Annotated in this window: 90 protein-coding genes and 2 tRNA genes (1 of these 92 running past the window's edge); 51 read left to right on the plus strand and 41 right to left on the minus strand. The window is 66.1% G+C overall.

Annotation, left to right across the window (positions count from 1 at the left end):
• Together VGV41_RS19995 and VGV41_RS20000 are read left to right on the plus strand one after the other, a co-directional pair.
• Positions 1–490, plus strand: the 3' portion of a protein-coding gene (locus tag VGV41_RS19995) for a TRAP transporter small permease (protein ID WP_326865837.1). It extends 17 nt beyond the left edge of the window; only the last 490 of its 507 coding nucleotides appear in the window; its start codon lies beyond the left edge, outside the window; it ends in the stop codon at positions 488–490.
• 13 nt (positions 491–503) lie between these two features.
• A complete protein-coding gene (locus VGV41_RS20000; RefSeq protein ID WP_326865838.1) occupies positions 504–1778 on the plus strand; it encodes a TRAP transporter large permease in 1275 nt (424 codons plus the stop codon).
• A 9-nt stretch (positions 1779–1787) separates the two neighbouring features.
• Here VGV41_RS20000 and VGV41_RS20005 read toward each other — a convergent pair whose 3' ends face one another.
• The 6 genes from VGV41_RS20005 to VGV41_RS20030 all read right to left on the minus strand — a co-directional run bounded on the left by VGV41_RS20005 (position 1788) and on the right by VGV41_RS20030 (position 8464).
• On the minus strand, positions 1788–2795 hold the full coding sequence (locus VGV41_RS20005; protein WP_326865839.1) for an NAD(P)-dependent alcohol dehydrogenase: 1008 nt from the start codon (positions 2793–2795) through the stop codon (positions 1788–1790).
• Positions 2792–3877: an Ldh family oxidoreductase gene (locus tag VGV41_RS20010; RefSeq protein ID WP_326865840.1), complete on the minus strand. Its 1086-nt coding sequence runs from the start codon at positions 3875–3877 to the stop codon at positions 2792–2794. Before VGV41_RS20010 ends, VGV41_RS20005 begins: the two co-directional genes overlap by 4 nt.
• 12 nt (positions 3878–3889) lie before the next feature.
• A complete protein-coding gene (locus VGV41_RS20015; RefSeq protein WP_326865841.1) occupies positions 3890–4756 on the minus strand; it encodes an amidohydrolase family protein in 867 nt (288 codons plus the stop codon).
• A gap of 211 nt (positions 4757–4967) precedes the next feature.
• On the minus strand, positions 4968–6419 hold the full coding sequence (locus tag VGV41_RS20020) for a hypothetical protein (protein WP_326865842.1): 1452 nt from the start codon (positions 6417–6419) through the stop codon (positions 4968–4970).
• Between the two features lie 61 nt (positions 6420–6480).
• Positions 6481–7257: a class II aldolase/adducin family protein gene (locus VGV41_RS20025; RefSeq protein WP_326865843.1), complete on the minus strand. Its 777-nt coding sequence runs from the start codon at positions 7255–7257 to the stop codon at positions 6481–6483.
• Positions 7258–7387: 130 nt separating this feature from the next.
• Positions 7388–8464: a fumarylacetoacetate hydrolase family protein gene (locus tag VGV41_RS20030; RefSeq protein ID WP_326865845.1), complete on the minus strand. Its 1077-nt coding sequence runs from the start codon at positions 8462–8464 to the stop codon at positions 7388–7390.
• Positions 8465–8491: 27 nt separating this feature from the next.
• On the opposite strand from VGV41_RS20030, the gene VGV41_RS20035 reads away from it, so the two are divergent.
• Positions 8492–9649, plus strand: a complete 1158-nt coding sequence (locus VGV41_RS20035) for a DUF3500 domain-containing protein (RefSeq protein WP_326865846.1) — start codon at positions 8492–8494, stop codon at positions 9647–9649.
• Between the two features lie 3 nt (positions 9650–9652).
• Here VGV41_RS20035 and VGV41_RS20040 read toward each other — a convergent pair whose 3' ends face one another.
• Together VGV41_RS20040 and VGV41_RS20045 are read right to left on the minus strand one after the other, a co-directional pair.
• On the minus strand, positions 9653–10606 hold the full coding sequence (locus VGV41_RS20040; RefSeq protein ID WP_326865847.1) for an amidohydrolase family protein: 954 nt from the start codon (positions 10604–10606) through the stop codon (positions 9653–9655).
• 354 nt (positions 10607–10960) lie between these two features.
• Positions 10961–11845: a hypothetical protein gene (locus VGV41_RS20045; protein ID WP_326865849.1), complete on the minus strand. Its 885-nt coding sequence runs from the start codon at positions 11843–11845 to the stop codon at positions 10961–10963.
• 142 nt (positions 11846–11987) lie between these two features.
• Here VGV41_RS20045 and VGV41_RS20050 point away from each other — a divergent pair, with 142 nt between their 5' ends.
• Positions 11988–12344, plus strand: coding sequence for a response regulator (locus VGV41_RS20050; protein ID WP_326865952.1), 357 nt, complete (start codon positions 11988–11990; stop codon positions 12342–12344).
• A 96-nt stretch (positions 12345–12440) separates the two neighbouring features.
• Here VGV41_RS20050 and VGV41_RS20055 read toward each other — a convergent pair.
• Positions 12441–12530: transfer RNA gene (locus VGV41_RS20055), tRNA-Ser, on the minus strand.
• A 132-nt stretch (positions 12531–12662) separates the two neighbouring features.
• Here VGV41_RS20055 and VGV41_RS20060 point away from each other — a divergent pair.
• The 7 genes from VGV41_RS20060 (at position 12663) to VGV41_RS20090 (ending at position 19869) form a co-directional block, all read left to right on the plus strand.
• Positions 12663–14204, plus strand: a complete 1542-nt coding sequence (locus tag VGV41_RS20060; protein ID WP_326865850.1) for a DUF4118 domain-containing protein — start codon at positions 12663–12665, stop codon at positions 14202–14204.
• A complete protein-coding gene (locus VGV41_RS20065) occupies positions 14197–14922 on the plus strand; it encodes a response regulator transcription factor (RefSeq protein WP_326865851.1) in 726 nt (241 codons plus the stop codon). The genes VGV41_RS20060 and VGV41_RS20065 overlap by 8 nt, the downstream gene beginning before the upstream one ends.
• A 306-nt stretch (positions 14923–15228) precedes the next feature.
• A complete protein-coding gene (locus VGV41_RS20070; protein ID WP_326865852.1) occupies positions 15229–16197 on the plus strand; it encodes a TAXI family TRAP transporter solute-binding subunit in 969 nt (322 codons plus the stop codon).
• A 25-nt stretch (positions 16198–16222) separates the two neighbouring features.
• The gene (locus tag VGV41_RS20075; protein WP_326865853.1) at positions 16223–18166 is read left to right on the plus strand and encodes a TRAP transporter fused permease subunit; all 1944 of its coding nucleotides are present in this window, start codon (positions 16223–16225) and stop codon (positions 18164–18166) included.
• Between the two features lie 206 nt (positions 18167–18372).
• On the plus strand, positions 18373–18768 hold the full coding sequence (gene rplU, locus VGV41_RS20080) for a 50S ribosomal protein L21 (RefSeq protein WP_326865854.1): 396 nt from the start codon (positions 18373–18375) through the stop codon (positions 18766–18768).
• Positions 18769–18848: 80 nt separating this feature from the next.
• On the plus strand, positions 18849–19121 hold the full coding sequence (gene rpmA, locus VGV41_RS20085; protein ID WP_326865855.1) for a 50S ribosomal protein L27: 273 nt from the start codon (positions 18849–18851) through the stop codon (positions 19119–19121).
• Between the two features lie 151 nt (positions 19122–19272).
• Entirely contained in the window at positions 19273–19869 is a 597-nt protein-coding gene (locus VGV41_RS20090) for a GNAT family N-acetyltransferase (RefSeq protein WP_414705170.1), read from the plus strand.
• A gap of 93 nt (positions 19870–19962) precedes the next feature.
• Here VGV41_RS20090 and proB read toward each other — a convergent pair whose 3' ends face one another.
• The 4 genes from proB to VGV41_RS20110 all read right to left on the minus strand — a co-directional run bounded on the left by proB (position 19963) and on the right by VGV41_RS20110 (position 24705).
• The gene (gene proB, locus VGV41_RS20095) at positions 19963–21090 is read right to left on the minus strand and encodes a glutamate 5-kinase (protein ID WP_326865856.1); all 1128 of its coding nucleotides are present in this window, start codon (positions 21088–21090) and stop codon (positions 19963–19965) included.
• Positions 21091–21203: 113 nt separating this feature from the next.
• Positions 21204–22349: a DUF1236 domain-containing protein gene (locus tag VGV41_RS20100; protein ID WP_326865858.1), complete on the minus strand. Its 1146-nt coding sequence runs from the start codon at positions 22347–22349 to the stop codon at positions 21204–21206.
• A gap of 104 nt (positions 22350–22453) precedes the next feature.
• Entirely contained in the window at positions 22454–23230 is a 777-nt protein-coding gene (locus VGV41_RS20105; RefSeq protein ID WP_326865859.1) for a hypothetical protein, read from the minus strand.
• A gap of 68 nt (positions 23231–23298) precedes the next feature.
• Positions 23299–24705 (minus strand): deoxyribodipyrimidine photo-lyase, encoded by a 1407-nt coding sequence (locus tag VGV41_RS20110; RefSeq protein ID WP_326865860.1) that lies wholly within the window; start codon positions 24703–24705, stop codon positions 23299–23301.
• A 135-nt stretch (positions 24706–24840) separates the two neighbouring features.
• Here VGV41_RS20110 and VGV41_RS20115 point away from each other — a divergent pair, with 135 nt between their 5' ends.
• Positions 24841–26424 (plus strand): alpha-amylase family glycosyl hydrolase, encoded by a 1584-nt coding sequence (locus VGV41_RS20115; protein ID WP_326865861.1) that lies wholly within the window; start codon positions 24841–24843, stop codon positions 26422–26424.
• On the opposite strand, the gene VGV41_RS20120 is transcribed toward VGV41_RS20115, so the two are convergent.
• The gene (locus VGV41_RS20120; protein ID WP_326865862.1) at positions 26421–26762 is read right to left on the minus strand and encodes a septal ring lytic transglycosylase RlpA family protein; all 342 of its coding nucleotides are present in this window, start codon (positions 26760–26762) and stop codon (positions 26421–26423) included. The two genes, VGV41_RS20115 and VGV41_RS20120, sit on opposite strands and share 4 nt — an antisense overlap.
• 242 nt (positions 26763–27004) lie before the next feature.
• Between VGV41_RS20120 and VGV41_RS20125 the strand changes: the two genes are divergently transcribed.
• From VGV41_RS20125 to VGV41_RS20135, 3 genes are all read left to right on the plus strand, one after another.
• Positions 27005–27871 (plus strand): DUF72 domain-containing protein, encoded by an 867-nt coding sequence (locus VGV41_RS20125; protein WP_326865864.1) that lies wholly within the window; start codon positions 27005–27007, stop codon positions 27869–27871.
• Positions 27872–27933: 62 nt separating this feature from the next.
• The gene (locus VGV41_RS23035; RefSeq protein WP_414705171.1) at positions 27934–28518 is read left to right on the plus strand and encodes a BA14K family protein; all 585 of its coding nucleotides are present in this window, start codon (positions 27934–27936) and stop codon (positions 28516–28518) included.
• Positions 28519–28654: 136 nt separating this feature from the next.
• Positions 28655–29608 carry a BA14K family protein gene (locus VGV41_RS20135; RefSeq protein ID WP_326865865.1) on the plus strand — a complete coding sequence of 318 codons (954 nt, stop codon included), beginning with the start codon at positions 28655–28657 and terminating at the stop codon, positions 29606–29608.
• On the opposite strand, the gene VGV41_RS20140 is transcribed toward VGV41_RS20135, so the two are convergent.
• The 4 genes from VGV41_RS20140 to VGV41_RS20155 form a co-directional block, all read right to left on the minus strand.
• On the minus strand, positions 29602–30714 hold the full coding sequence (locus tag VGV41_RS20140) for an S-(hydroxymethyl)glutathione dehydrogenase/class III alcohol dehydrogenase (protein WP_326865866.1): 1113 nt from the start codon (positions 30712–30714) through the stop codon (positions 29602–29604). The genes VGV41_RS20135 and VGV41_RS20140 overlap by 7 nt on opposite strands.
• A 118-nt stretch (positions 30715–30832) precedes the next feature.
• On the minus strand, positions 30833–31870 hold the full coding sequence (gene obgE / locus VGV41_RS20145) for a GTPase ObgE (protein ID WP_326865868.1): 1038 nt from the start codon (positions 31868–31870) through the stop codon (positions 30833–30835).
• A 34-nt stretch (positions 31871–31904) separates the two neighbouring features.
• The gene (locus VGV41_RS20150; protein WP_326865870.1) at positions 31905–33488 is read right to left on the minus strand and encodes a rhodanese-like domain-containing protein; all 1584 of its coding nucleotides are present in this window, start codon (positions 33486–33488) and stop codon (positions 31905–31907) included.
• Between the two features lie 59 nt (positions 33489–33547).
• Positions 33548–34090 carry a hypothetical protein gene (locus tag VGV41_RS20155; RefSeq protein ID WP_326865871.1) on the minus strand — a complete coding sequence of 181 codons (543 nt, stop codon included), beginning with the start codon at positions 34088–34090 and terminating at the stop codon, positions 33548–33550.
• 127 nt (positions 34091–34217) lie between these two features.
• On the opposite strand from VGV41_RS20155, the gene VGV41_RS20160 reads away from it, so the two are divergent.
• The 5 genes from VGV41_RS20160 to VGV41_RS20180 are packed head-to-tail and all read left to right on the plus strand — an operon-like array spanning position 34218 to position 37857.
• Positions 34218–35150 (plus strand): metallophosphoesterase family protein, encoded by a 933-nt coding sequence (locus tag VGV41_RS20160; protein WP_326865872.1) that lies wholly within the window; start codon positions 34218–34220, stop codon positions 35148–35150.
• Positions 35151–35159: 9 nt separating this feature from the next.
• Positions 35160–35507 (plus strand): cupredoxin domain-containing protein, encoded by a 348-nt coding sequence (locus tag VGV41_RS20165; RefSeq protein WP_414705172.1) that lies wholly within the window; start codon positions 35160–35162, stop codon positions 35505–35507.
• A gap of 53 nt (positions 35508–35560) precedes the next feature.
• Complete coding sequence (locus VGV41_RS20170) at positions 35561–36145, plus strand: sigma-70 family RNA polymerase sigma factor (protein WP_326865956.1); 585 nt, start codon at positions 35561–35563, stop codon at positions 36143–36145.
• Complete coding sequence (locus VGV41_RS20175; protein ID WP_326865873.1) at positions 36142–36906, plus strand: anti-sigma factor; 765 nt, start codon at positions 36142–36144, stop codon at positions 36904–36906. Before VGV41_RS20170 ends, VGV41_RS20175 begins: the two co-directional genes overlap by 4 nt.
• A gap of 42 nt (positions 36907–36948) precedes the next feature.
• Positions 36949–37857 carry a DMT family transporter gene (locus tag VGV41_RS20180; protein ID WP_326865874.1) on the plus strand — a complete coding sequence of 303 codons (909 nt, stop codon included), beginning with the start codon at positions 36949–36951 and terminating at the stop codon, positions 37855–37857.
• Between the two features lie 213 nt (positions 37858–38070).
• On the opposite strand, the gene VGV41_RS20185 is transcribed toward VGV41_RS20180, so the two are convergent.
• Positions 38071–38283 (minus strand): hypothetical protein, encoded by a 213-nt coding sequence (locus VGV41_RS20185; protein ID WP_326865875.1) that lies wholly within the window; start codon positions 38281–38283, stop codon positions 38071–38073.
• Positions 38284–38477: 194 nt separating this feature from the next.
• Between VGV41_RS20185 and VGV41_RS20190 the strand changes: the two genes are divergently transcribed.
• The 8 genes from VGV41_RS20190 (at position 38478) to VGV41_RS20225 (ending at position 46077) form a co-directional block, all read left to right on the plus strand.
• Positions 38478–39770 carry a glutamate-5-semialdehyde dehydrogenase gene (locus tag VGV41_RS20190; RefSeq protein WP_326865876.1) on the plus strand — a complete coding sequence of 431 codons (1293 nt, stop codon included), beginning with the start codon at positions 38478–38480 and terminating at the stop codon, positions 39768–39770.
• Positions 39767–40408, plus strand: a complete 642-nt coding sequence (locus tag VGV41_RS20195; RefSeq protein WP_414705174.1) for a nicotinate-nucleotide adenylyltransferase — start codon at positions 39767–39769, stop codon at positions 40406–40408. The genes VGV41_RS20190 and VGV41_RS20195 overlap by 4 nt, the downstream gene beginning before the upstream one ends.
• Before the next feature lie 170 nt (positions 40409–40578).
• Complete coding sequence (rsfS, locus tag VGV41_RS20200; RefSeq protein WP_414705175.1) at positions 40579–40938, plus strand: ribosome silencing factor; 360 nt, start codon at positions 40579–40581, stop codon at positions 40936–40938.
• Between the two features lie 16 nt (positions 40939–40954).
• A complete protein-coding gene (gene rlmH, locus VGV41_RS20205) occupies positions 40955–41437 on the plus strand; it encodes a 23S rRNA (pseudouridine(1915)-N(3))-methyltransferase RlmH (protein ID WP_326865879.1) in 483 nt (160 codons plus the stop codon).
• A gap of 188 nt (positions 41438–41625) precedes the next feature.
• Positions 41626–42873 carry a murein hydrolase activator EnvC family protein gene (locus tag VGV41_RS20210; RefSeq protein ID WP_326865880.1) on the plus strand — a complete coding sequence of 416 codons (1248 nt, stop codon included), beginning with the start codon at positions 41626–41628 and terminating at the stop codon, positions 42871–42873.
• Complete coding sequence (locus VGV41_RS20215; RefSeq protein ID WP_326865882.1) at positions 42870–44201, plus strand: S41 family peptidase; 1332 nt, start codon at positions 42870–42872, stop codon at positions 44199–44201. The genes VGV41_RS20210 and VGV41_RS20215 overlap by 4 nt, the downstream gene beginning before the upstream one ends.
• Positions 44202–44327: 126 nt before the next feature.
• Positions 44328–45533, plus strand: coding sequence for a divergent polysaccharide deacetylase family protein (locus tag VGV41_RS20220; protein ID WP_326865884.1), 1206 nt, complete (start codon positions 44328–44330; stop codon positions 45531–45533).
• A gap of 40 nt (positions 45534–45573) precedes the next feature.
• A complete protein-coding gene (locus VGV41_RS20225) occupies positions 45574–46077 on the plus strand; it encodes an RNA pyrophosphohydrolase (RefSeq protein WP_326865886.1) in 504 nt (167 codons plus the stop codon).
• 52 nt (positions 46078–46129) lie between these two features.
• Here VGV41_RS20225 and VGV41_RS20230 read toward each other — a convergent pair whose 3' ends face one another.
• The 5 genes from VGV41_RS20230 to VGV41_RS20250 form a co-directional block, all read right to left on the minus strand.
• On the minus strand, positions 46130–46537 hold the full coding sequence (locus VGV41_RS20230; RefSeq protein ID WP_326865887.1) for a F0F1 ATP synthase subunit epsilon: 408 nt from the start codon (positions 46535–46537) through the stop codon (positions 46130–46132).
• 80 nt (positions 46538–46617) lie between these two features.
• Entirely contained in the window at positions 46618–48054 is a 1437-nt protein-coding gene (gene atpD / locus VGV41_RS20235; protein ID WP_326865888.1) for a F0F1 ATP synthase subunit beta, read from the minus strand.
• A gap of 18 nt (positions 48055–48072) precedes the next feature.
• Positions 48073–48945, minus strand: a complete 873-nt coding sequence (locus VGV41_RS20240) for a F0F1 ATP synthase subunit gamma (protein ID WP_326865889.1) — start codon at positions 48943–48945, stop codon at positions 48073–48075.
• 79 nt (positions 48946–49024) lie between these two features.
• On the minus strand, positions 49025–50554 hold the full coding sequence (gene atpA, locus VGV41_RS20245; protein WP_326865890.1) for a F0F1 ATP synthase subunit alpha: 1530 nt from the start codon (positions 50552–50554) through the stop codon (positions 49025–49027).
• Positions 50554–51117: a F0F1 ATP synthase subunit delta gene (locus VGV41_RS20250; protein WP_326865891.1), complete on the minus strand. Its 564-nt coding sequence runs from the start codon at positions 51115–51117 to the stop codon at positions 50554–50556. Before VGV41_RS20250 ends, atpA begins: the two co-directional genes overlap by 1 nt.
• Positions 51118–51451: 334 nt before the next feature.
• On the opposite strand from VGV41_RS20250, the gene VGV41_RS20255 reads away from it, so the two are divergent.
• Together VGV41_RS20255 and VGV41_RS20260 are read left to right on the plus strand one after the other, a co-directional pair.
• Positions 51452–52366 (plus strand): DMT family transporter, encoded by a 915-nt coding sequence (locus VGV41_RS20255; RefSeq protein ID WP_326865892.1) that lies wholly within the window; start codon positions 51452–51454, stop codon positions 52364–52366.
• Positions 52367–52374: 8 nt separating this feature from the next.
• Complete coding sequence (locus VGV41_RS20260; RefSeq protein WP_326865893.1) at positions 52375–53283, plus strand: DMT family transporter; 909 nt, start codon at positions 52375–52377, stop codon at positions 53281–53283.
• A gap of 237 nt (positions 53284–53520) precedes the next feature.
• Here the strand turns inward: VGV41_RS20260 and VGV41_RS20265 are convergent, their stop codons facing one another.
• On the minus strand, positions 53521–55692 hold the full coding sequence (locus VGV41_RS20265) for a primosomal protein N' (RefSeq protein WP_326865894.1): 2172 nt from the start codon (positions 55690–55692) through the stop codon (positions 53521–53523).
• Positions 55693–55759: 67 nt separating this feature from the next.
• Between VGV41_RS20265 and VGV41_RS20270 the strand changes: the two genes are divergently transcribed.
• Positions 55760–56698, plus strand: a complete 939-nt coding sequence (locus VGV41_RS20270; protein ID WP_326865896.1) for a tyrosine recombinase XerC — start codon at positions 55760–55762, stop codon at positions 56696–56698.
• 60 nt (positions 56699–56758) lie between these two features.
• A complete protein-coding gene (locus VGV41_RS20275) occupies positions 56759–57358 on the plus strand; it encodes a DUF4337 domain-containing protein (protein ID WP_326865897.1) in 600 nt (199 codons plus the stop codon).
• 1 nt (position 57359) lies between these two features.
• Here VGV41_RS20275 and VGV41_RS20280 read toward each other — a convergent pair whose 3' ends face one another.
• Entirely contained in the window at positions 57360–57896 is a 537-nt protein-coding gene (locus tag VGV41_RS20280; protein ID WP_326865898.1) for a hypothetical protein, read from the minus strand.
• Positions 57897–58109: 213 nt separating this feature from the next.
• The gene (locus VGV41_RS20285) at positions 58110–58424 is read right to left on the minus strand and encodes an HU family DNA-binding protein (protein WP_326865899.1); all 315 of its coding nucleotides are present in this window, start codon (positions 58422–58424) and stop codon (positions 58110–58112) included.
• A gap of 191 nt (positions 58425–58615) precedes the next feature.
• Here VGV41_RS20285 and VGV41_RS20290 point away from each other — a divergent pair.
• Both VGV41_RS20290 and VGV41_RS20295 read left to right on the plus strand, forming a co-directional pair.
• Positions 58616–58692 (plus strand) — tRNA-Arg (locus tag VGV41_RS20290).
• A 197-nt stretch (positions 58693–58889) separates the two neighbouring features.
• The gene (locus VGV41_RS20295; protein WP_326865902.1) at positions 58890–59570 is read left to right on the plus strand and encodes a dienelactone hydrolase family protein; all 681 of its coding nucleotides are present in this window, start codon (positions 58890–58892) and stop codon (positions 59568–59570) included.
• Between the two features lie 7 nt (positions 59571–59577).
• On the opposite strand, the gene VGV41_RS20300 is transcribed toward VGV41_RS20295, so the two are convergent.
• Complete coding sequence (locus tag VGV41_RS20300) at positions 59578–60489, minus strand: LysR family transcriptional regulator (RefSeq protein WP_326865903.1); 912 nt, start codon at positions 60487–60489, stop codon at positions 59578–59580.
• Between the two features lie 185 nt (positions 60490–60674).
• Between VGV41_RS20300 and VGV41_RS20305 the strand changes: the two genes are divergently transcribed.
• Complete coding sequence (locus VGV41_RS20305) at positions 60675–61664, plus strand: tripartite tricarboxylate transporter substrate binding protein (protein WP_326865904.1); 990 nt, start codon at positions 60675–60677, stop codon at positions 61662–61664.
• A complete protein-coding gene (locus tag VGV41_RS20310) occupies positions 61661–62509 on the plus strand; it encodes an amidohydrolase family protein (protein WP_326865905.1) in 849 nt (282 codons plus the stop codon). Before VGV41_RS20305 ends, VGV41_RS20310 begins: the two co-directional genes overlap by 4 nt.
• 2 nt (positions 62510–62511) lie before the next feature.
• On the opposite strand, the gene VGV41_RS20315 is transcribed toward VGV41_RS20310, so the two are convergent.
• On the minus strand, positions 62512–63033 hold the full coding sequence (locus VGV41_RS20315; RefSeq protein ID WP_326865906.1) for a response regulator: 522 nt from the start codon (positions 63031–63033) through the stop codon (positions 62512–62514).
• Between the two features lie 196 nt (positions 63034–63229).
• Here VGV41_RS20315 and VGV41_RS20320 point away from each other — a divergent pair, with 196 nt between their 5' ends.
• Positions 63230–63589, plus strand: a complete 360-nt coding sequence (locus VGV41_RS20320; protein WP_326865907.1) for a DUF427 domain-containing protein — start codon at positions 63230–63232, stop codon at positions 63587–63589.
• A 131-nt stretch (positions 63590–63720) separates the two neighbouring features.
• On the opposite strand, the gene VGV41_RS20325 is transcribed toward VGV41_RS20320, so the two are convergent.
• Entirely contained in the window at positions 63721–64692 is a 972-nt protein-coding gene (locus VGV41_RS20325) for a S1C family serine protease (protein WP_326865908.1), read from the minus strand.
• 129 nt (positions 64693–64821) lie between these two features.
• Here VGV41_RS20325 and VGV41_RS20330 point away from each other — a divergent pair, with 129 nt between their 5' ends.
• Both VGV41_RS20330 and VGV41_RS20335 read left to right on the plus strand, forming a co-directional pair.
• Positions 64822–65820 carry an LLM class flavin-dependent oxidoreductase gene (locus VGV41_RS20330; protein ID WP_326865909.1) on the plus strand — a complete coding sequence of 333 codons (999 nt, stop codon included), beginning with the start codon at positions 64822–64824 and terminating at the stop codon, positions 65818–65820.
• A gap of 103 nt (positions 65821–65923) precedes the next feature.
• Positions 65924–66595: a dienelactone hydrolase family protein gene (locus VGV41_RS20335; protein ID WP_326865910.1), complete on the plus strand. Its 672-nt coding sequence runs from the start codon at positions 65924–65926 to the stop codon at positions 66593–66595.
• 70 nt (positions 66596–66665) lie between these two features.
• Here the strand turns inward: VGV41_RS20335 and VGV41_RS20340 are convergent, their stop codons facing one another.
• The 3 genes from VGV41_RS20340 to VGV41_RS20350 all read right to left on the minus strand — a co-directional run bounded on the left by VGV41_RS20340 (position 66666) and on the right by VGV41_RS20350 (position 69020).
• A complete protein-coding gene (locus VGV41_RS20340) occupies positions 66666–67670 on the minus strand; it encodes a polysaccharide biosynthesis/export family protein (protein ID WP_326865911.1) in 1005 nt (334 codons plus the stop codon).
• Positions 67671–67910: 240 nt separating this feature from the next.
• Positions 67911–68579 carry a peptide-methionine (S)-S-oxide reductase MsrA gene (gene msrA, locus VGV41_RS20345; protein ID WP_326865912.1) on the minus strand — a complete coding sequence of 223 codons (669 nt, stop codon included), beginning with the start codon at positions 68577–68579 and terminating at the stop codon, positions 67911–67913.
• 120 nt (positions 68580–68699) lie between these two features.
• Complete coding sequence (locus tag VGV41_RS20350) at positions 68700–69020, minus strand: hypothetical protein (protein WP_326865914.1); 321 nt, start codon at positions 69018–69020, stop codon at positions 68700–68702.
• Between the two features lie 196 nt (positions 69021–69216).
• On the opposite strand from VGV41_RS20350, the gene VGV41_RS20355 reads away from it, so the two are divergent.
• The 7 genes from VGV41_RS20355 (at position 69217) to VGV41_RS20385 (ending at position 78432) form a co-directional block, all read left to right on the plus strand.
• The gene (locus VGV41_RS20355; protein ID WP_326865916.1) at positions 69217–71493 is read left to right on the plus strand and encodes an NADP-dependent malic enzyme; all 2277 of its coding nucleotides are present in this window, start codon (positions 69217–69219) and stop codon (positions 71491–71493) included.
• Between the two features lie 30 nt (positions 71494–71523).
• On the plus strand, positions 71524–72417 hold the full coding sequence (locus tag VGV41_RS20360; protein WP_326865918.1) for a dihydrodipicolinate synthase family protein: 894 nt from the start codon (positions 71524–71526) through the stop codon (positions 72415–72417).
• 165 nt (positions 72418–72582) lie between these two features.
• Positions 72583–72849 (plus strand): 30S ribosomal protein S20, encoded by a 267-nt coding sequence (gene rpsT / locus VGV41_RS20365; RefSeq protein WP_326865920.1) that lies wholly within the window; start codon positions 72583–72585, stop codon positions 72847–72849.
• 1141 nt (positions 72850–73990) lie between these two features.
• Positions 73991–75424 carry a chromosomal replication initiator protein DnaA gene (dnaA, locus tag VGV41_RS20370; protein ID WP_326865921.1) on the plus strand — a complete coding sequence of 478 codons (1434 nt, stop codon included), beginning with the start codon at positions 73991–73993 and terminating at the stop codon, positions 75422–75424.
• A gap of 320 nt (positions 75425–75744) precedes the next feature.
• Positions 75745–76863 carry a DNA polymerase III subunit beta gene (gene dnaN / locus VGV41_RS20375; RefSeq protein WP_326865922.1) on the plus strand — a complete coding sequence of 373 codons (1119 nt, stop codon included), beginning with the start codon at positions 75745–75747 and terminating at the stop codon, positions 76861–76863.
• Positions 76864–76961: 98 nt separating this feature from the next.
• The gene (recF, locus tag VGV41_RS20380) at positions 76962–78107 is read left to right on the plus strand and encodes a DNA replication/repair protein RecF (RefSeq protein ID WP_326865924.1); all 1146 of its coding nucleotides are present in this window, start codon (positions 76962–76964) and stop codon (positions 78105–78107) included.
• 145 nt (positions 78108–78252) lie between these two features.
• Complete coding sequence (locus VGV41_RS20385) at positions 78253–78432, plus strand: hypothetical protein (protein ID WP_326865926.1); 180 nt, start codon at positions 78253–78255, stop codon at positions 78430–78432.
• A gap of 26 nt (positions 78433–78458) precedes the next feature.
• Here the strand turns inward: VGV41_RS20385 and VGV41_RS20390 are convergent, their stop codons facing one another.
• Entirely contained in the window at positions 78459–80243 is a 1785-nt protein-coding gene (locus tag VGV41_RS20390; protein ID WP_326865929.1) for a chloride channel protein, read from the minus strand.
• Between the two features lie 336 nt (positions 80244–80579).
• On the opposite strand from VGV41_RS20390, the gene gyrB reads away from it, so the two are divergent.
• The 3 genes from gyrB (at position 80580) to VGV41_RS20405 (ending at position 86117) form a co-directional block, all read left to right on the plus strand.
• Positions 80580–83006, plus strand: coding sequence for a DNA topoisomerase (ATP-hydrolyzing) subunit B (gene gyrB / locus VGV41_RS20395; protein WP_326865931.1), 2427 nt, complete (start codon positions 80580–80582; stop codon positions 83004–83006).
• A gap of 96 nt (positions 83007–83102) precedes the next feature.
• Positions 83103–85145, plus strand: a complete 2043-nt coding sequence (locus VGV41_RS20400; protein WP_326865933.1) for an ATP-dependent helicase — start codon at positions 83103–83105, stop codon at positions 85143–85145.
• Between the two features lie 6 nt (positions 85146–85151).
• Positions 85152–86117, plus strand: coding sequence for a small ribosomal subunit Rsm22 family protein (locus tag VGV41_RS20405; RefSeq protein ID WP_326865934.1), 966 nt, complete (start codon positions 85152–85154; stop codon positions 86115–86117).
• Between the two features lie 19 nt (positions 86118–86136).
• Here the strand turns inward: VGV41_RS20405 and folD are convergent, their stop codons facing one another.
• The 7 genes from folD to VGV41_RS20440 all read right to left on the minus strand — a co-directional run bounded on the left by folD (position 86137) and on the right by VGV41_RS20440 (position 91853).
• Complete coding sequence (folD, locus tag VGV41_RS20410) at positions 86137–87027, minus strand: bifunctional methylenetetrahydrofolate dehydrogenase/methenyltetrahydrofolate cyclohydrolase FolD (protein ID WP_326865935.1); 891 nt, start codon at positions 87025–87027, stop codon at positions 86137–86139.
• Positions 87028–87190: 163 nt separating this feature from the next.
• On the minus strand, positions 87191–87367 hold the full coding sequence (locus VGV41_RS20415; RefSeq protein ID WP_326865937.1) for a DUF1328 family protein: 177 nt from the start codon (positions 87365–87367) through the stop codon (positions 87191–87193).
• 66 nt (positions 87368–87433) lie between these two features.
• Positions 87434–88321: an alpha/beta fold hydrolase gene (locus VGV41_RS20420; protein WP_326865938.1), complete on the minus strand. Its 888-nt coding sequence runs from the start codon at positions 88319–88321 to the stop codon at positions 87434–87436.
• A 114-nt stretch (positions 88322–88435) separates the two neighbouring features.
• The gene (locus VGV41_RS20425) at positions 88436–88801 is read right to left on the minus strand and encodes a hypothetical protein (protein WP_326865939.1); all 366 of its coding nucleotides are present in this window, start codon (positions 88799–88801) and stop codon (positions 88436–88438) included.
• A 160-nt stretch (positions 88802–88961) separates the two neighbouring features.
• Positions 88962–89804, minus strand: a complete 843-nt coding sequence (locus tag VGV41_RS20430; protein WP_326865941.1) for an MBL fold metallo-hydrolase — start codon at positions 89802–89804, stop codon at positions 88962–88964.
• An 83-nt stretch (positions 89805–89887) separates the two neighbouring features.
• Positions 89888–90733, minus strand: a complete 846-nt coding sequence (locus VGV41_RS20435) for a hypothetical protein (RefSeq protein ID WP_326865943.1) — start codon at positions 90731–90733, stop codon at positions 89888–89890.
• Between the two features lie 118 nt (positions 90734–90851).
• Positions 90852–91853, minus strand: a complete 1002-nt coding sequence (locus VGV41_RS20440; protein WP_326865944.1) for an adenosine kinase — start codon at positions 91851–91853, stop codon at positions 90852–90854.
• A 371-nt stretch (positions 91854–92224) separates the two neighbouring features.
• Here VGV41_RS20440 and trpS point away from each other — a divergent pair, with 371 nt between their 5' ends.
• Both trpS and VGV41_RS20450 read left to right on the plus strand, forming a co-directional pair.
• Positions 92225–93259 carry a tryptophan--tRNA ligase gene (trpS, locus tag VGV41_RS20445; protein WP_326865945.1) on the plus strand — a complete coding sequence of 345 codons (1035 nt, stop codon included), beginning with the start codon at positions 92225–92227 and terminating at the stop codon, positions 93257–93259.
• Between the two features lie 78 nt (positions 93260–93337).
• A complete protein-coding gene (locus VGV41_RS20450) occupies positions 93338–93829 on the plus strand; it encodes a universal stress protein (RefSeq protein WP_326865948.1) in 492 nt (163 codons plus the stop codon).
• Positions 93830–94150 lie beyond the last annotated feature (321 nt).

Genomic DNA, 94150 nt, shown 5'->3' on the forward strand with positions numbered 1-94150 from the left:
CCCGCCCCGACGGCGGCGCATCGAAGAGTTCATCTTCCTCAAGATCCCCTATGCCGTTTCCGGCACGCTGTTCCTTGCGGCGGCGCTGCTCAATGTCGTGAACATTGTCGCCCGTTATTTCTTCGGCAGGCCGATCTTCTGGGCCGAGGAGGCGCTGGTCTTCATCATGATCTGGGCCGTGTTCGTCGTCGTGATCTCGATCACCTATCGTGGCGGGCACCTGAGCATGGACCTCGTCTACAACTCCTTCGGTCCGAAGATGAAGATCGCCATCAACACCGCCATCACCGTCACGTTTCTCGGCTGCATCGCTTTCACGTCGCTGCAGTCGTGGCGGGTGCTCCTGCTGCACTCCCACAATCACAGCGTGACCGCGGGCACCGACATTCCGCTGGTCATTCCACACTCGGCCGTGTTCTTCGGCTTCGTCTTGATGGGCGTCGCCGTGCTGGTCCGCCTGCGCAACTACATCACCGGCAAGTTCGACTGACAGGAACGCAGCAATGTACTGGGTGATGGCGATCCTGCCTTTTGCGCTCCTGCTGCTCGGCTTTCCGATCTTCCTGCTGCTGCTCACGACGTCGCTGGTCATCCTGCTGTTGTTCTTCGATATCCCGATGACGGTCGTGCATCAGGCGATCTTCAACAGCCTGAACAAGTTCCCCTTGCTGGCGGTGCCGTTCTTCGTCTTCGCCGGCGACCTGATGTCGCGCGGCGGCATCACCAAGCGGCTGTTGCGCTGGGTCGCCTCGCTCGTCGGCGGCTTCCGCGCCCATATCCCGATGACCTCGCTCGGCTTTGCCGCGCTGTTCGGCGCCATCTCCGGCGTCACCACGGCCGGCACGGCGGCGGTCGGCACGCTGACCTATCCGCGCATGCGCGAGGCCGGCTACAGCGAGAAATTCGCCGCGGCGCTCATCACCGCGGAAGGCGCGCTCGACAACCTCATCCCGCCGTCGATCGCGATGATCATCTACGGCATCGCCTCGGACACCTCGGTGATCCAGCTGTTCGCAGCCGGAATCGGCCCCGGCCTTCTGCTCGCCGGCCTGTTCGGGCTCTACATCTATTATTACTCGGTGCGCACCGGCATTTCCGATTCCGGCAGGTTCTCGCTCAAGGAGTTTGTGCACGCCAGCGTCGACGGCGTCTGGGCGCTCGGCGCCATCCTTATCATTCTCGGCGGCATCTATTCGGGCGTGTTCTCGCCGACGGAAGCCGCCGGCGTTGCCAGCGTCTACGCCATCTTCGTCAGCTATATCGTCTACCGCGAGGCGACGATCGCGCAGATCTTCGAGAGCGGCGCGCGGGCGATGCAGCTCACCGGGCTGATCTTCATCATCGTCGCGGTCGCCGGCCTTTATTCGTGGCTGCTGACCATCAGCGGCATCGCGCAGGCCACCGTCTCGGTGATTACCAGCATCCATTCCGAGAAATGGGTGGTGCTGCTGACGATCAACGTGTTCCTGCTGTTCGTCGGCTGTTTCCTCGACCCGGCCTCGGCGCTGATCATGCTGACGCCGCTGCTGGCGCCGGTCGCCGCCTCGCTCGGCATGGACCCGATCCATTTCGGCGTGATCGTGGTGATGAACCTGACGATCGGCACCTTCCACCCGCCGTTCGGGCTCAACATCTTCGTCTGCCAAGCGCTGTTCAAGACGCCGTCGAAGACGCTCTACGCCGGATTGATGCCGTTTGTCGGACTGGCGGTGCTGGCGCTGATGCTGGTGACCTATATCCCCGGCATCTCGCTCTGGATCATGCGCCTGCTGAGCTGACGCCCGCTCTCACACGGACATCACGATCTTGCCGAAATGCGTGCCGCCCTGCTGGTGCAGATAGGCCGCCTTGGCGTCGTCGAAGGCGAACACCCGGTCGATCTGCGGCCGCAAGCCAACCGCGGCAATGGCCCTGTTCATCGCCGCGAACATGTCGCGCGAGCCGACATGGATGCCCTGCAGGCGGATGCTCTTGCGATTGATCATGCGCGGATCGATCGAACCCGCACCGGCGAGTGCGCCGATGACGTAGATGCCGCCGCCCTGCCGTACCAGGTTCATCGACCGCGACAGCGTGTTGGCGCCACCGACCTCGATGACGTGATCGACCCCGGCGCCGCCGTTGAGCTTCCTGATCTCCGCGTCCCACTCCGACGTCGCGCGATAGTTGACCAGATGATCGGCGCCCAGCGCGCGACCGCGTGCGAGTTTCTCGTCGCTGCTCGAAATGAGAAACACCGTGGCGCCGTGCATCTTGGCAAAGGCAAGCGCGAACACCGAGACGCCGCCGGTGCCGAGGATGGCGATGGTCTCGCCGGCCTTGATGCGGGCGGTTTCCACGACGGCGTTCCAGGCGGTGAGCGCCGCGCAGGGCAAGGTCGCCGCTTCCTCGAAGCTGAGATGCGCCGGAATGTGGATCGCGCCGACCGCGGTGAGCAGCGCGTAGTCGGCGAGCACACCGTCGATCATGCCGCCGAGCGAATTGCGCGAGGCGTCCTCCGGCATGCGCCCACCCGGCCAGGACTGAAAGAAAGTGCCGGCGACGCGGTCGCCTTCCCTGAACTGCGTCACAGCCGGGCCGCAGGCTGCGACCTCGCCGGCCCCATCCGATAGCGGGATGACGGGGAATTTCGTGTAGCCGTAGACGCCGCGCAGCACGCCGTGGTCACGATAGTTCAGCGCGGCGGCGCGCACGCGCATGACGATCTGTCCCGGGCCTGGTTCGGGCACGGGCCGGTCGCGGTTGAGGGCGAGCCCGTCCAGCCCGGTCGGCGCCAGCACCTCCCAAGCTCTCATGCGGCGCGGCTTTCGATCAGGCGCGCAACGTTCTTCAGCGCGTTGGCCAGATTGTCGGTGATCGCCACACCGTCCGCCCGGGCCTTGCGATTGGCGGCGTGACCGCGCGCGCCGGGCAGCCGCGGCGGCTCTCCACCGGCGACGGGCTTGGCCTTGACGATGACATCCGCGACATGCGCTGCGCGCGCCTCGTAACGGTCGCGCGGCACGAACCCTTCCGGATTCATCGCCATATAGAATTGGGCGATGTTGCTCGGCCGCTTCTCCATATTCTCGTAGATCACCTGGAAACCCGGCTCGGCATCCGACAGCGCGCTGCACAGCAATTCGACCATGAGCGCCAGCGCATAGCCCTTGGGACCGCCGATCGGCAGCACCGAGCCTTTGACGGCCACAGCAGGATCGGTCGTGGGCCTGCCTTCGGCATCGATGGCCCAGCCTTCCGGCAATGGCTTGCCCAGCGCCTGCATGGCGCGAATGCGCGAGCGGGCGACGACGCTGGTGGCCATGTCGAGCACGATCGGGTCGCGGCCCGGCAGCGGAAACGCGGCGCCGATCGGATTGGTGCCGAGCAAGGCCTCGGTCGAGCCGGTCGGCGCGATCGCCGGCATGGCGTTGGTGAAAGCCATGCCGATCAGCCCGTGCGCGGCGGCGCGTTCCGAGAAATAGCCGGCGGTGCCGTTGTGGCTGGAGCGGCGAACGGCGACGGCGCCCATGCCATAGGTTTTCGCCATCTCGATGGCAGCATCGATCGCCTTCTGCCCGGCGACCAAGCCCAGCGCATGATCGGCGTCCATGACCTTGCAGCACGGCAGATGACCGCTGATCGCGATGTTGGGCTTGCTCTTGATGGTGCCGTCGAGAAGGCCGGCAATGTAAAGCGGCATTTGCACCGCGCCATGCGCGTCCGAGCCATGCAGCGTGCCGTGGCCGGCGACGTCGGCGGCAACGGCGGCATCGGCATCGGACAGCCCGGCGTAACTGAACGTGTCGCGCAGCAAGGTGACAAGGTCCGCCGCGGGCATGACCGACAAACCGGCCGCACCCGTCAGGCGCTCAACGATCTTGGCGGCTGATGTCATGTCGGTCTTGCCTTATTTCGGAGCGGCGCCGGGAAAGAAGGCCTCGGCATTGCGGTGGAAGACCTTCTCGTAGACCTCCTCGGTGTAGCCGAGCGAGCGCCAGTCCTCGACCAGACGCTCCAGCGTCAATGTCGGCCAGTCCCAGCCGAACATAATGCGGTCCTGCAACCGCCAGCCGATTTCTTTCTTCAGCGCCGGCGTGAAGTATTTCGGCGACCAGCCGTGCAGCTCGTAATGCACGTTCGCTTTGTGCAGCATGATGGCGATCATGTCGTCCTGCCACGGCCAGGCGGGACGGCCGGCGACGATCTTCAGCTCAGGATAGCGCGCGGCGACACGGTCGACGTGGCGCGGATGGCCGTCCTCGAGCACGATGCCCTTGCCGCCGGGCATGCCCTGGCCGATGCCGGTCAAGCCCGTCATCAGCAGCACGGGCGCGCCGATCTCGATCGACAACTTGTAAAACGGGTCCCAGACCGGATCGCTCGGCGTGAAACCGAGGCTGTTCTGGCTTTGGCAGAAGCCCCAGAAGCCGACCTTGGCATCGAGCAGCCGGCGGAACTCCTTCAGCCAGAAATCCTTCATGCTCGGATTGATGGCGACCCAGTTGCCGTAGACGATGTCCGGATTCTTGCGCGTGAAGTCGATGACGTAATCGTGCGACCGGCGGATTTCGTCTTCATCGGTCAGCCGCCAGGTGCGGTAGATGTCGAGGATCGTGCGCACATGGCGCTTGCGAAAACCGGCCGCCATCTCCTCTTCCGTCTCGAAGGTGCGCTTGCGCTTGAACACGCGCTGCGCCTGCTCGTAGTCCTCCTGCGAGGCGTGGTGCAGGCCGGCCTCGGTCGAGAAGTGCGAATGGCAATCGAAGTATTGCATGGGGCTCACGTCTTTCCTTCACCCTCCCCCCGCGCAGCGGCGGGGAGGGTCGACCGCCGAGCGCCAGCGAGGGCGGTCGGGGTGGGGGGAATTTGATGGCCGCAGGTGTCATGGATAGAGCGCCCCATCCCTGACCCCTCCCCACCACTCGCTGACGCTCGCGGGGAGAGGGGAAAAGAAGGTTCCGCGCACGAGATGCTCATCGTGACACTCACTTCTTCTCGAAGCGATGATCGAGGATGCGCTTCGGCTTGCCTTCGCGGCCGCGGTTCGACCACTCCATCAGCGCGTCCTCCGGCACCAGCTCGATATTGAGGCGCAGGCCAAGATCGGAATGCAGCCGCTTTTCGATGTGCTCCTTCAGCCCCTCCCAGCCGGGCGCGTCGTCGCGCACCTCGACCTTGACCGTCATCTCGTCGCGCACGACGCCGTCGCGCACGTTCCGTTCGGCGATGCAGAGCCATTCGCCGGTGGTGCGGCTATCGCTCTTGATCGCCGGCAGGCAGGCCTGCGGCCAGATACTGACGCCGCGGATGCGCACCATCGTGTCGCTGCGGCCGAGCATCTTCTGCATGCGGCGGAAGCAGCTGCCGCATTCGCAGCGGTCGGTGGCGACGATGCGGGTGAGATCGCGCAGATTGAAGCGGATCATCGGCTGCTGGCGGCGGTGCAGGATGGTGCAGACCATGTTGCCGATCTCGCCGTCCGCAACCGCCTTGCCGTCCTCGATGCCGACGACCTCGAAGAACGTCGAGTCTTCGTGGAAGTGCATGCCCGACTGGTGCTGGCACTCGAAGGCGCCCATGCCCATCTCGTGCGTGCCGTACATGTCGTAGACCTTGCAGCCCCACAGGCTCTCGAGCTGGTTGCGGAAGGCGTTGTCGACGTCGGGGCCGAGGCCGCAACCGAGAAACTTGGTCTTCAGGTCGCGCACGTCGAAATTGAGCTCGTCGCGCGCCACCTTGGCAAGCTGCGTGGCGTATTCCGGGCGCACGTACCAGACGTTGGTGCCCCACTCGCGGGCGATCTCGATCTGCCGCCGCGAGGAGGTGACGGCGCCGGTGCCGGTCGTGATCGGCAGCGCGCCGAGATAATCGTGGCAGGCCTTGTAGCAGCACCAGCCGGCGTTCCCGAGCGAGCAGGTGTGCGGGATCTGCACGCGGTCGCCGGGACGCACGCCGCAGATATAGAGTACGCGGGCGTGCGTGAGGCCGTTGAACTCCCATTCCTGCGGGGCGTAGAGGGTTGGCCGCGGCTTGCCGGTCGTGCCGCCGCTGGTCTGGAGCTTCATCGGCGTCGTCTGCATGCGCTTGTGCACGTCGCCGTTGATCAGGCCGAAGGGCGGGTTTTCCTCCTGGTCCTTCTTGATGTCGTCGGAATCGAACATCGGAAGTTTCACGATATCGTCGATATTGCCGATATCGCCCGGTTCCAGGCCCACCGCCGACCAGCGGCGCCGGTAGAACTCGTTCTGCCAGCCGGTCTGCATCAGATCGAGGAACTGCTCGTTCTGGAAGGCGCGGATCTGGTCCGCCGACCAGCGCCAGCGCGTGCGTTCGAACACGTCCGGGACCGGATAGCGCTCGAACAGCGCGTCCCAGTCGATCGACTTGTGGTAGATCGGCAGCGCGCTCTGCATCGGCGGCCGCTCGATGACGGACATGTCTGGCTCCGTGGGCGTTTATGGCAGGATGCAACCGTCAGCAGCGGCTGCGCGAGGCTCGTCAGCTCTTGTACTCAGGCGCGTCGCGGTCGAGCTTTCGCTTCAGCGCGCGCCAGGTCATCTGGTTGAACGGCTGCTCGCCGTCGGTGATCATGCGCGCCTGACCGACGGTCGCCTGCACGACCTGCGTCGGCGGCACATAGGGCTTCAGCCCGCCGGCCAATGACATCATCTGCACCTCGCAGGCGCGGATCATGAGGAAGGCAAGCATGTAGGCTTCGTGGATGGTGTGCCCCCAGAGCACGAAACCGTGCCCGCGCTGCAGCACCACCTGCTTGTCGCCGAAATTCTTCGCCAGCCGCACGCCTTCCTCGTCCGACGAGATCAGGCCCTCGTAGTCGTGATAGCCGACCGGCCCGAGCCACAAGGCGTACTGGTTGCCCGGGATGAGCCCCTGCTCCTGCATCGCCACGGCGGTAACCGCCTTGGTGTGCAGGTGCACGACGCACTGCGCCTGCGGAAACGCGTCGTAAATGCCCTTGTGGAACGGAAACGCAAATTTGTGCGGCATCTCGTCGCTCGGCACGACGTGATTACATTTCTCGTCGAGCTTGTGCAGATTGGAGGCCGTCACCTCTTCGAACAGGATCGCGGCGGGATGCATCAGGAACTGATTGGGATGACCCGGCACGCGCGCGGAGAGGTGCGCGAACAGCAGTTCGTCCCAGCCGTTCATTGCCGCCAATCGAAACGCGGCGGCAAGATCGACGCGCGCCTTCCACTCTTCCGGATCCATGTTCGCGCGCGTGGCGCGCGCGGCGGATGCTTCAGCGCCCATAGGCGTAGTCCCCCCGGTGCGGGTTTTTATCGCCCGTCACCTGCCGCAAAGTATGTCCGCCGGCACCGTCCTTGTCCATCGGTGGGCAGGCGCCGCCGTGACACGCGTTACATTGGCGGCACTTTTGCAACTAGGGCGTGGGCGATGCAGTTTGCCCGCCTTCGCCGCGAGGACGATGGCGTTTCACCGCGTCAGGATGCGTTGAATCCTGACCCATATAAACGCCGCGTTCCCACGTCCGCTTCAGCGGATCGGCCACTTTCAGGCTCATTTTCCCGATGTGCTGGATTTCAATTTCGACAGTTTCACCATCTTGAAGAGCGCCGAGCCCTTCGTGGTTGGTGCCGCACGCAATCAGGTCGCCGGAATTCATGGTCATCACGGTGGTCGCGAACTCGACCAGTTCCGGCACCCGGTGCTCCATGTCGTCGGTGTTGTAATTGTGGCGAAGCTGACCGTCGTTCCAGAAGCGGACGATCAGGTCGTTCGGATCGGGAATCTCGTCGACCGTGGCGATGCAGGGGCCAATCGGCGCGAAGGTGTCGAAGGATTTGCCGAGCCAACTCGTCAGCGGCGTCGCCGGCCATGTGCGACGGCCCTGCTCGCGCGCCGACACGTCGATCATGGCCGTGTAGCCGAAAATCGCGCTGCGCCAGTCCTTGGCTTTCACCATCTTGGAAGGCCCCTTGATCACCAGCGCCAGTTCCGCCTCGTGCATGAACATCCACGGCACCGTGTATTCCGGCAGCATGATCGTGTCGCCCGGGCCGATCACCGCGTCCGGGTTCTTCATGAACATGTTGAGCGGCCGCGCCTCGCGCTGCGCGTGCTCCCAGTAGTTGGCGATGCAGGCCAGGATCTTGCCCGGCCGCGGCAACGGCGCACGCAACCGCACTTGCGCAAGCGGCAGCGCCTTTTCATCCCGTGCAAGTTTTTCCAATGTCGAACGCAGCGTGTCGAAGTCGTCGATGATGCCCTGCATCACCAATTGCGGCGTGTAGCTTTTCCGCACCGCAGCGGAAATATCGACCACACCGCGCTCGGTGAGAACGCCGGGTCGCGCATCGGCATCCGACGACGTCTGAAACAGAACGAGCTTCACAATATTCCTCCCGAGTGTTTCGCGAACTACAGCACATCGCCGACGGTCGAGCCAGCCATCGGCGCTCACCGCGCCGGCGGTTGCCTCGACCGGCTCTTCGCGCAATGCTTCCTCGATGCGAGAGGTCCCGCGATGAGTGACGCACCCGTTGTCCGCCGCGCCCGGCGCGCGCCGCCGCGGATCGACGAGTCGAAGGTCTCGCAGCCTTTGCAGGACCTGTTCAACGGCTGGCGCGAGTCGTTGAAGGAGCCGTTCAAGGGCATCACCGCCGACGGCGCAGTGGAAAGCGGGCTGTTTCCGCTGCGCACGACCGGGACGTCGACGGCGCCGCTCGTCGATGCGGTGCGCGCATTCCTCGCGTCACTCGACGACGCACAGCGCCGCGCAGTTACCTTCGACGTCGATGGCGAGGTGTGGCGCACCTGGAGCAACATCCACCGCAATTTGATGCGGCACGGGCTGTGCCTGGTCGAACTGAGCGAAGCGCAGCGCGAGCGCGCCTATGGCGTCATGCGCGCCGGGCTCGGCGCGCGCGCCTATGAGACGGCGCGCAATGCGATGCGGCTGAACGAAACGCTCGCCGAATTGACCGGCCTGCCGGACGAGTTCGGCGACCAGTTCTACTGGATCAGCATTTTCGGCACGCCGTCGCCGGATCGGCCCTGGGGCTGGCAGATGGACGGCCACCACTGCAACATCAATTGCTTCGTGCTCCGCGACCAGATCGTGCTGTCGCCGATGCTGCTTGGCTCCGAGCCGGTGACAGCAGAAGCCGGAGTCTATGCCGGGGTCACCGTGTTGCGTGAGGAGGAGGCGGAAGGCTGGGCCTTCATGAACGCGCTCTCGCCCGAGCAACGTGCGTGCACGCTCGTCGGCACCGAGCTGCCGTTCGACGGTTACGCCTCCGGCTTCAAGGACAACATCGTCGTTCCATATATCGGCCTGCCGACCGCCGAGATGAGCGGCGAACAGCGCGAGCGGCTGAAACGCCTGATCGCGCTCTATACCGACCGTTTGCAGCCGTCGCACGCGTCACAGCGGCTCGACGAGGTCATCGCGCACTTCGACCGGACGGTGTTCGGCTGGATCGGCGAATGCGATCCCGTGAGTCCGTTCTACTACCGCATCTATAATCCGGTGATCTTCATCGAGTTCTATCACCAGCCGGGCGTCGCCTTGCCTAACACCGGCTATAACCGGCGCCACGCGCACGCGCTGGTACGCACGCCGAACGGCAACGATTATGGCCGGGCGCTGTTGCGCGAGTTTCGCGAGGCGCGGGCGCGTTAGGCGTTATGCCCGTGCGAAGCGCGGCAGCAGCCTCTCGGCGTTGCGCGCCATCACGTTGCGGCGCGTTTCGTCGTCGAAGCCGTCGAAGGTCCGCACGGCCTCGATCGTATCGCGCATGACCTTCTCGACATTGCGCGCGGACGGATAGTCGGTGCCGAACAGGATGCGCGACGGATCGGCGATCTCGAGCAGCGCGCGCAGCGCCAGCGGCGACGGCGACTGCGCCACGTCATAATAAAGCCGCCGCAGGTAGGCGGCGACGCCGTCGGGGATGCGCTCGCGGATCTTCGGATCGTCGTCGAGCCCACCCAGGCGGAACAGCAGGAACGGCGTGACGCCGGCCATGTGCGGCATGATCCAGCGGATATTCGGATATTTCGCGAACGTGCCGTTATAGAGCATGTTGGTGACGGCACGCGTGGTGTCGAAGGTCAGCTCGGTATAGCCGGCCGGGAATGAATAATGCGGCATGTTGCGCGCCGGCGGCCGCTGCGGATGCAGGAAAATGACGGCGCGCCGGCGATCGAGCTCAGCGTAGAGCTCGTTCTCGTCCGGATGGCCGAGATAGCGCTCGCCGGTATGGCTCTGCAGATTGATGCCGTCCATCTTCAGCACATCGAGCGCGTAGGCGACGTCCTTGCACGCCTGCTCGACATCGGGCAGCGATACGAAGCTCATGGCGCCGAACTTGCGCGGATGGTCGGCGACCATCTGCGCCATCGTCTCGTTGCAGGTCTTCACCAGCCGCAAGGTGAAATCGATGTCGCCGAACCAGGCGCCGGGCGAGGCAATCGACAGCAGCACCGCATCGATGCCGAGCTCGTCCATCAGCTCGAGCTGGCGCGGAATACTCCACGCTGGCCACGGGTTTTCGCCGCTGCCGAGCACGCCGACGCGCGCGAGCTCGTTTTTGTAGACGTCGGGGATGACGTGCTGGTGAACGTCGATCAGCTGCATGATCCGTTGCATCCCACTGCTTGCATTTCGCGAGCGGCAGAGAACGAATGATCCGCGCGAGTGTCAAGCGTCGGCGGCTTTCAGCGGATGAAACAGCTCATGCATGCAACGATACGAAAATCAGCGTCGCATTCGTTGATGCGCTTTTCGACTATCTGATCGATCGCGGGGGCCTGGACGATCGAGGAGCGTGGCCCGCTCTGGCAGCGCCAGAACGGCCAAACGGAAACGGCCTCCGCGCGTGCGCGGAGGCCGTCCCCGTTGGTTGAGCTAGTGGCTGAGCAGGGCAATCAGGATCAAAAGCGGGATCGGAATGCCAAGCAGCCACAACAGAATAATTCCCATGGTCGCCTCCTAGAGTGTCCGTTGTTCGCGATAAGCACGGGCGCCGATGACGCCCTTCCATCTTTCGTCGCGCAGTTGCCCGCCCTCAATGGCGGCCAGGCTCGCCGAAAAGGCGCCGACGAACATCGAGATCGCCAGCCAGATCGACAGCGACGCCGCCGCCTTGCGCGCCTGGTCCGCGTCGGCCCTGGCCGCGGCGATCGTGTCGCTCACGCGCTTCTCGGCATCGGCGGCCGACAGACCGGTCTGCCGCGTCACGAGTTGCCCGAGATAGGTGCGATCGGCTGCCGGCCACTCGCCCTTCACGGCCATGTCGTGCATGAACACGACCTGGGCTTCACGCTGCGCCACGAAGGCATCGCCGGCGGGAGCGCCACGCGTTGCCGACGCCGGTCGCAGCAACATGTCGGTGTAATAGGCGATCGGTGACGACACCGAGAGGCCGCCCGAGGGTGAGGCCTGCGAGCTCGCGCTTTGCACGACGCCGCCGGCCAGATAGGTCGCGGCCGTACCGAGGATCGCCGCGCCCATCACGGTGGCGAGCGCCCAGGCGAGGAAGCCGTGCGCCGTATCGCGGAAGAGAACCTCGTCGCTTCTCACCGAGCGCCAGCGCGTGCGGCACCGGCCCGCGATGTAGCCGCCGACCGTCGACGACAGCATGGCGACGACGACGAGATAGATTCCGCCGGCAATATGAAAGGTCGAAGCGGATATGCCCGAATTCGACCATGGCGAGATCGACGAGAAGCCGACGGCACTGCCGAAGGCGAGGAGTACAAGCGTCAGCGCGGCGGCCGCGAATCCTCCGGCGAGGATCGCGCGCCACGACAGGACGTGCGGATCGGCTTCGGCCAGAGAAGACGCGACGATATCCGTTCGCGTAAAATCAGTCATGGGTTCGCCCCTACTTTGGAGTAGTCGCTGCCGACAACTTGGGCACCCGACCGAAGTTCCGCGCCGTTTCGCCGACCGGACAAATTTTGCGTCATAGGCGGCCAATGGCGGCGCGGGCGCCAGCCGCGGCGAAACCATCCTCATCGTCGAAGACAACGACGATGTCAGGAACTACAGCGTCTCGGTGCTGCGCGACCTTGGATACGCGGTGCTGGAGGCGGGGCACCCGGACGAGGCGGAGCGTATCCTGCGCGATGAAGCGCGTATCGACCTTCTCTTCACCGACGTGGTGCTGCCCGGCCGGAGCGGCCGGGTGCTGGCGCAGCAGGCGCAGGAGCTGCGGCCCGGCCTGCCCGTGCTCTACACGACCGGCTACTCGCGCAATGCGATCGTGCACCAGGGCCGGCTCGACGCCGACGTCAACCTGATCACCAAGCCGTTCACGTTCGAGCAACTGGCCGAAAAGATCCGGAACATTCTCGATCACATTCGCCGGTGAGCGAGCGTCGTTTGGACGCGGACCTGCCGACGTCAGCTGGGTCCAAGCGCCTGCGCCCGCTTACATTTTTGATCGCTGTCGAGGAGTTTGCCGGACTGGCGGAGAGGGAGGGATTCGAACCCCCGATACCCTTGCGAGTATGCCGCATTTCGAGTGCGGTGCTTTCAACCGCTCAGCCACCTCTCCGCAGGACCGGCCGGGCCTGAAAACGCCCCAATCGGACGGCCCGGTATGTAGCCAAGCGGGCCAAGACAGACAAGGGCGAACCGCTTATTATCTCGGGCTGGACAGGAACTTGAGCCCGTCTAGCGGGGTGTAATGCAAAAATCGCCGATTTTGCCGGGTTTACGCGGGCAGCTGCCGGGTATCGTTTATACCCTCGGCCTGGTTGGACTCGTCACCGTCGCGCTGTACTGGATCCTGGCCGTCACGGGCCTGACACATGGCTCCGCGCTTTACCTGATCCCGGTACTGATCGCCGCGGTCCGCTGGGGCATGATCCCCTCCATCGTCGCGGCGTTCTGCGGCATTGTGGCGTCGGCTTTCTTCTTCTTCGAACCCCGCTTCAGCCTCCAGATCAAGGACCCGCACGAGGTCCTCAATCTCATCCTGTTCACCTTTACGGCCATCGTCGTCAGCCAACTCGCCACTCGGCTGAAACACGAACTCGAAGTCGCCCGGCAGCGCGAGGTCGATCTCTCGGATCTCTATGCCTTCTCGCGCCGGCTCGCGGTGGCCTTCGACGTGTCCGACATCCACGCCGCCATCGAAGACCATCTCGCCGCGGTAATGCAGCGCAAGGTCTACCTGTTCGGCGCGCAGCGCGATGGCGCCCACCGCGCCGGCGCTGGCATTCCGCAGCAGGTCATTTCGGTTGTCGAGGCGCTCACCGCCGGCAGCACCGAGAACAGCGGCGGCCACGTCGTGACGTCGGACAGCGGCGAGGCCTGGCTCGTCCGCGCCGTCTCGCCGAAGAACCGCGAATTCGGCGTCATCGCCATCAATCTCGGGCGCACCTCCACCGAAAACCGCGAACTGTTGCGCAGCCGCGTCGACGCGGTCCTTGCCGATGCCACCGCCACGCTCGAACGGCTCGGCGTCTCGCGCGCCATCAGCGAAGCGCGTATGCGGTCACAAACCGAGCAACTGCGCGAGGCGCTGATCGGCTCCGTCAGTCACGAACTGCGCACGCCGCTCGCCTCGATCCTCGGCGCTGCGACCGTGCTCAGCTCCGCGCCGGCGCTCGCCCACGAGAGCAAGCTGCGCGCATTGGTGCAGGGCGTGCATGACGAGGCCGAACGCCTCAACGGCGACATCCAGAACCTGCTCGACGCCAGCCGCATTTCGAGCGACGGCGTCAAGCCGCACCTGGAATGGGCCGACCCGGCGGACATCCTGCATTCGACGCTGCGCAGTTGCCAGCGGCGGCTCGCCGATCGCGTCATTGCGCTCGAACTGCCGCAGGATCTGCCGATGGTGCGCATCGACGCCGTGCTGGTGCAGCAGGCGCTGGTGCAGATCATCGACAATGCAGTGAAGTATTCGCAGGCCGGCTCGCGCATTGCGATCACCGGTGAAAGCCGCGACGGCATGCTGCTGCTCAGCGTCCGCGACGCAGGCGCCGGCCTGAGCGAAGCCGAGAAGGCGACCATTTTCAACCGCTTCGTGCGCGGCGAACGTCACGCCCTGACCACCAGCGGCTCCGGGCTCGGTCTGTGGATCGCGAGCGCTTTCGTGACCGCCAATGGCGGGCAAGTGAATGCCATCAGCGAAGGACCCGGTCTCGGCACCACGCTGACGATCGAACTGCCGGCGGTGCAAACCGCTGTCCCGCAATTGGAAACCGATGCAGATGAGTGAACCGTCCCCCGTCGTTCTCGTCGTCGACGACGAGATCCAGATCCGGCGCTTCCTGCGTACCGGCTTCGAGCTCAATGGCTTCGTGGTGCACGAAGCGGCCACGGGCGCCGAGGCGATCCGCGCGGCGACGCTGCGGCCCATCGACGTGGCCATCGTCGATCTCGGCCTGCCCGACATGGACGGCTCCGAGGTGGTCGAGCGCATCCGTTCGTGGTCGAACGTGCCGATCATCGTGCTGTCGGTGCGCTCGAGCGAGGCGCAGAAGGTGCAACTGCTGGAGGCCGGCGCCGACGACTACATCGTCAAGCCGTTCGGCATGGCCGAGTTGCTTGCGCGCGTGCGCGTCTCACTCCGCCGCCAGTCGCGCGCGGCATCAGGCGAACCAACGGTGGTCGTCGGCCCGCTGATCATCGATCTGGCCGCCCGCGCCGTGATGCTCAACGGCCAGCGACTGACGCTGACGCCGAAGGAATACCGCCTGTTGCAGGTGCTGGCGCAGCACGCCGGCAATGTCGTCACGCACCAGCACCTTCTCAAGGAGGTCTGGGGCTCGATCCACGTGCACGACACACATTACCTGCGCATCTTTGTGCGCAAGCTTCGCCAGAAGATCGAGCCGACCCCGGACATGCCGCGCATCCTCCTGACCGAGCTCGGCGTCGGTTACCGGCTGGCGCAGTCGGCGGACGCGGACAACGGCGTCCCCGTCAGCCCGTAGGCCGGGCTGGCCAGCACCCGTGCGCGTGTCCCGGCACCCGCCAATCCGACCGCGCACAACCCGAACGGCCTCTCAACGTTCTCGCCGGCGGCGCGCTTGGCCATGTCCACCAACATTGCCCATCTCAGGCCGCGGTCCGTGTTCCAATTTCGCGGCATTAGGTCGCTCGTCGGCGCTTGGTCGAGCCAACCGTTTGTTTATCGGGCTATTTTGCCGTAAGGATCGCGACTGTCAGAACGACTGACTTCGACACAGCGATGCTTCAGCCGTGATCGAGTTCAATAATAACGCTTCAGGGAGGAGCACATGAGGATATTCTCAACGATCGCCGCCATAGGAGCGGCTGCGCTGTTCGGCGGAAGCGCCTATGCAGCAGGCCCCCTCGGTATTGCGACTTCGAACCCCGGGTCACTTTATCACAACATCGGTACGGCTATCGCAAAGGCAGCGAACAGCCATGGCCTAAACGTCACTATTCAGCCGGCCACCAGCCCGAACCAGTATCTCCCGGCCGTTGGCGGCGGTCAGTTCGAATTCGGCATCGCCAATCTCCAGGAATACGAATACGCGCTTCAGGGCCAGGCGTGGTTCAAGGGCCACGCCAGCCCCGGTCTGCGCGTCGTGGCCCTGCTCTATCCGCTGAAGGAAGCGATCTTCGTCCGCAAGGATTCCACCATCAAGAGCGTCGGCGACTTGAAGGGCAAGCGGATGACCGACGGATTCACCGCTCAGCACACCATCATTCCGCAACTCGAAGCGATCTACGCCACGGCCGGCTTGACTCGTAACGACATAACGAAAGTGCAGGTGCCAAGTGTGGTGGCGGGCGCAAACGCCTTTATGGCCGGCCAGAGTGACGGCTTTATCTTTGCGCAGGGCGCCGGCAAGGTGCGTGAAGCAGATGCCGCAGTCGGCGGCATCCGCGCTTTGCCGGTCCCCAACACGCCGGAAAGCGTCGCCGCTATCAAGAAGCATTGGCCGACGGGCTACCTGGTCCATATGGTGCCGGGCAAGGCCGATCCCGGCGTGCTGGAGCCCGGCTGGTTCATTGCCTATCCGATGATGATCTTCACCAACAAGAACGTCCCCGACGACGTCGTGGAGAAGATGGCGAGCGTCATCTATGAGAGCCAAAAGGAAATGGGCGAGGTATTCGCCCCGATGAAGGGCTTCGATCCAAAGACAGACATGGTGGGCGCTGTGGCACCCGCCCAGTATCATCCGGGCGCGATCGCGTTCTATAAAAAAGTCGGGCTGTGGAAGAACGGTAAATAGACCCGCGATCGAATAGGTCCGCTCCATGACCTCCACAACTGAAATGGACGGGGTCTCTCAAGCCAAGAACTTGACCGGCCCCGTCGTGACGGTCCTCGCCGCCGCGCTGACCATCAGCGCGTCGGCTTGGGCACTCGAGATTCAGCAACACCTGGCGTGGTCGCTGTACCCGCAGCAGTTCTTCGCTTTCGCTTTGGGGCTGGCGCTGGCGCTGGCCTTTCTCATCCTGCCGGCAAAGCAGGGAGCCAAGCGCGATTCGGTGCCGTGGTACGACATCGTGCTGGCGGCATTCGGATTCTGCGCATCGACGTGGATTGCCGTGCGATATCCGGAACTCGTCGACTCGATCTTTGCCCGGCCCGCCGAAGCTTACGTTTCCGGCGCGATCGTCGTGCTGCTGCTGCTTGAATCGCTGCGGAGGTCTACCGGCTGGGCGCTGGTCATCATCGTCGCCGTTTTTCTGATTTATGCTCTCTTCGGCAACTACGTGCCGGGCCGGCTCGCCGGCCGGGCTCAGGATTGGCGCAATCTTTCCGCCTATCTCGCCTTCGACGTGAACGGTATCCTCGGCCTGCCGATGGCGGTTGTCTCGACCATCGTCATTGCCTTCGTATTCTTCGGCAGTGTTCTCGATGTCACCGGCGGCGGCCGGTTTTTTACCGACGCCTCCTTGGTCGCTATGGGCCGCTTGCGAGGCGGCCCAATGAAGATCTGCGTGGTCGCATCCTGCATGTTCGGGATGATTTCCGGTAGCGCGGTCGCCGACGTGGTCGCCATCGGCATCGTCTCGATCCCGCTGATGAGGAACGCCGGCTATCCGGGCTATAAGGCCGCCGGTGTTCAGGCCGTCGCATCGACCGGTGCGCAAATGATGCCGCCGGTTATGGGTGCCGCTGCCTTCGTCATGGCGGAATTTCTCCAGACGTCCTATGCGGCGGTGGCCATTGCAGCTTTGGTGCCCAGCCTTCTCTATTACGCAGCCCTCTTCATCCAGGCCGATTTGGAGTCGGCAAAACTCGGCATGCGCGGACTGCCTCCTTCCGACATTCCGAAGGCGCGCGGTCTCCTCACCGGATGGCCATTCATACTTTCCTTTGTGGTCCTGATCGGGACGCTCTTTGAATATCACTGGCTGCCGCAGCGATCCGCACTGAGCGCCGCGGCGGTGGCGGCGGCGCTGACTTGTATTCTGGGATACAAGGGGCAAAGGCCGACGCTCCGCGCACTTATCAGAACGATCCCGAAGACCGGCCGCGGTGTCGTCGACATTATCTTGATCGGCGCGGGCGCCGGCATCGTCATCGGTATCCTCAACGTGACCGGGTTGAGCTTCAACCTGAGTTACCTGTTGGTGCAGATCGGCTCGTCCAGCGTCATCCTGTTATTGGTGCTGGCGGCGGTCGTTTCCATCATCCTCGGCATGGGAATGCCGACGCTCGGCGTCTACGTACTGCTCGCGGCTTTGGTGGCCCCGTCGCTTATTCAGCTCGGCATCAATCCGATGGCAGCACACATGTTCATTCTCTACTTCGGAATGATGTCGATGATCACGCCGCCCGTTGCCGTGGCAGCCTATGCAGCGGCGGCGTTGGCCGAGGCCAATCCAATGCGCACCGGCTTTGCGGCAGTCCGCTTCGGCTGGACGGCTTTCATCGTGCCGTTCCTGTTCGTCGCGTCGCCCAGCCTGATCCTGATCGGCAGGCCGGAAGTCATCGCCGAGGCGGTCGTCACGGCGTTTATCGGCGTTTGGTTGATTTCGATCGCCGTCGTCGGCTATTTCGTCCGGCCCATTGGCTGGCCGGTCCGCATCGCCTTCGGCGTCTTCGGTCTGCTGGCACTAATCCCAGCAAATGCCGTCCCCTATGGGATCCTGAAGGATATCGTCGGGGTGGTCGGAGGCATTGCCCTTTTGGGCTACGAGTTCATGGGGCGGCCCGCGGTGCCGCAAGTGACGATGGCGGACGGCTGACCTCCCGACCCGTTCTGCGTTTCTTGACAAAACGCCCCCCGCCCCCCCATAACCACCCCGCGCGCGGGCCGAAAGGCCCGCGTGTTTGGCATTGCGCGCCCCAAGGGGCACGCCAAGCCTTTGAAAAAAAACGATAAACCGACTGAAAAGAAGCCGGTCCGGACCGTCAGGTTCGAGTGCCGGGATCGAACACGAAGGAACGAAAGATGTTCGCAGTCATCAAAACGGGCGGCAAGCAGTACCGCGTCGCCCCGGAAGATGTGATCCGGATCGACCGCGTCGCGGCCGAGCCCGGCCAAGTGGTGGAATTCGGCGAAGTGCTGGTAGTTGGCGGCGACAGCCCCGAGATCGGCGCTCCGCTGGTTGCGGGCGCGACGGTTGCCGGCGAGGTGCTTCAGCACGAGCGTGGCGACAAGGTCATCGCCTTCAAGAAGCGTCGGCGCAAGAATTCGCGCCGCAAGCGCGGCTACCGGCACGAGTTTTCGGTGATCCGCGTCACCGAGATCCTGACCGGCGGCAAGAAGCCGGCAAAGGAGCCGCCGCCGCGGCCCAAGCGCGCGGCGAAGCCGAAGACGGAAGGCGCGGCGGAAACCGCAGCCTGACGTAACCGGCGGAAACAAAGTTGTGAGATGATTCCGTCACGGAATCGGTGTAGAACACGTTCGAATTCGAGAGAGTAGCTATGGCTCACAAGAAAGCAGGCGGATCTTCCCGGAACGGCCGCGACTCCGATGGCCGGCGCCTTGGCCTGAAGAAGGCCGGCGGCGAGATCTGTATTGCCGGCAACATCATCGCCCGTCAGCGCGGTACGACTTGGCATGCCGGACGCAATGTCGGCATGGGCAAGGATCACACGCTTTTCGCGCTTATCGATGGGAAGGTTCAGTTCGCTACGAAAGAAAAAGGCCGCAAATTCGTATCGGTTGTTCCGATGACGGAGGCTGCGGCCGAGTAGACGGTGGACAAAATCGAGGTCCGCCGGTCACCTAAGTCGAACCGGCGGGGCTCGTAGGGCTCTGAGAGGGGGAGACGGGTGACCGGCTCCCCCTCTTCGCTTTTCAGCGCTGGTGCAGCCCGCACCGGTGCGAACCTGGAGCCCGAGAGCCATGACCCTGCTGGAAGAGATCCCCTGCGAGAGCTTTCGCGAGGCGAGTATTCCCGTCCTCGAGACCAAGCGGCTTGCCCTGCGCGCCCCGCGCCTCGAGGACGCTAAATCGGTCGCAGCGCTCGCCAACGATCGCCGCATTGCCGAGAACACGGCGCGCATTCCGCATCCGTATCGCATGACGGATGCCGAGGGCTTCATTTCCGGGGCGAACAAAGCCGGCCATGCCGTGTTCCTGATCACGTTGCGCGACGGCACCATCGTCGGTGCATGCGGCATCGTCAGCGAGGACGAGACGCCCGAGCTCGGCTACTGGTTGGGCGTGCCCTACTGGGGCAACGGCTATGCGACCGAGGCGCTGCACGCCGTGGTCGACTACGCCTTCACCGATCTCGGCCACGAGGCCCTGCAGGCCGGCGCGCGCGTCACCAACCCGGCGTCACGCCGCGTGCTGGAGAAGTGCGGCTTCCAGTGGACCGGCGTCGGCCTCTATCGCATCCGCGCCATCAACTCATCGGCGCCGATCGACCGCTTCCGCCTTGAACGCCGCATCTGGTCGGCGCTGAAGGGCTGGGGCCGCGTCAAGAAGGTGATGTGATGTCCGTGCCTCCCTCCCCCTTCACAGGGGGAGGTCGAGGCGCGGATCGTTTTCAATTCCGGAACATACGGAGGTGGCCGCACTCGTGGCGCGCTATTCGTTCGCCAGCGCGAGATCGTCGCGGTGGATCATTTCCGTGCGGCCTGTGAAGCCGAGGATGGACAGCACGTCGGCCGACGAGCGGCCACGGATCTTCTCCGCATCGTCGGCATCGTAGGCGACCAGGCCGCGGCCGATCTCCGCCCCGTCCGGACCGCGCACTACGACGGCGTCGCCGCGTCCGAAGGCACCTTCGATCTTCGTCACGCCGGCCGGCAGCAGACTGGCGCCGCCGCGCAGCGCGCGCACGGCGCCGGCATCGATGTGGATTGCACCGCGCGGCTCGAGCGAGCCGGCGATCCATTTCTTGCGGGCGGTGACCGGATTGGCAGGCGTCAGGAACCAGGTGCAAGGCGCACCCTCGGCGATGCGCTTGAGCGGATGGTCGACCCGACCGGAGGCGATGACCATGTGCGTGCCGGCGGTGGTGGCGATCTTGCCCGCCTCGATCTTGGTCACCATGCCGCCGCGCGACAGTTCCGACGCGGAGATGCCGGCCATCGCTTCGATCTCGGCGGTGATGCGCGACACGACCGGCACCAGCCGGGCGTCGTTACCCGGCGCGGGCGGCTTGTCGTAGAGGCCGTCGATGTCGGACAGCAGCACCAGCAGGTCGGCGCTCATCATTGTCGCCACGCGCGCCGCGAGGCGGTCGTTGTCGCCGTAGCGGATTTCCGACGTAGCGACGGTGTCGTTCTCGTTGACCACCGGGACGGCGCGCCATTCGATCAGCTTGTCGATGGTCGAGCGTGCATTGAGGTAACGGCGGCGCTCCTCGGTGTCCTGCAAGGTGACCAACACCTGTCCCGCGGTCATGAATCGGGCGCCGAGCACCTCCGACCAGGCCCGCGCCAGGGCGATCTGCCCGACGGCGGCGGCGCCCTGCGCCTCCTCGAGCTTGAGCGGGCCGCGCGGCAGGCCGAGCACAGCGCGGCCGAGCGCGATCGCGCCCGAGGACACGACCAGCACGTCCCGGCCGCCCTGGTGCAGGTCGGCGATGTCCTCGGCGAGGCCTTCCAGCCATTCACGCTTCAGCCCGCCCGCCGTCTGATCGACGAGCAGCGACGAGCCGACTTTCACCACGATGCGGCGGAAGGAGGATATGGCAGGGGTTTGCGACATCTGTCCCGGCGAACATTGCAAGAAGTGCCGGGTCTTTAGCACGGCCGTTGCAACTCGTCATGCCGGCGATGCATGGGGCCGCCGATGACGGCCCCATGCATTCGTGCGGGTTATTAACGCACTTCCTCGATGACTCGCCGGCTCGACGGGTCGACAAGGTAAACGTCGTCACCCCGTTCGATGTACCGATATTCGCGGACCTCCGGCACCTCGCGGTAGACCTCCTCCGGGAAGCTTTCCACCTCGACCGATTCGGGCAGCGTTTCGCCGACCGTGACTTCGGTCGTCGTCCGCGGCGCCGCGCCCGTGGTCACCTTCCGCCGCGACGATGCGTGATGGCGGATGATCTCGCGCTGATGGTCGGACAGCCGCACGCGACGCGTCGTCGTTTCGGCCCGAGCCCGAGTCGGCCCGCGCTCGATCACGTCGACGATCTTGTGCGTCCGCGGCTCGACGATGACGACCTCGTCGCGGACGACGAAGAAATCGTAGCCGCGATATTGCGGGACGATCTCGACGATCGTCGTCGGCACCGGCCGCAGTTCGACCGTGCGCGGCACAGCCACGCCGACGGAGACCGAGAAGCCGACATGGGTGAGCGGCTTCACGTTCACCTTGTCGATCGCCGCCGTCAGCTGCGACTTCTTCTGCGGATCGAGCTTGGCGGCCACGCTCGTCTTAGGCTCGCTGCCGCTCTTGGTGTCGGCGGCGTTGCGGCTCGGTGCCTGAGATGCGGCATTGCGGTTCCGCTCGTTGGTTTGCGTCGACTTTTGCGCCGCGGGGGACCTGCTACCGTTCCGCTCGGCGTTCTTTGATGGCTCGCTCGTGCCGTTCTTGTTCGTCGCCGCGGCGCCCGAAGGTTTTTGATTACGATCTTCGGCGCGCTTGGACTCACCGCTCTTGCTGTCGGTATCCGCGCTCTTTGGCGTTGCGGATTTAGAGTTCGTGGCATTCGTATCGGACGGCTTCGTGCTTGCCTTTTTGTCGTCGGCCTGCCCGGTCGTATTCTGCGAGCCGGTCTCGTCCTTGTTGGCGGCATCGCGCGAGGCGTTGGTGTCGGAAGCCGGCGCGGTCTCCTTGGCGCGGTGTTCCGGCTTTGCCTTTTGCGACTGCCGATTGGCGTCGCGATCGTGCTGCTCGGTTGCAGCCGGATCGCGCTTCATCTTGCTGTTGGTCTGGTCCTGGTCCTGCGCGAGCGCCGGCGTCAGGCCCAAAGTCAGCGCCACGGCGGCGCTCGTCAAAAGCAGCGTACGTTTCATGTCCGTCCTCCTGTTCAGGTTTGTTCCCACATCCGGCATTGCCGAACGTCCCAACGGACCCGAACGCAGGAGCTGACAAACAGGTTCCTCTGACGATGCGGTCGCTAGCGAGGCGCAGCTTGCGCGGAAGGATGTGTTCCGGCGCGTTGCGGCAGGATCAGCACACACAGCACGATGAACACCGCGATCACAGCCGAGGCGAGCGGTCGGCTCAAAGCAAGGCCGCCATCATGCACCGGCTTGTCCAGGTAATCCCCGACAGTCGCGCCGAGCGGCCGCGTCAGAATGAAAGCGGCCCAGAACAAGAAAACCCGCGACACATTCGTCCAAAAGTAAAGGGCGGCAACGATCGCAATTCCGGCCGCGAACACGAGCGCCCCGCCTTCGTAGCCGAGGCCGCCGGTATCGGCGAGCCAGTCGCCGAGCGCGGTGCCGAGGGTCTGCGAGAAGGTGATGGCGGCCCAGTAAAAGGCTTCCACTTTCGGCGTGCTCACCGTGTTCACCGATACCGTGCCTTGCGACCAATACCAGAGCAGGAGCACGAGCATCAGGCAGGCGAACAGCAGCGCCGAGCCGCCGGTGTAACCGATACCGAGGGAGCGGTCGGCAAAATCGGCCATCGTCGTGCCGAAGGTGGTCGAGGCGACGATGGTCGCCCAATAGAGAAAAGGATGGAATCGCTTGGCGACGATCTGCGCGATCACCAGCGCGATGAGCAGCATGAGAAACAGCGCCGTGCCGGCTAGGTAACCCCAGTTCAACGTCATGGTGACGCTGTCGCCGCCCGTCTCGCCGAGCGTGGTGGCGGCGATCTTGATGATCCAGAAGATGAGGGTGACCTGGGGAACCTTGCTAAGCGCGCGAGCTGTCGTGTCGTGCATTCTGTCACCGGAACTGCGTCGCGCCCGGCCACAAACTATGTCGCCATGCGCGGCAGAACAATGGCGTATCAGCCGACCGTGATCTTGCGATAGGCAGCGAGCGCCGCCGCGCGCGCCTCGGCGTGATCGACGATGGGCTTGGGATAATCGCGGCCGAGCGTGACGCCGGCCGCGGCGAGCGCGTCGGTGCCTGCCGCGAAAGGCGCATGAATGTGCTTGTCCGGCAGGTTCTTCAGCTCGGGACACCACCGCCGAACATATTCGCCCTGCGGGTCGAACTTATCGCCCTGCACCATCGGATTGAATATGCGGAAAAAGGGCGAGGCGTCCGCCCCGCTGCCGGCGACCCACTGCCAGTTGCCGGCGTTGTTGGCGAGGTCGGCGTCGACCAACGTATCCCAGAACCACGCCTCGCCTTCGCGCCAATCGATGCGCAGATGCTTCACCAGGAAGGATGCAACGATCATGCGTACGCGGTTGTGCATCCAGCCGGTATGCCAGAGCTCGCGCATGCCGGCATCGACTATCGGATAGCCGGTCTGGCCGCGCTGCCAGGCCTTAAGATCGGCGGCGCTGCGGCGCCAGGGGAATCTATCGAATTCCTTGCGCCAGTTTTGCTGCGGCAGCGTGGGGAAGTGATAGAGCAGATGCGCGCAGAACTCGCGCCAGCCGATCTCGGCCTCGAACTTCGCCGCTGTCTGCGCCAGCGTCGCTTTCTCCGCCGCGAAGCTCACGCGGGCCCACACTTGCCGCGGCGAGATTTCGCCGAAGTGCAGGTGCGGCGACAGCATCGATGTGTTGCGCCCCGCCGGCCGGTCGCGCGCGGCGGCATAGTCCTTCAGGTCGGAGCGCAGGAAGGCATCGAGCCGCGCCTGCGCGCCTTGCTCCCCGGGCGTCCAGTATTTCTCCCAGCCGGCGGCCCAGTTCGGCTTCTCCGGCAGCAGTTTCCAGGCCGTCAGCCTGTCGCTGTCGATGCCGTCGATCGATACGTTCGGTTTGTGCGCGCGCTCGGGCGGCGCGACCTTGCCGGTGCGGCAGGCGCGCCAGAACGGCGTGTAGACCTTGAACGGACCGCCCGTCTGCGTCCTGATCTCGGTGGGCTCGTGCAGCAGATTGCCATTGAAGGTCTCGACGGCGATGCCGGCCCGGTCGAGCGCCTCGACCACGGCCTCGTCGCGGGCGATGGCGTCCGGCTCATGCGAACGATTCCATACGGCTCGGTCGGCACCTGCCGCCTTCGCAATTTGCGGCAGCAACTGCGCCGGATTCCCACGCCGCAGCACCAGCCCGCCGAGGCTCTTCTCCAGCGCAGCCAAGCTATGATGCAGCCACCAGCGGCTCGCGCCGCCAAGCGGCCGGCGTCCCTCCTCGTCGAGGACATAGAGCGGCACCACCGCGCCGCGCTTCGCGCCAGCCGCGAGGGCCGGATTGTCGCTGGTGCGCAAGTCCTGTCGAAACCAGACGATGGTGGTCATGGCGTTCCGTAACGCATGAGGCCGGCGGCAGGATCACCGTATCGGCGGTTTTCTGGCACCATTGGCCGGGACCGTCGTTTCATCGTCGTCACACGCCTGTAGAGAGGCGCGCGGCGGGGCGCAAGGGAGCAGCAGTTGGCGCAAGCGGCAAGCGGATCGCTGTGGTGGCAGCACGGCATCGTCTACCAGGTCTATCCTCGCTCCTTCCAGGATACGAACGGCGATGGCGTCGGCGACCTCCCCGGCATCCACCGGCGGCTCGACTATCTCGCCTCGCTCGGCGTCGACGCGGTCTGGATTTCACCGATCTATCCCTCGCCGATGGCCGATTTCGGCTACGACGTCGCCGACTACTGCGACATCGATCCGCTGTTCGGCACCCTCGCCGACTTCGACGCGCTCGTCGCCGAAGCGCATGCGCGCGGGCTGAAGGTCATTCTCGACTTTGTACCCAATCACACGTCCGACCGGCATCCGTGGTTTCTCGATAGCCGTAGTTCGCGTAAGAGCGCCAAACGCGACTGGTATATCTGGCGCGACGGCAAGCCCGACGGCGCGCCGCCCAACAACTGGATCTCGCATTTCGGCGGCCCTGCCTGGACCTTCGACGAGGCGACCGGCCAGTGGTACCTGCACTCGTTCCTGCGCCAGCAGCCCGACCTGAACTGGCGCAACGCGGATGTGCGTGCGGCGATGTACGACGCGCTGCGCTTTTGGCTCGACCGTGGCGTCGACGGCTTCCGTGTCGATGTGATCTGGCTGCTCATCAAGGACGAGGCGCTGCGAGACAATCCGCTCAATCCGACGTGGCAGCCGCCGGGCGCGGAGATCGGCAAGCTGATCCAGTTCTACAACGCCGACCGGCCCGAGGTGCACGACGTCATCGCCGAGATGCGCGCGGTGCTCGACGAATTCAACGAGCGTGTGCTGATCGGCGAGATCTACCTCCCGCTCGAGCGGCTCGTCACCTATTACGGCAAGGAGCTGAAAGGCGCGCAGCTGCCGTTCAATTTCCAACTTCTGGAGACGGCGTGGAACGCGCGCGCCATCGCCAAGGCCATCGAGGACTACGAGCGGCTGCTGCCCTCCGGCGGCTGGCCGAACTGGGTACTGGGCAATCACGATCGGCCGCGCATCGCCGCGCGCGTCGGCGAGCGGCAGGCGCGCGTCGCGGCGATGTTGCTCATGACGCTACGCGGCACGCCGACGATTTACTACGGCGACGAGATCGGACTTTCGCGTGTCGAGATTCCGCCGGAGGCGGTACAGGACCCGTGGGGCATCAACGAGCCCGACCAGGGCCGCGACCCTTCACGCACGCCGATGCAATGGGACGGCGGCCCGCAGGCGGGCTTCACGTCGGGCAAACCCTGGCTGCCGCTCAGCGACGACCATGCCGCGCGCAACGTCGCCGCGCTCGAAGCCGATGCGGGTTCGGTCCTCAATCTCTATCGCGCGCTGATCGCGCTGCGCCGTGCCCACCTGGCCTTGAGCGTCGGCGCCTTCCGGCTGCGCGCCGTCGACGACGACGTGCTCGTCTACGAGCGGAGCAGCGGCGATGAGCGTCTCGTCGTGGCACTCAATCTGAGTTCGCACGATCGGCCGCTGCCGGACGCGCTTGCCGGCGTGTCCGTTCTCATCTCCACGCACGGCGACCGCAGCGGCGTCCGCGATGGAACGCCGCTGCGGGCCGACGAGGGTCTTGTTCTCAAGCCTTAGCCGCGCACCGGCACAACGTCGACCGGCGCAAGACCGGAGAAGCCGAGCGCGTGTGCGCCCGCCGGCGTCAGATCGATGATGCGGCCGCTGACGAAAGGGCCGCGATCGTCGATGCGTACGACGACACTGCGGCCGTTGCGGCGGTTGATGACGCGGACGCGGGTTCCGAACGGAAGGCTGCGATGTGCGGCCGTCAGGCCGTGAGGCGAGGCATGTTCCCCGTTGGCCGTGCGGCCACCGGAATAGATCGACGCAATACCGATTTGCGCATGTGCGAGAGGTGAAAAGGCAAGCATGGTCGAGACGCCGCAGAGTGCGGCGACAAGGCGCAGTTTCATTCAGATTGTCTCCCGATTTCTCCCCGAATTGGCGCGCGGGATAGCCGTCTGCCTGTGCGCTTTCGCGGCGAGAATGCGGACTTTTAAAGATAATTGAAGGCTTTCAGAGGGTTAGGGAAATCGACAATTCGTTCCCGGATGTCGCAGAATTTTACTGACGAAAGCCCGGCATCCATCCCCGACCTGCTCCGAACGGCGCTGCGAACGCTCCGATCATTCGCACCCCGCACGACTGCTATCGAATGCTTTTCGCCGCCGCCGAACGCGAGCCGCGCGAACAAAGCGGCATTGGGGGACGTTGGCTCCGAATTACGTTTGTACCGTTCGTGGATTGGTTACCCGTGGCCCGGCGCAGCGCACGATCCCGCATCATCATCGGCACCTCCGGCTGGAGCTACCAGTCGTGGCGCGGGCCGTTCTTTCCCCGTGAGGTGATGGTCAAACATCACCTTCGCTATTACGCCAGCCAGTTCATCACAGCCGAGCTCAACGGCGTGTTCTATCGTACGCCATCGCTCGACGCCGTGCGCGGCTGGCGCGACCAGACCCCGCAGGATTTCGTCTTCGCCTGGAAGGCATCGAAGTTCATCACACACTGGAAGCGGCTGAGCGATCGCTCGCGCAACAGCCTGGAACTGATCGAGGAGCGGCTGGATATTCTGGGACACAAAGCGGGGCCGGTGCTCTTCCAATTGCCCGCCCGCTTCGAGGCCGATGCGGACAGGCTGTCGTCGTTCATCCGCCTGCTGAACAGGAAGCGCCGCTACGCCTTCGAATTTCGTCACGCGAGCTGGTACGACGACGAGATCTATAAAATTCTCCGCCGGCACGACATTGCGCTCTGCATCTCCGATCATCACGATGCCCCGGCGCCCTGGCTGGCGACGGCCAAGCATGTCTATATCCGCGGGCACGGGCCCGGTGGAACTTACAAGGGCCACTACTCGGACACCGCGCTCAAGACGTGGGCGCGCGCGATTGCCGCATGGTGCCGCCAACGGCGCGCCATTTATGTGTATTTCGACAATGACCAGAAAAGCGCCGCTCCGGCCGATGCGGCACGCTTGCGCGGCGTCTTAAGGAACATACATAAGTTGGACGTGTGGTAACCGGAACGGCGCGTCGGCGAAGGCGTTGCCTTTGTTGAAGTTCCTCAGGTCGGGCGCGGGTCATGGCGTTTTTTGTGTATCTGTTCGTGCTGGTGGTCGCTGCCGGCAGCATCGTGTTCGGCCTCGACCTGACGCAATCGCCTTTGCAGCCGCCGAGCTATGCTACGCCCGCGGCGCAGATCACGGACAACGCCCCGCGCATCGGCCCGGCGAAGATTCAGACCTCGGCCACGACTGCGACGGGGAGCACACGGAGGGCTTCTGTGCCCGCGCCGAAGAGCGCAGCCGAGTCGGTCGGCGTCGCTGCCAATGCCCAGGCCAGCTCCGAAGAAACGCAAATCCAGCCTGCCGCGACCGCTACCGTGAGCGCGCCCAATCACTGCGCAATCGACGCGTGCGCTGCGGCCTACAGATCCTTCCGCGCCACCGACTGCACTTACCAACCTTTGGCGGGCGAGCGTCGTCTCTGCACGAAGAACGCGGCGTCGAAGCGGGTTGCGGCGGCGCGGCCGGCCACCGTGCATCACGCCAGCCGGACCGGCGATGTACGGCGGGCCTATGATCGCACCTACGCCGAGCGTGACGGCAATCGCGACAGTTACGCCGAACCGCGCCGCGGCTGGGCTTTCGATCTGTTCGGCCGCTGACAGTCTCCGCACGTTCGGCGCGGAACAGGAACTGCGTCATTTTGCCGTGATCCAGACCGCCGCGAGTGACCGGCGAGGAACCGGTCTTCCTGGCTCAGCGTTTCCGCCCTGACATTCAAAAGCCCAGGACGGATCAATGCAGTCCCGCTTCACACTCATTCTCATGTCCGTCGCCGGCGCAGGGCTGTTGTTTTGCGCCGGGCTGGTTTTCGGCCTCGGCGTGATGAGTTCGCCCAAAGGCGGGCAACACAAGGAAATCGCGGTCACCAACGAGCCGGTAAAGGTGGCGCGTCGGGAGACGACCGGCAGCGCTGGGAATCCGAGCCACGACCTGACGCCGCTCACGCCTGTCCATCCGGGCAGCTCGGCACCGGCGGAGACGGCGAAGGCCTCCGACCCGCCCACGCCGGCGCAGCCTGCGCCCGCCCCTACGACCCAAGCGGCGACTCAGCCGGCGCAGCCTCGACCCGCGCCGGTTGCGCAAGCTTCGGCCCAGCCCGCGCCACCGGCCGCCCCGTCGCAGGCCGCCGCCCCGGAGCCGCAAAAGCCGGCCGAGCCCGCGGCCAAGGAAGCGAAAGCGACACCGTCCGTTGCGCCCGCAGCGCAGCCGGCCAAGCTCGCAGTTTCGGAGAAGCCGGCCGCACCGCCGGCGAATGCGACGCCCGTCGCGCTGCACACAAAGAACAGCTGCGACGTACAGGCCTGCTCGCGCGCCTACAAATCCTTCCGCGAATCCGATTGCACCTATCAGCCCTATTCGGGACCGCGGCAGCTTTGCGTCAGCCCGCCGGCATCCGGCAAGGAAGCGTCGCGTGAGGATGACAGGGATGCGCCGGTGCGGGTTCATCGCGGCAGTCGCGACGTCGAGGTCCAGAACGCACCGCGCGAAGGCGCGCGCATGACCGACGGCGCCTCATCGCACGACGGGGACGGACCCGTTCTGCGTCGTCAGATCCGCCGCGACGTCACAGCCGACGGTGAGGACGACGGCATCGACGACAGCCGCGTGATCGTCCGCCGCAGCGACGACGACCGCGGCTGGCACCGCAGCTTCTTCGCCCCCGTCGAGGACGACGACGACGATCAGTAGACGACGACGCTGCGGATCGACTTGCCTTCGTGCATCAGGTCGAAGGCGTGGTTGATCTCTTCGAGCGGCATTGTGTGGGTGATCAGATCGTCGATATTGATCTTCTTCTCCATGTACCAGTCGACGATCTTCGGCACGTCGGTGCGGCCGCGCGCCCCGCCGAATGCGCTACCCTTCCACACGCGCCCGGTGACGAGCTGGAACGGCCGCGTCGAAATCTCCTGGCCCGAGCCGGCAACGCCGATGATGATCGACTCGCCCCAACCGCGATGACAGCATTCCAGCGCCTGCCGCATCGTATGCACGTTGCCAATGCACTCGAACGAGAAATCGGCGCCGCCGCCGGTCACGTCGACGATCGCCTGCACCACCTTGTCGCGGCCGACTTCGTCCGGATTGATGAAATGCGTCATGCCGAATTTCTCGGCCATGGCGCGCTTGCCCGGATTGAGATCGACGCCAACGATCTTGTCGGCTCCGACCATCCGCGCGCCCTGGATGACGTTGAGGCCGATGCCGCCGAGGCCGAACACGACGACGTTGGCGCCCGGCCAGACCTTGGCGGTGTAGATGACCGCGCCGATGCCGGTCGTCACGCCGCAGCCGATGTAACAGATCTTGTCGAAGGGCGCGTCCTCGCGGACTTTGGCGAGCGCGATCTCCGGCAGCACGGTGAAATTGGCGAAGGTCGAACACCCCATGTAGTGGAAGACGGGATCGCCGTCGCAGCGGAAGCGCGACGTGCCGTCCGGCATCAGGCCCTTGCCTTGCGTGGCGCGGATCGACGTGCACAGGTTCGAGCGCTGCGACAGGCAGGTTTTGCACTGCCGGCATTCCGGCGTGTAGAGCGGTATGACGTGATCGCCGACCTTGAGCGTCGTCACGCCGGCGCCAACCTCACGCACGATGCCCGCGCCTTCGTGACCGAGGATCGCCGGGAAGATGCCCTCCGGGTCCGCGCCCGACAGCGTGAATGCGTCGGTGTGGCAAACGCCGGTCGCCATGACCTCGACCAGCACTTCGCCGGGCTTCGGCCCCTCAATGTCGATCGTCTCGATGGTGAGCGGCTCGCCGGCTTTCCAGGCGACTGCGGCACGGGTTTTCATGCGAGGGCTCCCGGCTGTTCTCTGCGTCATGCCCGGGCTTGTCCCAGGCATCCACGGCTTAAGCTCGTTCAGTAGAAGACACGGATGGCCGGGACAAGCCCGGCCATGACGGTGGGCTTTACGACTGCCAGGCGGCTTCTTGCGGTTCCGGATTGTCAGTTCCGACCCGCGCCTCGTCGATGATTTTCAAAAGCGCGCGCAACACCTCGGTCACGCCCTCTCGTGAGGCCGACGACAACAACAGCGGCGCTTTTTTGCAGGCCTTTTTCAGCTTGGCGGTCTGCGCCTTGATCGCTTCCGGCGTCATGGCGTCGACCTTCGACAACGCCACGATCTCCGGCTTTTCGGTGAGGCCCTGACCGTAAGCTTCCAGCTCGCCGCGCACGATCTTGTAGGCTTCGCCGGCATCCTCGCTCGTACCGTCGACCAGATGCAGCAGCACGCGGCAACGCTCGGTGTGGCCGAGGAAGCGGTCGCCGAGACCGACGCCTTCATGCGCGCCTTCGATCAGGCCCGGCAGGTCGGCCATCACGAATTCGCGGTTGTCGACCTGGAACACGCCGAGCTGCGGATGCAGCGTGGTGAAGGGATAGTCGGCGATCTTCGGCTTGGCCGCGCTGACCGCGGCGAGGAAGGTGGACTTGCCGGCGTTGGGCAGTCCGACGATGCCGGCATCGGCTATCAGCTTCAGCCGCAGCCGGATGACGAATTCCTCGGCCGGCTGGCCGGGATTGGCGCGGCGCGGCGAGCGATTGGTCGACGATTTAAAATAGGCATTGCCGAAGCCGCCATTGCCGCCTTTGGCGATGGTGACGCGCTGGCCCACGGTGGTGAGATCGGCGATTCGCGTCTCACCGTCTTCCTCGTAGACCTCGGTGCCGACCGGCACCTTGAGCACAGCATCCTTGCCATTGGCGCCGTGGCGGTCCTTGCCCATGCCGTTGCCACCGCGCTCGGCCTTGAAGTGCTGCTGGTAGCGGTAGTCGATCAGCGTGTTGAGGCCGTTCACCGCTTCGATGATGACATCGCCGCCCTTGCCGCCGTCGCCGCCGTTGGGTCCGCCGAACTCGATGAACTTCTCGCGCCGAAACGACACGCAGCCGTTCCCGCCCGCGCCGGACTGGATGTAGACCTTGGCCTCGTCGAGGAATTTCATGCAGCCGATATAGGCGATCCTGGGCGGCGGCGCACTAGCCGTGAGCGGCGCGGCGGCCCTCTGAATCGAGGAAATCGCAGGTCCCGTCCTGCTTGATGCGGTCGATCAGGTCGACCTCCCAGGTCAGGTACTCCTGCATCCCGGCCTTCGGGTCGCCCGGCCGCTCGTAGGGCTTGAGCCAGACGTCCAACGGGTCGTCGGCGAGCCGCTCGGCGGTCGACAGCGGAAAGCCGGCGGCAGCCCAGGCAGCATTGCCGCCGCGGATCCATTGCACCGGCCGGTCGGTCAGCGCCTGTGCATCGGCAACCGCCAGGCCGGCAAGCACACCGTCTTCCGAGGTGAGCAGCACCGGTCCACGCGGGGCGATTTTCGGCAGGGCGTGCTCCAGCCGCGAGCGGATGGCGAACCAGGCGCCCGGGATGTGGCCGCGGCGATAGCGCGGGCTGGACGACAGATCGATGACGGTAACGTCGTCGATCTCGATGGCAGCGGACGGATCGACGGCCTTGGCCGATGCCGGCGCGCCGAGCAAAGCCGGCGCGAGGTCGCCGCTCTCGTCGCCGGCTTCGGCGAGCACAAACACCTCTTGCCAACCCATGCGGCGCAGCCAGGCGCCGGTCATCAGCGCGCGCGCCGCCTTGTCATCCGAAAGGACGATGCGCGCCCCGAGCGTTCCGGCATAGGTGTCGGTCGCCTGCACCAACTGGCCGCCGGGCGCCGAGACGGCGCCTGGGAAATGTCCGCGCTTGTATTCGTCCGGATCGCGCACGTCGAAGACATAGGTCGTGCGCGACGTGTCGGCTTGCAGCCGTGCGACGCCGGCGCGGTCGATGCGTTGCACGCCGTGCTTCTTCGCCACCGCCTCGGCAGAGGAGCATGCCCAGGCAAGACCCTTGTCGCTCACATCGGGAAAACGCGTCGTCTCGCCGCTCGCAGTCTTCAGGCCGGCGAGATGCCAGCCCATGGTGCCGTTGCGCAGCGCCACGACCTTGTTCGGTACGCCGGCGTCGATCAGCGACTGGGCGCCGATGATGCTGCGCGTGCGACCGGCGCAATTGACCACGATGGTCGTCTCCGGCGACGGTACGATGTCGCGCACGCGCAGCACCAACTCGGCGCCGGGCACGTCGATGCCGGTCGGGATCGACACGCGCGAGAACTCCTCGAACGGGCGGCTGTCGAGCACCTTCATGTTCGTGCCGGACCGCAGCATGGCGTCCAGCTCCTGCGCGCTGACGCTGGGCGTGCCGCTGTCGTGCTCGACGAATTCGCCGAAGGCCTTCGACGGCACGTGCATGCCGGAGAAGGTGACCAAGCCCGCCTTCTCCCAACCGGCGACGCCGCCGTCCAGATAGTAAATATCGACATATCCGGCGTTCATCAGGATCGCGGCCGCGCGCTCGACGAGGCCATCGCCATCGTCGACAAGCACGATGCGCGTCGATTTGCGCGGCACCAGCCGCGCGAAGCGCAGCTCGATGCGGCTCAACGGCACCGAGCGCCCCCACAGCAGGTGCTTTTGCGAATAGATCAACTCCTCGCGCACGTCGATAAGCGCGAGCTCTTCACCGTCGGTGAGCATCGATTTCACGACGGCGGGGGAGAGGGGACGGAGCATGGAATTCAACTCGCGTGCCGCGCTTTCTTCACCTCTCCCCGCTTGCGGGGAGAGGGAAATTACGTTGCCTGCTGCGGCGTCATCTGATGCACTTCGCCGGTCTTCAGGTCGACGCGCATGCGGTTGATCTTGTCGAGGTTGGTGCCCGTGACCCGCACGAAGCGGGCATAGTCGGGATAGTCGATCGAGTGGATGGCGCCATCCTGGTAGATGCCGGCCATTCCCGGCTCCAGCCGGTACTTCTTGACGGCTTTAAGCTTCGCGTGCTTCGGGTCGCTGCCGTCGTCCTCGTGCTCCCACTCGGTCATCTCGGTGTACTTGGTCGCCTGGCCGTAGATCGCCCACGACTCGCCGTGATCGTGCGGCGGCGAGACGCGCGCCTTGTCGTTGATGTGCGCCAGCACCTGGAAGCCGAGCTTGGGATCTTCGTACAGCACCTTCAGCCCGCGCGGCTGATCGTCGCCGCAACAGGCGGCGATGAAAGCCTTGTTGGCCAGCAGCCTTTCCAGGTTCTGGCGCACCGTCTCGCGTCCGGCGGGACCTGCATCCTGCGTCAGCGTCGTGCGGCAATCGGCAATGAACTGGTCGAGGTCGTAAGCCATGGCGTTCTCCCGCAACCGTTTTTGGCGGCCTTGTCGGGACCTAACCTAGCATGGGCTTGTTCCGGGAATAAATCGCCCCTGCCACCGATCCTGTCTCCCGTAGACCGCAATGTCAGGGAGACAGGCGATGACGACGCAAGATGACGGCCCGAGCCGCCGCAAAGTGCTCGAATGCATGACCTGGGCCGGCACCGGCGTGCTCTGGACCGTGGCGGGCGGCGTGCCCACCGCCGTCGGGCTCATCGACGAGGCGGTGGCGCAGGAGGTGAAAGGCTTCACCTTCCTGCAGATCAGCGACAGCCACATGGGCTTCGACAAGGCGGCCAATCCCAACGCCAAGGGCACGCTCGAGGAGGCGATCGCGCGCGTCAAGGCGGCGCCCGGAAATCCGGCTTTCATGATCCACACCGGCGACATCTCGCATCTGTCGAAGCCGGCGGAATTTGACGACGCCGAGAAAATCATCTCGCAGGCGCGGCTCGACGTGCACTACGTGCCGGGCGAACACGACCTGCTCGACGACGAGCAGGGCAAGCTCTATCGCGAGCGCTACGGTCGCGGCACCAAGGGGCCGGGCTATTACAGCTTCGACGCCAACGGCGTGCACTTCATCGGCCTCGTCAACGTCGTCGACCTGAAGGGCGGCGGGCTCGGCAATCTCGGCCACGAGCAGCTTGAATGGCTCGAGGACGACGTGAAGGGGCGATCCGCCTCGCAGCCAGTGGTCGTGTTCGCGCATATCCCGCTGTGGACCGTCTATCCGGAATGGGGCTGGGGCACCGACGACGGCGCACAGGCGCTCTCTTACTTGAAGCGCTTCGGCTCGGTGACCGTGCTCAACGGCCACATCCACCAGGTGATGCAGAAGGTCGAGGGCAACGTCACCTTCCACACCGCGCGCTCGACCGCGTTTCCGCAGCCGGCGCCAGGAACGGCACCGTCGCCTGGGCCGATGAAGGTGCCGGACGAGAAACTGCGCACGATGCTCGGCACCGCCAGCATCACCTTCAAACAGAACGAGCAGCGGCTCGCCATCGTCGACACGCCGTTGAAGGCTTGAGGCGCGGACATGACCATGCGAATTCTCACAGCCATGGCCGCCGGCGCGGCTCTCCTTGTTTCGCTCGCCGGGCCGGCCGGCGCGGCGGAGGTGAAAGTCGGCATCGACAACTTCACCTTCAATCCGAAGGTGGTGACGGTGAAGGCCGGCGACACCGTCGTCTGGACCAACAGGGACGACATCCCGCACACGGTCGCCGATCCGGGCAAGTTCAAATCGAAGGCGCTCGATACCGGCGACACCTACTCGTTCACATTCACGACACCGGGAAGCTTCGACTACTTTTGCTCCTTGCATCCGCACATGACCGGGAGAATCGTGGTCGAGACCGCGACCGGCGACACCGGCGCGAAATGACTGCGCATCAGCGCATGGCCTCGCGCGGCGGCGATCCGCTGCCGCGCGGGGCCATGCGCGCACAGGAGACGACAGGCGTGGCGTTTACGGGCGACGACGAGCGCGGCCGCGCGCAGCGCTTTCGCGAAGCGGCGCTGCCGCATCTCGGCGACGTCTACACGCTCGCGCGCTATCTGCTGCGCAATCCGGCGGACGCCGAGGACGCGGCGCAGGAGTGCTATCTGCGCGCCTATCGGCATTTCGCCACATTCCGCGGCGGGCCAATGAAGCCGTGGCTGCTGGCCATATTGCGTAATGTCTGCCGCGCCGAATATGCGCGGCGCGGCGCGCTCGCCGCCGTGCAGGCGGACGGCAGCGACGATGCGGCCGATGAGGCCTCGGAGAACCTGTGGGGCGAGGCGTCGCCCTCGCCGGAGACGGTCAGCCTCTCGCGTTTCGATGCGGAAACAGTGCAGCGGCTGATCGCGCAACTGCCCGACGCCTTCCGCGAGGTGCTGGTGCTGCGCGAGATCAACGATCTGAGCTATCGCGATATCGCCGAGGTCACCGGCTCGCCGGTCGGCACGGTCATGTCGCGGCTGGCGCGGGCAAGAGCGCTGTTGCGCGATGCCTGGCTGGCGGAGGAGAAAGGATCATGACCTGCGAGGAAGTACGCGTGCTCGTGCATGCGCTGGCGGACGGCGAGCTCGACGCCGGGCACGCGCGCGAGGTGGAGGCGCATGTCGCGCAATGCCCGGCTTGCGCCGCCGAGCTCGCCGCCGCGCGCGAGGTGAAACACGCGCTGCGCGCCCAGCCGCTCGGTTTCGATGTGCCGGCCACGCTGCGGGCAAAGATCGATGGCGTCGTGCCGGCGCCGGTGCCGGTGCCGAACCGCCGCGCCCTCCTGAAGGGCTTCGCGCTCGGCGGCATCACGTCGGCGCTTGTCGCGGCGAGCCTCACCTTCGTCGTACTGCGCGACGGCCGTGACGACCGCATCCTCGGTGACGCCATCTCGGCGCATCTGCGCTCGCTGCAGGCCGACCATCTCACCGACGTCCTGTCGAGCAACCAGCACACCGTGAAGCCGTGGTTCAACGGCCGCATCGATCTGGCGCCGCCGGTCATCGACCTCACGGCGCAGGGCTTCACCTTGATCGGCGGCCGGCTCGATTACATCGACGGCAAGCCGGCGGCGGTGATCGTCTACCGGCGGCGCATCCATGTGATCAATTTGTTCGTCGCGCAGGACCTCGGACCTGCGCCGTCGACGCCGGCGCTTTCGATGGTGCAGGGCTTCAACATCCTACGCTGGAACGAGAACGGGCTGAATCTGCTGGCGGTGAGCGATCTCAATCGCGAGGAGCTGGAAGAATTCGGCGCCAAGTTCACCGCCGCCGCCCGCGCCGCGCCGCCGGGCTAATGGCGACTTCGCCGCGACACCGGTGACGTGTATACCGCGCCGGTGACCGCTCGCGCCCATAGCCCTGGCCAGCACGACCATGTCCTTGTCGGCATCGGCATGATGCTCTTGGGCATCTTCGTCTTCTCGCTCAACGATGCATTGGGGAAATGGCTGGTCTCGACCTATTCGGTCGGCCAGTTGCTGTTGATCCGCAGCGCTGCAGCGCTGGTCTGCCTGCTGCCGTTCTTCCGGCGCGGCACCCTGCGCGACTTCCGCGAGGCGCCGCGGCCGTTCATCCAGCTATTGCGCCCGCTCTTCGCCACCCTCGAAGTGGGGTGCTTCTACTGGGCGCTTGCCTATATGCCGCTCGCCGACGTGATGACCTTCTATCTCGCCGGCCCAATCTATGTGACCGCGGTGTCGCCGTTGCTTCTGGGCGAGCACGTCGGCTGGCGCCGCTGGCTCGCGGTGCTCGCCGGCTTCGGCGGCGTGATGCTGGCGCTTGGCCCGTCCGCCGCGTCGTTGTCGGCGCCGGCTTTGGTGGCGATCGCCGGCAGCTTTCTGTTCTCGCTGCTGATGGTGTGCACACGGCTGGTGCGCGGCACGTCGGACCTCGTCCTGGTGACGACGCCAACCGTGGGCGCGCTGTTGTTCGGCCTCATCGCCGCGCCCTTCACCTGGGTGCCGCTCGATGCGCGCGACACGCTGCTCCTGGTCCTGCTCGGCATTACGGCGATGGTGGCGCATCTCTGCGTCAACCGCTCGCTGAAGCTGGCGCCGGCCTCGGTGGTGGTGCCGTATCAGTATTCGACGATTTTCTGGGCGATCCTGCTCGGCTACGTCTTCTTCGCCGACATCCCCCGCCTCGGCATGCTGCTCGGCGCCGGGATCATCATCGCCGCCGGCATCTACATCTTCCTGCGCGAGCGCAAGGCCGCGAAAGAGCTGTCGCTGATGGAGCCGCCCTGACCCGGCTGTGCCGCCGCGACAGTTTGGCTCGCGACGATTTGGCCAATGGTCTGCGCCGCAGTCAGCCGGCTCAATGCCCGTATCGCAAGACGGGCGGTCGGACCCTGCCTCCTGAGACAACCCCGCCAGCCACCCGCTTGCAGCACCGACAGTGCTGAAACTACCCCCAGGGACCTTCGGGTCCCTCTTTTTTTGGCCGGGGGAACGGGCCGCTCAGTGGCTGCGGCGCGCGTGCCGGCGGCGCGGCACAGGGGCCGCCTCCCCGGCCACGATGGTCCCCGGCTGCTCCGGCAGCCGCACCAAAGTCCCGTCGGGGAATTCGACGTGGCGGGTGAAAATCTGGCCCCGGCCACGTGGCCGGGCCTCGATCACGAACTTCGTACCAACGGGGAAGCGGGTAGGCAGACGGCTGGTGCTGGACGCCATGAAACCCTCCTCTGTGACGGCGGAACCCTGTCAGCCCAACGTCAAGGGCAGTTGACGCGTTCGGTATCGGCGGAGGTTGTCCACGCTATCCCCAGTTACCATGGGAGCTATGCCCCCGGCTGCGCCATCTCGCGGCCGGAACACCGGCGTGATAGGAAAAGCCCGGAATTTCCGCGTTGAAGGCCGTCCGGGACATGACAGCGCCGCTGAAAAGCATTGAAGGGACTGGCGATCTTGCCGCCGCCATGGCCGCGATCGGCCGCGGCGCGCGCACCGCCGCGCGGATCCTGGCGTTGGCCCCGGCCGCGCAGAAGGACCGTGCGCTCACCGCCATGGCTGCGGCCGTCCGGGCGCAGGCCCCCGCCATCCTCGCCGCCAACGCCGAGGACGCCGACGAGGCCCGCAAGGGCGGCGCCACCGGCGCCTTCATCGACCGTTTGGTGCTCAACGGAGCGCGCATCGAGGGTATGGCCGCCGGCATCGAGACCGTGCGCGGCCTCGCCGACCCCGTCGGCACCACCATCGACGCCTGGACCCGCCCGAACGGCCTCAACATCGAGCGCGTGCGCGTGCCGCTCGGTGTCATCGGCATCATCTACGAGAGCCGCCCGAACGTAACCGCCGACGCCGGCGCGCTGTCGCTGAAATCCGGCAATGCCGCGATCCTGCGCGGCGGCTCGGATTCGGCGCGCTCCTCGCGGGCGATCCACGCCGCACTGGTCGAAGGCCTGCGCGAAGCGGGCCTTCCGGAAGCCGCCATCCAGCTCGTGCCGACGCGCGACCGCGCCGCCGTCGGGTTGATGCTGGCCGGGCTCGACGGCAATATCGACGTCATCGTGCCGCGCGGCGGCAAAAGCCTGGTCGCGCGCGTGCAGACGGAAGCGCGCGTGCCGGTGTTCGCGCATCTCGAGGGCAACTGCCACATTTACGTCGACGGCGCCGCCGCGCTCGACATGGCCAAGACCGTCGTGCTGAACGCCAAGATGCGCCGCACCGGCGTCTGCGGCGCGGCCGAGACGCTGCTGGTCGACCGCGCCATCGCGAAAACGCATCTCAAGCCGCTGGTCGAGATGCTGCTTGCCGCCGGCTGCGAAGTGCGCGGCGATGAGGCCACACGGGCCATCGATACGCGCGTGAAGACGGCGACCGAGGAAGACTGGGCGACCGAATACCTCGACGCCATCATCGCCGTGCGCGTCGTTGACGGCGTCGCCGGCGCCATCGAACACATCGAGAGCCACGGTTCGCATCACACCGATGCAATCGTCACCGACGATGCCGCGGCGGCGAACAAGTTCCTGACGGAGGTCGATTCCGCCATCGTGCTGCACAACGCCTCGACGCAATTCGCCGATGGCGGCGAGTTCGGTTTCGGCGCCGAGATCGGCATCGCCACCGGGCGCCTGCACGCACGCGGCCCCGTGGGCGTCGAGCAGCTCACCACGTTCAAATACCGCATCCGCGGAAACGGTCAGATCCGGCCGTGAACCCGCAAGAGCTCGCCCGCACCGAGCGCATCCTGCCCCCGCACGCGCCCGGCATGAGGATCGGTCTGTTCGGTGGCACCTTCGATCCGCCGCATCAGGCGCACCTGGCCGCGTCGCTGCTCGCGCTCAAGCGGCTGAAGCTCGACCGCGTCTGGTGGCTGGTCACGCCGGGCAATCCGCTCAAGAACACCAAGGGTCTCGCTCCGCTCAACGAGCGCATTGCCGCCGCCCGCGCGCTCACACATCATCCGCGCATCGATGTCACCGGGCTCGAGGCGGTCATCAAGACGCGCTACACCTTCGACACGATTTCCTGGCTGATCGCCCGCTGCCCGGGCGTGCACTTCGTCTGGATCATGGGCGCCGACAACCTGCGCAGCTTCCACCGCTGGCAGAAATGGCGGGACATCGCCAAGCTGGTTCCGATCGCGGTGGTCGACCGCCTGGGCCCGAGCCTCTATGCCGCCGCCAGCCCGGCCAGCCAGGCGCTGAGCAGCGCCCGCGTGCCTGAAACGGCCGCCGCCAGCCTGCCCGGCCGCAGGCCGCCCGCCTGGGCATTCCTGCACGGCCTGAAATCCCCTTTGTCCTCAACGGCCCTACGCGCCCGGCGCGACCGCAAACCGGGTTCCACCGGCTGAAGAAAGCCGTGCCTCCATACCCCCCGATAGCGCCGGGCGCACTGGCAGGCGGGCTGGCGCCTCGCTATCTTTACTTGTGCCCGCGTCGCTGGCGGGCGTAACGCATGGAAGGACGAGAAGCCCTGCCGACATCTGCACTTTCTCGGGGGCCGAAGACCGCACCCGAAGCCGTGTCCCAACGCGCCAGTGCGCAGGCGACACTACGCACCGTCCTCGCGAGCCTCGAAGACATGAAGGCCGAGGACACCGTCAGCATCGACATCAGCGGCAAGTCCTCAATCGGTGACTTCATGGTCGTGACCACGGGCCGGTCGCAGCGCCATGTCGCCTCGATCGCCGACGACGTGGTCAAGAAGCTTCACGAAGCCGGCGCTTCGCGCGTGCGCGTCGAGGGTCAGCGCCAGGGCGACTGGGTGCTGATCGACGCCAACGATGTGATCGTGCACGTTTTCCGCCCCGAGATCCGCACCTTCTACAATCTCGAGAAGATGTGGTCCGGCCGCGGCGGCGACGCCCGCACGTCGAACTGATAAAGTCCGCGGTGCGATGCGCATCGTCGTGGCCGCCATCGGACGCCTCAAGCAGGGCCCGGAAACCGAGCTTTCCGAGCGTTACCGCAAACGTGCGTCGCAGACCGGACGCAGCCTGGGGCTGCGTGACGTCGAAATCGTCGAAATCCGCGAGAGCCGCGCCGAGGATGCCGGCAAGCGTATGATCGAGGAATCGATCGCGCTGGCCAACGTCATTCCACAGGATGCAGTTGTCGTCCTGCTCGATCCGAAAGGCGACGATCTCGACAGCGAAGGTCTCGCCAGCCAGATCAGCCGATGGCGCAATGCCGGAACGCCGGCAGCCGTCTTCGTCATCGGCGGCCCGGACGGTCTGGCCGCCACCCTCGCCGACAAGGCCCGTCTCAGGCTCGCCTTCGGAACGGCGACCTGGCCGCACCAACTGGTGCGTGTCATGCTGCTGGAGCAGATCTATCGGGCGACCACCATCCTCTCCGGACATCCCTACCACCGAGCCTGAGGCTACCCTGCGGCCGCCGCCGATTTTGCCCGCCGGGCCAGATTTGGACGTAATCCCGAGGCATCAAACCGGCAGCGGAATGCCTTGCTCTCCCCACCCTTGGGCGTAATTTGGCAGCGATGATTTGCCTTGGCGGTTTGCGCCGTCTTAATCCACGCGCCGTGCTCGTTGCGGCGCTTTGCTTTGCCGTGTCTACAGCACAGGCGCAACAGCCGGCGGCTCCGAACGCCCAGAGCGGCGGCAAACTCGACGCACTCAAGCAGCACGACGAAGAGCTGAAAGCGCTGCGCGACCAGCAGCAGAAATCGGTCGAGACCGAAGCCGGGATCAAACGCCAGATCGAGGAGATCGGCGCCGATCGGCGCAAGCTCAATCAAGCGCTGATCGACACCGCCGCGCGCGTGCGCGACGTCGAGGCCAAGGCCGCGGCGACGGAAGAGAAGCTCAAGCCGCTCGATGCGCGCGAGACCGCGTTGCGGAAATCGCTCGACGATCGGCGCGGCGTGATCGGCGAGGTGCTGGCCGCGCTGCAGCGGATCGGGCGGCGGCCGCCGCCCGCGCTCATCTCCAGCCCGGAGGACGCCTTGCAGTCGGTGCGCACGGCCATGGTGCTCGGCGCCGTGCTACCCGAGATGCGCGAGCAGGTGAGCACGCTGGCGCACGACCTCGCCGCGCTGATCGCCGTGCGCAAGGACATCACCGCCGGCCGCGACAAGCTCAAGAGCGAATTGGCGTCCCTCGGCCAGGAGCGCACGCGCATGAGCGCGCTCATCGCCGACCGCCAGCAGCAGCAGACCGAGCGCGAGAAGCAACTGGCCACCGAGCGGGCCCACGCCTCCGACCTGGCGCAGAAGGCGGGCAATCTCCAGGATTTGATCGCTAAACTGGAGAAGGGCCTCGATCCGGCGACGCGCGCCGCGCGTGAGCGTCAGGAGCAGGCGCAGCGGCCGTCTATGGCGGCGCTGCACGATCCGGGGCGGCTGGCGCCGGCGGTTGCCTTCGCCTCCTTGCGCGGGCGGCTACCAATCCCGGTTAACGGCGTGAAATTGAAGGAATTCGGCGATCCCGACGGAATAGGTGGCGCGGAAAAAGGCGTTTCCATCGCCACGCGCGCCGGTGCCCAGATCACCTCGCCGGCCGACGGCTGGGTGGTTTACGCAGGTCCGTTCCGTTCATATGGCCAACTCTTGATCCTGAATGTGGGCGGCGGCTATCATGTGCTGCTCGCTGGGATGGATCGGATATCAGTCGATCTGGGGCAGTTCGTGCTGACCGGAGAACCCGTTGCGGTGATGGGGAGCGGCTCCCGGATCGCCGCCATCCTCGCGGCTGGTTCCACCCAACCGGTTCTGTACGTCGAGTTGAGAAAAGACGGGACTCCCGTCGATCCAGGCCCATGGTGGGCGGCTGGCGAAGGCGAAAAGGTTCGCGGATGATGCGCAAGACCTCTCTGGTACTCCTTGGCGCGGCGTCGGGAGCGGCACTGACGCTGCTCGCGGTGCAACCGCACATGGTGTTCGTGGGCGCCAGCGCGAAGGCCGCCGCCGCGGACACCTATCGCCAACTCAACCTGTTCGGCGACGTGTTCGAGCGCGTGCGCTCCGACTACGTGGAGAAGCCGGACGACGGCAAGCTGGTCGAATCCGCGATCAACGGCATGCTCACGGGTCTCGATCCGCACTCGAGCTACATGGACGCGAAGAGCTTCCGCGACATGCAGGTGCAGACGCGCGGCGAATTCGGCGGCCTCGGCATCGAGGTGACGATGGAAGACGGCCTGATCAAGGTCGTCGCGCCGATCGACGACACGCCGGCGGCGAAGGCCGGCGTAATGGCCAACGACATCATCACCAAGCTCGACGACGACCAGGTGCAGGGCCTGACGTTGAACCAGGCGGTCGAGAAGATGCGCGGCCCGATCAACACCAAGATCAGGCTCACTATCATGCGCAAGGGCGCCGACAAGCCGATCGAGGTCTCGATCACGCGCGACGTCATCCGCGTGCGCTCGGCACGCTGGCACGTGGAAGGCGACGACGTCGGCTATATCCGCCTCACGCAGTTCAACGAGCAGACCACCGAGGGCCTGAAGAAGGGCATCGCCGAGATCCAGGCGAAGGTGCCGGAGGACAAGCTCAAGGGCTATGTCCTCGACCTGCGCAACAATCCCGGCGGCCTGCTCGATCAGGCCATCTCGGTCGCCGACGCCTTCCTGCAGAAGGGCGAGATCGTGTCGACGCGCGGCCGCAACGCCGACGAGACGCAGCGCTTCAATGCGCGGCCCGGCGACCTGATCAAGGGCAAACCGCTCATCGTCCTGGTCAACGGCGGCTCGGCTTCGGCGTCCGAGATCGTCGCGGGCGCCCTGCAGGACCACAAGCGCGCGACCGTTCTCGGCACGCGCTCGTTCGGCAAGGGCTCGGTGCAGACCATCATCCCGCTCGGCTCCGGCAACGGCGCGCTGCGGCTGACCACGGCGCGCTACTACACGCCGTCCGGACGCTCGATCCAGGCCAAGGGCATCACGCCGGACGTCGAGGTGATGCAGGACGTGCCGGACGACCTGAAGAACAAGACCGACACCAAGGGCGAAGCCTCGCTGCGCGGCCACTTGAAGGGCGACCCGGGCAAGGAGCAGACGGGCTCGCAGTCTTACATCCCGCCCGACCCGAAGAACGACAAGGCGCTGCACGCGGCCGACGACCTCTTGCGCGGTGTACAGGTCAATTCGGCCCCGAATGCGAAGACGCCGGTCCCGAATTGATCGGTCCCAAACGGACGAAACTGTTCCAGGGCGGCCTTCAGGGCCGCCCTGTTTCTTTTTGGCGCCGGCAGGGCGCGCAATCCCCGCGTGCTAGAATCCCGCGATGATTCGCGAGGACACGTGCCCGTGGCAGCGGATGACCTGAACGCACCCCTCGGGCAGCACAAGAACAAGCAGGAAGATCTTCGCCCGCGGCGAATCGGCGTGCCGCAGTTGCTGGCGGCATTGCTGGCAACGTCCGGGGTGGTGGTAGCCGTCTGGGCGGCCTTCGTGAACGATCCGCTCGGCGGCCAGCCTGTCGCCGTCGTGTCGACACAGTCGGCGGCCGGCGCTCCCGCCAAGATTGCCGGCGGCGCCGAGGCGAGCCATCGCCACGACGGCGGAGCAGACGGACCGGCGGCCACTGCGGCGATCGTTGACGTGAAGGTGCCGCCGGGCGCCAAGACCGTCACCATCATCGACGGCTCGAACGGCAAGCGCCAGCAGGTGGTGGTTCCGGGCAAGCCCGACAAGCATTCCTCGCTCGCCCCTGCCGATCAGAAGCTGCTCGAGGCCACGCGCCATGGCCCCGTGCCGGTGATCGCCAAGGACGGCACGCGCCCCTCGACCGCCTATGCCAGGCCGCGCGTTCTGCCGCCCGACAAGAAGGACTTCCCGCGCATCGCCGTCATCGTCGGTGGCGTCGGCGTCAGCGCCGACGGTACCGCCGACGCCACCGGCATGCTGCCGGCGCCCGTGACCTTTGCCCTGTCGCCCTACGGCGCCGACCTGCCGATGCTCGCCGGGCACGCGCGCGCCGAAGGCCACGAGTTGCTGCTGCAGGTTCCGATGGAGCCGTTCGACTATCCCGACAACGATCCCGGCCCCGAGACGCTGCTGACCTCGCTCACCGCCACACAGAACATCGACCGGCTGCACTGGCTGATGAGCCGCTTCCAGGGTTACGTCGGCGTGATGAGCTTCATGGGCGCGCGCTTCACCTCGTCGGAGAAGGCACTCAAGCCGGTACTGCATGAAACCGCCGCACGCGGCCTGATTTATGTCGACGACGGCGCCTCGATGCGCAGCATCGCCGGCCAGGCCGCCGGCGCGCAAAACATGCCCTTCGCCAAGGCCGATGTTGTCATCGATGCCGTGCCGACGCCGACCGAGATCGATCATGCGCTGGCGCGCCTGGAGATGGCTGCGCGCGACAACGGCGTCGCCGTCGGACTCGCCACCGCGGAGCCGGCCACGATCAAGCGTATTGCCGCCTGGGCGAAGGCGGTGGAGAGCCGCGGCTTCGTGCTGGTGCCGATCAGCATGGTGGCGCTGAAAGCGAAGTCGTCATAGGGTCCCGGCGCCATCGCGCGCCTTTGATCCAGGACCGCTTATGTCGTCGTACGACTCCCTGCCCTATCGCCCTTGCGCCGGCACGATGGTGCTGAACGCGCAAGGCCGCGTCTTCGTCGGCCGCCGCGCCGGCGGCCCGGAACACGTCGACCGCACGCACGTCTATCAGATGCCGCAGGGCGGCATCGACGAGGGCGAGGACCCGTACAAGGCGGCGCTGCGCGAGCTCTACGAGGAGACCAACATCAAGTCGGTGGAGAAGCTCGACGAGATCGCCGAATGGCTCACCTACGACCTGCCGCGCGAGATTGCGCACGAAGCCTGGGGCGGCAAATACCGCGGCCAGAAGCAGAAATGGTACGCGCTGCGCTTCACCGGCGAGGACCGCGAAATCAACGTCACGCTGCCCGCCGGCGGCCATCACCCGCCGGAGTTCATCGACTGGCGCTGGGTTGAGATGCGCGAGCTGCCGGACCTCGTCGTGCCGTTCAAGCGCGACATCTACGAGCGCGTGGTGAAGGAATTCGCCAGGTTCGTCGCCTAAAGCAAATGCCCGGCGCGAGGCCGGGCATCGAGGCATTCCAAAAAAGTGATGTTCAGTGCATCGCCGTGCCGATGAGGTGCCGGTGCACGGTCTTGTAGTTGTCGAGGCGGGTGATGAGCTTGTCGAGCTCGGAACCGGCTTCGGTCTTGGCGACGCGCTGCTCCAGCTCGCTGATACGGCTCTCAATCGACGCGGGGCTCATCGTGGTGGCATCTTCCGCGACCTCGGCCAGGATGGTCAGGCCCGACGCCGACACCTCGGCGAATCCGCCGAGCACGACGATACGCGTCGAACCGCCCGGCGCGTGCACCGTGACAATGCCCGGCCGCAGCGTCGCCACCGTCGGTGCGTGCCCCGCAAGCACGCCGAAGTCACCCTCGGCGCCCGGCACGTCCACCTGATTGACCTCGCCGGAGAAGAGCAGCTTCTCGGGCGAGACGAGTTCGAAATGCAGGGCCATGGATAGTCTCGACTCAAATTGCGTTGTCACTCACCCTTCGAGACGCCGGCCTTGCGGCCGGCTCCTCAGGGTGGTGAAGATCAGGCCGCCTCAGCCGCGAGCTTCTTGCCCTTCTCGACCGCCTCTTCGATGGTGCCGACCATGTAGAAGGCGGCCTCCGGCAGGTGATCGTACTTGCCGTCCACCAGGCCCTTGAAGCCCTTGATGGTGTCGGCGAGGTCGACGAGCTTGCCCGGCGAGCCGGTGAACACTTCGGCGACGAAGAACGGCTGCGACAGGAAGCGCTCGATCTTGCGCGCGCGCGACACCGTCGTCTTGTCCTCTTCCGACAGCTCGTCCATGCCGAGGATGGCGATGATGTCCTGCAGCGCCTTGTAGCGCTGGAGGATCTGCTGCACCTGGCGGGCAACCGCGTAGTGCTCCTCGCCGACGACCAGCGGCGACAGCATGCGCGAGGTCGAGTCGAGCGGGTCCACCGCCGGATAGATGCCCTTGGCGGCGATGTCGCGCGACAGCACGGTGGTCGCATCCAAGTGGGCGAACGAGGTCGCCGGCGCCGGGTCGGTCAAGTCGTCGGCCGGCACGTAAATCGCCTGCACCGAGGTGACCGAGCCCTTGGTCGTGGTGGTGATGCGCTCCTGCAGCGCGCCCATGTCGGTGGCGAGGGTCGGCTGATAGCCCACGGCCGAAGGAATACGGCCGAGCAGCGCCGACACTTCCGAGCCGGCCTGCGTGAAGCGGAAGATGTTGTCGACGAAGAACAGCACGTCCTGTCCCTGGTCGCGGAAGTGCTCGGCGACTGTCAGCCCGGTGAGACCAACGCGGGCGCGGGCGCCCGGCGGCTCATTCATCTGGCCGTACACCAGCGCGCACTTGGAGCCGGCGACGGAGCCCTTCTTCGGGTCCTTGTTGACGCCCGACTCGATCATCTCGTGATAGAGGTCGTTGCCCTCACGCGTACGCTCGCCGACGCCGGCGAACACCGAATAGCCGCCGTGCGCCTTGGCGACGTTGTTGATGAGCTCCATGATCAGCACGGTCTTACCGACGCCGGCGCCGCCGAACAGGCCGATCTTGCCGCCCTTGGCGTAAGGCGCGAGCAGATCGACGACCTTGATGCCGGTGACGAGAATCTGCGCTTCGGTCGACTGCTCGATGTAAGCCGGCGCTTCCTGGTGGATGGCGCGCCGCGCCGTGGTCGGGACCGGGCCCGCCTCGTCGACCGGATCGCCGACGACGTTGATGATGCGGCCGAGCGTCTCGTCGCCAACCGGCACGGAGATCGGCGCGCCGGTGTCGGCGACTTCCTGGCCGCGGACCAGACCTTCGGTCGAGTCCATCGCGATGGTGCGGACCGTGTTCTCGCCGAGATGCTGCGCCACCTCGAGCACCAGGCGGTTGCCGCCGTTGGTGGTCTCGAGCGCGTTCAGAATCTGCGGCAGTTCGGCCTCGAACTGCACGTCGACGACGGCGCCGATGACCTGGGTGATTTTTCCGTTTGCGTTGGCAGTGGCCATATCGTCCTCGCTACGAATTTACAGCGCTTCGGCGCCGGAGATGATCTCGATCAGTTCCTTCGTGATCATCGCCTGACGCGTGCGGTTATAGGTGAGTGTCTGCTTGCGGATCATTTCGCCGGCGTTGCGCGTGGCGTTGTCCATGGCGCTCATCTGCGAGCCATAGAACGACGCCGCGTTTTCGAGCAGCGCGCGGAACACCTGCACCGCGACATAGCGCGGCAGCAGGTCGGTGAGGATCTCGTCTTCTTCCGGCTCGTACTCGTAGGCCGCGGTCGAGGCGGCGCCGCCCTCGGGCGGCTTGGCCGGAATAATCTGCTGCGCGGTCGGCACCTGCGAGATGACCGAACGGAAGCGCGAATAGAACAACGTGGCGACGTCGAACTCGCCCTTGTCGAACATCGCCAGCACCTTGGCGGCGATGTCCTGGGCGTGCTCGAAGCCGATCGTGCGCACCGAGCGCAGCTCGACGCGGTCGACGATCTGTTTTTCGTACAGGCGACGGAGCTGCTCGTGGCCCTTGCGGCCGACGGTCAGGATCTTGACCTCCTTGCCTTCGGCGGCGAGCCGGTTGGCGTGCTCGCGGGCAAGACGCACGATCGCCGAGTTGAAGGCGCCGGCAAGACCGCGCTCGCCGGTGGCGACGATCAACAGATGTACCCGGTCGGCGCCCGTGCCGGCCAGCAGGCGCGGCGCACCGTCGCGGCCGGCCATGCCGGCGGAAATGTTGCCGAGCACGCGATCCATGCGCTCGGCGAAGGGCCGCGCCGCTTCCGCCGCCGCCTGCGCGCGGCGCAGCTTCGACGCCGCGACCATCTGCATGGCCTTGGTGATCTTTTGCGTCGCCTTGGTCGCGGCGATGCGAACGCGCATGTCCTTGAGGGAGGCCATTCTTTAGTCGCTCTCGGTCGAACCGCTCGTGTCTTCCAGATCGCGCGGCCGGGCAAACCCGGCCGCGTTCACCCCGCGCTTACGTGAAGCTCTTCGCGTAGTTGTCGACGATGTCCTTCAGCTTGGCTTCGTCGGCGCTCGACAGGTCGCCCGACTTGCGGATCGAGTCGAGCAGGTCGGCGTGCTTGGTGCGCAGCAGCGACAGGAGGCCGCTCTCGAAGGCGCGCACGCGCCCAACTTCGAACTTGTCGAGATAGCCGTTGACGCCGGCGTAGATCACCGCGACCTGCTCTTCCATCTTCAGCGGCGAGAACTGCGGCTGCTTGAGCAACTCGGTCAGGCGCGAACCGCGCGCCAGAAGGCGCTGGGTGGTGGCGTCGAGATCGGAGCCGAACTGGGCGAAGGCGGCCATCTCGCGGTACTGCGCGAGCTCGCCCTTGATCTTGCCGGCGACCTTCTTCATCGCCTTGGTCTGCGCGGCCGAACCGACGCGCGACACCGACAGACCGACGTTCACCGCCGGGCGGATGCCCTGATAGAACAGGTCGGTCTCGAGGAAGATCTGGCCGTCGGTGATCGAGATGACGTTGGTCGGGATGTAGGCCGACACGTCGTTGGCCTGCGTCTCGACGACCGGCAGCGCGGTGAGCGAGCCGGCGCCGGCGGCGTCGCCCATCTTGGCGGCGCGCTCCAGGAGACGCGAGTGCAGATAGAACACGTCGCCCGGATACGCTTCGCGGCCCGGCGGGCGGCGCAGCAGGAGCGACATCTGGCGGTAGGCGACGGCCTGCTTCGACAGGTCGTCGTAGCAGATGACGGCGTGCATGCCGTTGTCGCGGAAGTACTCGCCCATGGTGCAGCCGGAGAACGGCGCCAGGAACTGCATCGGCGCCGGATCGGAAGCGGTCGCGGCGACGATGATCGAGTATTCGAGCGCGCCCTGCTCTTCCAGCACCTTCACGAACTGCGCGACGGTCGAGCGCTTCTGGCCGACCGCGACGTAGACGCAGTACAGCTTGATCTTCTCGTCCGGCTGCGCATTGAGCGGCTTCTGGTTGAGGATGGTGTCGAGAATGATCGCCGACTTGCCGGTCTGGCGGTCGCCGATGATCAGCTCGCGCTGGCCGCGGCCGATCGGGATCAGCGCGTCGACCGCCTTGAGGCCGGTCGCCATCGGCTCGTGCACCGACTTGCGCGGGATGATGCCGGGCGCCTTCACGTCGACGCGCTTGCGCTCGGTCGACTGGATCGGACCCTTGCCGTCGATCGGGTTGCCGAGGGCGTCGACGACGCGGCCAAGCAGGCCCTTGCCGACCGGCACGTCCACGATGGCGCCGGTGCGCTTGACGGTCTGGCCTTCCATGATTTCACGGTCGGCGCCGAAGATGACGATGCCGACATTGTCGGTCTCGAGGTTCAGCGCCATGCCGCGGGTGCCGTTCTCGAACTCGACCATCTCACCGGCCTGGACGTTGTCGAGGCCGTAGACGCGAGCGATGCCGTCACCGACGGAGAGCACCGAACCGACTTCGGAGACCTCGGCCTCCTGGCCGAAATTCTTGATCTGGTCCTTCAGGATGGCGGAAATTTCTGCGGCGCGGATGTCCATCAGCGGGCCTCTTTCATCGCGAACTTGATCGCATTGAGCTTGGTGCGGAGCGAACTGTCGACCATGCGGCTGCCGACCTTGACGATCAGGCCGCCGATGATGGCCGGGTCGACCTTGATATTGAGGTCGATGTCCTTGCCGCCGGTGACGCTTTTGAGCGCGCCCTTGAGCGCCTCGGAATTCTTGTCGTTGAGAGGTTCGGCGACCGTGATCTGCGCCTGCACCTCGCCCTTGTGACGGGCGACCAGCGCGCGGTAGGCGCGGATCATGTCGCCCACCGCGAACAGCCGGCGGTTGGCGGTGATGACACGCAGGAACTTGCCGGCGAGGCCGCCGATGCCGGCCTTGTCGAGGACCTCCGACAGCGCCTTGAGCTGCTCGTCGGCGCCGAACACCGGGCTGCGCACCAGCCGCCTGAGGTCGGCGCTCTCGGCGAGCAAGCCGTCGAACTTGTCGAGATCGGCCTTGACCGCATCGGTCGCCTTGTTCTCGAGCGCGAGCTCGAAAAGGGCGTGGGCGTAACGGCCTGCCATGCCGGAGATAAGGGGGTCTTCGCCTGCCACGTGACGCTCGTTTTTGTTCTAACTCATCAAGGCCGGGCGCCGTCGCAGAACGGCGGCGCAACCTTTTGGAATTCAAGGAGGAATTCCGACCTGCGAGGGCGCGTGCGCATGCCCCGCGTTGCCCCTCGCGAAATCGAGGCGGTTGCTAACACAGCGGCAACCGCGGCGCAACAATGACGCCGGTTCCGAAGCACCGCTCGGCCGGCCCGCACTTTTTTCCGCCGCGGGCCGCATAGAAGCCATTCCTCGCGCCGCGCTGTCCCGCGGGCTAGCGTTGCGGACCACGCCCGATTCGCGGGCCCAGCTTTGTCCGCCGGCGAACCCCGATCCATCCATGCCTTCACCGCGCGACACCGCCGAGGTCACCGGCACCGCCCGGATGCTCGTGGTGCTGCTCGCCTTCGCGTGGGGGCTCAACTGGATCTCGGTCAGCATCGGTCTGCGCGGCGCGCCGCCATGGACGCTGCGCTTCCTCGGCGCGGGGCTCGGCGCGCTGACGCTGATCGTGGCGGCGACCTTGTCCGGGCATACGCTACGCGTGCCGCGCGGCGAGCGCGTGCATGTGATGGTGGCCGGCTTCCTCAACGTTGCTCTCTTCCAGATCCTGTCGACCTTCGCCCAGCTCAACGGCGCGACCTCGCGCGTCATCATCCTCGCTTATTCGATGCCGATCTGGACGACGATCATGGGCCGCCTGCTGCTCGGCGAGCGCCTGACCACGATGCGCCGGATCGCCATCGCCCTGTGCATCGTCGGGCTCGCCATCCTGGTGTGGCCGCTGTTCGCGCACGGCATTCCGATCACGGTCGTTCTCGGATTGGCCTGCGCCTGGTGCTGGTGCGGCGCCACCGTCTACCTGAAATGGGTGAAGGCGACGGTGCCGCCGCTCGCCAACGCGGCCTGGCAACTCGTGTTCGGCTTCCTGTTCATCGCCGGCGGCACGTTCATCTTCGAGGGCGTGCCGCATTTGAACGGGATATCCCGCGACACCTGGCTCGCCATCCTGTTCATGGGCGTCATCGGTACGGGGCTTGCTCATTTCCTGTGGTGGTCGGTGGCCGCCCGACTGCCGGCGATCACCGCCTCGATCGGCGCGTTGCTGGTGCCGGTGATCGGCGTCGTCGCCTCGACGATCGTCCTACATGAGCGGCCGACGGTGAACGACATCGTCGGCTTCGCCCTGATTTTCAGCGCCGCGTCCTGCGTGCTGCTGCAGCCCGGGCGCAAACGCATCGCGATGCCGGAATGAGCGGCGCGATGCCGCAGACGACCCGGAGCGCCGCAACCGGCGCGCGGCTACTCGTTGTGCTCATGGGCTTCGCCTGGGGCTTCAACTGGATCGCCACGCGCATCATCCTGCAATCGCTGACGCCGTGGACATTGCGTGCGGTCGGCGTCGGGCTCGGCGCCGCCGTGCTGTTCGCCGCCGCCGCGATCGCGCGCACGCGGCTGGCGCTGCCGCAAGGCGAGCGCATGAAGGTGCTGATCGCGTCGGTGTTCAACGTCGGCATCTTCAACGTCTGCTCGGCCTATGCGCAGGTCTACGGCACCACGTCGCGCGCGGTCGTGATTGCCTATTCGATGCCGATCTGGGCCTCGGTGCTGGCGTGGCTGGTGCTGAAAGAGAGATTCGCGCCGGTGAAGATCGCAGCGCTCGTGCTCTGCGCGCTCGGCCTGACGATCCTTATCGGCCCGTTGCTGCGTGACGGTCTGCCGCTCGGCGCCCTGTTCGCGCTCGGCTGCGCCTGGAGCTGGGCGGCGGGCACGGTCTATGTGAAGGCGGCGCAGATCAAGGCGCCGACGCTCGCCGTCACCGCGTGGCAGCTGCTGCTCGGCTGGTTCATGCTGCTCGCCGGCATGCTGTATTTCGACGGCGCGCCGCATTTGTGGCCGCTGCCGCCGATGACCGTCGTCTGGCTCGCCTATAACGGCCTTATCGGCATGGGCCTGATCTACTTCGTCTGGTTCGTCGTCGTCGACAAACTGCCGACCATGACCGCCTCGATCGGTTCGCTGCTGGTGCCGGTGGTCGGCGTCATCGGCTCGGCGGCGATCAACGGCGAACGGCCGGACCTTTACGACATCGCCGGCTTCGCCCTGATCTTTGCCGCGGCCGCCACCGTGCTGCTGCAGCCGAACACGCACCACGACGAGTTGCCGGAATGAACGCCGCAGCCCCGGCCCATGCCGCGGCAGGCTAAGGGCACTCCCGGAGCTGGCGCGCCGGCGCCACGGTCTATTTCTCCGCGGCACGGCCGAATGTCCGCCGCCTGCTCAATCGCGCCGGATTGAAGCCGCCGCTGGTCGCATTTGCGGCAAAGGCGAGCGACGTGCGCGCAATGTGAACTTCATTATCTCTTACCGCCCGCGGGGCGGGAGCGCGTCATGCTCCGCGGCCAGCACTCAGAAAAAGCTCATCGGGTCGACGTCGACCTCGAGCTGCAGGTTGCCCTTGGTCTTCGGCGCAGCGGCAAGCCAGTCGCGCAGATAGCCTGACAGGTCGTAGGCGCGCGGCGATTTCACCAGCAGGCGATAGCGATGGCGGCCGCGCACCACGGCAATCGGCGCCTCGGCGGGTCCGAGCACGCGCACCTGCTCGTCTTTCGGCGCCAGCGACACGAGCGTGCGGCCGTAGGCCTCCGCCGCGTGCTTGTCGCCGGCCGAGACGATGAGGCTCGCCAGCCGCCCGAACGGCGGATAGCCGGTGCGCTCGCGCTGCTCGATCTCGTTTTGATAGAACGCCTCGCGGTCGCCCATGATCAGCGCGCGCATCACCGGATGTTCCGGCTGATGCGTCTGAAGATAGCCGACGCCGCGGCCCTCCTCGCGGCCGGCGCGGCCGGTCACCTGATGCAGCAATTGGAACGTGCGCTCGGCGGCGCGCGGATCGCCGTTGCCCAATCCGAGATCGGCATCGACGATGCCGACGAGATTCAAGCGCGGAAAGTGATGCCCCTTGGCGACGAGCTGCGTGCCGATGACGAGATCGAAACGGCCCTCGGCGACGTCGTCGAGTTCGGCGCGCAGGCGCTCGATCGATTCGACGAGATCGCTCGACAATACGAGAATGCGCGCGCCGGGAAACAGATCCGCCGCCTCCTGATGCAGTCGTTCGACGCCGGGGCCGACGGCCGCGAATGAATCGGTGGCGTGGCACTTCGGGCATTCGGTCGGCGGCGGCACCGAATAGCCGCAGTGATGACAGACCAGCCGCCGCTTGAAGCGATGATCGACCAGCCAGGAATCGCAATTCGGGCACTGCACGCGGAAGCCGCAGGCGCGGCACAACGTGAGGGGTGCGAAGCCGCGGCGATTGAGGAACAGGAGCGCCTGCTCGCGTTTCTCCAGCACGATCTGCACCGCCTCCGCCAATTTTGGCGAGATGAAGCGGCCGCGCGGCGGCCCTTCGGTGCGCATGTCGATCGGCTCGATGTGCGGCAGATGCGCGCCGCCGAAGCGCTCGGGCAGATGGATGCGGCGATAGCGGCCTTTCCGCGCATTGACCTCAGATTCGACCGACGGCGTCGCCGAGGCGAGGATCACCGGAAACTTGGCGATCGAGCCACGCACCACGGCCATGTCGCGCGCGTGATAATGGGCGCCGTCTTCCTGCTTGTAGGCGGCGTCGTGCTCCTCATCGACCACGATGAGGCCGAGGTCGGCGTAAGGCAGAAACAATGCCGAGCGCGCGCCGACGACGACCGGCAGCTCGTTCTTCGCCACCGCCTCCCAGGTGCGCGCGCGCCGACGCGGCGGCAACTGCGAATGCCATTCGGCCGGGCGCACACCGAAGCGGTGCGCGAAGCGATCGAGGAAGCCGGCGGTCAGCGCGATCTCCGGCATCAGGACGAGCGTCTGATGCCCGCGGCGGATGTTCTCCGCGACCGCCTCGAAATACACTTCCGTCTTGCCGGAGCCGGTGACGCCGTCGAGCAGCGACACGGTGTAGCCGCCCTGATCGACCGTGGTGCGCAGCGCGTCCGCCGCCGCGAGCTGCGCCAGCGAAAACTCCGGCTTGCGGAAGTCCGGGTCGGGCGCGCGCATCAACGGTTCGAGCGGGAGCACCACCGTCGCCAGCACGCCCTCGTCGACGAGGCCGTTGACCACGCCCGCCGATACGGCGGCCTCCTGCGCCGCCTCGTTCTTCGAACGGACGAAGCCGTCGGCGAGTGCGGCGATGACGCGCTGTCGCGCCGGCGTCATGCGTTGCGGCTTCACGTCGGTGACGCGCACGCCGACGCGCTCGCGCATCGGCCCGAGGTCGCCCATGCGCAGGGCCATGCGCAACACCATGCCGCGCGAGGCGAGCGTGTAGTTCGACACCCAGTCGACGAAGCTGCGCAGCTCCGGCTTGAGCGGCGGCACCTCGAGTTTGGCGTCGACGTCCTTGAGCCGGTTATGCAGGCGCGGGTTCGGATTGGGATTGTCGGCCCAGACCACGCCGACGCAGTCGCGCGCGCCGAGCGGCACGGCGACGACGTCGCCGGGCGCCAGCTCCATCTCGGCCGGCACCCGATAGGAATAGGTCTGGTCGAGCGCCACCGGCACCAGGACGTCGACGACACGTGTGGCCATACGCTTGGTCTAGGCCGATTCCGCGCGGTTAAGGAAGGGTGAAGGAAGGAATGCCAGTCTGGCGCGCATGGACGCCGCCTTCGCCACAGCCCCGGACGTCGCGGCCGAAATCGGCCGCTGGCTCGCTTATCTCGGCGCGGAAAAGCGCATGTCGCCGAAGACGCTGGAGGCCTACCGCCGCGACGTCTGGCAGTTCCTCGGCTTCCTCACCAAACACCTCGGTAAGCCGCCGACCCTGAAGGCGCTGGCCAGGCTTGCGCCGGCCGACGTGCGCGCCTTCCTCGCCGCGCGGCGCGCCGAAGGCGCCGGCAACCGCTCGCTGATGCGCCAGCTCGCCGGCGCCCGCTCCTTCGCCCGTTTCCTCGAACGCAACGGCAAGGGCAAGGTCGGCGCGCTCGCCGCCGTGCGCACCCCGAAAATTCCGAAGGGCCTGCCGAAGCCGCTCACCGCTAGTTCGGCCCGGGCCGTCACCGACGCCGACATGCGCGCCGGCGAGGCGCGCGAGCAATGGGTGCTGGCGCGAGACGCGGCGGTGCTGGCGCTGCTCTACGGCTGCGGCCTGCGCATCTCGGAAGCGCTGTCGCTCACGCGTGCCGCCGGCGCCGGCGGCGCCGACACCATCATCGTCACCGGCAAAGGCAACAAGACGCGCATGGTGCCCCTGCTGCCGCAGGTAGCGCGACTCGTCGCCGACTATGTCGCACTCTGCCCCTACGACCTCCCGCCGGACGGCCCCCTCTTCCTCGGCGCCCGCGGCGGGCCGCTGTCGCCCCGCATCGTCCAGCTCACCATGGAACGCCTGCGCGGCGCGCTCGGCCTGCCCGATTCCGCGACGCCGCACGCGCTGCGCCATTCCTTCGCCACGCATCTCCTCGCGGGCGGCGGCGACCTGCGCGCCATCCAGGAACTGCTCGGCCACGCCTCACTGTCGACGACGCAGATCTACACCGCTGTCGACGCCGAGCGGTTACTTGACGTTTATGTGAATACGCATCCGCGCGCCTAGGATGTCCTTGCCCGGCGGACGAGTTTGCTGCCATCGTCCTGCCTCCAGCGGGGGACGGACATGAGCGCACACGAAAACCTCGAGCATGCCGAGCACGCCGAGCACGCTTCGCACGGCGGCAACAAGAAGATCGCGCTGCTGATCTCGGTGCTGGCGCTGTTCCTCGCCTTCTCCGAGACATTGGGCAAGAGCGCGCAGACGCACGCCATCACGCTCAACGTCGAGGCCAACGACCTGTGGGCCTTCTTCCAGGCCAAGACTATCCGCATGACGGTGCTCAACACCGCCGGCGAGCAGATGCAGATCGAGGCCGATCGCGCGAGCGATGCCGACACGAAAGCGCGCCTCGCCAAGAAGATCGACGAGTGGAAGAAGCTCGTCGCAAAATATGACGACGAGCCGTCTTCCAACGAAGGGCGCAAGCAATTGATGGCGCGCGCGCGCAATGCCGAGCATCACCGCGACGAGGTGATGGCGCGCTATCACAATTACGAATTCGCCTCGGCGGCCTTCCAGATCGGCATCGTGCTGGCGTCGGCCGAGGTCATCACCGGGATGATCCTGCTCGGCTGGGGCTCCGGCCTGCTCGGGCTCATCGGGCTCGGCTTCACCGCGGCGGGCCTGTGGGCGCCGCACGCGCTGCATTTCATCACCGGCTAGATCACGCCCAGCGGCGATAGGCGCGGCGGCGCAGCCGCATCAGCCGGCGCAGGAATGTGCCGGCGCGATGCGGCTTCATAAGCCATATCAATTGCCCGATGCGTGCGCGGATCGGTTCGGTCTGCGCATGCGCCCAGTCGCGCGCCCACAAGAACCAGGCATAGACGCTGCGAAACCAGACCATCTGCATCAGCTTGTCGCGCGTCACGTCGAAGATGAAGGCGGTGATGCCAAGCCCGACCAGCTTGACGAAGACGATGACCAAAGCGGCAGCGAGCCAGTCGCGCTTGGCGAGGAAATACACTTCGAGGAATTTCAGCGGCAGCATCGCGATGAGCGGGATCGCGAACACGAACAGCACCGCCCAGGGCGGCAGGCTCGCCACCAGCCGGGCGATGGCGCGCTTGAGGCCTTCGAGCGGGATGAGCGCGACGAGCCGCGCGACGAGCGGCTGCAAATGGTCCCACAGCCATGCCTCGATGAGGAACAGCACGGCGAGCAGGACCCAGAGCGGGCGGAGCAAATATCGGCGCAACATGCGGTAGACATGTAGCGCGGGATGGAGCTGCAAATAAGGCGAATTTTATTATTCCTCCCCTGAAAGGGGAGGGTCCGGCGCGCCAAAGACGCACGTAAACGCGCTAAAGGCTCGCCACCCTTCCCTGCAAGCGGGGAGGGATGGAGCAGCAAAACAAAACCCCGCCGGCGAGCCGACGGGGTTTGCTGGTACGCAAAACTGGATGGAAGCGGATCAGATCGCTTCCTTGAGGTCCTTGGCGGCCCGGAAGGCGACCTTCTTCGACGCCTTGATCTTGATCGCCTCGCCGGTGGCCGGGTTACGGCCCATGCGGGCGGCGCGCTTGCGCACCTGCAGGATGCCGAGGCCGGAGATCTTCACGCGCTCGCCTTTCTTCAGGTGCTTGGTGATCATGGCGATCAGGTTCTCCATGATTTCCAGGCCCTGCTTCTTGGTGAGTTGGTGGGCTTCCGAGAGCGTGGCAGCCAGATGACGCGTGGTCACCGGCTTGGCAGCTTTCGGCTTGGCGGGGGCGGCGGCTTTAGCCATAGACGTAACTCCTTGAGCGCACCATGCGCGTTTCAGAAGCACTAGAAGATTCGTTTTTATGCGCAAGCGGGAAGCCCTGCGAAACGGGGCTTAACCACAGGAACGGTGCGAAAAGTGCCGCTCCGGCGGCACTTTTGCGCCTGCCCGGCGCGGTTGAAGGTGGGGATGGTTTGGGCTATTGAGGGCCGCAGGCGCCCGTAGCTCAGCTGGATAGAGCGTTGCCCTCCGAAGGCAAAGGTCGGACGTTCGAATCGTCTCGGGCGCGCCAGCCCTCCGCGAACACCGCTGCCGACCTCGCCTGAGCCGCCTCGCCGGGCAACCAGCCGCGACGGCTGCAGCGCCGCTGGGAAGCAGGCGGCTTGCCGCATTCGGCCTGCCAATGCCCGGCATACTGATTATTGATTTGGTGGATGGACGGACAGCCCCCTAAGGTCCGCCGCACGCGCACTCGTCGGGGGGAATTCCATGGCCAGCAACAGCAAGATCACCGAAGGCATGACCACGCTGACGGCGGCGGACGGCTTCAAGTTCGAGGCGTTCCGCGCCACGCCGGCCGGCCCCGTGCGCGGCGGCCTCATCATCCTGCAGGAAATCTTCGGCATCACCGATCAGCTCAAGGAGGTCGTGCGCTCCTATGCGCGCGACGGCTACGACACGATCATCCCGGCGCTCTATGATCGCGTCGCGCCGCAGACCGTGGTGCCGTTCAGCGATCCGAACCGCGGCCGCGACATGGCTTATGCTCTGCCGCTCGACAAGGTCATCCTCGATATCGCCGCGGCGGCGGCCTGCGTGCGCGGCGCGCACGGCGTCTCGGTGCTCGGCTTCTGCTGGGGCGGCGGCGTGATCGTGCGCGCGGCCGCCGAGATCGACCTGCGCGGCGCCATCGCCTTCTACGGCACGCGGCTGCCGACCTATCTCGACTGCAAGCCGAAATGCCCGCTGCTCTTCCACTTCGGCGCGACCGATCCCAATTCGACGCCGGAGATCATCGCCCAGGTGCGCAACGCGTTCCCGTCGGCGGAGACGCACCTCTACAATGCCGGTCACGCCTTCGCCAACGACGTGCGGCCGACCTATGTCGCCGAAGCGGCGCAGACGGCGCGGGCGCGTACGCTCGACTTCCTCGCACGCGTGCACGCATAACGCCGGTCTAGAATTCGCGATAGACCGCCTTGATCTGCTGCCGTAGCCACAAGTGCCGCGGGTCGCGGTCGTAACGCAGCGGCCACAACATCTGCGTCGCGATCTTGCCGACGTCGAGCGGCACCGGGCGCTTGGTCATGCCGAACGACTTCTGGAACACGTCGGCCGCCAGCTTGGTGAAGACGCCGATCATGTCGGTGCCGCCGAGCAGCGACGGCACGGCGGTGAAATTCGTCACCGCGACCAGCGCGCGGCGGGCTAGGCCGTGCCGCTTCAACAACTCATCGAAGATGGCGACGCCCTGACCGCCGGCGCTGACGACGACGTGCGGATAGGACAGCACCGCCGCGATGTCGAAGCGGCTGCCCCGCCGCACAATTGGATGATCGCGGCGGAAGACGCAGAAGAGGTTCTCCTCCATCATCAATTCGACGCCGCAGTGGCCGGGCTTCTCATCGAACCAGCCGAGCGCACAATCGATGCGGTCGGCGTCGAGAAGATCGACCGCCTGCTGGCGCTCGGCGGTCACGACGTTCAAGGTCGCCGCGGGCGAGAATTTCTGCAGCCGCGACAGGAGCGGCGGCACCACCGCGAGGCTCAGCCGGTCCGGCGTCGACAGGCGGAAAACGCCGGTCGCCTTGGCGGGATCGAACTGCGGCTCGCCCGACAGACAGCCTTCGACCAGGGCGATGGCATCGCGCAACGGCGCGCGCATCGCCTCCGCTCGCGGGGTCAGGACAAAGCCGTGCGGCCCGCGCACGAGCAGTTCGTCGCCGGTGAGCTGCCGCAGCCGCTGCAGCGCGTTGCTCACCGCCGGCTGCGAGCGGCCGAGCCTTTTGCCGGCGCGCGTGACGTTGCGCTCGGCGATCAGCGCATCGAGCACCTTGAGCAGATTGAGGTCGAGATTGCTGAGATTCATGGCCGGCCCGGGGATCATCATTTCCAGGGTGAATACCTTGCATTTTCACTATCGATTATGCGAATGCGGTCCGATTGCCTAGTCTCAATTCGCGCAAAACCGCCCCGGGCGAGGGCGGGATTTCGACAAAGGCTGCTAGGCCGGCTGCTGCCGGCCAAAGGGACCAAACCCAGGGAGGACTGCACATGACCATTTCACGTCGTACCCTCATCGCCGCGCTCGGCGGCCTGCCCGCCGCCGCGCTGTTGGCGCGCGGCGCCTTTGCCGCCGGCTGGCCCGAGCGGCCGGTCCATCTGATCGTGCCCTTCGCCGCCGGCGGCAATGCCGACATTGTCGGCCGCCTCGCGGGCGATATGATCTCGAAAGGTATCGGCCAGACGGTCGTGGTGGAGAACCGTGGCGGTGCCGGCGGCAGCATCGGCGCTGCCTTCGTCGCCCGCTCCCACCCCGACGGCTATATGCTGCTCGTCGGATCGAACGGGCCGCTTACCGTCAATCCGCTGGTGCAGGCGCATATGGAGTACGATCCGCAGAAGGACCTCGCGCCGATCGCGCTGACGAGCTACGTGCCGCACGCGATCATCGTCACCAATTCGCTGCCGGCCAAGACCCTGCCGGAAATGATCGCGCTGTCTAAGCAGCACCCGATCACGATGGCGTCGAGCGGCGTCGGCAGCGCCACGCACATGACGCTCGAGCGGTTCAAGGCCGCGACCGGCGCCAACATCACGCACGTGCCATATCGCAGCGGTGGCGCGTTGATGCCCGATTTGATGGGCGGCAGCGTGCAGTCGGCGATGACGGAATTCTCGACGGCCCTGCCGCTGCATAAGGGCGGCAAGGCGCGGATCATCGCGGTAGCCGCTGCGCAGCGCTCCAAGCTTGCCCCGGATATCCCGACCTTCATCGACGGCGGCGTGAAGGGCTTCACCGCGTCGAGCTACATCGGCATCCTTGCGCCGGCGAAGACGCCCGCCGATATCATCGCGAAAATCGAAAAGGCGATCCAGGACGGGCTCAAGCCGGGCGGGCCGGTAGCCGAACGCCTCGCGAGCATCGGCGCCGAACTGGCCACGCCCGAACAGATGACGGCGAACGGTTTTGCCGCCTTCATCAAGACCGACTACGAGAACATGAAGCAGGCGGCGAAGCTCGCCGGCATCACGCCGAAATGACGCTGCCGGTGCCAGCGCACGCCTGCGACTGCCATTGCCACGTCTTCGGACCGGCTGCGCGGTTTCCCTATGCGGAACCGCGCAGCTACACGCCCGACGACGCGCCGCTCGAAGCCTATCTCGCCTTGCTCGACCGCCTCGGCTGCGAGCGCGGCGTTCTCGTCCAGCCCAGCGCCTACGGCCGCGACAATACCGCAATGCTCGACGCGCTGACGCGCGAGCCCAGGCGCCTGCGCGGCGTCGCCGTCGGCGGCGCCGAGCTGTCGCACGCGACGCTGAAGGAATGGCACAAGGTCGGCGTGCGTGGCCTGCGCGCCAACGAATTCCGCCGCGACGGCAAGCCGTACTACCAGAACGGCGTGCGGCTCGCCGATGTCGAGCCGTTCTATCCCGTGATGGCCGAGCTCGGCTGGCATTTGCAATTGTGGCTCGACACACGCGATCTGCCGGAACTTCTGCCGGCGCTCGCGCGCGTGCCGGCGTCGATGCCGATCGTCATCGACCACATGGGGCGCATGGACTATCGGCACGGCATCGACCATCCCGGCTTTCAGACGCTCAAGCGGGGAGTCGGCGAGGGCCGCTTGTGGTCGAAGGTTTCGGGCACGTATCGCCTCGGCGCGAGCGCGCCGGATTACCTGGAGGCGAAGCCTTTTCACGACGCGCTCGTCGCCGCCAATCCGGGAAACCTGGTGTGGGGGTCCGACTGGCCGCATCCGCGGCCGGAGGGCCCGGTGCCGGATGCGAAACACTTGCTCGAGCTGTTCCTGGATTGGACGCCGCGCGAAGCCGATCGCGTGGCGATCCTCAGCGCCAACCCTGCAAGGCTCTACGATTTCCGTTGAGGTCAGCCGCCGGCGGCCGCCTCGGCGGCGACGTCGGCCACTTCGGCCGGATCGGCCGGCGCGCCGAGACGGCGCGGTTGCGGCACGTAGAATTCGCCCAGCTTCATCATCGGCCGCGGCTTGAGCAGGACCGACGTGAGCCGGTCGCGCAGCGCCTTGGGCGAAGTCGGCTTCAGCAGGAATTCGTGCACGCCCGCGCGCAACGCCCGCATCACGCAGGAGCGGTGCGATCGCGCGGTGAGCATGATGATCGGCAGGTTCGGCCGCGGGAAGACGCCGGGCGAACGCACAATGCGAATCACTTCCATGCCGTCGAGCACGGGGAGATCCCACTCGAGGAACATGACGTCGGGATCGCAGGTGCGGATGGCTTCCAGCGCGGCCAGCCCGTCGGCCGCCTCGACGACCGACTTGGCGCCGAGATTCATCAACATGGTCCGGGTCAGCCGGCGCATGAAGTGGTTCTTGTCGGCGACCAGGATATTGAGACCCTGGATCTGCTTGTCGGACGGATGGGCAGGCATTCCACGTTCCTTGTACAGACGCGTGGAACCTACCGGGAAAGCCCTGTCACCCGGATTAAGGGGAATGGTTCAATTTTTCCCAATACCGCCCGCTGATACCATCAACGCGGCGTAAAAGCCGGCCAGCCGACATACCGGAAGCGCTCTTGCGTCGTTAGGTTAGCACCCGGTTACGACTTCAAGCCTCGAGGTACCCATGAAACAGCCCGGCCCCGACCACCCCATTGTCATCAGCCGCAGCGGCAAGCACGTCCGCGTCACCTTTGCCGGCAAGACCATCGCCGAAACGACGCGAGCGCTCAGCCTCAAGGAGGCGAGCTATCCGCCGGTCTTCTATATTCCGCGCGCCGATGCCGACATGACCACGCTCGGTCGTACGACGCATCACACCCACTGCCCGTACAAGGGGGACGCGAGCTACTTCACAATTTCCACCGGCGGCAGGACGGCGGAGAACGCCGTGTGGAGCTACGAGCAGCCGTTCCCGGCGGTGTCGGAAATCAAGGGGCACCTCGCCTTCTATCCGAACCGCGTGGATGCGATCGAGGAGAGTTGACCGTCCCGACTCCGTTCGTCCCCGCGAAAGCAGGGAGCCAGCGCGGCTGAGCCGAACCGAGCTGACCCGAACTGAAATGTCCGATTGGATTCCCGCTTTCGTGGGAATGACCCGAGTGTGCGGCGTCCGCCCTAATGCAGCCGCGGGGCGCGCAGGAATTTGGCGCGGTCGGAGGAATTGACGCGCACGTCGAACGTCAGCCCTTCGCGATAAAGCGTCATCGGCACCTCGACGCCGGCTGTGCCGAGCGACCAGACCTTGCGGTAGAGTTCGGCAAGTGTCGAAACGTCCTCGCCGTCCACCGAGAGGATCACATCGCCGGTTTTCAATTCGGCGCGCGCGGCCGGACCCTTCGGCGCCACGCCGACGATCACGACCTTGTCCTCGATCTCGGTCGAGTAGATGCCAAGCCAGGGACGCATCGGCTTGTTCACGCGGCCGAAGCGGCGCAGATCGTCCAGCACCGGTTTCAGAAGGTCGATCGGCACGATCAAGTTAAGGTGCTCGTTGCGGCCTTCGCGCTCGCGCTCGAGCTGCAACGAGCCGATGCCGATCAGCTCGCCCTTCTGCGACAGCAGCGCGGTGCCGCCCCAGTTCGGATGCGACGGAAACGTGAAGATCGCGTCGTCGATCAGGTATTCCCAATAGCCGGCGAATTCCTGGCGCGCCGCGATATGCGCCGCCACCGAGCGGGTGCGGCCGCCGGAGCCGCCGACAACCACGCGCTCGCCCGCCTGCGCGTCGGCCGAGCGCCCGATCGGCAGCGGCGGCAGGTCGATCTTGCCGAGCGCCTGCACCAGCCCGAAGCCGGTCTCCTGGTCCATGCCGAGCGCATGACCTTCGACCACGCGACCGTCGCCGAGGTGGAGCCACACGGTCTCCGCTTCGGTGATGAGGTAGCCGATGGTCAGCACCAGCCCATCGTCGATCAGCACGCCGTTGCCGGCCCGCTCCGTGCCGAGCGTCTCCGCCGTGAAGGCGTCCGACGGAATAATCGTATGCAGGCCGAGCACGGCCGAGAGGGCACGATCGAGGTCGTAGCCGTAGTCCTCGGACCGCGGCTGCACCGCCGCCGGCACTTTCCATTCAGTCGACGCGGGCAATGGCTGTCCTTTCCGGGTCTCGGCGTCAGTTCGCATCATAACGGTGGCGGCGACAAGGCGGAATGGCTTTGTCGTCGCTTGGCAGGTACCGGCTTGTCACGCCGCGCGATCTGGCGCAGAGGGACCGGCATGTTTCCGCTTTCGGTTCTCGATCTCTCCCCGGTCGCCTCCGGCTCCACGGCTGCCCAGGCATTGCGCAATTCGCTCGACCTCGCGCAGCTCGCCGACCGTCTCGGCTTCACCCGTTACTGGGTGGCGGAGCATCACAACATGCCGATGATCGCCAGCTCCGCGCCGGAGATCATGATCGGACAGATCGCAGCGGCAACGTCGCGCCTCCGCGTCGGTTCCGGCGGCGTGATGCTGCCCAATCACGCGCCCCTGATGGTGGCCGAGCGCTTCAAGATGCTGGAGGCGCTCTATCCCGGCCGCATCGATCTCGGCCTTGGCCGCGCCCCGGGCACCGACCCCGCCACGTCCTACGCATTGCGCCGCCGCCAGGGCATCACCGAGGAAGACGACTTCCTCGATCGCTTCAATGAATTGATGCTGCTGGAGAGCCGCGCCTTCCCGCCCGGCCACCCGTTCGCCAACGTCACGGCGATGCCGAGCGACGTGCCGCTGCCGCCGATCTATCTGCTCGGCTCGTCCGACTACAGCGCGCAGCTCGCCGGCCATATCGGCGCGGCCTTCGGTTTTGCGCATCATTTCGCGACCTTCGACGCCGGCGAGGCGATGCACCTCTACCGCGAGAGCTTCAAGCCATCGCCGTCGCACGAGAAGCCCTACGCCATCCTCGCCACCCACGCCATCTGCGCCGACACCGACGCGGAAGCCGAGCGGCTGGCAGGCACGGTCGACCTCAATTTCGTGCGGCGCGCAAAGGGCGAATACCTGCCGCTCGCGTCGCCGGACGAGGCCGCGGCTTACGATTACGCGCCGGCCGACCGCGCGCGCATCGCGCAAAACCGCACCCGCATGTCGGTCGGATCGCCGGAGACCGTCAAGGCGCGGCTGATGCCGCTCATCGAGGCGACGCAGGCGCAGGAGTTGATGGTCACCAGCATGATCCACGACCATACCGCGCGGAAACATTCGTACGAATTGCTGGCCGGCATTTTCGCCTGACACTTCGCATTCGAGCGCAGAGCAGCCCGGCATGACGGATGCGGACGTTCATGCTACAAGCCCGCGGTCTTTTGTTGCAGACATTGAGTCATGGGAGGGCCACTTGGGTCAGAAGCTGAAGCTCACCACCTCGGACAATCATAGCCTGGGCGCCTATCGCGCCGATCCGGCGGGCCAGCCGAAGGGCGGTATCGTCGTCATTCAGGAAATCTTCGGCGTCAATCACCACATCCGCGCGATGTGCGACCGCTTCGCCGCCATCGGCTACACGGCGATTGCGCCGCAAGTGTTCGACCGCTTCGCGCGCGACTTCGAGTGCGGCTATACGCCGGACGAGATCGCCCACGCGCGCGGCCTGCTCGGCAATCTCAATTTCGATAACATGATGAAGGACATCGCCGCGGCGATGGACAACGTGAAGAGCGCCGGCCCGAGCGGCATCGTCGGCTATTGCATGGGCGGCACCGCCGCCTTCCTCGCCGCCTGCCGCGTGCCGGGCTTCAAGGCCTCCGTCGCATATTACGGTGGCATGATCGGCAAGTTCGCCGACGAGAAGCCGAAGTGCCCGCTGCAGATGCACTTCGGCGAGAAGGACGAAGGCATCCCGATGGCGACCGTCGAGGAGATCAAGAAGAAGCAGCCGCAGGCGGAGACCTACACCTATCCGGGCGCGCCGCACGGCTTCTCCTGCGACGAGCGCGCTTCCTACCGCAAGGAAGCCTCCGATCTCGCCTGGAAGCGCACCACGGACTTCTTCGCCAAGCACATGAAATAGGCGTCACATTGCGCAAACAAAAAGCCCCGGCCACGCCGGGGCTTTTTTTTTATTTTTATGGCGCCGCCGGCTAGAACCAGCGTTCCTTCACCTGAATCGTGTCGCCGGGGCGGATCGGATAGCTGAGTGGCACGTCGCCCTTGAACGTCTGCCCGGGCGCATTGCGCGTCAACTCGATCTTGCGCTTGTCGGCGCGCGGCGAGAAGCCGCCGGCGATCGCCACCGCGGTCTCCGCCGTCATGTTGGCGACGTAAGGATATTGGCCGGGCGTCGTTACCTCGCCGAGAATGAAGAACGGCCGATAGGTCTCGACCTCGACGCTGACGTGCGGCTCGCGCACGTAGCCCTGCTTCAGCCGCTCGGAGATCATCTGCGACAGCTGCGCGGTGGTAAAGCCGCGCGCCGGAACCGCGCCAACCAGCGGCAGGCTGACGTTGCCGTCGGCGCCGACAATGTAGCTGTTGGTGATGCCGTCCTGGCCGAACACCACGACGCGCAGCTTGTCGCCGGAATCGAGCGTGTACGCGGGCTGCGCGGCGGCCGGCGCGGCATAGGCGTAGCTCTGCGTCGGTGCGGCATAGCGCTTCGGCGCGGCATAAGCAGGCTGCGCGGCATAGGCGGGCTGGGCCGCATAAGTCCGCGGCGGATACGTCGTGGGCGCATAGGTCTGTTGCGGATAGGCCGGCGCGGCATAGGCAGGCGCCGTGTTGCGCGACGAGGTGAACAGGCCGCGATTGGACGAATCGGCCGGGTGAGCCGGCAGCTGCGTATATTGCGGCTGAGCGGCCGATGGCCGCGCGTAAGCCGGCGCGGTGTAGGTCTGGGCATAGCTTTGCTGCGCCCTGGCCGGCGACGACGAGAACAGGCCGCGGTTGCCGTCGGCATATTGCGGCGTCGGCTGTTGATAGGCCTGCGCGGCGTAGCCGGGCGCATATTGCGGCTGCTGATATTGCTGCACCACCGGCACAGGCTGGCCGGTCGTCGGATCGACGATGTAATAGCTCTGCTCATGATGCATGCAGCCCGCCAGAGCGAGCGCAATCAGAGCCGCCGTAAGCCGAAGAACACCCCGCATCAACCGAATCCGGGCCTTTTCAAAAGGAAAGCGAGCCCGATTAACGCTTTATATGGTTAAGGAAGTGTCACCAGACATCACCTCTCTCCGCTAGCGGGGGAGAGGCCGGCCGCCAAGCGCAGCGCGAACGGCCGGCTGAGGGGGCCGGAGTCGCACGTCTGAGCCTCTGAAAAATGCCCCTCACCCCGACCCTCTCCCCGCGAGCGGGGGGAGAGGGAGCGCGCCGTGCTCGCGGCGCTCCTAGGCGGTCGCGCCTTGCAGCTTCGCACCCGTGCCGATCGGGCAGGACACGCCGGTGCCGCCGAGACCGCAGTAGCCGAACGGGTTCTTCGCCAGATACTGCTGGTGATAGTCCTCGGCGAAGTAGAACGGCGGCGCATCCACGATCTCCGTGGTGATGGCGCCGTAGCCCTTTCTTTTCAGCTCGGCCTCGAACATCGCCTTCGAGGCCTCGGCCGCCTTCTTCTGCTCCGGCGTGAAGGTGTAGATCCCGGAGCGATACTGCGTGCCGATGTCGTTGCCCTGACGCATGCCCTGCGTCGGGTCATGGCTTTCCCAGAAGGTCTTCAGAAGCGCCTCGTAGCTGATCTTCTTCGGGTCGAAGACGACCAGCACCACTTCGTTGTGCCCGGTGCGGCCGGAGCAGACCTCCTCATAGGTCGGATTGGGCGTCAGGCCGCCGGCATAGCCGACCGCGGTGACATAGACGCCGTCGCCGAGCTCCCAGAACTTGCGTTCGGCGCCCCAGAAGCAGCCGAGGCCGAACATCGCCGTCTCCAGCCCCGCCGGATAGGGCCCCTTGAGCGCATGGGTGTTGATGAAATGCGCCTCCGCCGTCGGGATCGCCGCGCTGCGGCCGGGCAGCGCCTCGGCGGACGTCGGCATGGTCACCTTCTTGAAGCCGAACATGATCTGATCTCCCCGTGTGTCGCGCCAAATATAGGGGCGCGCCCGCGGCGGCGGAATGCGGTCGGCGATCACGTCTTGCGGGGGAGGCCGTGCGAGCGCTTCACAGCGGCGCGAGCTGCTTTACGACCGCGCGTAACCGATCAGCGGCTTCTTCCTGCGCCCGAGCATCAGCAGCACGATGCCGACGCAGGCGAGTAAGGTGAAGGCGGGCGCGTTGAGGATCGACACCATGCCCGGATCCCACAGCATGCCGCCGGCATAGGGCGTCAGCAGCGGCTTCACCTGCATCAGGCTATTGGCGTTGATTAGTTCCCACAGCGTGCGCACGCTGGTGAGGAACACCCGGCTGGCGGCGATCGACTTGGTGCCGTCGTAGATGGCCAGAATGAAGGCGGCAGCCAGGCAGATAAGCCCCAAAAACCGAAGCAGAAAGCGGATCATCGATTATCCTGCCGCACCCCGTCGTACCCCCCGCAGGGATTACCCTGCGCCGCGCCGGCATTCAACCATCGTCGCCGCCGCAGGGCGTCCTGCGCCTGACGCGGGCCCGCTCTGCCCGCCTCGCCTTGAGGGATACGGGCCGGTTCCGGTAGGGTCCGGCCTCGGCCCGATAGAAGGCCCGTCAGTTGGAGTGATCATGTCCGCAAAGCGTTCCGGCCCGCCGCGTCCGACCTTCACCGAGCAGGAAGCCCTGCAGTTTCACTCCGTCGGCCGGCCCGGCAAGCTGGAGGTGATCGCCACCAAGCCGATGGCGACCCAGCGCGACCTGTCGCTCGCCTATTCGCCGGGCGTCGCGGTGCCGGTGCTGGCCATCGCCGCGGACGAGAGCAAGGCCTACGACTACACCACCAAGGGCAATTTCGTCGCCGTCATCACCAACGGCACCGCCATCCTGGGACTGGGCGATCGCGGTGCACTGGCCGCCAAGCCGGTGATGGAAGGCAAGGCGGTGCTGTTCAAGCGCTTCGCCGACATTGATTCTATCGATCTCGAGGTCGACTCCAAGGACCCGGACGAGATCATCAATTGCGTCAAGCTGCTCGGCAAAGGCTGGGGCGGCATCAATCTCGAGGACATCAAGGCGCCGGAATGCTTTGTGATCGAGCAGCGGCTGCGCGAACTGATGGACATCCCGGTTTTCCATGACGACCAGCACGGCACTGCTATCATCGCCGCCGCCGGCCTCCTGAACGCCCTCGACATCACTGGCCGCGACATCGCCACCACCAAGCTGGTATGCAACGGCGCCGGCGCCGCCGGCATCGCCTGCCTCGAGCTCCTGCGCTCGATCGGCTTCCGCCCCGAAAACCTCATCCTCTGCGACACCAAGGGCGTCATCTACGCCGGCCGCACGGAAGGCATGAACCAGTGGAAGTCGGCCTACGCGATCAAGACCGACAAGCGAACGCTGAAAGACGCCTTCGAGGGTGTCGACGTCGCCTTCGGCCTCTCGGTCAAGGGCGCCTTCACCCCCGAGATGATCAAGTCGATGGCGGCCAAGCCGATCATCTTCGCCATGGCCAATCCGGACGCGGAAATCACGCCTGAGGAAGTCGCCGAGGTGCGCGATGATGCCATCATGGCGACCGGCCGCTCCGACTATCCCAACCAGGTCAACAACGTCCTCGGCTTTCCCTTCATCTTCCGCGGCGCGCTCGACGTGCGCGCCAAGACGATCAACATGGAGATGAAGATCGCGGCGGCGCGGGCGCTGGCCGATCTCGCGCGCGAAGACGTGCCGGACGAAGTCGCCGCGGTCTACGGCGCGCGGCCGAAGTTCGGGCCCGACTACATCATCCCGGTGCCGTTCGATCCGCGGCTGATCTGGTACGTGCCGCCGGCGGTGGCGAAGGCGGCCATGGACACCGGCGTCGCGCGCAAACCCATCGAGGACATGGACGCCTACCGCCAGCAGCTTTCCGCGCGGCGCGATCCGGTGGCCAACTCGTTGGTGCAGGTCTATGCGCGGCTGCGCCGCAGCCCCAAGCGCGTCGTTTTCGCGGAAGGCGAGGAGGAGCAGGTCATCCGCGCCGCGGCGAGCTTCGTGCACCAGGGCCTCGGCACAGCACTGCTGGTCGGCCGCGAGGACCGCGTCAAAACCGCGGCGCAAGAAGCCGGCATCGAGCTCGGCGAGGGCATCGAGGTCCACAACGCCCGCCTGTCGACGCGCAACACCGTCTACACCAACTACCTCTACGAACGGCTGCAGCGGAAAGGCTACCTGCTGCGCGACTGCCAGCGGCTGGTCAACACCGACCGCAACCACTTCGCCGCCTGCATGGTGGCGCTCGGCGATGCCGACGCCATGGTCACCGGTGTCACCCGCAACTTCTCGGTGGCGCTCGAGGATGCGCGGCGCGTGATCGACCCGAAGCCCGGGCATCGGGTCATCGGCCTGTCGATGGTCATCGCACGCGGCCGCACCGTGCTCGTCGCCGACACCGCCGTCACCGAGATGCCGACGTCGGAAGAGCTCGCAGACATCGCGGTGGAGGCCGCCGGCGTCGCGCGCCGGATGGGCTACGAACCGCGCGTCGGCTTGCTCGCCTTCTCCACCTTCGGCCACCCTCAAGGCGAGCGCTCGACGCGCGTGATCGAGGCGGTGAAGCTGCTCGACCATCGCCGCGTCGACTTCGAATATGACGGCGACATCGCCGCCGACGTCGCGCTCAACCCGGAACTGATGACCGCCTATCCGTTCTGCCGCCTGTCGGGGCCGGCCAACGTGCTGGTGATGCCGGCATTCCACTCGGCCTCGATCTCCACCAAGATGCTGCAGGAACTGGGCGGCGCCACCGTCATCGGACCACTGCTTGTGGGCCTCGACCGGCCGGTGCAGATCGTGCATCTCGGCGCCAAGGACAGCCAGATCGTCACGATGGCCGCACTGGCGGCGTACAACGTCAGCGGCTAAGACAGCGCGCGACGACAAAGGAGACGCGTTTTGAGCAAGACCCTGTCCGGCGTGATCGCCGCCATCGCCACGCCGATCGAGGAGAGCGGCGCGCCCGATCTTGCGCGCGCGATGAAGCTCGCCCGCTTCCTGCTCGACAACGGCTGCGACGGGCTCAACGTCCTCGGCACCACCGGCGAGGCGACCTCTTTTTCGCTCGCCGAGCGCAAGGCGGTGATGGACGCGTACAAGAGTAATGGTCTGCCGCTCGACCGGCTGATGGTCGGCACCGGCGCCGCGGCAGTCAGCGACGCCGTGGCGCTGACGAAGCACGCGGCCGAACTCGGCTTTGCCGGCGCGCTGGTGCTGCCGCCGTTCTATTACAAGGGTGTGCCCGACGACGGATTGGCCGCCTATATCGACGTCCTGGTGCAGGCGACCGCCGCCACGCCCATCCCGCTCTATCTCTACCACTACCCGGCGATGTCGGGCCTGCCCTGGCACCGCGCGCTGATCGAGCGGCTCTTGAAAGCGCATCCGACCCGCATCGTGGGCCTGAAGGATTCTTCCGGCGACATGAACTATGCCCGCGCCGCCGCCGCCGTGAAGCCGGGCTTCGCCGTGTTCCCGTCGACAGAAGCCGCGCTGTTCGACGCGAGGCGCGGCGACTTTGCCGGCTGCATCTCGGCGACCGCCAATCTCAACGCCGATCTCTGCCAGCGCGCCTGGGCGAGCGGCGATGCCGCCTCCCTCGACGCGGCGGTGACGATCCGCAAGCTGTTCGAAGGCAAGCCGCTGGTCTCCGGGGTGAAGGCTCTGCTGGCGCACATCCACGGCGACCAGGCGCTCGGCCGCATGAAGCCGCCGCTGGCCCCCTTCTCCGCCGCCGACCGCGCCGCCGTGACCGCCGGCTACGACGGCGTCCGCGCCCGCAAAGTGGCCTGAACCGGCCGGTCCCGCGGGCGTTGACGGGCGCGCGGCGCCTCTTTATAAGCCTCGGCCTTGGCTGCGGGTCTTCGTGCCTCCGGCCTACCCTATTCAGATTTCGAGCGCTTTTCGCGGATACAAGCGTCCGCGCCGTGAGCGCCAGCCCGTTGAACGAGAGAACAGATGGCCAATACCAAGTCCGCCCGCAAAGCCACGCGCGTGATCGCGCGTCGGACCGAAGTCAACAAGGCGCGCCGCTCGGTGCTGCGCTCGTCGATGCGTAAGGTCGAGGAAGCGATCACCTCCGGCGACAAGACTGCCGCGGCGGCCGCGCTGAAGGCGGCGGAGCCGGTGATCATGCGCGCGGCGCAGCGCGGTGTCGTTCACAAGAACAATGCCAGCCGCAAGGTCTCGCGCCTGGCGCACCGCATCGCCAAGATCGGCAAGTAAGCGCAGGACGCCGCGCCTTTGGCGGCGGCGTTCTGAACTGCGTTATACCGCTCGAAACTCTCCCATCGCTCTTTGTTCACCCGTCGGTCCAAGCCGGCGGGTGTTTTCGTTGCGCCGTAAAACCTTCATTGCTGCGTCATGACCCTCTGGGTGCTCCGATTTTACCAGCGGAAATAACCGCAGGCGCCTCGTCAACCCTTATTCCATAGGGGTTTTTGCAACTGGCTAGTCGGCAAAACGCGCAGAAAAATCGAAGCCGGACGAACAAGTTAATCGGCACGCCGGGACGGGACCCGAGATTCCTCATAAAGCAGCCGTATGACGCGGTCGCCGCAGCAAAAATTTTCGCGCACGCGCCGAACCACACGTTGCTGTTGAAACGGTCGGAAATTCTTCGCGACTCGTCAACGTGTTGCCAACGCGGCGCAGCGCAGCAAAAACGCAACACCAGTGCCGCTTTCGCGTCATGCTCCGAACGCTGGCGTACGAAAACCATTGCTGCACAACTTCGCTCGTGTACATTCGATCCCGCGCACGGCACTCGCCGCGCGCGATCAGAAACAAAGGTGTGCTCCTGAGCTCATCGGCGGATGGGAATGGCTGTTTGTTGCCTTGCGAGTTCTCGTGACAGCGTTCGACTTCACCGATGTCGTTACCGGCTGCATCATGGACCAAGACGCCGTGCGGCGCGATCGCAGACAATCGCAGACGCGATAAGGCGGCCGGACTGCGACGAGCAGGCGCGCGAATTTCGAGACGGGTCGTTAGGCCCGCGAAGACAGAGGGGGTTTCGAGATGACGAATGCCAGGAGACTTTCGGTGAGCAATCCCGACGTCGCCGGACGTTGTACTTCGATGCTGACTTCGCCGAGCACTCTCTCCTTGGCTCCCCCGTCTTACTGTATGCGTTTAGCCCGGCGCCATACCGTCGGCGCGCTGGCCACGGCCTCACCGCCCTCTGTCTGACGAATTTGTCGTTTAGCAAGCGGGTGCCGTGAGAGCGACGGTCTTCTGACCTCGAATTCCCCACGCCATCATCGAGTGGTCGCGTTTGCGTCTGTTCCCGGCGCGTGAGCGGCTGTCCGCTATTGCCAAGCAACCCCATCGCCCCATTCACTCTATCTATTGGATCGACGACACAATGCAGAACGCGGATCAGGAGAGCTGGTCACGGGTCAGGGAGCGCCTGCGCGCCGATGTCGGTGACGACGTCTATTCGAGCTGGTTTGCGCGCATGGATCTGGAAGCGCTCGAGGAAGGCACGGTGCGGCTGTCGGTGCCGACGCGCTTCCTCAAAAGCTGGATCCAGTCGCACTATGCCGAGCGCGTGCTCGCCTGCTGGCAGGCGCACGACGCCAAGGTCGGCCGCATCGAGTTGATCGTGCGCTCCGCGGTGCTGCGCAACGCCGTCCCGGCAAAACCCCGTCCGGAGGCCGCGCCGGCCGCGGTCAATGGCCATGGCGATGCCGGCCGCTACAACGGTCACGGGCGGCCGATCATGCCCGGCGACGCGAACATCCACGAGGCGCTCGGCGGCTCGCCGCTCGACCCGCGGCTGAACTTCGACAGCTTCGTCGTCGGCCGCTCCAACACGTTGGCGCAAGCCGCGGCAAAGCAGGTGGCGACCGCCAAGCGCACCGATCCGGTGATGTTCAACCCGCTGTACATCCATGCCGGCGTCGGCCTCGGCAAGACGCATCTCCTGCAGGCGATCACCTGGGCGGGCAATGCCACCGGCGAGCGCAAGGTGCTCTACCTCACGGCCGAGAAATTCATGTACGGGTTCGTCTCGGCCATCCGCACGCAGACCGCGCTCGCCTTCAAGGAGTCGCTGCGCGGCATCGGCGTGCTGGTGATCGACGACCTGCAGTTTCTTCAGGGCAAGTCGACCCAGGCAGAGTTCTGCCACACGCTCAATGCGCTGATCGACGCCGGCCGGCAGGTGGTGATCGCTTCCGACCGTCCGCCGTCCGACCTCGAAAGCCTGGACGACCGCGTGCGCTCGCGGCTCGCCGGCGGCCTAGTCGTCGAGATGGGCGGCCTCGGCGAGGAGCTCCGTTTCGAGATCCTCAAGGCCCGTGTCATGGCGGCGCGCGGGCATCATCCGACCTTCGACGTGCCGCAGCCGGTGCTGTCCTACATCGCCAAGACCGTCACGCATAACGGCCGCGACCTCGAAGGCGCGCTCAACCGCCTGCTCGCGCATAGCAAGCTCACCGGCCACACGGTGACCTTGGAGATGGCCGAGCGCGAGGTGCGCGACCTGATCCGTCCGCAGGAGCCCAAGCGCGTCAAGATCGAGGACATCCAGCGCGTGGTGGCGCGGCAGTACAATGTCAGCCGCTCCGATCTCCTGTCATCGCGCCGCACGGCCAACGTCGTGCGGCCGAGGCAGGTGGCGATGTATCTGGCGAAAACGCTGACCCTGCGCTCGCTCCCCGAGATCGGCCGGCGCTTCGGCGGCCGCGACCACACCACCGTGCTGCACGCGGTACGCAAGATCGAAGGCCTCGTCGGCAACGACGTCGCGCTCGCCGAGGAGATCGAGGGCCTGAAGCGGCAGCTGCAGGAGTAGGTCCTGCTTTCCCTCTCCCCGCTTGCGGGGAGAGGGTGGCAAGCGCAGCGAGCCGGGTGAGGGGGCGCGCGCAATCTTCAGAAGAGCCCCTCACCCGCCCGCCTTCGCTCCGCGACGACTGGCGACCTCTCCCCGTAAGAACGGGGAATGGCGAAGAAGGGCCTGTGGACGCCCTGGGGATAGCAGCGGGGGGAAAAAACACGCCCTTGCGCAATCCGGCCCGTCTTGCCACCTTTGGTCCCCGGCCGCGCATTCCGCGCCAGGCCGGCACGGCGGCACCCGGATTCCCGGGTTTTTTCTACGCCGAAGCGGGTCTTTCCATGAAGGTCACTGTCGAACGCGCAGAATTGCTGAAGTCGCTGGGCCATGTGTATCGCGTGGTCGAGCGGCGGAACACCATTCCGATCCTCGCCAACGTCCTGATCAAGGCGGACAAGGGCGCGCTCAGCCTCAAGGCCACCGACCTCGACCTCGAGGTGACCGACACGACGGCAGCCGAGGTGTCGCCGGGCGGCGCCACGACGGTTCCCGCACACATGTTCTACGACATCGTGCGCAAGCTGCCCGACGGTTCGCAGATCGTGCTCGAGGGCACCGGCGATCGTGCGGTGGTGACGTTGCGCGCCGGCCGCTCGCGCTTCACGTTGCAGACGCTGCCCGAGAGCGACTTTCCCGATCTCGCCGCCGGCGAGATGACGCATTCGTTCAAGCTGCCGGCCGGCGACCTCAAGCGGCTGATCGACAAGACGCAGTTCGCCATCTCGACGGAAGAGACGCGCTACTACCTCAATGGCATTTACCTGCATACCGCCGGTTCGGCCAAGGCCACGACGTTGCGCGCGGTGGCGACCGACGGTCACCGCCTGGCGCAGTGCGAACTGCCGCTGCCTGACGGCGCCGCCGGCATGCCGGGCATCATCATCCCGCGCAAGACGGTCGGCGAGGTGCAGCGGCTGATCGAGACCGGCGAAGGCGAGGTCGGCATCGAGCTCTCCGCCGGCAAGATTCGCTTCTCGATCGGCAACGTGGTGCTGACCTCTAAGCTGATCGACGGCACCTTCCCCGATTACGGGCGCGTCATCCCTGCCAACAACGACAAGAACCTCGTCGTCGACAAGAAGGACTTCGAGGCCGCCGTCGACCGCGTGTCGACGGTGTCGAGCGAGCGCGGCCGCGCGGTGAAGCTGTCGATCGCGCCGAGCAAGCTGACATTGTCGGTGACCAATCCGGATTCCGGCAGCGCCACCGAAGAGCTCGAGGTCGACTACGAGGCCGAGCCGCTCGATATCGGCTTCAACTCGCGCTATCTGCTCGACATCGCCGCGCAGATCGAGGGCGAGGTGGCGATCCTCAAGCTCGCCGATCCCGGCTCGCCGACCTTGATCCAGGACAAGGACGCCAAAGGCGCGCTCTACGTGCTGATGCCGATGCGGGTGTAGTTGCCGCCTCGTCCTGAGGAGCGTCGCGCATCGGCGCATCTCGAAGGATGAGGGCGGGTCAACTTGAAGCCGCAGCGGCGCGGCTCTAGAGCAACGTCATGACCGCCGCCTTCATCCGCCGCCTCGCGCTGACGAACTTCCGCAGCTATCACGCCGCGCAAGTGACGCTCGATCGCGCCGGGCCGGTGGTGCTGACCGGCGCCAACGGCGCCGGCAAGACCAACCTGATCGAAGCCGTATCGCTGCTCGCGCCCGGGCGGGGCTTGCGCCGCGCCACCATGGATGAACTCGCCTTCAGCGAAGGCGACGGCGGCTGGGCGATCTCCGCCGAGATCGAGGGCATGCTCGGCCTCGCCACGCTGGGCACCGGCGTCGATCCGCCGACCGACGAGGAATCCTCGCCCACGCGGCGCTATCGCATCGACCGCGAGCCGGCCTCCTCGGCGGCGGCCTTCTCCGACCATGTGCGGGTGATCTGGCTGACGCCGGCGATGGACCCCTTGTTCAACGGACCTGCATCCGAGCGCCGGCGCTTCCTCGACCGCCTCGTGCTCGCCGTCGACGCGCAGCATGCGAGCCGCGTGTCGGCATTGGAGCGCTCGTTGCGGTCGCGCAACCGCCTGCTCGAGGATCCGCGCAGCGATCCGCACTGGCTCGACGCGGTCGAGCACGAAACCGCGGAAGTCGCGGTCGCCGTCGCGGCGGCGCGCTCCGAAACGGTGGCGCGCTTGTCGGCCGCGCTCGCCGACGCGCGCAACGACGCGCCGGAGTTTCCCGGTGCCACCATCGCGCTGCAGGGGTGGATGGAGCAATTGCTGCCGGACCACAGCGCCATCGACATCGAGGACCGCTATCGCGCGCTGCTGAAGGACAATCGCGCGCGCGACGCGGCCGCCGGGCGCACGCTCGATGGACCGCACCTGTCCGACCTCGCGGTGACGCACGCCGCAAAGGACATGCCGGCAACGAATTGCTCGACCGGCGAGCAGAAGGCGCTGCTCATCCGCCTTGTGCTCGCGCATGCGCGGTTGATCAAGGACATGACCGGCGCGGCGCCGCTGCTGCTGCTCGACGAAGTCGTCGCGCATCTCGATCCCGGCCGGCGCGCGGCGCTTTATGATGCGTTGTCGGCATTGGACGCGCAGGTCTTCATGACCGGCGCTGATCCCGCGGCCTTCGGCGATATCGTTTCACGCGCTCACATGTTGCTTATCAAGCCGGGCAGCGTGGAACCCTTCGCCTGAGTGCGGCGCGGGCAGCCATATATAAATTGATCCATAGAGCAGACACAGGAACCATTGCCGCGGGCCATCGTTTTTCAAATCGGGACGAGCGGTAAAGCCCGCCCCGAACGAGGATGCGATGACGGCAGAGGGTGTTATGGATCGAATGCAGCGCGAACTCGTCCGTGCAGTCGACGACTTGCGCGCGGATATCGATCGGGTGGATCTGCTCACGGCCGCGCTGGGCGCATTCAACAGGCCGATTCCGGATTACGAACCCGCGTTCCATCACGTTGCGCAATCGAATCTCGGCGCCTACGAAATGGGCGGAACTTCGGGCGACTGACGTAAAACGCAGTTCGGGGAGCCGGCTCAGAATTCGCCGAGCAGTTCGCGCCGCTGACGCTCGGAGGCTTCCGAATAGCGCCTCAAGGCATGCGCCTCGCTGAGCAGGCCAACGACCTGCCGCCGTTCGACGGAATCGACGACCGGCAGCGCTTCCGCTTCGAACCGGTCAAACGCCGCGATCGCCTCCTGCACCGACATCTGCGGCAGCAGCATGTGGTCGCTATGGCGCAGCAGCCCGCGGAGGCTGTCGGCGGCCGCGACATCGGCGGCATGCGCTTCGGCAACCAGCACCATGCCGGCATAACGACCGTCTTCGTCCACCGCGACGACCTGGCTGGTCGAGCCCAGCGGGAAGGCTTCGCGGAAATCGGAGATCGTTCCCTCCGCCGGCGTCGTGCGCACGTCGGGGCGCATCATCTGGCCGACCGAGAGATCGCGGATCCAGCCGATGTCCGCGGCGCTGCGGATGGTCTCGCCGCGCAGATGGAAGCGCCAGGTGGCGAAGGTGTAGCCGAAGAATTCGCGCGTGACCTGCATCGAGATGATGGCGGCGATCAGCACGGCCGTGGTCAGCCACAGGTCGCCGGTCGTCTCCAGCGCGATGAAGGTCATGGTCAGCGGCCCGCCGATCACGGAGACGGACAGGGCCGACAGGCCGATGATGGCGTAGGCGTCCGGATCGATATGGACGCCCGGGACGATGGCCGAGAAACCGGTGGCGAACAGTTGGCCGCCGAGCGCACCCAGGAGCAGCGACGCAAAGAACAGTCCGCCGCGGAAACCGCTGCCGAGCGAGATGATCGAGGCGACGATCTTCAAAACGAAGATCAGTGCGATCATTTCGATCGGCAGCTTGAAGATGCCGGTCAGATGCATTGCGCCGTGGCCCGACGACATCACCTGCGGCGTTATGATCGCGAGCAGGCCGACGACCGAGCCGCCGATCATCGGACGCCATTCCGGCGCGATGCGCATGCGGGTGAACAGACGTTCGCACGCGGCGACGCCACGCATCAACAAGATGCCGACCATGGCGGCAAGCAGGCCGACGCCGGCGGCGATCACGACGTCGTGCACCGTGACGTCGGCGACCGCGTTGGCCTCGATGCCGAGGGTCAGCGGCGCGAACGTGCGCGCGGTGAGATAGCCGACCAAAGCCGCAATGCCGACCGGCGCGAGGCTCGCGATCGAGTAGGTGCCGATGACGAGTTCGAATGCATAGAAGGCGCCGGCAAGCGGCGCTCCGAATGCGCCGGCAATGGCCGCGGCAGAGCCGCAGCCGACGAGGACCCGCATGTCCGCGCGCCGCAAGCGGAAGGCCCGGCCGATGACCGAGGCGACGCCGGATGCGAACTGGGTATAGCCGGCCTCCAGCCCGACCGACGCTCCGACGCCGCTCGACCACACCGTCTGGGCCGCCACGATCAGGCTGCCCCGCAACGACATGCGGCCGCCATGCAAGGCATTGGCCTCGATGGGGTCGACCTCGGTACCGCGTTTGCGGGTGATGTAGGCGGACACCAGTCCGAACACGAGACCGCCCAGGCAGGGCGTGAGAAACGCGTAGACCGGGTTGATCCACGCCCGTGCCGACAGGCGCTCGCCTGGATCGAGCCCGAAGAAGACGAGGTGCATGAGCCCGACGGACTCGCTCATCGCCGCGACGACCAGGCCGGACAGCAGGCCCACCGCGGCGGCGAGGACGATGATGCTCGACTCACGCGCGCGGACGATCGCTCGAAGACGGTGCGGAACCTCGAGCGGACGGCCCTTCCAGTACATGCGGAGCAATTCGGAGCGGGCGAGCATGATTGCTTTGCTTAGAGGCCAATCGGCCGTCATGTGCAAGCAATTGTGGCGCATCACGCCGCGGCAATCGCGCCGATTTGCGCGCGGTGGTTTACGGCCCGGCCATGGCCCGAAGCCGCCTCGCACCAAGCCCTCAACCGGGGCTCACCAACACGCCAAAAGGGGTCTTTTCGACGGCTCCAAAACCGCGCTTTGACGGGGTCCGCAAACCTTGAAAAAGCCTTTCCGGATCAACATATTAGCGGCATAGACTTTGCTCTGTACGCGCACCCAAAATCGTGTCACACAAATTCACTTGCCCGACTCACTGTCGCGGCTTTCCGAGAGCGTCCGCAGATGGCTGAACCGGCCCGCAATCTTCAATCCGAATCCGACTATGGCGCCGAGTCGATCAAGGTCCTCAAGGGCCTCGACGCCGTGCGCAAGCGTCCGGGCATGTACATCGGCGACACCGACGACGGCTCCGGCCTGCACCACATGGTCTACGAGGCCGTCGACAACGCGATCGACGAGGCGCTCGCCGGCCACGCCACGCAAGTGGACGTCACGCTCAATCCGGACGGATCATGTACGGTGTACGACAACGGTCGCGGCATCCCGACCGGGATGCATTCCGAAGGCGTGTCGACACCCGAAGTGGTGATGACGCAGCTGCACGCGGGCGGCAAGTTCGACCAGAATTCCTACAAGGTATCCGGCGGATTGCATGGAGTCGGCGTCTCCGTCGTCAACGCGCTGTCGACCTGGCTCAAGTTGCGGATCTGGCGCGACGGCAAGGAGCATTTCGTAGAGTTTCACGACGGCGTGACGGTTGCGCCGCTCAAGGAAGTCGGCCCCTCGGGCGGCAAGCGCGGCACGGAAGTGAGCTTCCTGCCCTCGCCTGCAACCTTCACGATGGTCGAGTTCGATTTCGCCACGCTCGAGCATCGCCTGCGCGAACTCGCGTTCCTGAATTCCGGCGTCACCATCGTGCTGTCCGACAAGCGTCACGCGGTCGAGAAGCGCGAAGAGATGCGCTACGAGGGCGGCGTTGAGGCTTTCGTGAAATTCCTCGATCGCAGCAAGACGCCGCTTATTCCGGCGCCGATCATGCTCAAGGCCGACCGCGATGGCATCACCGTCGAATGCGCGCTGTGGTGGAACGACGGCTATCACGAGAGCGTGCTCTGCTTCACCAACAACATCCCGCAGCGCGACGGCGGCACGCATCTCGCCGGCTTCCGCGGCGCGCTGACGCGGCAGATCACCCAGTACGCCGAGACGCAGGGCTCCTCGAAGAAGGAGAAGGTGGCGCTCACCGGCGACGACTGCCGCGAGGGCCTGACCGCCGTGCTCTCGGTGAAAGTGCCGGATCCGAAGTTCTCGTCGCAGACCAAGGACAAGCTGGTGTCCTCGGAAGTGCGGCCGGTGGTCGAGAACGTCGTCAACCAGACGCTTTCGGACTGGTTCGAGACTCATCCGTCGGAAGCCAGGGTCATCGTCGGCAAGGTCGTCGAGGCCGCCGCCGCCCGCGAAGCGGCGCGCAAGGCGCGCGAGCTGACGCGCCGCAAAGGCGCGCTCGACGTCTCCTCGCTGCCCGGCAAACTCGCCGACTGCCAGGAGCGCGATCCGGCGAAGTCCGAACTGTTCATCGTCGAGGGCGACTCGGCCGGCGGCTCCGCCAAGCAGGGCCGCAACCGTGAATTCCAGGCCGTCTTGCCGCTTCGGGGCAAGATTCTGAACGTCGAGCGCGCGCGCTTCGACAAGATGCTGTCGAGCCAGGAGATCGGCACGCTGATCACGGCGCTCGGCACCGGCATCGGGCGCGACGAGTTCAATCCCGACAAGTTGCGCTATCACAAGATCATCATCATGACGGACGCGGACGTGGACGGCTCCCACATTCGCACGCTGCTGCTGACCTTTTTCTTCCGGCAGATGGAAGAGCTGATCAAACGCGGCCACATCTACATCGCGCAGCCGCCGCTCTATAAGGTCAACCGCGGCAAGTCCGAGCAGTATCTCAAGGACGAGCGCGCGCTGGAGGACTACCTGATCTCCACCGGGGTCGAGGAGGCCGTGCTGCGGCTTGCTTCCGGCGAAGAACGCGCCGGTGGCGATCTGCAAACGCTTGTCGAGGAAGCCCGTACTATTCGGAATATCCTCTCCGGGCTGCACAGTCGCTACAGCCGTCAGGTCGTCGAGCAGGCCGCGATCCTCGGCGTACTCAATTCCGATATTTTTGGCGACGCTCAGAAGGCCAAAGCCGCTGCGCCTTTTATTGCCAAGCGGCTTAACGTGCTGGCCGAAGAGACCGAACGCGGCTGGGAAGGCGAGTTCAGCGAGGAAACCGGGTTTGCATTCTCGCGGACAGTTCGCGGCGTCAAAAGCGTCGCCATTATTGATCATGCGTTGCTCGGCTCCGCCGATGCGCGCAAGCTCGACGAATACGCGGTGTCACTGCAGAAGGTCTACGAGAAACCGGCCTCGCTGCGGCGCAAAGACGAGACTTGGGCGATCTACGGGCCGGTCGGCCTGTTCGAGGCCATCACCGGTGCGGGCCGCAAGGGCGTTTCGATGCAACGCTACAAAGGGCTGGGCGAGATGAACCCGGAGCAGCTCTGGGAGACGACGCTCGACACCAATGCGCGTTCGCTGCTGCAGGTGCGCGTGAAGGAAGTCGACGAGGCGGAAAATCTGTTCGCCGAATTGATGGGCGACGAGGTCGAGCCGCGCCGCCTGTTCATCCAGAACAACGCGCTTTCGGCGAGCGTGGACGTGTAGCGGTTCCGGCGGCGGCGCCATCCCGCCGCCGCTTCCTCTCCGCAAAGCGGGCTATGCTGGGTCGATCCTGATTCGCCCGAGCCCCAAGTCCGCCACGTGACCGCCCAGAGCCTTGCCGCCGAGCTCAATCCCGACCAGCGCCGCGCCGTCGAGTACGGCGCCGGCGACGGCTATCCGCCGCTCCTGATCATCGCCGGCGCTGGGTCCGGCAAGACCAACACCCTCGCGCATCGCGTCGCGCATCTCGTCGCGCAGGGCGCCGATCCGCGCCGCATCCTGCTGCTGACCTTCTCGCGCCGGGCCGCGGCCGAGATGCGCCGCCGCGTCGAGCGCATCGGCGCGGCGGTGCTCGGCCCGCAGGCGCGAGCGATGGCCGATGCGCTCAGCTGGGCCGGCACCTTCCACGCCGTCGGCGCGCGGCTGTTGCGCGAATACGCGCCGCAGATCGGCTTCGAGCCGAACTTCTCCATTCACGACCGCGCGGACTCCGCCGATCTGATGAATTTGGTGCGGCACGAGCTCGGCTTCTCCAAGCTCGAGAAGCGCTTTCCGCTCAAGGGCACCTGCCTCGCCATCTATTCGCGCGTCGTCAACGCGGAAGCGGAGCTCGCCGACATCCTCAATTTCTTTTTCCCCTGGTGCGCGGAATGGCACGACGAATTGCGGCAGATGTTCGCCGCCTATGTCGAGGCCAAGCAGCGGCAGAACGTGCTCGACTACGACGACCTGCTGCTGTGCTGGGCGATGATGCTGGCGGAACGCGACATCGCCGCACATGTCGGCGAGCGCTTCGATCACGTGCTGGTCGACGAATATCAGGACACCAACCGGCTGCAGGCGCGCATCCTGTTCGCGCTCAAGCCGGACGGCCGCGGCCTCACCGTGGTCGGCGACGATGCGCAGTCGATCTATTCCTTCCGCGCTGCGACCGTGCGCAACATCCTCGATTTCCCGGCGCACTTCCGGCCAAAGGCGACGGTGGTCACGCTCGAGCGCAACTACCGCTCGACACAGCCGATCCTCGCCGCGTCCAACGCGGTCATCGGCCTGGCCGCCGAGCGCTTCACCAAGAATTTGTGGTCGCACCGGCAGTCGGCGGAGAAGCCGCAGATCATCAATGTTGCCGACGATCCGGCGCAGGTTGGGTATGTGGTCGAAAAGATTTTGGAGAACCGCGAAGCCGGCATCGCGCTGAAGGCGCAGGCCGTGCTGTTCCGCACCTCGAGCCATTCGGGCGCGCTCGAGGTCGAGCTCACCCGCCGCAACATTCCATTCGTGAAGTTCGGCGGCCTCAAGTTCCTCGAAGCGGCGCACATCAAGGACGTGCTCGCTTTCCTGCACTGGGCGCAGAACCCGCGCGACCGCGTCGCCGGTTTCCGCGTGCTGCAGCTCATGCCCGGCATCGGCCCGGCCACCGCCGCGCGCATCCTCGATCATCTCGCCACGGGCGGATTGCGCGATTTCAACGCGCCGGCGGCCGCCGCGGAAGCGTGGCCGGATTTCGCCGATACGATCGAGGCCGTGCGCCGCAACGAGGCCGGCTGGCCGGCGGAGCTGGAGACGATCTGCCGCTGGTACGCGCCGCATCTCGATCACGCCTATGACGACGCCGTGCTGCGGCAGGCCGATCTCGCGCAACTGACGCAGATCGCCGCCAGCTATCAAAGCCGCGAGCGCTTCCTGACCGAGATGAAGCTCGATCCGCCGGACGCGACCAGCGACGAGGCCGGACCGCCGCTGCTGGACGAGGACTATCTGATCCTGTCGACGATCCATTCGGCCAAGGGGCAAGAATGGAAAGCGGTGTTCGTGCTCAACACCGTCGATGGCTGCATCCCGTCCGACCTGTCGGTGCGCACGCCGCCGGAGATCGAGGAGGAGCGCCGGCTCCTTTACGTCGCCATGACCCGCGCCAAGGATCAGCTACACCTCATGGTGCCGCAGCGCTTCTTCGTCCATCAGCAGCGCGGCCTCGGCGATCGCCATGTCTACGCGCAACGCACGCGCTTCATCCCGCCGGCGATCCTGAAGCTGTTCGAGGTGTGCGCCTGGCCGCCGGCAGCGGCCGAGCGAGGCGCAGCAAAGCCGGCTGCCGGCAGTGCCGACGTGCGCGGCAAGCTGCGCCGCATGTGGGGCTAGAGGCGAATGGCCGGCTTGCCGGGCTGGCTGAGCGGTGCGCTGCAGGCGAAGCTCGAAAACATTTCGCGCACGGATCTGCGCGCCAGCGCGCAACGCATCTCCGAACGATATCGCGCCGGCGGCGGCAGCGACGTCATCCGCTCGGAATTCGATGCCCTCGCCTACGCGGTGGTGCGCATGCCAGCGACCTACGCGGCCGTGCGCGCGGCACTCACGCAAACGGCCGGGATCGTCCCCGACTTCGCGCCACGCTCCCTGCTCGATGTCGGCGCCGGCCCCGGCACCGCTTCATGGGCGGCGATCGACGCATGGCCGACGCTGCAGCAGGCCACACTGATCGACGCCAATCCGCATCTGCTGGCGCTCGCGGCCGCCTTCAGTCGGTCGACGTCGCATCTCGCGATGGCGGCGATGCGCGACACGCTCGCGCACGCGCTCGGCGCCGCGACAAGCGCCGACGTCGTGATGGCGAGTTACGTCTTCGCCGAGCTCGCCAGCGGCGCGCTTACCGGCACGCTGGAGCGGCTGTGGAGCCTGAGCGAGCGCCTGCTGGTCATCGTCGAGCCCGGCACGCGGGACGGCTTCAAACGGATCCTCGCCTGCCGCGACGCGCTGATCGCGCGCGGCGCTCAGATCATCGCGCCCTGCTCGCACGAAGGCCGCTGTCCGCTCGCAACGACCGAGCGCTGGTGCCATTTCAATGCGCGGCTGCCGCGCTCGCGCGACCATCTCGCGGCCAAGGAGGCCGACGTGCCGTTCGAGGACGAGAAGTTCGCGTATCTCGTCGCCGGCAAGGACTTCGGCAACCTCGCGCGCGGCCATCGCATCCTGGCGACGCCGAAAGTCGACAAGAGCGCCGTCATGCTGACGCTCTGCACGCCCGAGACGCCGGCGCAGCGCCGCATCGCGCGCGGCGACAAGGACGCTTACCGCGCGGCCAAGCGCCTCGACTGGGGCGACGCTGTCGATTGAAACGAGGGTATCGAGCGCCCTACTTTGCTGCGGCAGTAAGCGTTTCGGTACGCGACGGCGCGACCGAGCGCTCCGCGGCCACGAGCGTGTTCTCGAGCAGCATCGTCACCGTCATCGGGCCGACACCGCCGGGCACCGGCGTGACGTAAGCCGCCTTCTTGCGGATACCCTCGAAGTCGATGTCGCCGACCAGTCTGCCGTCCGGCAGGCGGTTGATGCCGACGTCGATGACCACCGCGCCGGTCTTCACCATTTGCGGGATGATCAGGTTAGGCACGCCGGCGGCGACGATGAGAATGTCCGCGAGGATCGTGTATTGGGCGAGGTCCCGCGTGCGCACGTGGCAGATGGCCACGGTCGCCTCGTGCCGCAGCAACATCAGCGCCATCGGCTTGCCGACGATGTTGCTGGCGCCGACGATGGTGACGTTCTTGCCGGCGACGTCGATGCCGGCGGAATCGAGAAGCTTCATGACGCCGTACGGCGTGCAGGGCGGAAACACCGTCTCGCCGAGTACCAGCCCACCGACATTGTAGAGATGGAAGCCGTCGACGTCCTTCTCGACCGCGATGGTGCGCAGCACGGCGTGGATGTCGTGATGGGCGGGCAGCGGCAGTTGCACCAGGATGCCGTGCACCTCCGGATCGCAGTTGAGCGCCTCGATGCGCGCGATCACCGCAGCGGCGTCGATATCGGCGGGAAATTCATGCAGCGTCGAGCGGATACCCACCTCGGCGCAGGCCTTGACCTTGTTGCGCACGTAGAGCCGCGACGCCGGATTCTGCCCGACGAGGATCATCGCCAGCGACGGCTGCACGCCGGTGCGCGCGCGCAAGGCGGCGACCCGCACCTTGATCTTGTCGCGGATGTCACGGGCGATGGCTTTGCCATCGAGCAGTTTGGCGGTCATTCGCGGACTCTGGGTATGCGCGTTCGGCGCGCGCACTCCCATAGCGGCGATTCCCCGCCGTCGCAATGCATCGTCCGGCGGAGGGTTTTCGCCGCGTTTATGTGGCGCGCCTCAACGGTGGGCAACGCCCAACGCGCGACCTGCTACCGCGACGGGCAGCGGGTCAGGAGACAAGTTTGTGGCCGAGCCAAAGCCCGATCGCCAACGCGCCCAAGAACAGCACGAGGAAGATGCCGAACAGCCACTGCGCGATGGTGGCCGACGCCTGTTCGACGCCGGTGAAGCCGAAAATGCCGGCGATGATGGCGATGATCAGGAAGATGAAAGCCCATTTCAGCATGGCACGATCCCTCGGTCGCCCTGAGAACGAGCAGAATGGGCCGCAGGTTCCATGCACGGCCCACACTCACCCCCGCATCGGGATGACTCCCTCGGCGGACTTCGTGCGCGGATCGCGCACCGCCCAGCGGCCGGCCTCGACGCGCGCGAGGAATTCGCCGACGACGCTATTGAACAGGTCCGGCTCTTCCAGGTTCACCACGTGGCCGCTCTTGGGAAACATCACCAGTCCCGCGGCGGGCAGCGTCTGCTTGAGGAACAGGCTCGGCTCGATGCAGCGGTCGTCCTCGTCGCCGACGACGATCAGTGCCGGCGTCTCCAGCCTGCGGATGCGGCCTTCGAAATCGTAGAGCGACGGCCGCCCGCCCTGGAAGCCGCGCGAGGTATTGGCCGAGCCTTTCGCGTCATGCTCGGCCAGGCGCTGCGTGAATTCGGCGAAGCCGCGCGGATCTTTGAGCAGGAAGGGCACGCGGCTCGCGCCCATGCCGTAGGTCTTCGCCACCGCCGCCGCGCCGTCGCGCTCGAACGTGTCGCCGAGCGCCTGCGAATGCTTGTGGAAGTCGGCCGTGTACCAGCGCTCGCTGCCGGAGCCGGTGCCGGCCAGCACCATCGAGTGGACGCGCTCTGGGTGATTGAGCGCGACCTGCAGCGAGGTGTAGCCGCCCATCGACAGACCGATGAGATGCGCCTTGTCGATCTTCAGATGGTCGAGCACGGCGACCGCGTCGCGCATCACGTGCTCGTAGGTGTAGGCGCCGGCGTCGGCCGGCACGTCGGAGGGCGTGTAACCGCGCGCGGAGTAGGTGATGCAGCGGTGGCGCTTGCCGAATTCGCGCAGCTGCGGCTCCCAGCCGCGCCAGTCGGAGGCGAACTCGTGCACGAACAGGATGGCCGTACCTTGCCCGACCTCCTCGAAATAGAGCTTCACGTTGTCGGAGGTCGTCGCATAGGGCATTGGCGGTGTCTCACGCGTCCGGGACGGGCGACATTACCAATTTGTGACGAACGCGCAAAAACAAAGCGGCCGGCGCGGGGCCGGCCACCGAGCTTTGAACCCGTGAAAATCGATTTAGCCAGCCTGCCGCGCCGCCCAGCCGGTATCGATGCGGCGGCGCCAGGCGTTCTGCCGCAGCCCGAGCAAGCGCTGCGCGGTGGTGCGCGCTTCGGCGCGCGTCGATGCGGCGCAGGTGCGGTATTCGAGGTCGGACACGCGCGAGACCAAAGCCGGGCGGCGGAAGAGGCGCGCGAAGGCGCCGACGCCACCGTTGAGCTTGAGTTCGGTCAGGGCATTGGCGACGCTCGCCGCATGCCCGAACGCGACCACACGGCCGGTCAGCGTGTGACGGACTTCATAGACACCCGGGCCATTCGGCGCTTCGATGCTGGCGCCGGTCTCCGCATCGGGAAAACGCTTCCAAACGCTCCAGGTCTGCATACGAACCTCGACTGTTCCTTGAATGACGTCCTGCACAAACGCGACAAGCAGTTATTCGTTCCCGGCCGTCAATCGCTATTTCAGAATATCCGGCAAGCGCCGCGCCTCGTTTGATTTGGCGCAAACGAGACGGCCGAGTCAGGCGTTCGCCTGACGAATGTCAATGTCCCGGCAGAACCAGTACCGTCGGCTTGGCCGGCAGCGTCGCCTTGGAGACGACCACCGTCGGCACCTCGGCGAACTGCACGTCCCACTCGGCGCGCGCACGGGTGAGGAAACGCTCCAGCGTGTAGCTGCTGAAGTAGTGCATCGGGATCATCAGCGGCGCCTTCAGCGACTTCAGCACCTCCATCATGCCCTCGAGATCGAGCGTGTAGTTGCCGTCGACCGGCACCATGACGGCATCGATCTTGCCGATCTCGTTGAGCTGCTGCTGCGTCAGCGTGTGATGCAGGTGGCCGAGATGGGCGATGCACAGATTCGCCGCCTCGAAGATGAAGATGGAATTGCCGTGCCGCTCGGTGCCGCCATCGAAGGTGCGGATATTGGTCGGCACATTGCGCACGCGCACGTCCTTGTAGGTCATGTCGATGCGCGCCGGCTTCTCGTCCTCGGCCCAGCCGTGCAGCACGTATTTGATACCCGGATCGGGGTGCAGCGTGTAGTGCGACGAATGCGCGTGGTTCATCGTCACGATGTCGGGCAGCACCGGCGGCCTCACCCAATCGTTGTAGTCGGTGGCAATGCGCACCGACTGCGGCGTTTCGATCAGGAAGGTGGCATGGCCGACATAGGTCAGCCGCAACTGGTCGTGCTCCAGCGCGGCGAGGCGGAAGGCTGCGGATTGAAAGACCGGCGAGCGTTCAGCGACCAGGCCGGGACAATTGACCTCGGTCATCTCCGGCTTGGCCGGCGTCGGTGCGGCGCCCTGCGCCGAAGCCTGCGTCGCCGCGGCAGCCAGCAGCAGCACCGCGGCCAGGGACTTCAAGGAAACGCCGAGCATGAGTCACCCCGCATACGACCGGCGAGGCGAATCTGACACGGCTCACGCCTGCGGCGCCACTCCCCTCACGGAGAGTTGCGCGGCTAGTCGAAATACGGCCGCGCGCGCACCGCCGAGACGATCAGCCCCTTCGGGGTCTCGACGATCCAGCGGCCGTCAACGCGGCGGATCGATTCGACGCGGCCCAGCCCGGGCAATTGCGCTCCGGGCACGACCTCGTAGACATCGCCGTGGCCCTCGACCAGCAAGGCGCCGCGCGCCGCGCCGCGCACGTGCCAGTCCGACACGACCAGCGGACGCGGCTGGCTCTGGAGCGCGGCGATCTGCTGCGGACGCGGTTGCGGCAGCGGCGTCGGCTCGAGGGCCTGCGCTTGCGGCGCCATCGTATGCGGCGCGGAGATCGAGCCGGTCACCTCGGCGCCGGCGCGGGCCAGCGCCGCGTTGGCCTTGGTGTTGGCGGCGAGTTTTTCGTGAAGCGCTTCGCTCAGTTTGGACAACTGCGCGGTCTGCGCATGCGCCGACTTGCTGGCGGCGTCGAGGCTGGTCTTCAGCGTCGAGAGTTCGTTGCCGAGACGCGCGATCGTCTGCTGCATCACCTTCTGCTGCTGCAGGCCGGCGGTTTGTTCGTGCGTGCCGGACAGCGAGACGGTCGCGACGGCGCCGACCACCGCCCCAAGGACGGCGGCGACGGTCACCGAGGCGGCGAGCAGCGCCATGCGCCGGCGGCGCAGCATCAGCCGCAGCGGCCGCGCCGGTGCGGCCGGGGCGATGGGCGATTCGATGATGGGCTCTTCGACGACCGGCTCGTCGGCTTTCGCCGGCGAGATCGACGGCGAGTCGACCGAAGGCAGCGCCTCGGCCTTCACGGCCGGCGTGTCACCGGCCGATTGTTCGTTGGTGGCTTTGTGGGTGTCGTCGCGGTCGGCCATTGGCCTGTCCCCCGTCCTGGTGTTCACCAAGCGGTAACCAGCTTCGGGTTACCAACTGGTTACCAAACGGGGCCGCGACGCTCTTTCGCGCACCGCCTCGGCCACTGGCCCGGCGTCTTCACACCGCGAGGCCGTTCTCCGCCGCCAGCGCCTTCAGCGACACCGCCGGCCGGGCGCCGATGTGCTGGATGACCTCCGCCGCCGCGAGGCCGCCGAGGCGCGCCGCGGTCTTGTGGTCCTTGCCGCGGGCAAGCCCGACCAGGAAGCCGGCGGCGAACAGGTCGCCGGCGCCCGTGACGTCCGCCACCTTCTCCACCGGCGCCGCCGGAACCGCCGTCATCGCGTCCTTGTCGATGACGACGCAGCCCTTCTCGCTGCGCGTGACCACGGCGAGCCTGGCGTCCTTCTGCAGCGCCATGCTGGCGACCGCGAAGTCGGCAGTCTCATACAGGCTGCGCAGTTCGTGCTCGTTGGCGAAGACGATGTCGACCGTGCCCTTGCGGATGAGATCGAGAAATTCGCCGCGATAGCGGTCGACGCAGAAGGCGTCGGACAGCGTCAGCGCGACGCGGCGGCCGTTCTTGTGCGCGATCTGCGAGGCCTTGATGAAGGCCTCTTTCGCCTGCGGCGGATCCCACAAATAGCCCTCGAGATAGACGACTTCCGCCGCCGCGATCTGCGCCTCATCGATGTCGGAGGGCCGCAGGTCCTGCGCCGCGCCGAGATAGGTGTTCATGGTGCGCTCGCCGTCCGGCGTCACCATGATGTAGCAGCGCGCGGTCGAGGCACCGTCGCTTGCCGGCTTGGTATCGAACGCGACATTGATCGAGCGGATGTCGTGGGCGAAAGCCTTGCCGAGCTCGTCGTCCCTGACCTTGCCCACGAAGGCCGCGCGCGCGCCGAAGCTCGCCACGCCGGCGATCGTGTTGGCGGCCGAGCCACCCGAGGATTCCATCGCCGGGCCCATCGCGTCGTAGATCGCCTTGGCCCTTGCCTCGTCGATCAGCGCCATCGCGCCCTTGTGCATACCCTGCGCGACCAGGAAGTCGTCCTCGGCGCGGGCGATGACGTCGACGATGGCGTTGCCGATGCCGAGCACGTCGTAGCGGGAAGCGGTCATGGAAGGTCCTTTTGCGGGGCGCGAGGCGCTGAAAGCGCGCGGCACTATATCGACCGCGCCCGCGCCTTCAAGCCGGGCTCAATGTGGCGGCGGCAGCCTTTGCAGCACTTCGAGGCTCCACCACAGGAAGTATCCGCCGATCAGAATGCCGAGCGCCACTTTGATCAGTTGGATGATCAGTTCGTCTTTGCTCATGGTAAGCTCATTTGTCACCGGGCGGCCCGCTTGTACCGTCCGTTCGGCCGTCCTTATAGCGACGCGACACCGTCTTTGATATCCCGACCGGGCGCAAGATCGCGGTCTGCCCACGGCCTCTTGCAAGGCAAACGCCATCATGCGATGTGGCTCGCCATAGCGTGGAGACGACGGTTATGGCGTTCAAAGAGCGCGTGTTTTCCGGTGTGCAGCCGACCGGCAACCTGCACCTCGGCAACTACCTCGGCGCGATCACGAAGTTCGTGGCGCTGCAGGACCAGTACGACTGCATCTACTGCGTCGTCGACATGCACGCCATCACCGTCTGGCAGGACCCGGCCGAGCTCATGCATGCGACGCGCGAGGTGACCGCCGCCTACCTCGCCTGCGGCATCGATCCGACGAAGCACATCGTCTTCAATCAGAGCCAGGTCGCCGGCCATGCCGAGCTTGCCTGGATCTGCAACTGCGTCGCCCGCCTCGGCTGGCTCAACCGCATGACCCAGTTCAAGGAGAAGGTCGGCAAGGACCGCGAGAACGTCTCGGTCGGCCTCTATGACTATCCGGCGCTGATGGCCGCCGACATCCTCGTCTACCGCGCGACGCATGTGCCGGTCGGCGAGGACCAGAAGCAGCACGTCGAGCTCACCCGCGACATCGCCACCAAGTTCAACAACGACTTCGGCGCGTCGATCGCGGCGCACGGCTATGGCGACGCGTTCTTCCCGCTGCCGGAGCCGCTCATTCAGGGTCCGGCGACGCGCGTGATGAGCCTGCGCGACGGCGCCAAGAAGATGTCCAAATCCGATCCGTCGGACTATTCGCGCATCAACCTCACCGACGACGCCGACGCGATCGCGCAGAAGGTCCGCAAGGCGAAGACCGATCCGGAGCCGCTGCCGAGCGAGGAGAAGGGGCTGGAGACGCGTCCCGAGGCCGACAATCTGGTCGGCATCTACGCCGCGCTCAACAACACCAGCAAGGCGACGGTGCTCGGCGAGTTCGGCGGCGCGCAGTTCTCGACCTTCAAGTCGGCGCTGGTCGACCTCTCGGTCGCCAAGCTCGGCCCGATCGGCGCCGAGATGAAGAAGCTGGTGAAGGATCCCGTCTATATCGACGGCATCCTCGCCGACGGCTCGGAGCGCGCGAACGCCATCGCCGCCGAGACCATGAAGGCGGTCAAGGACATCGTCGGTTTCGTGCGGCGGTAGCCCCGCTTGTAAGCGCGGCGGCGTCCGTGCCACCCTTTGCCCTGCGCGGTCTGCCCCGCGCGGGCGACAGGGGCGAGGATGAAAAGGCGCCGCAGCAACGAAGCCGGCCACAAGCGCAAGTATCTCGTCGTCATCGACGACACCGAGGAGTGCGATCGCGCCGTCTACTGGGCGGCGAACCGCGCCGCGCGCACGCACTCGCAGATCGTCATGCTGCGCGTCATCGAAGCCGTCGACCGCAATCAGCAATGGCTCGGCGTCGCCGACATCATGAAGGCGGAGCAGGAAGACGCCGCCAAGGCGGTGCTGAAGAAATACGCCAAGCGCATCCACGAGGTCGCCAAGCTGGAACCCGAGCGCGTCATCCGCGAGGGCGTGCCGGCGGAAGAGATGCTCAAGGTCATCGAGCAGGACGACGACATCGGCATCCTCGTCCTCGCCGCCGACTCGGGGAAAGAAGGCCCCGGTCCGCTGGTGACCAGCGTCGCCAAGAGCTCCGGCACGTTTCCGATCACCGTCGCCATCGTGCCCGGGCATTTGAGCGACGAAGAGCTCGAGGCGATGTCGTAGGGCCTCTCCTATCCGCGTCTCGCTCCGATTCTGTTGTCAAACAGCCCCGCCTCGCGCCAGGCATGACTCATCGCCCGTATTCTTTGATCGGCGCCGGGTACGCCGCAGTCCGAAGTCCAATTCTTCGCTCCCTTAAGGGGAGCGGAGCGCCGGGAAACGCGGGAGCTTGCGAGGCTCCCCGAGCGGCTGGCGAAGCCGCCCGATGAGACGCTTGCGAGGCGTCTCCTCATCCCTTGCGATCGGGACGAGGCGCCTCCCGGCGCTCCACTTGCGGCGTTCTTGAAGACCCTTTGGGCCGTACTTCCGGGCAGCGACGGGGCC

Origin of the sequence: Pseudolabrys sp. (assembly GCF_035943735.1) — a bacterium.
Taxonomy (GTDB): domain Bacteria; phylum Pseudomonadota; class Alphaproteobacteria; order Rhizobiales; family Xanthobacteraceae; genus Pseudolabrys.

Coding starts and splice junctions, on each gene's coding strand:
- VGV41_RS20440 (WP_326865944.1), bottom strand. CDS start 91,853: ATGACCGCTTCCCGCTACGACGTGCTCGGCATCGGCAACGCCATCGTC.
- rpsT (WP_326865920.1), top strand. CDS start 72,583: ATGGCCAATACCAAGTCCGCCCGCAAAGCCACGCGCGTGATCGCGCGT.
- VGV41_RS20300 (WP_326865903.1), bottom strand. CDS start 60,489: ATGAATCTCAGCAATCTCGACCTCAATCTGCTCAAGGTGCTCGATGCG.
- obgE (WP_326865868.1), bottom strand. CDS start 31,870: ATGAAATTCCTCGACGAGGCCAAGGTCTACATCCAGTCCGGCGCGGGC.
- VGV41_RS20390 (WP_326865929.1), bottom strand. CDS start 80,243: ATGCTCGCCCGCTCCGAATTGCTCCGCATGTACTGGAAGGGCCGTCCG.
- rplU (WP_326865854.1), top strand. CDS start 18,373: ATGTTCGCAGTCATCAAAACGGGCGGCAAGCAGTACCGCGTCGCCCCG.
- VGV41_RS20340 (WP_326865911.1), bottom strand. CDS start 67,670: ATGCGGGGTGTTCTTCGGCTTACGGCGGCTCTGATTGCGCTCGCTCTG.
- VGV41_RS20230 (WP_326865887.1), bottom strand. CDS start 46,537: ATGGCCCTGCATTTCGAACTCGTCTCGCCCGAGAAGCTGCTCTTCTCC.
- VGV41_RS20350 (WP_326865914.1), bottom strand. CDS start 69,020: ATGATCCGCTTTCTGCTTCGGTTTTTGGGGCTTATCTGCCTGGCTGCC.
- VGV41_RS20425 (WP_326865939.1), bottom strand. CDS start 88,801: ATGCAGACCTGGAGCGTTTGGAAGCGTTTTCCCGATGCGGAGACCGGC.
- VGV41_RS23035 (WP_414705171.1), top strand. CDS start 27,934: ATGGCGTTTTTTGTGTATCTGTTCGTGCTGGTGGTCGCTGCCGGCAGC.
- rpmA (WP_326865855.1), top strand. CDS start 18,849: ATGGCTCACAAGAAAGCAGGCGGATCTTCCCGGAACGGCCGCGACTCC.
- VGV41_RS20175 (WP_326865873.1), top strand. CDS start 36,142: ATGACCTGCGAGGAAGTACGCGTGCTCGTGCATGCGCTGGCGGACGGC.
- VGV41_RS20140 (WP_326865866.1), bottom strand. CDS start 30,714: ATGAAAACCCGTGCCGCAGTCGCCTGGAAAGCCGGCGAGCCGCTCACC.
- VGV41_RS20160 (WP_326865872.1), top strand. CDS start 34,218: ATGACGACGCAAGATGACGGCCCGAGCCGCCGCAAAGTGCTCGAATGC.
- dnaA (WP_326865921.1), top strand. CDS start 73,991: ATGCAGAACGCGGATCAGGAGAGCTGGTCACGGGTCAGGGAGCGCCTG.
- VGV41_RS20265 (WP_326865894.1), bottom strand. CDS start 55,692: ATGGCCACACGTGTCGTCGACGTCCTGGTGCCGGTGGCGCTCGACCAG.
- VGV41_RS20185 (WP_326865875.1), bottom strand. CDS start 38,283: ATGGCGTCCAGCACCAGCCGTCTGCCTACCCGCTTCCCCGTTGGTACG.
- atpD (WP_326865888.1), bottom strand. CDS start 48,054: ATGGCCACTGCCAACGCAAACGGAAAAATCACCCAGGTCATCGGCGCC.
- VGV41_RS20135 (WP_326865865.1), top strand. CDS start 28,655: ATGCAGTCCCGCTTCACACTCATTCTCATGTCCGTCGCCGGCGCAGGG.
- VGV41_RS20120 (WP_326865862.1), bottom strand. CDS start 26,762: ATGAAACTGCGCCTTGTCGCCGCACTCTGCGGCGTCTCGACCATGCTT.
- VGV41_RS20430 (WP_326865941.1), bottom strand. CDS start 89,804: ATGCTCGGCGTTTCCTTGAAGTCCCTGGCCGCGGTGCTGCTGCTGGCT.
- VGV41_RS20025 (WP_326865843.1), bottom strand. CDS start 7,257: ATGGGCGCTGAAGCATCCGCCGCGCGCGCCACGCGCGCGAACATGGAT.
- VGV41_RS20315 (WP_326865906.1), bottom strand. CDS start 63,033: ATGCCTGCCCATCCGTCCGACAAGCAGATCCAGGGTCTCAATATCCTG.
- recF (WP_326865924.1), top strand. CDS start 76,962: ATGACCGCCGCCTTCATCCGCCGCCTCGCGCTGACGAACTTCCGCAGC.
- VGV41_RS20405 (WP_326865934.1), top strand. CDS start 85,152: ATGGCCGGCTTGCCGGGCTGGCTGAGCGGTGCGCTGCAGGCGAAGCTC.
- VGV41_RS20260 (WP_326865893.1), top strand. CDS start 52,375: ATGCCGCAGACGACCCGGAGCGCCGCAACCGGCGCGCGGCTACTCGTT.
- rlmH (WP_326865879.1), top strand. CDS start 40,955: ATGCGCATCGTCGTGGCCGCCATCGGACGCCTCAAGCAGGGCCCGGAA.
- VGV41_RS20320 (WP_326865907.1), top strand. CDS start 63,230: ATGAAACAGCCCGGCCCCGACCACCCCATTGTCATCAGCCGCAGCGGC.
- VGV41_RS20355 (WP_326865916.1), top strand. CDS start 69,217: ATGTCCGCAAAGCGTTCCGGCCCGCCGCGTCCGACCTTCACCGAGCAG.
- VGV41_RS20255 (WP_326865892.1), top strand. CDS start 51,452: ATGCCTTCACCGCGCGACACCGCCGAGGTCACCGGCACCGCCCGGATG.
- VGV41_RS20435 (WP_326865943.1), bottom strand. CDS start 90,733: ATGGCCGACCGCGACGACACCCACAAAGCCACCAACGAACAATCGGCC.
- gyrB (WP_326865931.1), top strand. CDS start 80,580: ATGGCTGAACCGGCCCGCAATCTTCAATCCGAATCCGACTATGGCGCC.
- trpS (WP_326865945.1), top strand. CDS start 92,225: ATGGCGTTCAAAGAGCGCGTGTTTTCCGGTGTGCAGCCGACCGGCAAC.
- VGV41_RS20040 (WP_326865847.1), bottom strand. CDS start 10,606: ATGCAGCTGATCGACGTTCACCAGCACGTCATCCCCGACGTCTACAAA.
- VGV41_RS20450 (WP_326865948.1), top strand. CDS start 93,338: ATGAAAAGGCGCCGCAGCAACGAAGCCGGCCACAAGCGCAAGTATCTC.
- VGV41_RS20125 (WP_326865864.1), top strand. CDS start 27,005: ATGCTTTTCGCCGCCGCCGAACGCGAGCCGCGCGAACAAAGCGGCATT.
- VGV41_RS20070 (WP_326865852.1), top strand. CDS start 15,229: ATGAGGATATTCTCAACGATCGCCGCCATAGGAGCGGCTGCGCTGTTC.
- VGV41_RS20065 (WP_326865851.1), top strand. CDS start 14,197: ATGAGTGAACCGTCCCCCGTCGTTCTCGTCGTCGACGACGAGATCCAG.
- VGV41_RS20295 (WP_326865902.1), top strand. CDS start 58,890: ATGGCCAGCAACAGCAAGATCACCGAAGGCATGACCACGCTGACGGCG.
- dnaN (WP_326865922.1), top strand. CDS start 75,745: ATGAAGGTCACTGTCGAACGCGCAGAATTGCTGAAGTCGCTGGGCCAT.
- VGV41_RS20310 (WP_326865905.1), top strand. CDS start 61,661: ATGACGCTGCCGGTGCCAGCGCACGCCTGCGACTGCCATTGCCACGTC.
- folD (WP_326865935.1), bottom strand. CDS start 87,027: ATGACCGCCAAACTGCTCGATGGCAAAGCCATCGCCCGTGACATCCGC.
- VGV41_RS20005 (WP_326865839.1), bottom strand. CDS start 2,795: ATGAGAGCTTGGGAGGTGCTGGCGCCGACCGGGCTGGACGGGCTCGCC.
- VGV41_RS20045 (WP_326865849.1), bottom strand. CDS start 11,845: ATGACTGATTTTACGCGAACGGATATCGTCGCGTCTTCTCTGGCCGAA.
- VGV41_RS20035 (WP_326865846.1), top strand. CDS start 8,492: ATGAGTGACGCACCCGTTGTCCGCCGCGCCCGGCGCGCGCCGCCGCGG.
- VGV41_RS20020 (WP_326865842.1), bottom strand. CDS start 6,419: ATGTCCGTCATCGAGCGGCCGCCGATGCAGAGCGCGCTGCCGATCTAC.
- VGV41_RS20000 (WP_326865838.1), top strand. CDS start 504: ATGTACTGGGTGATGGCGATCCTGCCTTTTGCGCTCCTGCTGCTCGGC.
- VGV41_RS20215 (WP_326865882.1), top strand. CDS start 42,870: ATGATGCGCAAGACCTCTCTGGTACTCCTTGGCGCGGCGTCGGGAGCG.
- atpA (WP_326865890.1), bottom strand. CDS start 50,554: ATGGACATCCGCGCCGCAGAAATTTCCGCCATCCTGAAGGACCAGATC.
- VGV41_RS20105 (WP_326865859.1), bottom strand. CDS start 23,230: ATGCACGACACGACAGCTCGCGCGCTTAGCAAGGTTCCCCAGGTCACC.
- VGV41_RS20190 (WP_326865876.1), top strand. CDS start 38,478: ATGACAGCGCCGCTGAAAAGCATTGAAGGGACTGGCGATCTTGCCGCC.
- VGV41_RS20110 (WP_326865860.1), bottom strand. CDS start 24,705: ATGACCACCATCGTCTGGTTTCGACAGGACTTGCGCACCAGCGACAAT.
- VGV41_RS20075 (WP_326865853.1), top strand. CDS start 16,223: ATGACCTCCACAACTGAAATGGACGGGGTCTCTCAAGCCAAGAACTTG.
- VGV41_RS20420 (WP_326865938.1), bottom strand. CDS start 88,321: ATGCCCTATGCGACGACCTCCGACAACGTGAAGCTCTATTTCGAGGAG.
- VGV41_RS20150 (WP_326865870.1), bottom strand. CDS start 33,488: ATGCTCCGTCCCCTCTCCCCCGCCGTCGTGAAATCGATGCTCACCGAC.
- VGV41_RS20165 (WP_414705172.1), top strand. CDS start 35,160: ATGACCATGCGAATTCTCACAGCCATGGCCGCCGGCGCGGCTCTCCTT.
- VGV41_RS20275 (WP_326865897.1), top strand. CDS start 56,759: ATGAGCGCACACGAAAACCTCGAGCATGCCGAGCACGCCGAGCACGCT.
- VGV41_RS20305 (WP_326865904.1), top strand. CDS start 60,675: ATGACCATTTCACGTCGTACCCTCATCGCCGCGCTCGGCGGCCTGCCC.
- VGV41_RS20155 (WP_326865871.1), bottom strand. CDS start 34,090: ATGGCTTACGACCTCGACCAGTTCATTGCCGATTGCCGCACGACGCTG.
- VGV41_RS20385 (WP_326865926.1), top strand. CDS start 78,253: ATGCAGCGCGAACTCGTCCGTGCAGTCGACGACTTGCGCGCGGATATC.
- msrA (WP_326865912.1), bottom strand. CDS start 68,579: ATGTTCGGCTTCAAGAAGGTGACCATGCCGACGTCCGCCGAGGCGCTG.
- VGV41_RS20285 (WP_326865899.1), bottom strand. CDS start 58,424: ATGGCTAAAGCCGCCGCCCCCGCCAAGCCGAAAGCTGCCAAGCCGGTG.
- VGV41_RS20170 (WP_326865956.1), top strand. CDS start 35,561: ATGCGCGCACAGGAGACGACAGGCGTGGCGTTTACGGGCGACGACGAG.
- VGV41_RS20270 (WP_326865896.1), top strand. CDS start 55,760: ATGGACGCCGCCTTCGCCACAGCCCCGGACGTCGCGGCCGAAATCGGC.
- VGV41_RS20330 (WP_326865909.1), top strand. CDS start 64,822: ATGTTTCCGCTTTCGGTTCTCGATCTCTCCCCGGTCGCCTCCGGCTCC.
- VGV41_RS20415 (WP_326865937.1), bottom strand. CDS start 87,367: ATGCTGAAATGGGCTTTCATCTTCCTGATCATCGCCATCATCGCCGGC.
- VGV41_RS20090 (WP_414705170.1), top strand. CDS start 19,273: ATGACCCTGCTGGAAGAGATCCCCTGCGAGAGCTTTCGCGAGGCGAGT.
- proB (WP_326865856.1), bottom strand. CDS start 21,090: ATGTCGCAAACCCCTGCCATATCCTCCTTCCGCCGCATCGTGGTGAAA.
- VGV41_RS20100 (WP_326865858.1), bottom strand. CDS start 22,349: ATGAAACGTACGCTGCTTTTGACGAGCGCCGCCGTGGCGCTGACTTTG.
- VGV41_RS20060 (WP_326865850.1), top strand. CDS start 12,663: ATGCAAAAATCGCCGATTTTGCCGGGTTTACGCGGGCAGCTGCCGGGT.
- VGV41_RS20010 (WP_326865840.1), bottom strand. CDS start 3,877: ATGACATCAGCCGCCAAGATCGTTGAGCGCCTGACGGGTGCGGCCGGT.
- VGV41_RS20225 (WP_326865886.1), top strand. CDS start 45,574: ATGTCGTCGTACGACTCCCTGCCCTATCGCCCTTGCGCCGGCACGATG.
- VGV41_RS20280 (WP_326865898.1), bottom strand. CDS start 57,896: ATGTTGCGCCGATATTTGCTCCGCCCGCTCTGGGTCCTGCTCGCCGTG.
- VGV41_RS20240 (WP_326865889.1), bottom strand. CDS start 48,945: ATGGCCTCCCTCAAGGACATGCGCGTTCGCATCGCCGCGACCAAGGCG.
- VGV41_RS20015 (WP_326865841.1), bottom strand. CDS start 4,756: ATGCAATACTTCGATTGCCATTCGCACTTCTCGACCGAGGCCGGCCTG.